This is a genomic window from Burkholderia gladioli, assembly GCF_000959725.1.
Classification (GTDB): domain Bacteria; phylum Pseudomonadota; class Gammaproteobacteria; order Burkholderiales; family Burkholderiaceae; genus Burkholderia; species Burkholderia gladioli.
This window is the reverse complement of sequence record NZ_CP009323.1, coordinates 1974390-2089732: the sequence shown is the minus strand read 5'-3', so window position 1 is coordinate 2089732 and position 115343 is coordinate 1974390. Positions and strand designations below refer to the sequence as shown.

General features: G+C 66.8%; 101 protein-coding genes, 3 tRNA genes, 3 rRNA genes and 1 pseudogene (2 of these 108 cut by a window edge). 46 read left to right on the top strand and 62 right to left on the bottom strand.

What is annotated here, in order from left to right; genetic code table 11:
- The 9 genes from BM43_RS26385 to BM43_RS26345 all read left to right on the top strand — a co-directional run.
- A protein-coding gene (locus tag BM43_RS26385) for a TlpA family protein disulfide reductase (protein WP_036048317.1) crosses the window boundary here: on the top strand, nt 1-473 show its 3' portion. The gene continues 79 nt to the left of window position 1, outside the view; the window shows 473 of its 552 coding nt (coding positions 80-552); its start codon lies off the left edge, out of view; it ends in the stop codon at nt 471-473.
- A 195-nt stretch (nt 474-668) separates the two neighbouring features.
- A complete protein-coding gene (aroQ, locus tag BM43_RS26380) occupies nt 669-1121 on the top strand; it encodes a type II 3-dehydroquinate dehydratase (RefSeq protein WP_013696594.1) in 453 nt (150 codons plus the stop codon).
- Between the two features lie 68 nt (nt 1122-1189).
- Nucleotides 1190-1660 carry an acetyl-CoA carboxylase biotin carboxyl carrier protein gene (accB, locus tag BM43_RS26375; RefSeq protein WP_013696593.1) on the top strand — a complete coding sequence of 157 codons (471 nt, stop codon included), beginning with the start codon at nt 1190-1192 and terminating at the stop codon, nt 1658-1660.
- Nucleotides 1661-1715: 55 nt separating this feature from the next.
- Nucleotides 1716-3083 (top strand): acetyl-CoA carboxylase biotin carboxylase subunit, encoded by a 1368-nt coding sequence (gene accC, locus BM43_RS26370; protein ID WP_013696592.1) that lies wholly within the window; start codon nt 1716-1718, stop codon nt 3081-3083.
- A gap of 2 nt (nt 3084-3085) precedes the next feature.
- Nucleotides 3086-3988, top strand: a complete 903-nt coding sequence (gene prmA, locus BM43_RS26365) for a 50S ribosomal protein L11 methyltransferase (RefSeq protein WP_036048320.1) — start codon at nt 3086-3088, stop codon at nt 3986-3988.
- A 43-nt stretch (nt 3989-4031) separates the two neighbouring features.
- On the top strand, nt 4032-5309 hold the full coding sequence (locus tag BM43_RS26360; RefSeq protein ID WP_036048323.1) for a zinc-ribbon and DUF3426 domain-containing protein: 1278 nt from the start codon (nt 4032-4034) through the stop codon (nt 5307-5309).
- Nucleotides 5310-5385: 76 nt separating this feature from the next.
- Complete coding sequence (gene tpx / locus BM43_RS26355) at nt 5386-5889, top strand: thiol peroxidase (protein WP_036048326.1); 504 nt, start codon at nt 5386-5388, stop codon at nt 5887-5889.
- A 96-nt stretch (nt 5890-5985) separates the two neighbouring features.
- Entirely contained in the window at nt 5986-6924 is a 939-nt protein-coding gene (locus BM43_RS26350) for a carbohydrate kinase family protein (RefSeq protein ID WP_013696588.1), read from the top strand.
- Nucleotides 6925-6946: 22 nt separating this feature from the next.
- On the top strand, nt 6947-7423 hold the full coding sequence (locus BM43_RS26345; protein ID WP_013696587.1) for an outer membrane lipoprotein: 477 nt from the start codon (nt 6947-6949) through the stop codon (nt 7421-7423).
- Between the two features lie 239 nt (nt 7424-7662).
- Here the strand turns inward: BM43_RS26345 and BM43_RS39440 are convergent, their stop codons facing one another.
- From BM43_RS39440 to BM43_RS26315, 8 genes and pseudogenes are all read right to left on the bottom strand, one after another.
- Nucleotides 7663-8268 (bottom strand): histone H1-like DNA-binding protein, encoded by a 606-nt coding sequence (locus BM43_RS39440; RefSeq protein WP_013696586.1) that lies wholly within the window; start codon nt 8266-8268, stop codon nt 7663-7665.
- 28 nt (nt 8269-8296) lie between these two features.
- Nucleotides 8297-8624: pseudogene (locus BM43_RS42355) on the bottom strand (hypothetical protein).
- Between the two features lie 76 nt (nt 8625-8700).
- Nucleotides 8701-9924, bottom strand: coding sequence for a ribonucleotide-diphosphate reductase subunit beta (locus tag BM43_RS26335; protein ID WP_036038894.1), 1224 nt, complete (start codon nt 9922-9924; stop codon nt 8701-8703).
- Between the two features lie 63 nt (nt 9925-9987).
- Entirely contained in the window at nt 9988-10242 is a 255-nt protein-coding gene (locus tag BM43_RS40815; RefSeq protein ID WP_144417696.1) for a hypothetical protein, read from the bottom strand.
- A 37-nt stretch (nt 10243-10279) separates the two neighbouring features.
- Nucleotides 10280-13261: a ribonucleoside-diphosphate reductase subunit alpha gene (locus BM43_RS26330; RefSeq protein WP_036048329.1), complete on the bottom strand. Its 2982-nt coding sequence runs from the start codon at nt 13259-13261 to the stop codon at nt 10280-10282.
- A gap of 461 nt (nt 13262-13722) precedes the next feature.
- Nucleotides 13723-14307 (bottom strand): 1,6-anhydro-N-acetylmuramyl-L-alanine amidase AmpD, encoded by a 585-nt coding sequence (gene ampD / locus BM43_RS26325; protein ID WP_013696582.1) that lies wholly within the window; start codon nt 14305-14307, stop codon nt 13723-13725.
- Nucleotides 14304-14624: a PP0621 family protein gene (locus tag BM43_RS26320; RefSeq protein WP_036048331.1), complete on the bottom strand. Its 321-nt coding sequence runs from the start codon at nt 14622-14624 to the stop codon at nt 14304-14306. Before BM43_RS26320 ends, ampD begins: the two co-directional genes overlap by 4 nt.
- Nucleotides 14625-14637: 13 nt before the next feature.
- Entirely contained in the window at nt 14638-15540 is a 903-nt protein-coding gene (locus BM43_RS26315) for a cytochrome C assembly family protein (RefSeq protein WP_013696580.1), read from the bottom strand.
- 87 nt (nt 15541-15627) lie between these two features.
- Here BM43_RS26315 and ffh point away from each other — a divergent pair, with 87 nt between their 5' ends.
- Entirely contained in the window at nt 15628-16995 is a 1368-nt protein-coding gene (gene ffh / locus BM43_RS26310; RefSeq protein WP_025096834.1) for a signal recognition particle protein, read from the top strand.
- A 142-nt stretch (nt 16996-17137) separates the two neighbouring features.
- Entirely contained in the window at nt 17138-17689 is a 552-nt protein-coding gene (locus BM43_RS26305) for a hypoxanthine-guanine phosphoribosyltransferase (protein WP_025096835.1), read from the top strand.
- 94 nt (nt 17690-17783) lie between these two features.
- On the opposite strand, the gene BM43_RS26300 is transcribed toward BM43_RS26305, so the two are convergent.
- Both BM43_RS26300 and BM43_RS26295 read right to left on the bottom strand, forming a co-directional pair.
- Nucleotides 17784-18383 carry a MarC family protein gene (locus BM43_RS26300; RefSeq protein ID WP_013696577.1) on the bottom strand — a complete coding sequence of 200 codons (600 nt, stop codon included), beginning with the start codon at nt 18381-18383 and terminating at the stop codon, nt 17784-17786.
- 39 nt (nt 18384-18422) lie between these two features.
- Nucleotides 18423-20159, bottom strand: a complete 1737-nt coding sequence (locus BM43_RS26295) for a proline--tRNA ligase (protein ID WP_036048334.1) — start codon at nt 20157-20159, stop codon at nt 18423-18425.
- Nucleotides 20160-20390: 231 nt separating this feature from the next.
- Here BM43_RS26295 and BM43_RS26290 point away from each other — a divergent pair, with 231 nt between their 5' ends.
- Both BM43_RS26290 and BM43_RS26285 read left to right on the top strand, forming a co-directional pair.
- Nucleotides 20391-21026, top strand: coding sequence for an RNA pyrophosphohydrolase (locus tag BM43_RS26290; protein WP_013696575.1), 636 nt, complete (start codon nt 20391-20393; stop codon nt 21024-21026).
- A gap of 79 nt (nt 21027-21105) precedes the next feature.
- Nucleotides 21106-21675 (top strand): CNP1-like family protein, encoded by a 570-nt coding sequence (locus tag BM43_RS26285; RefSeq protein WP_042283838.1) that lies wholly within the window; start codon nt 21106-21108, stop codon nt 21673-21675.
- 91 nt (nt 21676-21766) lie between these two features.
- Here BM43_RS26285 and proB read toward each other — a convergent pair whose 3' ends face one another.
- The 4 genes from proB to rplU all read right to left on the bottom strand — a co-directional run bounded on the left by proB (nt 21767) and on the right by rplU (nt 24886).
- Nucleotides 21767-22885 carry a glutamate 5-kinase gene (proB, locus tag BM43_RS26280; protein ID WP_025096838.1) on the bottom strand — a complete coding sequence of 373 codons (1119 nt, stop codon included), beginning with the start codon at nt 22883-22885 and terminating at the stop codon, nt 21767-21769.
- Between the two features lie 105 nt (nt 22886-22990).
- Nucleotides 22991-24100 (bottom strand): Obg family GTPase CgtA, encoded by a 1110-nt coding sequence (cgtA, locus tag BM43_RS26275; RefSeq protein WP_036048336.1) that lies wholly within the window; start codon nt 24098-24100, stop codon nt 22991-22993.
- Nucleotides 24101-24283: 183 nt separating this feature from the next.
- Nucleotides 24284-24547, bottom strand: a complete 264-nt coding sequence (gene rpmA, locus BM43_RS26270; protein WP_013696571.1) for a 50S ribosomal protein L27 — start codon at nt 24545-24547, stop codon at nt 24284-24286.
- A gap of 27 nt (nt 24548-24574) precedes the next feature.
- On the bottom strand, nt 24575-24886 hold the full coding sequence (gene rplU, locus BM43_RS26265) for a 50S ribosomal protein L21 (RefSeq protein ID WP_004194344.1): 312 nt from the start codon (nt 24884-24886) through the stop codon (nt 24575-24577).
- Nucleotides 24887-25263: 377 nt separating this feature from the next.
- Here rplU and BM43_RS26260 point away from each other — a divergent pair, with 377 nt between their 5' ends.
- The 9 genes from BM43_RS26260 to BM43_RS26220 all read left to right on the top strand — a co-directional run bounded on the left by BM43_RS26260 (nt 25264) and on the right by BM43_RS26220 (nt 33082).
- Nucleotides 25264-26256, top strand: coding sequence for a polyprenyl synthetase family protein (locus BM43_RS26260; RefSeq protein ID WP_036038944.1), 993 nt, complete (start codon nt 25264-25266; stop codon nt 26254-26256).
- Between the two features lie 30 nt (nt 26257-26286).
- Nucleotides 26287-26363 (top strand) — tRNA-Pro (locus BM43_RS26255).
- A gap of 140 nt (nt 26364-26503) precedes the next feature.
- The gene (locus BM43_RS26250; RefSeq protein ID WP_025096841.1) at nt 26504-27799 is read left to right on the top strand and encodes an HlyC/CorC family transporter; all 1296 of its coding nucleotides are present in this window, start codon (nt 26504-26506) and stop codon (nt 27797-27799) included.
- A gap of 153 nt (nt 27800-27952) precedes the next feature.
- Nucleotides 27953-29197, top strand: coding sequence for a GspE/PulE family protein (locus BM43_RS26245; RefSeq protein WP_080741966.1), 1245 nt, complete (start codon nt 27953-27955; stop codon nt 29195-29197).
- Entirely contained in the window at nt 29194-30402 is a 1209-nt protein-coding gene (locus BM43_RS26240) for a type II secretion system F family protein (protein WP_036048339.1), read from the top strand. The genes BM43_RS26245 and BM43_RS26240 overlap by 4 nt, the downstream gene beginning before the upstream one ends.
- 60 nt (nt 30403-30462) lie before the next feature.
- Entirely contained in the window at nt 30463-31353 is an 891-nt protein-coding gene (locus BM43_RS26235; protein ID WP_036048341.1) for a prepilin peptidase, read from the top strand.
- 4 nt (nt 31354-31357) lie between these two features.
- Complete coding sequence (gene coaE / locus BM43_RS26230; RefSeq protein WP_036048343.1) at nt 31358-31966, top strand: dephospho-CoA kinase; 609 nt, start codon at nt 31358-31360, stop codon at nt 31964-31966.
- A 155-nt stretch (nt 31967-32121) separates the two neighbouring features.
- Entirely contained in the window at nt 32122-32877 is a 756-nt protein-coding gene (gene zapD / locus BM43_RS26225) for a cell division protein ZapD (protein WP_013696564.1), read from the top strand.
- A 4-nt stretch (nt 32878-32881) separates the two neighbouring features.
- Nucleotides 32882-33082: a DNA gyrase inhibitor YacG gene (locus BM43_RS26220; RefSeq protein WP_013696563.1), complete on the top strand. Its 201-nt coding sequence runs from the start codon at nt 32882-32884 to the stop codon at nt 33080-33082.
- A gap of 116 nt (nt 33083-33198) precedes the next feature.
- On the opposite strand, the gene BM43_RS26215 is transcribed toward BM43_RS26220, so the two are convergent.
- From BM43_RS26215 to secA, 4 genes are all read right to left on the bottom strand, one after another.
- Nucleotides 33199-33639 (bottom strand): NUDIX domain-containing protein, encoded by a 441-nt coding sequence (locus tag BM43_RS26215; protein WP_036048346.1) that lies wholly within the window; start codon nt 33637-33639, stop codon nt 33199-33201.
- Nucleotides 33636-34505, bottom strand: coding sequence for an ATP-binding protein (locus BM43_RS26210; protein WP_017918573.1), 870 nt, complete (start codon nt 34503-34505; stop codon nt 33636-33638). The genes BM43_RS26215 and BM43_RS26210 overlap by 4 nt, the downstream gene beginning before the upstream one ends.
- 69 nt (nt 34506-34574) lie before the next feature.
- Nucleotides 34575-35816: a bifunctional glutamate N-acetyltransferase/amino-acid acetyltransferase ArgJ gene (gene argJ / locus BM43_RS26205; protein ID WP_036048349.1), complete on the bottom strand. Its 1242-nt coding sequence runs from the start codon at nt 35814-35816 to the stop codon at nt 34575-34577.
- Nucleotides 35817-35986: 170 nt separating this feature from the next.
- Nucleotides 35987-38788, bottom strand: coding sequence for a preprotein translocase subunit SecA (gene secA / locus BM43_RS26200; protein WP_017918571.1), 2802 nt, complete (start codon nt 38786-38788; stop codon nt 35987-35989).
- Between the two features lie 360 nt (nt 38789-39148).
- Here secA and BM43_RS26195 point away from each other — a divergent pair, with 360 nt between their 5' ends.
- Nucleotides 39149-39631 carry a DciA family protein gene (locus tag BM43_RS26195; RefSeq protein WP_013696558.1) on the top strand — a complete coding sequence of 161 codons (483 nt, stop codon included), beginning with the start codon at nt 39149-39151 and terminating at the stop codon, nt 39629-39631.
- A 78-nt stretch (nt 39632-39709) separates the two neighbouring features.
- Here BM43_RS26195 and lpxC read toward each other — a convergent pair whose 3' ends face one another.
- The 18 genes from lpxC to coq7 form a co-directional block, all read right to left on the bottom strand.
- On the bottom strand, nt 39710-40627 hold the full coding sequence (gene lpxC / locus BM43_RS26190; protein ID WP_025096851.1) for a UDP-3-O-acyl-N-acetylglucosamine deacetylase: 918 nt from the start codon (nt 40625-40627) through the stop codon (nt 39710-39712).
- A 251-nt stretch (nt 40628-40878) separates the two neighbouring features.
- The gene (locus tag BM43_RS26185) at nt 40879-41385 is read right to left on the bottom strand and encodes a peroxiredoxin (RefSeq protein WP_036048352.1); all 507 of its coding nucleotides are present in this window, start codon (nt 41383-41385) and stop codon (nt 40879-40881) included.
- 183 nt (nt 41386-41568) lie between these two features.
- On the bottom strand, nt 41569-42762 hold the full coding sequence (gene ftsZ / locus BM43_RS26180; RefSeq protein ID WP_013696555.1) for a cell division protein FtsZ: 1194 nt from the start codon (nt 42760-42762) through the stop codon (nt 41569-41571).
- A 103-nt stretch (nt 42763-42865) separates the two neighbouring features.
- Entirely contained in the window at nt 42866-44098 is a 1233-nt protein-coding gene (gene ftsA, locus BM43_RS26175) for a cell division protein FtsA (RefSeq protein ID WP_013696554.1), read from the bottom strand.
- A gap of 25 nt (nt 44099-44123) precedes the next feature.
- Entirely contained in the window at nt 44124-44876 is a 753-nt protein-coding gene (locus BM43_RS26170) for a cell division protein FtsQ/DivIB (RefSeq protein WP_017918570.1), read from the bottom strand.
- 19 nt (nt 44877-44895) lie between these two features.
- Nucleotides 44896-45837, bottom strand: a complete 942-nt coding sequence (locus BM43_RS26165) for a D-alanine--D-alanine ligase (RefSeq protein WP_036048354.1) — start codon at nt 45835-45837, stop codon at nt 44896-44898.
- 1 nt (nt 45838) lies between these two features.
- Complete coding sequence (murC, locus tag BM43_RS26160; protein WP_036048356.1) at nt 45839-47236, bottom strand: UDP-N-acetylmuramate--L-alanine ligase; 1398 nt, start codon at nt 47234-47236, stop codon at nt 45839-45841.
- The gene (murG, locus tag BM43_RS26155) at nt 47233-48336 is read right to left on the bottom strand and encodes an undecaprenyldiphospho-muramoylpentapeptide beta-N-acetylglucosaminyltransferase (RefSeq protein ID WP_013696550.1); all 1104 of its coding nucleotides are present in this window, start codon (nt 48334-48336) and stop codon (nt 47233-47235) included. The genes murC and murG overlap by 4 nt, the downstream gene beginning before the upstream one ends.
- A complete protein-coding gene (gene ftsW / locus BM43_RS26150) occupies nt 48333-49619 on the bottom strand; it encodes a putative lipid II flippase FtsW (protein ID WP_013696549.1) in 1287 nt (428 codons plus the stop codon). The genes murG and ftsW overlap by 4 nt, the downstream gene beginning before the upstream one ends.
- Complete coding sequence (gene murD / locus BM43_RS26145) at nt 49616-51127, bottom strand: UDP-N-acetylmuramoyl-L-alanine--D-glutamate ligase (RefSeq protein WP_036048358.1); 1512 nt, start codon at nt 51125-51127, stop codon at nt 49616-49618. The genes ftsW and murD overlap by 4 nt, the downstream gene beginning before the upstream one ends.
- A gap of 25 nt (nt 51128-51152) precedes the next feature.
- Nucleotides 51153-52322, bottom strand: a complete 1170-nt coding sequence (gene mraY, locus BM43_RS26140; RefSeq protein WP_013696547.1) for a phospho-N-acetylmuramoyl-pentapeptide-transferase — start codon at nt 52320-52322, stop codon at nt 51153-51155.
- Nucleotides 52323-52337: 15 nt separating this feature from the next.
- Entirely contained in the window at nt 52338-53744 is a 1407-nt protein-coding gene (locus BM43_RS26135) for a UDP-N-acetylmuramoyl-tripeptide--D-alanyl-D-alanine ligase (protein WP_036048360.1), read from the bottom strand.
- Nucleotides 53741-55285, bottom strand: coding sequence for a UDP-N-acetylmuramoyl-L-alanyl-D-glutamate--2,6-diaminopimelate ligase (locus BM43_RS26130; RefSeq protein ID WP_036048362.1), 1545 nt, complete (start codon nt 55283-55285; stop codon nt 53741-53743). The genes BM43_RS26135 and BM43_RS26130 overlap by 4 nt, the downstream gene beginning before the upstream one ends.
- Nucleotides 55282-57150: a peptidoglycan D,D-transpeptidase FtsI family protein gene (locus tag BM43_RS26125; protein WP_036048364.1), complete on the bottom strand. Its 1869-nt coding sequence runs from the start codon at nt 57148-57150 to the stop codon at nt 55282-55284. Before BM43_RS26125 ends, BM43_RS26130 begins: the two co-directional genes overlap by 4 nt.
- Nucleotides 57147-57482, bottom strand: a complete 336-nt coding sequence (gene ftsL / locus BM43_RS26120; protein WP_013696543.1) for a cell division protein FtsL — start codon at nt 57480-57482, stop codon at nt 57147-57149. Before ftsL ends, BM43_RS26125 begins: the two co-directional genes overlap by 4 nt.
- Nucleotides 57479-58420, bottom strand: a complete 942-nt coding sequence (rsmH, locus tag BM43_RS26115) for a 16S rRNA (cytosine(1402)-N(4))-methyltransferase RsmH (RefSeq protein WP_036048366.1) — start codon at nt 58418-58420, stop codon at nt 57479-57481. The genes ftsL and rsmH overlap by 4 nt, the downstream gene beginning before the upstream one ends.
- A 23-nt stretch (nt 58421-58443) precedes the next feature.
- Nucleotides 58444-58872: a division/cell wall cluster transcriptional repressor MraZ gene (mraZ, locus tag BM43_RS26110; RefSeq protein ID WP_013696541.1), complete on the bottom strand. Its 429-nt coding sequence runs from the start codon at nt 58870-58872 to the stop codon at nt 58444-58446.
- A gap of 376 nt (nt 58873-59248) precedes the next feature.
- On the bottom strand, nt 59249-59875 hold the full coding sequence (gene coq7, locus BM43_RS26105; protein WP_025096863.1) for a 2-polyprenyl-3-methyl-6-methoxy-1,4-benzoquinone monooxygenase: 627 nt from the start codon (nt 59873-59875) through the stop codon (nt 59249-59251).
- Between the two features lie 280 nt (nt 59876-60155).
- On the opposite strand from coq7, the gene BM43_RS26100 reads away from it, so the two are divergent.
- Nucleotides 60156-61334 (top strand): porin, encoded by a 1179-nt coding sequence (locus BM43_RS26100; protein ID WP_036048368.1) that lies wholly within the window; start codon nt 60156-60158, stop codon nt 61332-61334.
- Nucleotides 61335-61488: 154 nt separating this feature from the next.
- Here BM43_RS26100 and BM43_RS26095 read toward each other — a convergent pair whose 3' ends face one another.
- The 8 genes from BM43_RS26095 to BM43_RS26060 form a co-directional block, all read right to left on the bottom strand.
- Nucleotides 61489-63162 carry a long-chain fatty acid--CoA ligase gene (locus BM43_RS26095; RefSeq protein ID WP_036048370.1) on the bottom strand — a complete coding sequence of 558 codons (1674 nt, stop codon included), beginning with the start codon at nt 63160-63162 and terminating at the stop codon, nt 61489-61491.
- 194 nt (nt 63163-63356) lie between these two features.
- Entirely contained in the window at nt 63357-65435 is a 2079-nt protein-coding gene (locus BM43_RS26090) for a molybdopterin-containing oxidoreductase family protein (RefSeq protein WP_036048373.1), read from the bottom strand.
- Between the two features lie 113 nt (nt 65436-65548).
- Nucleotides 65549-65662, bottom strand: a 5S ribosomal RNA gene (gene rrf / locus BM43_RS26085).
- A 186-nt stretch (nt 65663-65848) separates the two neighbouring features.
- Nucleotides 65849-68728: ribosomal RNA gene (locus tag BM43_RS26080) — 23S ribosomal RNA — on the bottom strand.
- A gap of 295 nt (nt 68729-69023) precedes the next feature.
- Nucleotides 69024-69099: transfer RNA gene (locus tag BM43_RS26075), tRNA-Ala, on the bottom strand.
- Between the two features lie 36 nt (nt 69100-69135).
- A tRNA-Ile gene (locus BM43_RS26070) sits at nt 69136-69212 on the bottom strand.
- Nucleotides 69213-69276: 64 nt separating this feature from the next.
- A 16S ribosomal RNA gene (locus BM43_RS26065) occupies nt 69277-70809 on the bottom strand.
- Together the 16S, 23S and 5S rRNA genes with 2 tRNA genes alongside form the textbook arrangement of a ribosomal RNA operon.
- 568 nt (nt 70810-71377) lie before the next feature.
- Nucleotides 71378-72154 carry an enoyl-CoA hydratase gene (locus BM43_RS26060; RefSeq protein WP_025100540.1) on the bottom strand — a complete coding sequence of 259 codons (777 nt, stop codon included), beginning with the start codon at nt 72152-72154 and terminating at the stop codon, nt 71378-71380.
- A 137-nt stretch (nt 72155-72291) separates the two neighbouring features.
- On the opposite strand from BM43_RS26060, the gene paaN reads away from it, so the two are divergent.
- The 4 genes from paaN to paaK all read left to right on the top strand — a co-directional run bounded on the left by paaN (nt 72292) and on the right by paaK (nt 76698).
- On the top strand, nt 72292-73986 hold the full coding sequence (gene paaN, locus BM43_RS26055) for a phenylacetic acid degradation protein PaaN (protein ID WP_036048375.1): 1695 nt from the start codon (nt 72292-72294) through the stop codon (nt 73984-73986).
- Nucleotides 73987-74080: 94 nt separating this feature from the next.
- The gene (gene paaG, locus BM43_RS26050; RefSeq protein WP_036048378.1) at nt 74081-74872 is read left to right on the top strand and encodes a 2-(1,2-epoxy-1,2-dihydrophenyl)acetyl-CoA isomerase PaaG; all 792 of its coding nucleotides are present in this window, start codon (nt 74081-74083) and stop codon (nt 74870-74872) included.
- Nucleotide 74873: 1 nt separating this feature from the next.
- Nucleotides 74874-75350, top strand: a complete 477-nt coding sequence (gene paaI / locus BM43_RS26045) for a hydroxyphenylacetyl-CoA thioesterase PaaI (protein ID WP_036048381.1) — start codon at nt 74874-74876, stop codon at nt 75348-75350.
- 52 nt (nt 75351-75402) lie between these two features.
- The gene (gene paaK, locus BM43_RS26040; RefSeq protein WP_036048383.1) at nt 75403-76698 is read left to right on the top strand and encodes a phenylacetate--CoA ligase PaaK; all 1296 of its coding nucleotides are present in this window, start codon (nt 75403-75405) and stop codon (nt 76696-76698) included.
- Nucleotides 76699-76753: 55 nt separating this feature from the next.
- Here paaK and mltA read toward each other — a convergent pair whose 3' ends face one another.
- Nucleotides 76754-77983: a murein transglycosylase A gene (gene mltA, locus BM43_RS26035; protein ID WP_080742068.1), complete on the bottom strand. Its 1230-nt coding sequence runs from the start codon at nt 77981-77983 to the stop codon at nt 76754-76756.
- 88 nt (nt 77984-78071) lie between these two features.
- Nucleotides 78072-78446 carry a Co2+/Mg2+ efflux protein ApaG gene (gene apaG / locus BM43_RS26025; RefSeq protein ID WP_013696530.1) on the bottom strand — a complete coding sequence of 125 codons (375 nt, stop codon included), beginning with the start codon at nt 78444-78446 and terminating at the stop codon, nt 78072-78074.
- On the opposite strand from apaG, the gene BM43_RS42600 reads away from it, so the two are divergent.
- The 9 genes from BM43_RS42600 (at nt 78372) to BM43_RS25985 (ending at nt 85896) form a co-directional block, all read left to right on the top strand.
- Complete coding sequence (locus BM43_RS42600) at nt 78372-78632, top strand: hypothetical protein (RefSeq protein WP_080742069.1); 261 nt, start codon at nt 78372-78374, stop codon at nt 78630-78632. The two genes, apaG and BM43_RS42600, sit on opposite strands and share 75 nt — an antisense overlap.
- A complete protein-coding gene (rpe, locus tag BM43_RS26020; protein WP_036048388.1) occupies nt 78629-79315 on the top strand; it encodes a ribulose-phosphate 3-epimerase in 687 nt (228 codons plus the stop codon). Before BM43_RS42600 ends, rpe begins: the two co-directional genes overlap by 4 nt.
- Before the next feature lie 4 nt (nt 79316-79319).
- Nucleotides 79320-80036, top strand: a complete 717-nt coding sequence (locus BM43_RS26015; protein ID WP_036048391.1) for a phosphoglycolate phosphatase — start codon at nt 79320-79322, stop codon at nt 80034-80036.
- Between the two features lie 353 nt (nt 80037-80389).
- Complete coding sequence (trpE, locus tag BM43_RS26010; RefSeq protein ID WP_036048393.1) at nt 80390-81883, top strand: anthranilate synthase component I; 1494 nt, start codon at nt 80390-80392, stop codon at nt 81881-81883.
- 13 nt (nt 81884-81896) lie between these two features.
- The gene (locus BM43_RS26005) at nt 81897-82487 is read left to right on the top strand and encodes an anthranilate synthase component II (RefSeq protein WP_013696526.1); all 591 of its coding nucleotides are present in this window, start codon (nt 81897-81899) and stop codon (nt 82485-82487) included.
- A gap of 11 nt (nt 82488-82498) precedes the next feature.
- The gene (trpD, locus tag BM43_RS26000) at nt 82499-83530 is read left to right on the top strand and encodes an anthranilate phosphoribosyltransferase (protein ID WP_025100550.1); all 1032 of its coding nucleotides are present in this window, start codon (nt 82499-82501) and stop codon (nt 83528-83530) included.
- Nucleotides 83531-83608: 78 nt separating this feature from the next.
- Nucleotides 83609-84394, top strand: coding sequence for an indole-3-glycerol phosphate synthase TrpC (trpC, locus tag BM43_RS25995; protein ID WP_036048396.1), 786 nt, complete (start codon nt 83609-83611; stop codon nt 84392-84394).
- 11 nt (nt 84395-84405) lie between these two features.
- The gene (locus BM43_RS25990; protein ID WP_036048398.1) at nt 84406-85032 is read left to right on the top strand and encodes a CYTH domain-containing protein; all 627 of its coding nucleotides are present in this window, start codon (nt 84406-84408) and stop codon (nt 85030-85032) included.
- Between the two features lie 3 nt (nt 85033-85035).
- Nucleotides 85036-85896, top strand: a complete 861-nt coding sequence (locus tag BM43_RS25985; RefSeq protein ID WP_036048399.1) for a uracil-DNA glycosylase — start codon at nt 85036-85038, stop codon at nt 85894-85896.
- A 132-nt stretch (nt 85897-86028) separates the two neighbouring features.
- Here BM43_RS25985 and BM43_RS25980 read toward each other — a convergent pair whose 3' ends face one another.
- The 4 genes from BM43_RS25980 to BM43_RS25965 all read right to left on the bottom strand — a co-directional run bounded on the left by BM43_RS25980 (nt 86029) and on the right by BM43_RS25965 (nt 90787).
- The gene (locus tag BM43_RS25980) at nt 86029-86628 is read right to left on the bottom strand and encodes an FMN-dependent NADH-azoreductase (RefSeq protein ID WP_036030538.1); all 600 of its coding nucleotides are present in this window, start codon (nt 86626-86628) and stop codon (nt 86029-86031) included.
- A gap of 144 nt (nt 86629-86772) precedes the next feature.
- Nucleotides 86773-88563, bottom strand: a complete 1791-nt coding sequence (locus tag BM43_RS25975; RefSeq protein WP_036048401.1) for a M61 family metallopeptidase — start codon at nt 88561-88563, stop codon at nt 86773-86775.
- Between the two features lie 142 nt (nt 88564-88705).
- Nucleotides 88706-89431: a DsbC family protein gene (locus tag BM43_RS25970; protein ID WP_013696519.1), complete on the bottom strand. Its 726-nt coding sequence runs from the start codon at nt 89429-89431 to the stop codon at nt 88706-88708.
- Nucleotides 89432-89605: 174 nt separating this feature from the next.
- The gene (locus BM43_RS25965) at nt 89606-90787 is read right to left on the bottom strand and encodes a UbiH/UbiF family hydroxylase (RefSeq protein WP_036048403.1); all 1182 of its coding nucleotides are present in this window, start codon (nt 90785-90787) and stop codon (nt 89606-89608) included.
- Nucleotides 90788-91287: 500 nt separating this feature from the next.
- Between BM43_RS25965 and BM43_RS42515 the strand changes: the two genes are divergently transcribed.
- The 4 genes from BM43_RS42515 (at nt 91288) to BM43_RS25945 (ending at nt 93961) form a co-directional block, all read left to right on the top strand.
- Nucleotides 91288-91410, top strand: coding sequence for a hypothetical protein (locus BM43_RS42515; protein WP_036030550.1), 123 nt, complete (start codon nt 91288-91290; stop codon nt 91408-91410).
- Between the two features lie 130 nt (nt 91411-91540).
- Complete coding sequence (locus tag BM43_RS25955) at nt 91541-91906, top strand: hypothetical protein (RefSeq protein ID WP_036048405.1); 366 nt, start codon at nt 91541-91543, stop codon at nt 91904-91906.
- 395 nt (nt 91907-92301) lie between these two features.
- Nucleotides 92302-93396, top strand: a complete 1095-nt coding sequence (gene ychF, locus BM43_RS25950) for a redox-regulated ATPase YchF (RefSeq protein ID WP_013696515.1) — start codon at nt 92302-92304, stop codon at nt 93394-93396.
- A 166-nt stretch (nt 93397-93562) separates the two neighbouring features.
- A complete protein-coding gene (locus BM43_RS25945; RefSeq protein WP_036030556.1) occupies nt 93563-93961 on the top strand; it encodes a nucleotide pyrophosphohydrolase in 399 nt (132 codons plus the stop codon).
- A 31-nt stretch (nt 93962-93992) separates the two neighbouring features.
- Here BM43_RS25945 and ribD read toward each other — a convergent pair whose 3' ends face one another.
- The 6 genes from ribD to BM43_RS25915 all read right to left on the bottom strand — a co-directional run bounded on the left by ribD (nt 93993) and on the right by BM43_RS25915 (nt 100923).
- Entirely contained in the window at nt 93993-95147 is a 1155-nt protein-coding gene (gene ribD, locus BM43_RS25940; RefSeq protein WP_370448998.1) for a bifunctional diaminohydroxyphosphoribosylaminopyrimidine deaminase/5-amino-6-(5-phosphoribosylamino)uracil reductase RibD, read from the bottom strand.
- Nucleotides 95144-96127 (bottom strand): formylglycine-generating enzyme family protein, encoded by a 984-nt coding sequence (locus BM43_RS25935; RefSeq protein ID WP_036048407.1) that lies wholly within the window; start codon nt 96125-96127, stop codon nt 95144-95146. Before BM43_RS25935 ends, ribD begins: the two co-directional genes overlap by 4 nt.
- A gap of 119 nt (nt 96128-96246) precedes the next feature.
- Nucleotides 96247-97938 (bottom strand): WD40 repeat domain-containing protein, encoded by a 1692-nt coding sequence (locus BM43_RS25930; protein ID WP_036048408.1) that lies wholly within the window; start codon nt 97936-97938, stop codon nt 96247-96249.
- A complete protein-coding gene (locus tag BM43_RS25925; protein WP_013696509.1) occupies nt 97935-98573 on the bottom strand; it encodes a GTP cyclohydrolase II in 639 nt (212 codons plus the stop codon). The genes BM43_RS25930 and BM43_RS25925 overlap by 4 nt, the downstream gene beginning before the upstream one ends.
- A gap of 121 nt (nt 98574-98694) precedes the next feature.
- Complete coding sequence (locus tag BM43_RS25920) at nt 98695-99432, bottom strand: class I SAM-dependent methyltransferase (protein ID WP_036048410.1); 738 nt, start codon at nt 99430-99432, stop codon at nt 98695-98697.
- Nucleotides 99433-100017: 585 nt separating this feature from the next.
- A complete protein-coding gene (locus tag BM43_RS25915) occupies nt 100018-100923 on the bottom strand; it encodes a LysR family transcriptional regulator (RefSeq protein ID WP_025100566.1) in 906 nt (301 codons plus the stop codon).
- A gap of 95 nt (nt 100924-101018) precedes the next feature.
- On the opposite strand from BM43_RS25915, the gene BM43_RS25910 reads away from it, so the two are divergent.
- From BM43_RS25910 to BM43_RS25895, 4 genes are all read left to right on the top strand, one after another.
- Nucleotides 101019-101603 carry a DMT family transporter gene (locus tag BM43_RS25910; RefSeq protein WP_036048413.1) on the top strand — a complete coding sequence of 195 codons (585 nt, stop codon included), beginning with the start codon at nt 101019-101021 and terminating at the stop codon, nt 101601-101603.
- A gap of 39 nt (nt 101604-101642) precedes the next feature.
- Nucleotides 101643-102788 carry an efflux RND transporter periplasmic adaptor subunit gene (locus BM43_RS25905; protein ID WP_036048416.1) on the top strand — a complete coding sequence of 382 codons (1146 nt, stop codon included), beginning with the start codon at nt 101643-101645 and terminating at the stop codon, nt 102786-102788.
- Nucleotides 102785-105877 (top strand): efflux RND transporter permease subunit, encoded by a 3093-nt coding sequence (locus tag BM43_RS25900; protein WP_036048419.1) that lies wholly within the window; start codon nt 102785-102787, stop codon nt 105875-105877. The genes BM43_RS25905 and BM43_RS25900 overlap by 4 nt, the downstream gene beginning before the upstream one ends.
- 65 nt (nt 105878-105942) lie before the next feature.
- Complete coding sequence (locus tag BM43_RS25895) at nt 105943-107430, top strand: efflux transporter outer membrane subunit (protein ID WP_036052885.1); 1488 nt, start codon at nt 105943-105945, stop codon at nt 107428-107430.
- A gap of 76 nt (nt 107431-107506) precedes the next feature.
- On the opposite strand, the gene BM43_RS25890 is transcribed toward BM43_RS25895, so the two are convergent.
- The 5 genes from BM43_RS25890 to BM43_RS25870 all read right to left on the bottom strand — a co-directional run bounded on the left by BM43_RS25890 (nt 107507) and on the right by BM43_RS25870 (nt 112955).
- Nucleotides 107507-108859, bottom strand: coding sequence for an O-antigen ligase family protein (locus BM43_RS25890; RefSeq protein ID WP_036048421.1), 1353 nt, complete (start codon nt 108857-108859; stop codon nt 107507-107509).
- A complete protein-coding gene (locus BM43_RS25885) occupies nt 108856-109740 on the bottom strand; it encodes a glycosyltransferase family 17 protein (protein WP_036048424.1) in 885 nt (294 codons plus the stop codon). Before BM43_RS25885 ends, BM43_RS25890 begins: the two co-directional genes overlap by 4 nt.
- Nucleotides 109741-109836: 96 nt before the next feature.
- Complete coding sequence (locus BM43_RS25880; RefSeq protein WP_080562287.1) at nt 109837-110640, bottom strand: glycosyltransferase family 2 protein; 804 nt, start codon at nt 110638-110640, stop codon at nt 109837-109839.
- A gap of 254 nt (nt 110641-110894) precedes the next feature.
- Nucleotides 110895-112298 carry a GABA permease gene (gene gabP, locus BM43_RS25875; protein WP_036048426.1) on the bottom strand — a complete coding sequence of 468 codons (1404 nt, stop codon included), beginning with the start codon at nt 112296-112298 and terminating at the stop codon, nt 110895-110897.
- A gap of 312 nt (nt 112299-112610) precedes the next feature.
- A complete protein-coding gene (locus BM43_RS25870) occupies nt 112611-112955 on the bottom strand; it encodes an MmcQ/YjbR family DNA-binding protein (RefSeq protein WP_013696498.1) in 345 nt (114 codons plus the stop codon).
- A 406-nt stretch (nt 112956-113361) separates the two neighbouring features.
- On the opposite strand from BM43_RS25870, the gene ettA reads away from it, so the two are divergent.
- Nucleotides 113362-115029 carry an energy-dependent translational throttle protein EttA gene (gene ettA, locus BM43_RS25865; protein WP_013696497.1) on the top strand — a complete coding sequence of 556 codons (1668 nt, stop codon included), beginning with the start codon at nt 113362-113364 and terminating at the stop codon, nt 115027-115029.
- A gap of 97 nt (nt 115030-115126) precedes the next feature.
- Here the strand turns inward: ettA and BM43_RS25860 are convergent, their stop codons facing one another.
- On the bottom strand, nt 115127-115343 hold the 3' portion of the coding sequence (locus BM43_RS25860; protein WP_036048429.1) for an HAD family hydrolase. 407 nt of this gene lie beyond the right edge of the window; the window shows 217 of its 624 coding nt (coding positions 408-624); its start codon lies beyond the right edge, outside the window; its stop codon occupies nt 115127-115129.

The window sequence follows — 115343 nt, the reverse complement described above, 5'->3', positions numbered from 1 at the left end:
TACGCGGCGACGTGTTCGAGAGCAGCGCCCAGGCCGCCACCGCCAAGGCCGCCGACCCGGTCGCGGCGCTCTGGGCCGCCTCGGTCACCGACACCGAAGGCAAGCCGCAGTCGCTCGCCAGTTTCAAGGGCCAGAAGGTCGTGGTCAACTTCTGGGCTTCCTGGTGCGGCCCCTGCGTGCAGGAAATGCCGGAGCTGGTCCAGCTCTCGCACGAATACAAGAGCCGCGGAATTCGCTTCGTCGGCGTGGCCGTGGATTCGGACAAGAACGTCCAGGCCTTTCTGCAGAAGGTCAAGGTCGACTACCCGGTGGTGGTCAGCGGTTATGCCGGCGCGGATCTGGCACGCAATTTCGGCAATACCGCCGGCGCCCTGCCATTTACCGTCGTAATTGATGCGAACGGCCGGGTACGCGTGACAAAATTAGGTCAAATCCAGGTCGGCGAGCTGAAAAAGACCCTCGATACGCTCTGAGTGTCCAGGCTTTCCGTGACTCGCGTTGCCGGCGGTTGGCTTCCGGTTCGCGGCAGGTTGACGGCAAATATCGCGATCTTCGCGCAACGCCGAGCAAAACCTCCCGCGCGCCGCGCGTCGTGCACGCGGCAAAACTGGACAAATTTCTCGAATCGGCGATAAAGTGCGCCCAATTCCGCAGAAATTGAAGCGACCATGACACGTTTGCTGGTACTGCACGGCCCCAACCTCAATCTTCTCGGTACCCGAGAACCGGAGGTCTATGGGCGCGTGACGCTGGCCGAGATCGATCGGGCGCTGGCCGAGCGCGCGAGCCGGGCAGGTGCCGAGCTCGCCTCGTTCCAGAGCAACCACGAGGGCGCCCTGGTCGATCGCATCCAGGCCGCCCGCGACGAGCAGACCGATTTCATCGTGATCAACCCGGCCGCGTATACGCATACCAGCGTCGCGATCCGCGACGCGCTGGCCGGCGTCGGCATCCCGTTCGTCGAGGTGCACCTGTCGAACGTGCATCGTCGCGAACCGTTCCGGCATCACTCGTACTTCTCCGACCAGGCCGAGGGCGTGATCTGCGGCCTCGGCTGGAAGGGCTACCTGTATGCGCTCGAGCACGCGCTCGACAAGCTGCAGGGCGCGCCGCGCGGCTGATCTGTTTCAAGAATCCGAATTGCCGCCGGCCAGTCCGGCGCTTCACGACTAGACAAGGGGAACTCCCGATGGACCTTCGCAAGCTGAAAACCCTGATCGACCTCGTCTCCGAATCCGGCATCTCCGAGCTGGAAGTCACGGAAGGCGAAGGCAAGGTGCGTATCGTCAAGAACGCGCCGCCGGTCTACGTGCAGCCTGCCAGCGGCTACGCTCCGCAGGTGGGCGCCCCCGCGCCGGCAGCCGCGGCCCCGCTCGAAGGCGCCGCTCCGGCAGCCGCGGCGGCGCCCGCCCCGGCCGCGCCGCAGGGCCACGTGGTCACCTCGCCGATGGTCGGCACCTTCTACCGCGCGCCCTCGCCGGGCGCCGATCCGTTCGTGCAGGTCGGCGACACGGTCAAGGAAGGCCAGACCATCTGCATCATCGAAGCGATGAAGCTGCTCAACGAGATCGAGTCGGACAAGGCGGGCGTCGTCAAGGAAATCCTCGTCGAGAACGGCCAGGCGGTCGAATACGGCCAGCCGCTGTACGTGATCGGCTAAGGCCGAGTGCGCCGCCCCGCGCCAGAGCGCGTCACCGGAAAGACGAATACCCGCTATGTTTGAAAAAATCCTCATTGCCAATCGCGGCGAGATCGCCTTGCGCATCCAGCGCGCGTGCCGCGAACTCGGCGTCAAGACGGTCGTCGTGTACTCGGAAGCCGATAAGGAAGCCAAGTACGTGAAGCTGGCCGACGAGGCGGTCTGTATCGGCCCGGCCCCGTCGAACCTCAGCTACCTGAACATGCCGGCGCTGATCAGCGCGGCCGAGGTGACCGACGCGCAAGCGATCCACCCCGGCTACGGCTTCCTGTCGGAGAACGCCGACTTCGCCGAACGCGTCGAGCAGTCGGGCTTCACCTTCATCGGCCCGCGTCCGGACACGATCCGCATGATGGGCGACAAGGTGTCCGCCAAGCAGGCCATGATCCGCACCGGCGTGCCCTGCGTGCCGGGTTCGGAAGGCGCGCTGCCGGAAGATCCCAAGGAAATCGTCAAGATCGCGCGCGCGGTCGGCTATCCCGTCATCATCAAGGCGGCGGGCGGCGGCGGCGGGCGCGGCATGCGGGTGGTGCACACGGAAGCGGCGCTGGTCAACGCGGTCAACATGACCCGCGAGGAAGCCGGCCGGGCCTTCGGCAACCCGCAGGTCTACATGGAGAAGTACCTCGAGAACCCGCGCCACATCGAGATCCAGGTGCTGGCCGACGCGCACAAGAACGCGCTCTGGCTCGGCGAACGCGACTGCTCGATGCAGCGCCGCCACCAGAAGGTGATCGAGGAAGCGCCGGCGCCCGGCATCGCGCGCCGCCTGATCGACCGGATCGGCGACCGCTGCGCCGACGCCTGCAAGAAGATGGGCTACCTCGGCGCCGGCACCTTCGAGTTCCTCTACGAGAACAACGAGTTCTACTTCATCGAGATGAACACGCGCGTGCAGGTGGAACACCCGGTCACCGAGCTGATCACGGGCGTCGACATCGTGCAGGAACAGATCAAGATCGCCGCCGGCGAGAAGCTCACGCTGCGCCAGCGCGACATCCAGTTCCGCGGCCACGCGATCGAGTGCCGGATCAACGCCGAGGATCCGTTCAAGTTCACGCCCTCGCCGGGTCGCATCACCTCCTGGCACACGCCGGGCGGCCCCGGCATCCGCGTCGATTCGCATGCCTACAACGGCTATTTCGTGCCGCCCAACTACGACTCGATGATCGGCAAGCTGATCGCCTACGGCGCAACGCGCGAACAGGCGATCCAGCGCATGCGCATCGCGCTGTCGGAAATGGTGGTCGAGGGCATCCAGACCAACATCCCGCTGCACCGCGAGCTGATGCTGGACTCGAAGTTCGTGGAAGGCGGCACCAGCATCCACTATCTCGAAGGCCGGCTCGCCGCGAAGCAGCAGGTCGCGCCGGAAGAGGCCTGAGCATGAGTTACCGGGAACTCGTCGTCGAGCTCGCGCGCGAGCATGCCGAAGCGCTCTCCGATGCGCTGATCGAGCTCGGCGCGCTGTCGGTATCGGTGGAGGACGCCGATGCCGACACGCCCGACGAGCAGCCGCTGTTCGGCGAACCCGGCCTCACGCCCGAGCGCACCGCCTGGCAGCATTCGCGCGTGATCGCGCTGATCGCCGAGGCGCATGACCCGGCGGTGCTGCTGGCGGCCGCCGCCAACGAGATCGGGCTCGACGCCGCGCCCGCGCATGCGGTGCGCGAGGTGGAAGAACAGGATTGGGTGCGCGTCACCCAATCGCAATTCGACCCGATCCCGATCGGCGAGCGGATCTGGGTGGTGCCCTCCTGGCACGACGCGCCCGATCCCGATGCGCTGGTGCTCGAACTCGATCCGGGCCTGGCCTTCGGCACCGGCAGCCACCCGACCACGCGGCTCTGCATGGAATGGCTCGAGCAGACCGTCGAGGCCGGCCAGTCGGTGCTCGACTACGGCTGCGGCTCCGGGATCCTGGCGATCCTCGCCAAGAAGTGCGGCGCGGGCCAGGTGATCGGCATCGACATCGACCCGCAGGCGGTCGAGTCGGCGCGCCACAACAGCGAACGCAATCGCGCCGAGGTCAGCTATGGCCTGCCCGACGATTGTCCGGCCGGCGAATTCGACATCGTGGTCGCCAACATCCTGTCGAACCCGCTCAAGCTGATGGCTTCGATGCTCGCCTCCAAGGTCAGGCCGGGCGGCCGCATCGCCCTGTCGGGGGTGCTGGCGCGGCAGGCGGAGGAAGTCGCCGCCGTCTATGCGCGCTATGTCGACATCTCGGTCTGGCGCGAGCACGAAGGTTGGGTATGCCTCGCCGGAACCCGGCGGGAAAGCCATTAGAATAGGCGCTGTCCATCACTCCGGCCCCGCTGCCCGGCTGACCATGCCACTCGCGACGCGCTGCCCCCACTGTGAAACCGTCTTCCGGATTCAGCCGGAGCACCTGACGCTGCATGGCGGGCTCGCGCGTTGCGGACACTGCCAGCAGGTGTTCGACGCCGCGCACTCGCTGGTCGACCCCGATCCCGAGCTGGCCCCGGCCATCGTCGAAACCACGCCCGCCGCCGCGGGCACGCCGCCGCAACCGCCGCGCGTGTTCTCGGCCACCGCGCCGCAAGCCACGCCCGCGCAAGCCGCCGACGGCAATTTCACGCCGGGCGCCTGGGACATGTGGGCGCCCTGGCTCGACGGCGGCATCGATCCCAGGCTACGCCACAACAGCGGCAATACCGACGCCACGCCGCTGGTGCCGATCGCGGCCGTGCCCGCGGGCGAGGTGCCGGCCAGCGAGGCGGGCCTGATGCGCGGCGCGCCGGCGGCAGCCGGCCCCGCCGCGGCCTCGATCGACGATCCCGCCGGCCATGCCGATGCGAACGCCGCCGCGAGCGCGACGCTCGCTCCCGCGCACACGGCCAGCGCCGCCGATATCGCCGCGCTGGTCGCCGCCCTGCCGCGCGACGCGGCCGAGCCCTCGCTGGGCGCGGCGCCCTCGCCCGTCGATACCGACATGGCCGAACCGCAAGCCGATGATGTCCGGGTCCACCTCGCACCGCGCAGCGCCACGCCGCCCGAGGCCGAACCCTTCGCCGCCGAACCGGAAGCGGACGGCCGAGTCCATTTCGCGATGACGCGCGAATCGCCCGCCGCCGCGCGCGGCAGCTTCGGCCGGCAGGTGCTGGGCGGTTTCCTCGCCGGCCTGCTGCTGGTCCTGTTCCTGGGCCAGTTGGCCTGGTGGCTGCGCGAGCCCTTGCTGGCGCGCTGGCCGGCCGCGCAACCGCTGTTCGCGCAGGCCTGCGCCACGCTCGGCTGCACCCTCGAGCCGCCGCGCGCGATCGACGGGCTGCGCCTGGGCGCCTCCGACCTGCGCCAGCTCGACGGCCCGCGCGTGCTGGAACTGAAGGTGCCGCTGTCGAATCACGCGAGCATCGCGCTGGCCTGGCCGTCGATCGAACTGACCCTGCTCGATGCCTCGAACCAGGTCGCCGCGCGCCGCGTGCTGCCGCCCGCCGACTACGTGCGCCCCGGCACGCCGCTCGGCGCGGGCCTGGCTGCCGGCGCCACCGAGACGCTGTTCGTGCGCATCGACACGGCGCCGGGCGCGGCCGACGGCGCGCCCGGCATCGCCGCCTCGAATTTCCGCGTACAGATTTTCTACCCGTAAGCGCACGGCGCGCCGCGAGAGGCGCGCCGGCCTCAACCTCGGCGTCCTCGCGACGCCCCCTCTTCGGAGTACGAATATGAGCAAAGTCACCCTGGGCGGCAACCCGATCGAGCTGGCCGGCAGCTTTCCGGCCGTCGGCTCGCAAGCCCCCGACTTCAAGCTGGTCGGCCAGGATCTCGGCGAGCTGACGCTGGCGAGCTTCGCCGGCAAGCGCAAGGTGCTGAACATCGTGCCGAGCCTAGACACGCCGACCTGCGCGACCTCGACGCGCAAGTTCAACGAAGCCGCCAGCAAGCTCGCCGACACGGCGGTGGTGGTGGTTTCGGGCGACCTGCCGTTCGCGGCCAAGCGCTTCTGCACCACCGAGGGCCTGGCCAACGTGTCGACCGCCTCGACCTTCCGCAGCGGCCGCGACTTCGCCAATGCCTATGGCGTCGACGTCACCAGCGGCCCGCTGAACGGCCTGACCGCGCGCGCGGTGGTGGTCATCGACGCGAACGACAAGGTCGTCTACACGGAACTCGTCGAAGAGATCAAGAACGAGCCGAACTACGACGCCGCGCTTGCCGCGCTGAAGTAAGTTCTGCCACCGGATCCGGCCGTACGCGCGCCCTGCCTCGGCACGGCGCGCGTCACTCTCATCTGCAGCAGTCCCAACCACTGAACAGGAACGACCTTGGCTACGCTGATTTGCGGTTCGATCGCCTACGACAACATCATGACCTTCGAAGGGCGGTTCCGGGAGCACATCCTGCCCGATCAGGTTCACCTCATCAACCTGAGCTTCCTGGTGCCGACCATGCGCCGCGAGTTCGGCGGCTGCGCCGGCAACATCGGCTACGCCCTGCACGCGCTGGGCGGCGAGGCCCGCGTGATGGGCACGGTCGGCGCGATCGACGCACAGCTCTATCTCGACCGCTTCGACTCGCTCGGCCTGTCGCGCCAGTTCGTGCGCGTGGTGCCCGACACGCATTCGGCCCAGGCGATGATCACCACCGACCTGGACAACAACCAGATCGCCGCCTTCCACCCGGGCGCGATGATGCAGTCGCACCTGAACCACGCCGGCGAGGCGCAAGGCATCAAGCTCGCGATCGTCGGCCCGGACGGCTTCCAGGGCATGGTCCAGCACGTCGAGGAGCTCGCCAAGGCTGGCGTGCCCTTCGTGTTCGATCCGGGCCAGGGCTTGCCGCTGTTCGACCGCGACACGCTGCGGCGCAGCATTGAACTTGCGACCTATCTGGCTGTCAACGATTACGAAGCCAAACTGGTAAGCGACAAGACGGGCTGGTCCGAAGACGAGATCGCGAGCCGGGTCCAGGCCCTGATCATCACGCGCGGCGAACATGGCGCCACGATTCGTCACCGCGACGGCACCGAGCAGATCCCGGTCGTGCAGGCCGAGAAGATCGTCGATCCGACCGGTTGCGGCGATGCCTTCCGCGGCGGCCTGCTGTACGGGATCGAGAAGGGACTGGACTGGGCGACCACCGGCCGCCTCGCGAGCCTGATGGGATCGATCAAGATCGCTCACTCGGGCCCGCAGACGTACACGCTGGGCCGCGCGGAAATCCTGTCCCGCTTCAAGACCGCGTTCGGCTACAGTATCGAATGAGATTTGTTGGAGAAAACCACACATGCTGACCAGGAAAACCCTCACGCTCGCCGCGATGATCACCGCCTCGGTATCGCTCGCAGGCTGTTTCACGCCGCCGGGTTCCGCCGATGTCTATAGCGCCAGCCAGGCGCAGCGCGAACAGACGGTACGCCTCGGCACCATCGAGAGCGTGCGCGCGGTGCGTATCGAGAGCGATACTGGCGCCGGTTCGACGCTCGGCACGCTCGGTGGCGGCGCGCTCGGTGCCGTGGCCGGCAGTGCGATCGGCGGCGGTAAGGGCTCGATTCTCACCGCGATCGCCGGCGGCCTCGCCGGCGCGGTCGCGGGCAATGCGATCGGCCAGGGCATGAGTTCGGCCAACGGTGTGGAAATCACCGTGCGCCTCGATAACGGCGATCTGCGCTCGATCACGCAGGCCGCCACGCCGGAAGTGTTCCGTGCAGGCGATCGCGTCCGTCTGCTGTCGAGCGGCGGCGTGACTCGCGTCACGCACTGAGCGAGGAGACCTCAGCGCGCGGCGACAGCCGCGATATCCAGCGCATACGCGATTCGTTTCGCGTATGCGTTTTTTTTGCGCGCGCGAATCCCGCAGCGGGATGAGCCGCGAAGGCCGCACCGAGCGACACGCATAAAAAAATCCCGCCACCGGGAACCGGTAACGGGATTCGAGCGGGCCGAGGCATCGACCCGATACTGCATTGACTACGGCTTGTGTCGTATCGACGCGAAGGTCGATTACGGACGGCTGCCGGTCGGGAACGGCCAGGCCGCTGCCGGGTTCAGCGCGGTCTTCGCGCCCGAAGCCGGAGCCACCGATGCCGTTGCGGTCGTCGTCGCCGGAGCAGCGGCAGCCTTCTTCGCTGCAGCCTTCTTGGCAGGGGCAGCCTTCTTGGCGGGCGCGGCCTTCTTCGCCGGCGCAGCCTTCTTGGCAGCAGCCTTCTTCGCCGGCGCGGCCTTCTTCGCGGCAACCTTCTTCACCGCTGCCTTCTTCGCCGGTGCTGCCTTCTTGGCGGCAACCTTCTTGACCGCAACCTTCTTCGCTGCGGCCTTCTTGGCTGCCGGCGCCTTCTTGGCGGCGACCTTCTTCACCGCTGCCTTCTTGGCCGGTGCTGCCTTCTTCGCGGCAACCTTCTTCACCGCGACCTTCTTCGCTGCAACCTTCTTCGCAGCAGCCTTCTTGGCCGGTGCAGCCTTCTTCGCAGCAACCTTCTTCACTGCGACCTTCTTCGCCGCGACCTTCTTCACGGCTGCCTTCTTCGCCGGTGCAGCCTTCTTCGCGACCGGTGCGGCCTTCTTCGCTGCTGCCTTCTTGGCAGCCGGTTTCTTCTTGGCAGTTGCCATCATTTTCTCCTTCAGGTTCAGATGAGAGTCAGTTCAAACTACACCCTTCGTCAAAACCCGTTTCTCGCGGACGTGTGTTCAGAACGCGCGCTACGAAGCGGGCTATTCATCGGCGTACGCTTCGCAATCGCGCTTACGCTAATGAATACGGTAAGGCGCGCCGTGCCCTGCGGCACCGCGCGCCAGATCAAGTCGGCAGCCGGCGCGCCTCGCGCCGTCGCCCCGAATCGCTTGATAAAGGCGGGAGGCCCCTGGCCTGCCGCCTTTTCCGGAGGGAAGTTTGCCCATCCCACTGAAGGGTTCGCAAAGTGCCTGTCATGTCTGTGCGCCGCACCGGCGCAGGCCATCCTTTGCATCAGGCGTTCTTGCTCCTAAACCTTGGACCGGGCTCGCGCCCGGCGGATACATCCTTGCTCGCGATGTCGCGCCCGGTCATTCCCAGGACAGCGCGCCGCCCGTCTGATACTCGATCACGCGCGTCTCGAAGAAGTTCCGCTCCTTCTTCAAATCGATCATCTCGCTCATCCACGGGAACGGATTTTCCTCGTTCGGGAACAGCGCGTCGAGACCGATCTGCTGGCAGCGGCGATTCGCGATGAAGCGCAGGTAGCTCTTGAACATCGAGGCATTCAGGCCGAGCACGCCACGCGGCATGGTGTCTTCGGCGTAACGGTATTCGAGCTCGACCGCGTGCTTGAACAGTTCGCGGATCTCGGCACGGAACTCCGGCGTCCACAGATGCGGGTTCTCGAGCTTGATCTGGTTGATCAGGTCGATGCCGAAATTGCAGTGCATCGACTCGTCGCGCAGGATGTACTGATACTGTTCCGCCGCGCCCGTCATCTTGTTCTGGCGGCCGAGCGCGAGAATCTGCGTGAAGCCGACGTAGAAGAACAAGCCTTCCATGATGCAGGCGAACACGATCAGCGACTTCAGCAACTTCTGGTCCGCTTCCGGCGTACCCGTCACGAACGCCGGATCGGTCAGCGTGTGGATGAACGGGATCAGGAATTCGTCCTTGTCGCGGATCGAGGTGATCTCGTGGTACGCGTTGAACATCTCGCCTTCGTCCAGGCCGAGCGATTCGACGATGTACTGATAGGCGTGGGTGTGGATCGCTTCCTCGAAGGCCTGGCGCAGCAGGAACTGCCGGCACTCGGGCGCCGTGATGTGGCGGTAGGTGCCCAGCACGATGTTGTTGGCGGCCAGCGAGTCGGCGGTCACGAAGAAACCGAGGTTGCGCTTGACGATCCGGCGTTCGTCCTCGGTGAGGCCGTTCGGATCCTTCCACAGCGCGATGTCGCGGGACATGTTGATTTCCTGCGGCATCCAGTGGTTCGCGCAACCCGCCAGATACTTCTCCCACGCCCACTTGTATTTGAACGGCACCAACTGATTGACGTCGGTCTTGCCGTTGATGATGCGCTTGTCGGCGATATTGACTCGCTCCTGCGAGCCTGCCGCGCTCGCTTGCGCCGGTGCATACGGAGCGACCGCGAGGTCGCCCTGGAAAATGTCGCGCACCGAAGGAGCCTGATGAGCGGCAGACGCTGCGGCCTGCACACCGACGGCCATTCCGGCGGGGGAGCGCATCGTGTTTTGCTGCGCTCCGCTCGCGGGAGTTACGGCCGCCTTCTCGTCATCCCAGTTGAGCATAAATTCTCACCATCAATTTAGAACGGTTTGTACCATCTTTTCCTGAGCGATAAAAGGGTTCGCTCACGAAAAATCCTGTTTTCGATTCGCGTTGCGACCTCGATACAACACTTTGCGAGGCGAGCGATCGATCGCGATGTGTGTATCGCGAGTGATGCCGTGTGTCTGGAAGATCGCGCGATGCGCGTCGACGTTGCGATCGAGCCGGCTCGATCTTCCTGTTGGGGGCGTTCGCGAACCCGTCGCCGGGTTCGCAAGATACGGATTCCTTATCCGTTTGTAGTCGAGGTCGGCGCGCAGTTCAACCATCGATGTCATCGCGCGCCGCCTTCGCTTCACTGCGTGATGCCGCGCGTTACTGGCAGGCCTCGCATTCCTCGAAGCCCGGGTCGCCCGGACGCATGGTGCAGACCGGGCCGTCGGCCTCGATCGGTGCGGCGCTGAGCGCGCCCGTCGGCGCCGCGCCGCCCGCTGCGCCGAAGCTGCCGGCGCCTTGCGCGCCGCCCGCCGAGCCGCCGCCCATGCCGCCGGAGCTCGGCACCGCGTTCAGCGCGCCGTGCGCCACCGTCGACTTTTCGACGTGGGTGGCCGCCATCGTGCGCAGGTAGTAGGTGGTCTTCAGGCCGCGTACCCAGGCGAGCTTGTAGATCTCGTCGAGCTTCTTGCCCGAGGCGCCCGCCATGAAGATGTTGAGCGACTGCGCCTGGTCGATCCACTTCTGGCGACGCGAAGCCGCCTCGACCAGCCACTTCGGGTCGACCTCGAAGGCGGTCGCGTAGATCGCGCGCAGGTCGGCCGGGATCCGGTCGATGCGCGAGAGCATGCCGTCGAAGTACTTCAGGTCGGCGACCATCACCTCGTCCCACAGGCCGCGTTCCTTCAGGTCGCGCACCAGGTACTCGTTGACCACCGTGAACTCGCCCGACAGGTTCGACTTCACGAACAGGTTCTGGAAGGTCGGCTCGATGCAGGGCGAGACGCCGATGATGTTCGAGATGGTGGCCGTCGGCGCGATCGCGATGCAGTTCGAGTTGCGCATGCCGTGGACCGAAATCCGGCCGCGCAGCGAGGTCCAGTCGAGCGATTCGCTCATGTCGACCTCGACGTAGCCGCCGCGCGCCTCTTCCAGCAGCTTCAGGGTGTCCTGCGGGAGGATGCCGCGATCCCACAGCGAGCCGTTGTAGCTCGAGTAGCGGCCGCGCTCCTCGGCCAGCTCGGTCGACGCCCAGTAGGCGTAGTAGCAGACCGCTTCCATCGAGCGATCGGCGAACTCGACCGCCGCGTCCGACGAGAACGGCGTGCGCAGCAGGTGCAGGCAGTCCTGGAAGCCCATGATGCCCAGGCCGACCGGGCGGTGCTTGAGGTTCGAGTTACGTGCCTTGGCGACCGCGTAGTAGTTGATGTCGATGACGTTGTCGAGCATGCGCATCGCCACGCTCACGGTGCGCTTGAGCTTGTCGTGGTCGAGCGCGTAGCTGCCGTCCGCCTGCTTGGCGAGGTGGGCAACCAGGTTGACCGAACCCAGGTTGCAGACCGCGATTTCCGAGTCGCTGGTGTTGAGCGTGATTTCCGTGCAGAGGTTCGACGAGTGCACCACGCCGACATGCTGCTGCGGGGAACGGATATTGCAGGGATCCTTGAACGTGATCCACGGATGGCCCGTCTCGAACAGCATGCCGAGCATCTTGCGCCAGAGCTGCGCCGCCGGGATCTTCTTGAACAGCTTCAGCTCGCCGCGCGCCACCTTCTCCTCGTAGCCGAGGTAGGCCGCCTCGAACTCGGCGCCGAACTTGTCGTGCAGGTCCGGGCAGGTCGAGGGCGAGAACAGCGTCCAGTCGCCGCCTTCCATGACGCGCTTCATGAACAGGTCGGGAATCCAGTTCGCCGTGTTCATGTCGTGGGTGCGGCGGCGGTCGTCGCCGGTGTTCTTGCGCAGCTCGAGGAATTCCTCGATGTCGAGGTGCCAGGATTCCAGGTACGCGCAGACCGCGCCCTTGCGCTTGCCGCCCTGGTTCACGGCCACCGCCGTGTCGTTGACCACCTTCAGGAACGGCACCACGCCCTGCGACTTGCCGTTCGTGCCCTTGATGTGCGAGCCCAGCGCGCGCACGCGCGTCCAGTCGTTGCCCAGGCCGCCCGCGAACTTCGAGAGCAGCGCGTTTTCCTTCAGCGCTTCATAAATGCCGTCGAGATCGTCGGCGACCGTGGTCAGGTAGCACGACGAGAGCTGCGAGCGGCGCGTGCCCGAGTTGAACAGGGTCGGCGTCGAGCTCATGAAGTCGAAGCTCGACAGCACATTGTAAAACTCGATCGCGCGCGCTTCGCGGTCGATCTCGTTGAGCGCGAGGCCCATCGCCACGCGCATGTAGAACGCCTGGGGCATCTCGATGCGGGTGCCTTCGACGTGCAGGAAGTAGCGGTCGTACAACGTCTGCAGGCCGAGGTAGCCGAACTGCAGGTCGCGGCTCGCGTCGAGCGCCTCGCCCAGGCGCACCAGATCGAACTGCAGCAGCTTGTCGTCGAGCAGCTCGGCTTCGACGCCGCGCTTGAGGAACTGCGGGAAGTATTCCGCGTAGCGTGCCTGCATCTCGCCCTGCGCGACTTCCTCGCCGAGGATCTCGCGGCGGATCGTGTGCAGCAGGATGCGCGCCGTCACCTGGCTGTAGGCCGGGTCCTTCTCGATCATGGTGCGCGCGGCCAGGATGGCCGAATCGTAGACCTGGCTCAGCGGCACGCCGTCGTACAGGTTCTTCACCGTCTCGGCGACGATCGGATCGGGATTGACGGCGCTGCCCAGGCCCTCGCAGGCGGCGGCGACCAGGCCGTGCAGCGCCTTCATGTCGAGCGGGCGGCTCACGCCCTTGTCGGTCACGGTCAGGCCCGAGCTGCCGGCCGGCGTCTCGACCGGCGCGTCGCTATGGGCGCGCTCGAGGTGACGCTTCTCGCGGTACAGCACGTAGGCGCGCGCGACGTTGTGCTCGCCGCCGCGCATCAGGGCAAGCTCGACCTGATCCTGGATGTCCTCGATATGGAAGGTGCCGCCGTTCGGGCGGCTGCGCAGCAGCGCGCGCACGACGCTCTGCGTCAGTTGCTCGACGAGCTCGCGCACCCGAGCCGACGCGGCGCCCTGGCCGCCGTTGACCGCGAGGAAGGCCTTGGTGACGGCGATCGCGATCTTCGAGGGCTCGAACGCCACCACGCTGCCGTTGCGGCGGATCACCTTGTAGTCGGCGAACGTCGCCTGCGGCGCGAGCGCGGGCGCGCCCTGCGAAGCCGTGCCAAGAGGGCGGCTCTGGGCGCTCTCGAATTGGGACGTCCCGGTGTCGGTCGTTTGCATGTGCAAAGCTCCTGGTGCTGGATGGTGCGGAGGGATCCGCGGATTTGAACGATTAACGCGCAGTGCGGGGCGCGGGCAGCAGAACGCAAAAGCGGCATGGGCCGCGCGATACCGAGAAGTCGACGTCTGTTTTCGTCATGCGTATCGCGCCCCCTTGCCGCTTGTGTCTGCGCTGTCGCGGCGTGCCGTGCCTGGACGGACGCCGCGCTGAGAATTCCTCCGGCATTCGCTGCCGGCTGGAGCGGATCGCCCTGGTGGTGCCCGCTCTCTTAACACTATATCTAGTGAGAAACCCTTCAACTGGCACCAAGTATAGTGGACGATCGAACGATCTCAAAATGGAAAATTCGACAGAAATTGCGCCCTTCCCGCTTGACATCGAGCGAGTGCAGACGGGGATTGGGATCGGCCCCGATCGCGCTGCGGCGCGTCAGTGCGACGCGCGCGGGAAGACCCCGCGCTTAACGAAGGTAAGGAAACGATGCGCTCGAAAGTCCGGCATCGCTCGCGTAGCGTTGCCAATCGAAGCAAGGGCCGGGATCGGTCTTGCGGCCCGGCGCGATGTCGGCGTGGCCGGCAATCGCCTCGATCGGATAGCGCGCCGCCAGCGCGCGCGTGAGCGTGGCCAGCGTCGCGTACTGGGTCGCCTCGAAGGGGCGCTCGTCGGTGCCCTCGAGCTCGACGCCGATCGAGAAATCGTTGCAGCGCTCGCGGCCGAGGAAGTTCGACGGGCCGGCATGCCAGGCGCGCGCGTCGCAGGACACGAACTGCACCAGCTCGCCGTCGCGGCGGATCAGGAAGTGGGCTGATACATGCAGGCCGCGCAGGTTCGCGTCGAACCACGGATGCGCGTCGCAGTCGAGCCGGTTCTGGAACAGCGCCTCGATCGCGTCGCCGCCGAATTCGCCGGGCGGCAGGCTGATGTTGTGCACCACCAGCAGGGTGGGCGGCACGCCGTGCGCGGGCCGCGCCTCGTGGTTCGGCGAGGGTGCGTGGCGCGCGCCGCTCACCCAGCCGTCGGCGCCGACCCGCAGCGTGTCGCTCACGACGCGTCGCGGCCGGCCGAGCTGGTCTGGCGCGCCGCGTGCTCGGGACAGCAGAAGTACTCGCCGGCCGCCGCGATCGCCTCGCCCTTGGGCGTGTGGACGCCGCACACGGCGCAGCGCACCATCGGCTCGGGCAGCGAGGCGGGCCGCCTGGCCGCAGGCTGCGCGCCGCCACCGAAGCCTGGCCCGCCGGCACCGCGTGCCGAGGAGCCGGCGGCGGCGCCGTCGCGCCCGGTGCGCTCCTGCGCCTGGCGCAGCTTGCGCGCGAGCCAGGAGCCGGCGAAGAACAGGAGGATCAGCAGAAGAAGGTTACGCATCGGAATCAGGCCATCAGACCACGGAACGGTGCAGCAGCACCTCGAGCACGAAGCGGCTGCCGACATAGGCGAGCAACAGCGCGCCGAACGAGGCTAGCACCCAGCGCGCGGCACCGCGTCCGCGCCAGCCGGACAGCCGGCGCGCGACGAGGATACCGCCGAACATGAACCACGAGAGGATCGCGAACACCGTCTTGTGGTCGAAGCGCAGCGCACGCGCGTCGACCTGCTCGCTGAACAGGATGCCCGAGGCGAGCGTCAGCGTGAGCAGGACGAAGCCGGCGCCGATCAGGCGGAACAACAGCTTCTCGAGCGTGAGCAGCGGCGGCAGCGTCTCCAGCCAGCCGGCCAGGAAACCCGCCGACTCGATCCGGCTGCCCTGGCGCAGCGCGTGCAGGCGACGCTCCACCATCAGCATCAGCACCGCGTGCAGGGCCGCGATCGCGAACAATCCATAGGCGATGTTGGCGATCAGGAAGTGCATCTTGAACAATGGCGCGGCCGCATAGGGCAGCACGCGCACGCCGCCGAAGCCGAGCGGCAGCAGCGAGGCCACGCAGGCCAGCGGCAGCACCAGCAGGCGCAGGCTGTCGAGCGGGAAGAAGAAGCTCTCGATCCAGTAGATGCCGGCACCGAGCCAGAACATCGCCGAGAGCGCGAACGCGAAGCCGAACAGCATCGCGTCGTGCGGGAAGATGGTGGCGTGCAGCAGCACGCCGTGCGAGACCAGGGCCGCGAACAGCAGCGCGCGGCCGGTTCCGCTCACCCCGGACGCAGCGGACGGACGCGTCTCGCGCGGCACGGCCGGCACGCTCGCGACCAGCGGCTGCGCCAGGCCGGAACGGTGCGCCCGCCATCCCGCGACGGACAGGCCGCCGTACAGGAGCGCGGTGAGGGCATACAGTACAATATCCATGTTCGAAGTTTACACTAGGCCCCTCGCCTGCGACGGCTGTCAATATAGCCGACGCGCGCCTTCGGGCCCCACTGTCCATCGCTCCCCATGCTCGACAATCTCACCCAACGGATGGCGCACGTCGTCAAGACGCTGCGCGGCGAAGCCCGTCTCACCGAGGCGAACACGCAGGAAATGCTGCGCGAGGTCCGGCTCGCGCTGCTCGAGGCCGACGTCGCGCTGCCCGTGGTCCGCGAATTCATCGCCAAGGTCAAGGAGAAGGCGCTCGGCGAGGAGGTGCTCAGCAGCCTGTCGCCGGGCCAGGCGCTGGTCGCCGTGGTGCAGAAGGAACTGACCGCCGTGATCGGCGGCGACTACGAGGGCAAGGCCGCCGAGCTGAACCTGGCCGTCACGCCGCCGGCCGTCATCCTGATGGCGGGCCTGCAGGGCGCGGGCAAGACCACCACGGTCGGCAAGCTCGCCAAGCTGCTGCGCGACAAGCAGAAGAAGAAGGTGCTGACGGTGTCCTGCGACGTCTACCGTCCCGCCGCGATCGCCCAGCTCAAAACGGTGAGCGAACAGGTCGGCGCCGACTTCTTCGCCTCCACCCCGGACCAGAAGCCGGTCGAGATCGCGCGCGCCGCGCTCGACTGGGCCAAGCGCCACTACCACGACGTACTGATCGTCGACACGGCCGGCCGCCTCGGTATCGACGAGGCGATGATGAAGGAGATCGCCGAGCTGCACGCGGCGATCAACCCGGCCGAAACGCTGTTCGTGGTCGACGCGATGCTGGGTCAGGATGCCGTCAACACCGCCAAGGCCTTCAACGACGCCCTGCCGCTCACCGGCGTGGTGCTCACCAAGCTCGACGGCGATTCGCGCGGCGGCGCGGCGCTGTCGGTGCGCCACATCACCGGCAAGCCGATCAAGTTCGTCGGCGTGGCCGAGAAGCTCGACGGCCTCGAGGTGTTCCACCCGGACCGGATGGCGAACCGGATCCTCGGCATGGGCGACATCCTCGCCCTGGTCGAGGAGGCGCAGCGCGGCGTCGACATGAAGGCCGCGCAGAAGCTCGCCGACAAGGTCAAGAAGGGCGGCGACTTCGACCTCAACGATTTCCGCGCGCAGATCTCGCAGATGAAGAACATGGGCGGGCTGTCCTCGCTGATGGACAAGCTGCCGGCGCAGTTCCAGCAGGCCGCGGCCGGCGCCAACATGGGCCAGGCCGAGAAGCAGATCCGCCGCATGGAGGGCATCATCAACTCGATGACGCCGGCCGAGCGCGCCAAGCCCGAGCTGATCAAGGCCACCCGCAAGCGCCGCATCGCCGCCGGCGCCGGCGTGCCGGTGCAGGAGGTCAACCGGATGCTGAACCAGTACGACCAGATGCGCACCATGATGAAGAAGCTCAAGGGCGGCAACATGCAGAAGATGATGCGCGGCCTGAAGGGCATGATGCCGGGCCTGCGCTGATACTTTCCCGCCCCCACGCGGCGCGATGCGCGGTATATCCTATTAGCGCATCGCCCGCCGGCCCGAGCGCGGGCCGCCCCGGACGGCCCGCATGCGAGCCCGCCGGGCCGTTTCCGATTTTTCCGATCGCACCTCAGAACACATGAACCGCGAAGAAGCTCTCCAGATATTCCAACACTCCGAACAGATCGTCTCCGCCGACGAGGTCAACGCGTCGATCGCCCGGATGGCTTCGGCGATCCGCGCCGAGATCGGCGACGCGTTCCCGCTCGTGCTGTCGGTGATGGGCGGCGCGGCCGTGTTCACGGGCATGCTGCTGCCCCATCTCGACTTCCCGCTCGAGTTCGACTACATCCACCTGACGCGCTACCGCAACACCACCCAGGGCAGCCCCGAGATGCACTGGCGCGTGGCGCCGCGCGAATCGGTGAAGGACCGCATCGTGATCGTGCTCGACGACATCCTCGACGAGGGCGAGACCATGGCAGCGATCCGCGACCGGATCCTCGACATGGGCGCCAAGCGCTTCCTGTCGGCGGTGCTCTGCGAGAAGACGCTGGCCAAGGCCAAGCCGCTGCATCCCGATTTCTGCGGTTTCTCGGTGCCGGATCGCTACGTGTTCGGCTGCGGGATGGACGCCAAGGGCTACTGGCGCAACCTGCCGACGATCCGCGCGCTGACCGCCCAGTTCTGAGCGGCGCGCAGGCGCCTCGCGCCGCAAAACGAAACGGCTCGCGTTTTCACGCGAGCCGTTTTTCATTCCAGGCGCAACCCGCCTCGGGTGCAATCTACAGCTGGTGCACGAAGGCGCGGATGCCGGCCAGGATCATCTCCACCGAGATCGCCACCAGCACCAGCCCCATCAGCCGCTCGAAGGCCATCACGGTGCGCTCGCCGAGCCAGCGCTGGATGCGCTCGGCCAGCACCAGCACGATCGCGCAGACCAGCATCGTCACCGTCAGCGCGCCGACCCACTCCATGGTCTTGCCGGGCGCCTGCGAGGTCAGCAGCATCACGGTGGCCAGCGCCGAGGGGCCGGCCAGGGCGGGAATCGCGAGCGGCACGATGAAGGGCTCGGCGCCGCGCGGATCATTGCCGAAGGCGCCGTCCGGGTGCGGGAAGATCATCCGCAGCGCGATCAGGAACAGCACGATCCCGCCGCCGATACGCAGGGACAGGTCGGTCAGGCTCATCATCCGCAGGAAGCGGTCGCCGACCACCATGAACAGCAGCAGGATGGTGAAGGCGATCGCGATCTCGCGCAGGATCACGCGCACGCGGCGCGGCCCCGGCACATGGCGCAGCGCGGCGATGAACAGCGGGATATTGCCGAGCGGATCCGTGATCAGGATCAGCAGCACCGTCGCGGACACGAAGTTGTATTCCATGTTTGACTCCGGCTGCGCGCCGCGACGGCGCGGGCGCCTTCAGCGCGCGAGCGCCTCGCGGACCTTCTCGATGACGGTCAGGGCGGCGCCTTCGGCCGGCAACAGGCTGGCTTCGGTATCGCGGCGGCCCTGGTACTCGATCTTGCCATCCTTCAGGCCGCGCTCGCCGATCACCAGGCGATGCGGCACGCCGATCAGCTCCCAGTCGGCGAACATCACGCCCGGGCGCTCGCCGCGATCGTCGAGGATCACGTCGATGCCGGCAGCGAGCAGGTCCGCGTGGAGCTGGTCGGCGGCATTGCGCACCGCCTCGCTGCGGTCATAGCCCATCGGACAGAGCACCACCTCGAACGGCGCGATCGATTCGGGCCAGATGATGCCCTTGTCGTCGAAGTTCTGTTCGATCGCGGCGCCGAGGATCCGCGTGATGCCGATCCCGTAGCAGCCCATCTCCATCGGCTGGGGCTTGCCGCCCTCGTCGAGGAAGGTCGAGCCCATCGCCTTCGAATACTTGGTGCCGAGCTGGAACACGTGGCCGACCTCGATGCCGCGGCAGATGTCGAGCACGCCCTTGCCGTCCGGCGAGGGATCGCCCTTCTGCACGTTGCGCAGGTCGGCGACTTCCGGTTCCGGCAGGTCGCGGCCCCAGTTCACGCCGGCGATGTGGTAATCGACCTCGTTGGCACCGACCACGAAATCGCTCATGTTGGCGACCGTGCGATCGGCGATCACCTTGACCGGCTTCCGGGTACCGATCGGGCCCAGGTAGCCCGGCGGCGTGCCGAACCATTCGACGATCTCGGCTTCGGTCGCCATCCGGTAGCCAGCCAGTCCCGGCAGCCTGGAGGCCTTGATCTCGTTGAGATCGTGGTCGCCGCGCAGCATCAGCAGCCAGATGGTGGGCTCGGCGCCCTCGTTCTCGGTGGCGACGATGATCGACTTGATGGTGCGTGCCAGGGGGATGTCGAGCAGTTCGGCGACCGCCTCGCACTTGGCCTTGCCGGGCGTGGCGACCTTGGCCATCGCCTCGGCCGGCGCCGCGCGGCTGGCGATCAGCGGCAGCGCCTCGGCGGCCTCGACGTTGGCGGCGAACTCCGAGCTCGGGCAGTAGGCGATCGCGTCCTCGCCGGTGTCGGCGATCACGTGGAACTCATGCGAGCCGCTGCCGCCGATCGAGCCGTTGTCGGCCGCCACCGCGCGGAACTCCAGGCCGATGCGCGTGAACACGCGCACATAGGCGTCGTACATCTTGCGATACGACTCCTTGAGGCCGGCCTGGTCCTTGTCGAAGGAATAGGCGTCCTTCATGATGAATTCGCGCCCGCGCATCACGCCGAAGCGCGGACGGATCTCGTCGCGGAACTTGGTCTGGATCTGGTAGAAGTTCACCGGCATCTGCCGGTAGCTCTTGATCTGGTTGCGCGCGATGTCGGTGACCACTTCCTCGTGCGTCGGTCCGATCACGAAGTCGTTGTCCTTGCGGTCCTTGATGCGCAGCAGTTCGGGGCCGTATTGCTCCCAGCGCCCCGATTCCTGCCAGAGCTCGGCCGGCTGCACCGCCGGCATCAGCAGTTCGATCGCGCCTGCCCGGTTCATCTCCTCGCGCACGATCGCCTCGACCTTGCGGATCGAGCGCAGGCCGATCGGCAGATAGTTGTAGATGCCGCCGGCGACGCGGCGAATCATGCCGGCGCGCACCATCAGCTTGTGGCTGACGATCTCGGCGTCGGCGGGAGCTTCCTTCAGGGTGCCGATAAAGAAACGGGAGGCTTTCATGCGGACAGTTCCAGAAACGACGGCCCAATCCGGGCCGCCAGAAAAAGGCGAAATGGGGTGGATGATCATGCGCGACGAGCGACCAGCAGGCGCTTGCGGCACAGATGACTTAGCAGACTAATCAGGGACAGTGTAGCTGACGCAGCTCGCCGAGATTCGGTCCGTTGCGGTGCGCGGCGCCCGTTATCTGTTTATAATCAAAGCAATTTTAAAGGATTCGAAGGTGGTTGTATGCTGGATCGTGAAGGCTTTCGCCCGAACGTCGGCATCATCCTGCTGAACGCGCACAATGAGGTGTTTTGGGGCAAACGGCTTCGTGAGCATTCCTGGCAATTTCCGCAAGGGGGCATCAAGTATGGTGAGACCCCGATGCAGGCGATGTTCCGGGAACTGCATGAGGAAACCGGCCTGCTCCCCGAGCACGTCAAGATCATCGGTCGCACGCGCGACTGGTTGCGTTACGAGGTGCCTGACAAGTTCATCAAGCGCGAAGTCCGCGGGCATTATCGCGGACAGAAGCAGATCTGGTTTCTGCTGCGGATGGTCGGACGCGACTGCGACATTTGTCTGCGTGCCACCGACCACCCGGAGTTCGACGCCTGGCGCTGGAACGAGTACTGGGTGCCGCTCGACGCGGTGATCGAGTTCAAGCGGGATGTGTATCAGTTGGCGCTGACGGAACTGTCGCGCTTCCTGCGCCGGCCGGCGCAGCGGCCCGACAGCAACAAGGTGCGCGCCCTGCGGGCGACGCGCTATCCTCGCGTGATCGGCTCCCAGCCGTTCGACGCTTCGCAGGTCTGTTCCGAAGTCGAGCCGGGCGCCAGCGCGCTCGACGAGACGCCGGGCGGTTTCCTGCTGCGCGACTGATCCCGGCCGACCGGGGTAGGAATCGAGGCATGTCCGGGCGCGGCAGCGTTTGCCGCGCCCTTTTTTCGAGGTGTGCAATTTGAAATCGTTCGCTTTCGCCGCGGCGTCGCTCGCCGCGGTTGCCGTGCTGGCCGGCTGCGCCCATTCCAAGACATCGAGCGAGCCGTCCAACAAGGACGACAGCGCGTTCGTCTACCTGCTCGACCGCCAGCCCAGCTGGAAGGAAAACACGGTCGATACGCTCCCGCCCCTGCCGCAGCCGTCCAACCTGCTGCCCTTCGAGGTCTCCCAGAACACGCCGCTGAAGTTCTTCGTCGATGCCAGCTCGCTGAGCGTGGGCACCGACGGCATCGTCCGCTACACCTCGGTGATCACCAGCCCGGCCGGCGCGCGCAACGTGATCTACGAAGGAATCCGCTGCGACACCTACGAATGGCGCCAGTACGCGGCGCTCAACGCCGACCACAACGGCTGGGACCGCACCGTCGAGACCGACTGGCAGCGCATCGAGAACGGCAACCTGAATGCCTATCGCGCCGCGCTCTACCAGGATTACTTCTGCTCGAACAAGATGCCGGCCGCCAAGACCAGCACCATCATCGACAACCTGCGTGCCCATCGCACCATCCTGAACCAGCAGGTGCGCTGAGACACCGCCGATCGAGCGACTACCGCTTGCTCAATGAAAAAGCCCGCGCGGGATATCCCGCGCGGGCTTTTTTACTGGGGCGCGAGCTGCCTCAGACCAGCACTAGATTGTCGCGATGAATCAGCTCGGGCTCGAGCATGTAGCCGAGCACCGTTTCGATCTCACCGCTCGGCTTGCGCTGGATCAGCTTGGTTTCCGCGCTGCTGTAGTTTGTCAGGCCGCGCGCGATCTCGCGACCGGCATCGTTGACGCAGGCAATCACCTCGCCGCGCGCGAACACGCCCTGCACCGCGACGATACCGATCGGCAGCAGGCTCTTGCCGCCAGCCGTCAGCTTCTCGACCGCGCCGGCGTCGATCACCACGTGGCCACGCACCTGCAGGTGGTCGGCCATCCATTGCTTGCGCGCAGCCATGCGCGCGGTGCGTGCGATCAGCTGGGTGCCGATCGCCTCGCCCGCGGCCAGCCGCACCAGCACCTCGGTCTCGCGGCCGCTCGCGATCACCGTGTTGGCGCCGCTGTGCGCGGCACGCTTGGCGGCCAGGATCTTGGTCAGCATGCCGCCCCGGCCCAGGCTCGAGCCGGCACCACCGGCCATCGCTTCGAGCTCGGGCGCGCCCGCATCGGCTTCTTGCACCAGGGTGGCGGCCGGGTCCTTGCGCGGATCGGCGGTGAACAGGCCCGACTGGTCGGTCAGGATCACCAGCGCATCGCCCTCGATCAGGTTCGCGACCAGCGCGCCGAGCGTGTCGTTGTCGCCGAACTTGATTTCGTCGGTGACCACCGTGTCGTTCTCGTTGATGATCGGCACCACGCCCAGGCGCAGCAGCGTCAGCAGGGTCGAGCGCGCGTTGAGGTAGCGTTCGCGATCGGCCAGATCGGCGTGGGTCAGCAGGATCTGCGCGGTGCGGATGCCGTGCTCGGCGAAGCGGCTCTCGTAGACCTGCGCGAGCCCCATCTGGCCGACCGCGGCGGCGGCCTGCAACTCGTCGATCTCGCGTGGCCGCTTGCTCCAGCCGAGCCGCTGCATGCCCTCGGCGATCGCGCCCGAGCTGACCAGCACGACCTCCTTGCCGGCCTCGCGCAGGGCCGCGATCTGCGCCGCCCAACGGCCGATCGCCGCATGATCGAGCCCGCGCCCGTCGTTGGTGACGAGGCTGGAACCCACCTTCACAACCAATCGCTTCGAATCGGCGATGATCGAACGCATCGTGCGCTAACTCCTGTCAGTGAAGCGCAATCCAAATCGGGATGCGACGGGCGCGAGCCCGTCGCCCGAGCCGGGCACGGCGGCGGCATGCGCCGCCGCCGGCCTTCAGTCCGCGTCGGACTTCGACGGCGCGGCGCCGCCCGGCGTCTCGCGGAAACGCACGTCGGCGGCCAGGTCCTCGGCTTCGGAGGCGCGATGCGCATCCGAATGCTCGGTGAGGTAGTCGTAGACGGCGTAGACGAGGTTATCGCAGCCCTGCCCGGTCAGCGCCGAGATCTCGAACACCGGGCCATCCCAGCCGAAGCGGCGGATGAAATCGGCGACGCGCTCGGCGCGCTCGTCCTCGGGCACCATGTCGAGCTTGTTCAGCACCAGCCAGCGCGGCTTCTCGTAGAGCGATTCGTCGTACTTGCGCAGCTCGCCGACGATGGCCGTGGCCTCGGCGACCGGATCGACGTTCTCGTCGAAGGGCGCGAGGTCGACCAGGTGCAGCAGCACGCCGGTGCGCTGGAGGTGGCGCAGGAACTGGTGGCCGAGGCCCGCGCCCTCGGCGGCGCCCTCGATCAGACCCGGGATGTCGGCGATCACGAAGCTCTTGCTCGGGCCCACACGCACCACGCCGAGGTTCGGCGCGAGCGTGGTGAACGGGTAGTCGGCGATCTTCGGCTTGGCGTTGGACACCGAAGAAATGAAGGTCGACTTGCCCGCGTTGGGCATGCCGAGCAGACCGACGTCGGCCAGCACCTTCAGCTCGAGCTTCACCATGCGGCGCTCGCCGGGCTTGCCATCGGTCTTCTGCCGCGGCGCGCGATTGGTGCTCGACTTGAAGTGCAGGTTGCCGAGGCCGCCCGCGCCGCCTTCGGCCACCAGCACCTTCTGCTCGTGCTCGGTCAGGTCGGCGATCAGCTCGCCGGTATCCATGTCGGTGATCACGGTGCCGACCGGCATGCGCAGCGTGATGTCGTCGCCGCCCTTGCCGTAGCAATCCGAGCCGCGCCCGTTCTCGCCGTTGCGCGCCAGGTGTTTCTTCGCGAACCGGTAGTCGATCAGCGTGTTGATGTTGCGGTCGGCGACCGCGTAGACGCTGCCGCCGCGGCCGCCGTCGCCGCCGTCCGGCCCGCCGAACGGAACGAACTTCTCGCGGCGCATCGACGCGCTGCCATCACCTCCGTTCCCGGCGATGACTTCGATTCGCGCTTCGTCAATGAACTTCATCCGTTGCTCCGCCCAGAATTTGAACCAATATTGTGCCGCGTGCCGCCGCGCTTGACCAATCCGCCCCGGGGGCAGGTCGAGCCAGACCGGGCCGGCCAGGCCGCGCGCGCCATCGCGCAAATGAAAAAGGCCCCGCGTGTTCCGCGGGGCCTTTGAGGCTATGAAGCCCGAACCGGCGAAAACTTACGCAGCGGCCGGAACGACGATAACCGTGTGCTTGCGGGCTGCGCCCTTGGTCGCGAACTTCACGTGACCATCGACCAGCGCGAACAGCGTGTGGTCCTTGCCGATGCCGACGTTTTCGCCCGGGTGCATGCGCGTGCCGCGCTGACGGACGATGATGCCACCGGCATTGATTGCCTGGCCGCCGTAAACCTTCACGCCGAGGCGCTTCGATTCGGAGTCGCGGCCGTTGCGGGAAGACCCGCCTGCCTTTTTGTGTGCCATTTGATAGCTCCTTTACCGTCTTGGCGCTTACGCGTTGATCGCGTCGATGCGCAGTTCGGTGTAGTTCTGGCGGTGGCCGCCGTGCTTTTGGTAGTGCTTCCGGCGACGCATCTTGAAGATGGTGACCTTGGCATGACGACCGTGGGAGACAACGGTAGCCTTGACGGAAGCCCCACTGACCAGCGGCGTACCGAACTGAATCGATTCGCCTTCGCCTACCGCGAGAACCTGGTCGAGCGTGATTTCTGCGTCAATGTCTGCCGGTATCTGTTCTACTTTGAGTTTTTCGCCGACGGCAACCTTGTACTGCTTGCCACCGGTTTTTATGACCGCGTACATTGAGAACCTCACTCTGGATCTGTTTTTCCATGCACCGCGCACGGAAAACGCGTGATTATACAGAGAGTTAGCAGTCAGGTCAAAACCTATCGTCGATGCGACTCGCGGGACCGTTTCCGGCTGTGGATTCGCAGCCCGGGCGTGTCCTCGCTTCGATGCGGCCCTGTAGCCGGCAGCGGCCTCTCGCGGCCCGCCGAGCAAGGCGCCGGGGCTCGTGTCACCCGGTGCGGCGCGGTCTCGTCGGGTGTCGCCGACGCGCGCCCAGCGCGCCGCGATCGCACCACAGATCGGCGCGCAAAACCGGCCATCCGGCAGGCGCCGGCCCGGCGCGGCGCCGAATCGCCTTATAATCCGGCGCACTACCCAATTCCATGATCATGTCGTCCACTGCCTCCCCTTCCCTGAGCGCTGCCCAACTGCTGGCCCCGATCGTCGACGATATGGAGCAGGTCAACCGCGTGATTCGGCACAGCCTGTCGTCCGACGTGCTGCTGATCAACCAGATCGCGGAATACATCATCGGCGCGGGCGGCAAGCGGCTGCGGCCTGCCCTGCTGCTGCTCGTCGCGGGCGCGCTGGGCGACGGCTCGAGCCATCGCCACACGCTGGCCGCCGTCGTCGAGTTCATCCACACCGCGACGCTGCTGCACGACGACGTGGTCGACGAATCGGAACTGCGGCGCGGCCGCAAGACCGCCAACGCGCTGTTCGGCAACGCCGCCAGCGTGCTGGTGGGCGACTATCTCTACTCGCGCTCGTTCGAGATGATGGTCGGCGTCGGCAAGATGCGCGTGATGGAGATCCTTTCCGAGGCGACCACCATCATCTCCGAGGGCGAGGTGCTGCAACTGCTCAACATGCATGACGCCGACGTCGACGAATCGCGCTACATGCAGGTGATCCGCTACAAGACGGCCAAGCTGTTCGAGGCCTCGGCGCGGCTGGGCGCCGTGCTGGCCGGCGCGGACGCGAGCACCGAGGCCGCCGCCGCCGAATACGGCCGCCGCATCGGCACCGCCTTCCAGATCATGGACGACTGGCTCGACTACGCGGGCACCGCCGAATCGATGGGCAAGAACGCCGGCGACGACCTGCGCGAAGGCAAGCCGACGCTGCCGCTGATCCACCTGCTCGAACATGGCACGCCCGAGCAGCAGGCGCTGGCGCGCGAGGCCATCGAGCAGGGCGGCACCGACCGCTTCGAGACGATCTTCGAGGCGATCACGCGTTCGGGCGCGCTCGACCACACGCTGGAATGCGCGCGTCAGGAAGCCCAGGCCGCGGCCGATGCAATTTTTTCGTTTCCCTCTTCCATTTTCAAAAACTCGCTGCTAGAATTATGTTCTTACTCGACGACACGAAAGTCTTGAAAGAGACGAAAGTGGCAGAAGAGTCCAATTCGGGGTGTAGCTTAGCCTGGTAGAGCGCTACGTTCGGGACGTAGAGGCCGGAGGTTCGAATCCTCTCACCCCGACCAGAATTGCAAAAACCGCGCAGTCACTGCGCGGTTTTTTTTCGCCTGTCGCCGGCGAAGCACGGCAGCCGGCCCGTCACGAGCGGCACCCGCCCCTCTGCTATAGTCATTCCCATTCCTGACCCTGACCGACCCCGATCCGAGTGGACCACATTCCCTTATGGGCGCAAATCTGCGCCGTCTTTGTCCTGCTCCTCTGCTCCAGCTTCTTCTCGATCTCTGAAACGGCCATGATGGCGCTCAACCGCCATCGGCTGAAACTGCTCGCCGGCCAGAACGCGCTCGGCGCGAAGACCACCCAGCGCCTGCTGTCGCGCACCGACACGCTGCTCAGCGTGATCCTGATCGGCAACAACCTGTTCAACACCATCATCCCGGTGCTGACCACCTCGATCGCGCTGCGCACCTTCGGCCACGACAACCTGGTGCTGTCGATCGCGACCGGCATCGTCGCCTTCCTGATCATCGTGTTCGCGGAAATCACGCCGAAGATCGTCGGCGCGACCTATCCCGAGCGCATCGCGCTGCCGGCCAGCCTGGTGATCGCGCCGCTGATGCGCGTCATGAAACCGGTGATCTGGTTCGTCAACCAGCTCGCCAACGGCATCTTGCGCATGCTGCGCATCAATACCCAGGGCGATCGCGACCAGCGCTTCTCGCCCGAGGAGCTGCGCTCGATCGTGCTCGAATCCGGCAGCTTCATGCCGACCAAGCACCGCAGCATCCTGCTGAACCTGTTCGACCTCGAGAACATCACCGTCGACGACGTGATGATCCCGCGCCGCCAGATCGAGTCGCTGAACTTCGACGCCCCGCTCGACGACATCCTCCACCAGCTGGAGACCTGCTACCACAACCGGCTGATCGTCTACCAGGGCGATATCGACCAGGTGCTCGGCGTGCTGCACGTGCGCAAGACGCTGACCGCGCTGCACAACCAGGAGCTCGACCGCGACACGCTGCGCGGCCTGCTGGCCGAGCCTTATTACGTGCCCTCGGGCACGCCGGTGTTCCAGCAGCTCCAGTATTTCCAGGAGAGCCGACAGCGCACCGCGCTGGTGGTCAACGAATACGGCGAACTGGAAGGGCTGCTCACGCCCGAGGACATCATCGAGGAGCTGATCGGCGAGTTCACCACCTCCACGCCGAACGGCGGCAGCTCGCGCGGCGGCTGGAACGCCAGCGGCGAATGCATCGTCGCCGGCAGCATCCCGCTGCGCGAACTGAACCGCTGGCTGCACCTGAGCTTGCCGACCAAGGGGCCGAAGACGCTCAACGGGCTGATCCTCGAGATCCTCGAGGAGATTCCCGACGGCGACGTCTGCATGAAGATCGGCGACGTGATGCTCGAGGTGATGCGCAGCGACGACCAGGCCGTGCGCACCGTCAAGCTGTTCAAGCCGCGCACCACGCGCGGCGCGCGCGCCCTGCTGCGCTGAAGCCGGCCCGCGCCGCCGTGAGCAGCGGCGCCGGGCTCTCTCGCTGGCGGCCGCGCCACCGTGCACTGGCCATCCGGCCGACTGCCGCGTCCCGCCCGGCCGCGCGATGATCGTTTCATCGTGATTCGCAGGCGGCCTCGCGGCCGGTCCCCGATGTCCACTCCCTTGCCGCCCCTGGCACCGCTTCCCCCCCTCGCCGCCGACACGGCATCCTCGGCTGCAGCCGGCGACGCGCCGGTGGTCGCGCTGGTCAACGAGATCCTCAAGGCCGCCACCGCGCGCGACGCCTCCGACATCCATATCGAACCGGCCGAGCAAGGCTGGCGCGTGCGATTGCGCATCGACGGCGCGCTCCATCCGTTCGCCGCGCCGCCCGCGCACCTGCGCGACGGCGTGGTCACGCGCCTGAAGGTGCTGTCGCGCCTGGACATCGCCGAGCGGCGCGTGCCGCAGGATGGCCGCCTGCGCATCGCCCTCGCGCCGGGCCTGACGGGCGACTACCGCGTCAGCTCGCTGCCCACGCTGCACGGCGAGAAGCTGGTGCTGCGCCGCCTCGACACGCTGCCGGCCAACCTGTCGCTATCCTCGCTCGGCTTCGATGCGCGGCAGGCCGGCGCGCTCGAAGCGGCCGTCGCCGCGCCGCACGGGCTGGTGCTGGTGACAGGGCCGACCGGCAGCGGCAAGACCGTCACGCTCTATTGCTGTTTGCAGGGGCTCAATCTAGCCTCGCGCAATCTCTGCACCATCGAGGATCCGGCCGAGCTGCAACTCGATGGGCTGAACCAGGTCAATGTGCGCGACAAGGCCGGCCTGAGCTTCGCGGTCGCGCTGCGCGCCTTCCTGCGCCAGGATCCGGACGTGATCATGGTCGGCGAGATCCGTGACGCCGAAACCGCCGACGTGGCGCTGAAGGCCGCGCAGACCGGCCACCTGGTGTTGTCGACGCTGCATACCAACGATGCGCCGGGCGCGATCGCGCGCCTGCTCGACATCGGCGTGGCGCCCTATCACATCGCCGCGGCGCTGAGGATCGTCACCGCCCAGCGCCTGGTGCGCCGGCTCTGCGTCACATGCCGCCGGCCTTCGCGCGAGTCGATCCCGACCCTGCTCGCGGCCGGCCTCGATCCGACCCGGCTCGAAGACGGCTGGCGCCCCTTCGTCGCGGCCGGTTGCGAGGCCTGCCATGGCATCGGCTATCGCGGCCGGATCGGCGTGCATCAGGTGATGGCGGTTTCCGACACGCTGCGCGAGCGGATCGTCGCCCGCGCGGGCAGCCTCGCGCTCACGCGCCAGGCGCAGGCCGACGGCATGCGCTCGCTGCGCGAGGCCGCCCTGGCTCGCGTGCACGACGGCAGCACCAGCCTCGACGAGGCCTGCGCGGTCGCCGAGGCCGGATGAGCATGCCCGCCTCGGGGGAACGGCGCTTTCGCTGGGCCGGCGCGACACGCGACGGGACGCAGCGGCGCGGCAAGCTCATCGCCGTCGACGGCGCCGCGGCGCGCCGCCAGCTCAGGCGCGCCGGCATCAGCGTGCTCGAACTGGCCGATCAAGGCCCGGCCCGCGCGCCGGCGGCCGGCAGCCGCGAGATCACGCGCTTCGCGCAACAGCTGAGCGGCCTGCTACGCGCCGGGCTGCCGCTCGCGCCGGCCCTCGACCTGCTCGCCGAGGCGGGCGGCCGACGCGACCTCGGCCGCATCGCCGCCGGGCTGGCGCGCGCAATCGGCGCCGGGCGCCAGTTGTCGGAAGCGATGCGGCATTACCCGCGCCAGTTCGATCCGATGTTCCGGCAGTTGATCGCGGTCGGCGAGGCATCCGGCCAGCTCGCGCCCTTGCTGGCGCGCCTGGCCGAGGATCGCGAGCGCGGCGCCGCGCAACGCGCGCGGGTGCGTGGAGCCCTCGCCTACCCGCTCGCCGTGCTGGGCTTCGCCCTGCTCATCACGGTCGCGCTGCTGGCCTGGGTCGTGCCGACCTTCGCCCAGGTGTTCGAGGGTTTCGGCGCGACCCTGCCGGCCCCGACGCGCTTCGTGCTTGCCCTGTCCGATGGCCTGATGGTCTTCGGACCACCCGCCGCGCTGGGCTCGTTCGCCGCCGGCGCGGGCGTCGCGCTGCTGCTGCGCCGCTCGGCCGAGGCCCGCCACCGGGCCGGGCACCTCGCGCTGCGCCTGCCGCTCGCCGGCCCCTTGCTGCGCACGCTCGCTGCCGCGCGCTGGAGCCGCACGCTCGGCACCCTGCTGCGCGCCGGCACGCCGCTTGCCGACGCCTTCGACTCGCTCGCCCAAGCCACCGGCAATCCCGTGTTCGATCGCGCGACCGGTGACATCGCCACACGCCTGCTGCACGGTGAGCGGCTCGCCGCCGCGATGCGCGCGGTCGGCTGCTTCCCGGCTGAGGTGGTCCAGCCGATCGCGGTCGCCGAGGAATCGGGCACGCTCGACGCGATGCTCGCCGACATCGCCTCGCTCTGCGAGCGGCAGGTCGACGAGCGGATCGGCGCCTTGACGAGCCTCTGCGAGCCGCTGGTGGTGATCGTGCTCGGCGTGCTAGTGGGCGCCCTGGTGGTCGCGATGTACCTGCCGATCGTCCAGCTCGGCAACGTGGTGTAGCATCGCTCCCGGTTCCGACTCTCGCCGATTCCTCCCGAATTCCTTTTCCCAGCCTTCCCGATGATCTCGTCTTTCGCCCTTGCCGATCCGTCGCTCGCGTTCGCCGCGCTGCCGGCCGCCGTCCGCTACGTGTTCGCGACCGTGCTCGGGCTGGTGATCGGCAGCTTCCTGAACGTGGTCGCGCATCGCGTGCCGATCATGATGCAGCGCGCCTGGCAGGCCGAACTCGCCGAGGCCACCGGCGGCGACCCGGCGCCCGACGACGGGCTGCCGCCGCGCTACGATCTGTGGGCGCCGCACAGCGCCTGTCCTCACTGCGGCCACGTGCTGCGCGCCTGGGAAAACGTGCCGGTGCTGAGCTATCTGGCGCTGCGCGGGCGCTGCGCCCGGTGCCGCGCGCCGATCAGCCCGCGCTACCCGCTGGTCGAGCTGGTTTCCGGCCTGCTGGCGGTCGCCTCGCTGGCCGTGTTCGGTCCCGTTCCGGCCGCGCTGGCCGCCTTCGGCCTCTGCGCGATGCTGCTGGCGATGAGCCTGATCGACGTCAAGACCGGCTACCTGCCCGATTCGATGACCCTGCCGCTGTTGTGGGCCGGGCTGCTCGTCAATCTGTGGGGCAATTTCGTCGACCTGCGCGAAGCCGTGATCGGCGCGATCGCCGGCTACCTGTTCCTCTGGTGCGTGTTCTGGCTGTTCAAGCTGCTGCGCGGCATCGAGGGCATCGGTTATGGCGACCTCAAGCTGCTCGCCGCGCTCGGCGCCTGGCTCGGCTGGATCGCCCTGCCCCAGGTGCTGCTGATCGCGGCCCTCAGCGGCGCGGCGGTCGGCCTGCTGGCGATGTGGCGCGGCCGCATGCGCTACGAGGAGCCGCTGCCGTTCGGGCCGTTCCTCGCGCTCGGCGGCATCCTCACCTTGCTGCACGGCACGCCGTTCTACCTGACGATCGGAGGCTGACCCCATGTTCTCGGTGGGATTGACGGGCGGTATCGGCAGCGGCAAGACCACGGTCGCGAACCGTTTCGGCGCGCGCGGCGCGACCCTGGTCGATACCGACGCGATCGCGCACCGGGTCACCGCGCCCGGCGGCGCCGCGATGCCGGCGATCGCCGCCGCGTTCGGCCCGGCCTTCGTGGCCGCCGACGGGTCGCTCGACCGGGCCCGGATGCGCGCGCTGGTGTTCGGTGACGACGCCGCGCGCAAGCGGCTGGAGGCCATCACGCATCCGCTGATCCGCGCCGAGACCGAGCAGCAGGCCGCGCGAGCGAATGGCCCTTATGTGATCTTCGTGGTACCGCTGCTGGTCGAGTCGGGCAGTTGGCGCAACCGCGTCGATCGCGTGCTGGTGGTCGATTGCGAGGTCGAGACGCAGATCGCGCGCGTCATGCAGAGGAACGGCTTCGCGCGCGAGCAGGTCGAGGCGATCGTGGCACGCCAGGCCACGCGCGAGGCCCGCCTGGCGGCGGCCGACGACGTGATCGTCAACGAGGCCGCGCCAGATGCGGCGCTCGATACCCGCATCGACGCGCTGCACGCGCATTACCTCGCGCTGGCCGCATCGAAGTCCTGAACGTTCCCTGGCCCGCCGGGCCGGGCCCGCGCGGGATCGAGCAAGCGCCACGCCTGCGCGCATCCCTGCGCAAGGCGCGATTGCGACGCCTGAGCGTGGGCATTAGAATGTCCAGCAATTCCGGTCCTTTGTCCCAACGCCCGAGGCGAGCGCGCTTGATCCTTTACGAGTATCCGTTCAACGAACGCATCCGCACCTTGCTGCGCCTCGAAGACCTGTTCGAGCGCCTGGCGTTCTTCCTGTCGCAGGAAGATCCGAGGGAGCATCACGTGGCGCTGACGACGCTGTTCGAAATCGCGGAAGTCGCGGGCCGAGCGGATCTCAAGTCGGACCTGATGAAGGAACTGGAACGCCAGCGGCAGACGCTCGCGCCGTTTCGCGGCAACCCCGGCATCGAGCAGAACGCGCTCGAGGCGGTGCTCGGCGAAATCGAGCAGACCCTCGCCAATCTCGGCCAGATGCAGGGCAAGACCGGCCAGCACCTGCTCGACAACGAATGGCTGGGCAGCATTCGCAGCCGCGCCGTGATCCCGGGCGGCACCTGCAAGTTCGACCTGCCCTCGTATTACGCCTGGCAGCAATGGCCCGCCGAGCAGCGGCGCCAGGACATCACCAAGTGGGCGATGCCTCTGCTGCCGCTGCGCGACGCGGCCACCATCGTGCTGCGCCTGGCGCGCGAATCGGGCCAGGCCTCGAAGGTGATGGCGATGCAGGGCAGCTACCAGCAGATGCTGTCGGGACGCACCTACCAGTTGATGCAGGTGCGCGTGCCGCCGGAACTCCATGTGATCCCCGAAGCCAGCGCCAACAAGTACATGCTGTGGGTGCGCTTCACCGTCCAGGACGGCGATGTGCGGCCGCGCGCGGTCGACATCGACGTGCCGTTCCAGTTGACGCTCTGTAATCTCTGAAATCGTGACTCTTGCCGTCAAATGCCCGGCCTGCGGAAAACAGGTCCGCTGGGTTCCGGAAAATACCTTCCGCCCGTTCTGCTCGGCCCGCTGCAAGCAGATGGATCTCGGCGCCTGGGCTGCCGAACGCTATCGGATCGGTGGCACCGACGAGGAGCCGTCGTCGGACGCGGAGCCGGAAGGCGGCTCCGGCCGTCACGACTGAGCGGTCACTTTCCCCAGGCTGCCGCGAGCGCGGCGTCCTGAATTCGACGCGATATAACGGGGAAGTGGTGCCGCCCGGCCGAACGACCGGGCGGAAAAGATAGGGCCGAGGAGTGATCAGCCCGCCTCGGCCTCGCGTGCCAGCAGTTCGAGCACCGGCAGGGCCGCCGGCAACAGCGGATCGACCTCCACGGGCAATTGCTGCCAGACGAAGGCCTGCCCTTCACGGCTATGCGGCTCGCCGTCCCAGCCCGTCACCTTGCAGAAGAACAGCCGCACATAGGCGTGCGGATAATCATGCTCCAGCGTGTGCCAGCGATGGCAGGCCGTGACGTGAATCCCCAGTTCCTCGTGCAACTCGCGCGAAAGCGCCGCTTCCACGCTCTCGCCCGGCTCTAGCTTGCCGCCGGGGAACTCCCAGTAACCTTCATAGGGCTTGCCGGCCGGGCGCTGCGCGAGCAGGTAGCGGCCGTCGGGCTGCACCAGCACGCCGACCGCCACCTCGGTGACCTTGCGCGGCGCCGTGCCGCCGGCCGTGCTTTCGGCGTTCACCGTCATATGCTCTCCTGACGACCGGAGCGGTCGCGCGCGAACTGCCAGGCCACCCGGCCCGAACGCGAGCCGCGTTCGAGCGCCCAGACCAGCGCGTCGCCGCGCGCGGCCTCGACTTGCGCCTCGTCGCAGCCGAAATGGCGCAGCCAGTGCCCGACGATCGCGAGGTAGTCGTCCTGCTTGAACGGGTAGAAGCTGACCCACAGCCCGAAACGCTCGGACAGCGAGATCTTCTCCTCCACCACTTCGCCGGGATGGATCTCGCCGTCGGGCAGGTGCTTGTAGCTCTCGTTGTCGCTCATGTACTCCGGCAGCAGGTGCCGGCGGTTCGAGGTCGCGTAGATCAGCACGTTGTCGGACTGCGCCGAGATCGAGCCGTCCAGCGCCACCTTCAGCGCCTTGTAGCCGGATTCGCCGTCCTCGAAGGAGAGATCGTCGCAGAACACGATGAAGCGCTCCGGCCGCGCCGAGATCAGATCGACGATATCGCCGAGATCATGCAGGTCGTCCTTGTCGACCTCGATCAGCCGCAGACCGTCGGCCGCGAAGGCATTGAGGCAGGCCTTGATCAGCGAGGACTTGCCGGTGCCGCGCGCGCCCGTCAGCAGCACGTTGTTGGCGGGGCGCCGCGTCACGAACTGGCGCGTGTTCTGTTCGATCAGCCCCTTCTGGCGATCGATGTTGTGCAGGTCGTCGAGCGCGATCTGCGAGATGGCCGGCACGGCCTGCAGGTAACCGCGCCCTTGGCGCTTGCGCCAGCGAAATGCCGTCGCGGCATTCCAGTCGACGTCGGCGGGCGCCGGCGGCAGCAGGGCTTCGAAACGGCCCAGCAGGGCTTCGGCGCGGTCGAGAAACTGTTCGAGCTTGTCCATCCACTTTCCAGCAATCGGGTGATTCGAATTCGGCGGCGGCACGGCGCGCCGGGCGCGCCATGCGCCGGCTCAGGAGCGGTAGTCGGCGTTGATGCTGACGTAGTCGTGCGACAGGTCGCAGGTCCACACCGTCGCGCTGGCCTCGCCACGGCCCAGCAGCACGCGGATCGTGATCTCGCTCTGCTTCATGACGCGCTGGCCGTCGGCTTCCTGGTAGGCCGGGTTGCGGCCGCCGGCCTTGGCCACCAGCACGTCGTCGAGGTAGAGATCGATCTTGCCGACATCCAGGTCGCTCACCCCGGCGTAGCCAATCGCGGCCAGGATCCGGCCGAGGTTGGGGTCCGATGCGTAGAACGCCGTCTTCACCAGCGGCGAATGGCCGATCGCGTAGGCGATCTTCCGGCATTCCGCCACGTCGCGGCCGCCCTCGACCTGCACCGTCATGAACTTGGTGGCGCCCTCGCCGTCGCGCACGATCAGTTGCGACAGCGTCTGCGCCACCTCGGTGACGGCCTCGCGCAGCGCGGCGTAGGCGGGCGAGTCGACCGAATCGATCGCCGGCAGGCTCGACTTGCCCGAGGCGATCAGGATGAAGGAATCGTTGGTCGAGGTATCGCCGTCGATCGTGATGCAGTTGAAGGAGCGGTTCGCGACCTCCTTCACCAGTTGGTCGAGCACCGGCTGCGCGACCTTGGCGTCGAAGGCCAGGTAGCCGAGCATGGTGGCCATGTTCGGCTTGATCATGCCGGCGCCCTTGCTGATGCCGGTCAGCGTGACCGTGTGCCCGTCGATCGTGACCTGGCGCGAGGCGGCCTTGGGCAGCGTGTCGGTGGTCATGATCGCCTGCGCGGCGTCGAACCAGTTGGCGGCCGCCCGGTTCGCCAGCGCGGCCGGCAGGCCGGCCTTCAGGCGATCGACGGGCAGCGGCTCGAGAATCACGCCGGTGGAGAACGGCAACACCTGCGAGGGCTGCAGGCCGGCCAGGCGCGCGAGCTCGTCGCAGGTCGCGCGGGTCGCCGCCAGGCCCGGCTCGCCGGTGCCGGCGTTCGCGTTACCGGTATTGACCACCAGCGCGCGAATCGCCGGGCCGCCGGCACGCACCGCGGCCAGGTGTTCGCGGCAGACGATCACGGGCGCCGCGCAGAAGCGGTTCTCGGTGAACACGCCGGCCACCGTCGCGCCCTCCTCGACCGAGATGACGAGCACGTCCTTGCGGTTCGGCTTGCGGATGTTGGCCTCGGCCCAGCCTAGCGTGACGCCGGCGACGGGATGCAGTTGCGCGGGATCGATCGAAGGGAAATTGACAGCCATGGAGACACCTGCCGGAAGGAAAATGCCGGCTCCTGCCGGCATCGATGGATTCGAACGAAGCGGCGGCGCGCATTGCTGCGGGCCGCCGCGGATTCATCTTGCAGTACGCAAGTGACGAAACGGCGACCGTGCGCGGCATGGATCGCATGCCGCGTCGGCCGCCGCCGGGATCAACTCAGCTTGCCGTGGCACTGCTTGTACTTCTTGCCGCTGCCGCAGGGGCAGGGATCGTTACGGCCGACCCGCGGCACCTCGCCCACGGCATTGCCCGCCATCGCATCGCCGACCAGCTCGGCCGTGGCATCGGTGGCGGCCGCCGCGGCCACCGCGACGCCGGCCGCGGCCGCGCCCGCATCGGAGAAATCGGCGTGGCGGAACTCGACGTTGTCGAGATTGCCGCCCGCTTCCTCGATCTGCTCGGCGGCTTCCTCGAGCTGCTCGGGCGACTGGATCTGCACGTTCATGACGATACGCGTGACTTCCTGCTTGGTCGCCTCGAGCATCGCGGCGAACAGCTCGAAGGCTTCGCGCTTGTATTCCTGCTTCGGGTTCTTCTGCGCGTAACCGCGCAGGTGGATGCCCTGGCGCAGGTGGTCGAGCGCGGCCAGGTGCTCGCGCCAGAGGCGGTCGAGCGTCTGCAGCATGATCGAGCGCTCGAAGGAGCTGAAGGCCTCGCGGCCGACCATTGCGACCTTGGCCTCGTAATGCTCGTCGGCGGCCGTCACGACAGCCTCCAGGATCTCGTCGACGCTGATCGACTGCGACTCGTTGACCATCTCCTGGATCGCCAGGTCGAGCCCCCAGTCGTTGCGCAGCGCTTCCTCGAGCTCGGGCAGGTCCCATTGCTCCTCGATGCTGCCCTGCGGCACGAACTGGTGGACCACCTCGGTGATCACGCCGTGGCGCATCGCGCCGATCGTCTCGGCAATGTCGTGCGCCTCGAGCAGTTCATTGCGCTGCTGGTAGATGACCTTGCGCTGGTCGTTGGAGACGTCGTCGTATTCGAGCAGTTGCTTGCGGATGTCGAAGTTGCGCGCCTCGACCTTGCGTTGCGCCGATTCGATCGAGCGCGTCACGATGCCGGCCTCGATCGCCTCGCCCTCGGGCATCTTCAGGCGGTCCATGATGGCGCGCACGCGGTCGCCCGCGAAAATGCGCAGCAGCGGATCGTCGAGCGACAGGTAGAAGCGCGAGGAACCCGGGTCGCCCTGGCGGCCGGCACGACCGCGCAGCTGGTTGTCGATCCGGCGCGATTCGTGACGCTCGGTGCCGATGATGTGCAGGCCGCCAGCGGCCTTGACCTGCTCGTGCAGCGTCTCCCACTCGTCGTGCAGCTGCTTGATGCGCGCGGCCTTCTCCTCGGCCGGGATCGCCTCGTCGGCCTCGAGGAAGGCGGCCTGCTTCTCGGCGTTGCCGCCCAGCACGATGTCGGTACCGCGACCGGCCATGTTGGTGGCGATCGTGATCCGCTTTGGCCGGCCGGCCTCGGCGACGATCGCCGCCTCGCGCGCGTGCTGCTTGGCGTTGAGCACCTCGTGCGGCAGCCCGGCCTGCTTGAGCAGGTGCGAGAGCAGCTCGGAGTTCTCGATCGAGGTGGTGCCGACCAGCACCGGCTGGCCACGCTCGTAGCAGTCGCGGATGTCGCGGATCACCGCGTCGTAGCGCTCCTTCGCGCTCTTGTAGATCTGGTCCTGCTTGTCGATCCGCTTGGGCGGACGGTTGGTGGGGATCACCACCGTCTCGAGGCCGTAGATCTCGTTGAATTCGTACGCTTCGGTATCGGCCGTGCCGGTCATGCCGGCCAGCTTCGCGTACATGCGGAAGTAGTTCTGGAAGGTGATCGAGGCGAGCGTCTGGTTCTCGCTCTGGATCTTCGCGTGCTCCTTGGCCTCGACCGCCTGGTGCAGGCCGTCGGACCAGCGGCGACCCGCCATCAGGCGGCCGGTGAACTCGTCGACGATCACCACCTCGCCGTTCTGCACCACGTAGTGCTGGTCGAGATGGAACAGCGTGTGGGCGCGCAGCGCCGCGTACACGTGGTGCATCAGCGTGATGTTCTGCGGCGCGTACAGGCTCTCGCCCTCGCCGATCAGGCCCCACTCGGACAGCAGGCGCTCGGCCTTCTCGTGACCCAACTCGGTCAGGAACACCTGGCGCGCCTTCTCGTCGAGCGTGTAGTCGCCCGGCTTCTCGACGCCGGTGCCGTCGGCCTTTTCCTCGCCGATCTGGCGCTCGAGCAGCGGCGGCAGCGCGTTCATGCGCACGTAGAGCTCGGTGTGGTCCTCGGCCTGGCCCGAGATGATCAGCGGCGTGCGGGCCTCGTCGATCAGGATCGAGTCCACTTCGTCGACCACCGCGAAGTTCAGCGCCCGCTGCACGCGCGCCTCGGTCTCGTAGACCATGTTGTCGCGCAGGTAGTCGAAGCCGAATTCGTTGTTGGTGCCGTAGGTGATGTCGGACGCGTAGGCTTCCTGCTTCTGCTCGTGCTCCATGCCGGACAGGTTGATGCCGACCGACAGCCCGAGGAAGTTGTAGAGGCGCGCCATCCACTCGGCATCGCGCTGCGCCAGGTAGTCGTTGACGGTCACCACGTGCACGCCGCGGCCCGACAGCGCGTTCAGGTAGACCGGCAGCGTCGCCACCAGGGTCTTGCCCTCGCCGGTGCGCATTTCGGCGATCTTGCCGTAATGCAGCACCATGCCGCCGATCAGCTGCACGTCGAAGTGGCGCATCTTCAGCACTCGCCGGCTGGCTTCGCGGCACACCGCGAACGCCTCCGGCAGCAGCTTGTCGAGCGACTCGCCGGCCGCGACACGCTGCCGGAATTCACCCGTCTTGCCGCGCAACTGGTCATCCGTCAGCTGCTCGAATTGCGATTCGAGCGCATTGATCGCCGTGACGGTCTTTTGGTATTGCTTGACTAGCCGCTGGTTGCGGCTGCCAAAAATCTTCTGGAGAAAACCGGTTGTCATCGATCGGGTCTGCGTCGCAGCAACGGCCCCGGAGCGGATGACGCCGGCCCCGGCGCGCCGAGCCTTGGCGGCTTAGCGTATGAGTGAATTCAAACGAGGAATTTTAGCACGCGCATTTAGGCAAGCCGGTGTCGCGCCGGCACCGACTTCGCCGGCCGCGACGCCCGGGCCGAAGCTGCCCGCGCCGCTACCGATATGCGGGCGGATCGGCGCCACCGCAAGAGGCGCCGCGAGGACACGGCGAGGGGCGACTGCAGGACCGCCGCGGGACCTGCCGCAAAACGATCCGGCCCCGTGGAAACGGCCGCCGGCCGCCGTTGCGCGCGGTACAATCCGGCCATTGCTCCCGCCTGCCCGCCCATGAACCGCTCCTCCAGGTACGCCCATCCGTCAGGCTTCGCGCGGCCGCAGGTCGCCGCCGACGTGCTCAAGCGCACCGACGCGTTCGCCGCGCTGCGCGCCGGCGTCGAGCAGGTCGCCTCGCTGCAGCGCGACCTGCGCGCGCTGCTGCCCGAGTACCTGGCCAATCACGTCGATCCCGGCTCGATCAAGGACGGGGTGCTGACCCTGTTCGCGGGCCACAACGCGCTGGCCGCGCGGTTGCGGCAGGTCGCGCCGCGCCTGGTGGCCGACCTGCAGGCACGTGGCTGGCACGTGGCGACGCTGAAGGTCCGGGTGCGCCCGCAGGATGCTCCCGAGCCGGTGCGGATCAAGCAGGCGCGCATGACGCCGGCCGGTGCCGATGCGCTGCGCGAACTGGCCGACAGCCTGCCGTCCTCGCCGCTGCAAAGCGCGCTGGCGCGGATGGCCGCGCGCCACGCCAAGACGAAACCGACGCGCTGAAATCGCCGCCCTGCCGGCCCGAAACGCAAAAAAGGCAGCCGAAAGGCTGCCTTTCTCATTAGAACCCGCCGAAACCGCTCAGGCGAAGGCCGTCTGCGCCTCGAAACCAAAACCGCGCGGCGCGGCCTTCAGGTCATCGAACGTCACGATCTCGTAGGCGTCCTCGTGCGCGAGCAATTCACGCAGCAGCGCGTTGTTCAGCCCGTGACCCGACTTGTAGGCCGTATACGAGGCCAGCAGCGGATGGCCGATCACGTAGAGATCGCCGATCGCGTCGAGCATCTTGTGCTTCACGAACTCGTCGTCATAGCGCAGGCCGTCGTTGTTGAGGATGCGGTACTCGTCGAGCACGATCGCGTTGTCCATGCTGCCGCCGCGCGCGAGACCGAGCTCGCGCAGCATCTCGACCTCGTGCGCGAAGCCGAAGGTGCGGGCCCGGGCGATCTCGCGAACATACGAGGTGGTACCGAAATCGACCTCGAGCTCCTGGCCGGTCTTGTCGACGGCCGGATGGCGGAAGTCGATGGTGAACTTGAGCTTGAAGCCGAAGTAGGGATCGAGTCGCGCGAACTTGTCGCCGTCGCGGATCTCCACCCGGCGCTTGACCTGGATGAAGCGCTTCGGCGCGTTCTGCTCCTCGATGCCGGCCGACTGGATCAGGAACACGAAGGACGCGGCGCTGCCGTCCATGATCGGGATTTCCTCGGCGGTCACGTCGACGTAGAGATTGTCGATGCCGAGGCCGGCGCAGGCCGACATCAGGTGCTCGATGGTCGAGACGCGCGCGCCGTCCTTCTGCAGCACCGAGGCCAGGCGCGTGTCGCCAATCGCCAGCGGCTTGGCCGGGATCTCGACCGGCGTGGCCAAATCGACGCGCGTGAAAACAATCCCCGTGCCCGCTGCGGCCGGACGGAGCGTCAGTTCGACCTTGCGGCCCGAGTGGACGCCAATGCCGACGGTCTTCACGATCGATTTGATGGTTCGCTGCTTCAACATGGTGTTGTGCTTCTTGATTGAAGTTATCAATCAGGACTTTTATTCGATAGACGAGAGTATAGCGCAAAACGACAGGCCGGGTTGCGCCGAATGTCGTATCAACTGTTTCTGCACGTTACCCCTGCAAGGCACGCACAGGTCAAGAAAGACGGGCCGGCGCCCGGAACGGAGGCGTTCCCGGACGACGGCCCGTGTTGCGGCACCCTTTTATGCGACGCGTTGCCGCGACGCAACGTGCGGCGCGAAGCGCATCAGCGCTTCACGGCCGCCAGGATGCTTGCCGCGTCGCTGACTTCGAACTTGCCCGGTGCCTCGACGGCCAGCGTCTTGACCACGCCGTCGTCGACCACCATCGCGTAGCGCTGGGAACGGATTCCCATGCCGCGCGCGGACAGATCCTGCGTAAGCCCCAGTGCATGAGTGAAGGCTGCGCTGCTGTCCGCGATCATGCGCACCTTGCCCGCGGTGTGCTGATCCCGTCCCCAAGCGCCCATCACGAATGCGTCGTTGACGGACACGCACCAGATCTCGTCGATGCCGGCCGCGCGGAACGCGTCGAACTGCTCGACATAACCCGGTACATGCTTCGCCGAACAGGTCGGCGTGAACGCGCCCGGCAATCCGAAGATCACCACGCGCTTGCCCGCCGTCTGTTCACGCACGTCGAGCGCATTCGGCCCGAGCGTGCAGCCCTCGCGCGCTTCGTCGACGAATTCGAAGACTTGTGCGTCGGGCAGCGTGTCGCCTGCTTGAATCATGACTGGTCCTTCATTGCGATGCGGTTGCGGGTGACGTAACCGACAGGGACGACAAGGCCCATCCCGCCTCGCGGATGCGAAGAGGGCAGCTGGCCCGGCCCGGCGTCGACAGCGACGCGGCCTGTTGCGGTTGCGTTCAACCCGTCAGGTCGGCTGGCCGCGCGAGCGGCCGGCCTGCCCCTGTCAGTCGGCCTGCTTGCGCAGGAAGGCCGGGATGTCGTACGTGTCGACGCCCTTTTCCTGCAGCGCCTGCACGTGCGACGCCGCCGTCTCGCGCGAATTGCGCCAGACCGCCGGCGTGTCGAGCGCGCCGTAGTCCGACGTATTCACGTGCGCCGGCGCGTAGCTGTGGCCGACCGCGCCAACCGGCTGGTTGTCGGTGCCGGTGCGCAGCAGCGTCATCGGCGTGGTCTGCTGCTTCTTCGCGGCACGGCCCAGGCCGGTGGCGACCACCGTCACGCGCAGCGCATCGCCCATCGCGTCGTCGTAGACCGCGCCGAAGATCACGGTCGCGTCTTCCGCGGCGTAGCTCTTGATGGTGTTCATCACTTCGCGCGTTTCCGACAGACGCAGCGAACGGCTCGAGGTGATGTTGACCAGCACGCCACGCGCGCCCGACAGGTCCACGCCTTCCAGCAGCGGGCTCGCGACCGCCTGCTCGGCGGCCAGGCGCGCGCGATCGACGCCCGCGACCGTCGCGGTGCCCATCATCGCCTTGCCCTGCTCGCCCATCACCGTCTTCACGTCCTCGAAGTCGACGTTGACCAGGCCGTCGACATTGATGATCTCGGCGATACCGGCCACGGCGTTGTTGAGCACGTCGTCGGCGCACTGGAAGCACTTGTCCATCTCGGCGTCGTCGCCCATCACGTCGAACAGCTTGTCGTTGAGCACCACGATCAGCGAATCGACGTGATCCTCGAGCTGCTGCGCGCCGGCCTCGGCCACGCGCATGCGCTTGCCGCCCTCGAACTCGAACGGCTTGCTGACGACACCCACCGTCAGGATGCCCATTTCCTTGGCGATCTGCGCCACCACCGGCGCGGCGCCCGTGCCGGTGCCGCCGCCCATGCCGGCGGTGATGAACACCATGTGCGCGCCGCGCAGCGAATCGGCGATACGCTCACGCGCCTCTTCCGCCGCCGCACGACCCATGTCCGGCTTCGCGCCAGCGCCCAGGCCGGTGTTGCCGAGCTGGATCACGTTCGGTGCACGCGAGCGCGAGAGCGCCTGCGCGTCGGTGTTCATGACGACGAAATCGACGCCCTGGACACCACGGTTGATCATGTGCGCCACGGCGTTGCCGCCCGCGCCGCCGACCCCGATCACCTTGATGATGGTGCCGTTGGTCTCGGTTTCCAGCATTTCGAATTCCATTGTTGCCTCCGTCAAGAAAGATAAAGCTGCTCGGCCGTTATCCGGCAGGAGATCGGGCAACCTCCTGTCCGCGCGCCGGCCGCCGGCACCGGCGCTAAAACCCTTAGAAATTGCTCAGGAACCAGTCCTTCATGCGCGTGAAGATCTGCCCCGCGGAACCGGATTGCACGGCGACCTTGCGCCCGCGCATCCGCTGCGCGCTGCCTTCCACCAGCAGCCCCATCGCCGTCGAGTAGCGCGGATTGCGCACCACGTCGGCCAGGCCGCCCGCGTATTCCGGCGCGCCGATGCGCACCGGTTTGAGGAAGATGTCCTCGCCGAGTTCGACCATGCCCGGCATCATCGCAGCACCGCCGGTCAGCACGACACCGGAACTCAGTAACTCTTCGTAACCCGACTCGCGCACCACCTGCTGCACCAGCGAGAACAGCTCCTCGACGCGCGGCTCGATAACGGCCGCCAGCGCCTGGCGCGACAGCGTGCGCGGGCCGCGCTCGCCGAGCCCCGGCACCTCGACCATCTCGTCCGGGTCGGCCAGCGCCTGCTTGGCGATGCCGTGGCTGACCTTGATGTCCTCCGCGTCCGGCGTCGGCGTGCGCAGCGCCATCGCGATGTCGCTGGTGATCTGGTCGCCGGCGATCGGGATCACCGCGGTATGGCGGATCGCGCCTTCGGCGAAGATCGCGATGTCGGTGGTGCCGCCGCCGATGTCGACCAGCACCACGCCGAGATCCTTCTCGTCCTCGGTCAGCACCGCCAGCGACGAGGCCAGCGGCTGCAGGATCAGGTCGTTCACTTCCAGCCCGCAGCGGCGCACGCACTTGACGATGTTCTGCGCGGCACTGACCGCGCCCGTCACGATGTGCACCTTCACCTCGAGGCGGATCCCGCTCATGCCGATCGGCTCGCGCACGTCCTCCTGGCCGTCGATGATGAATTCCTGGGTCAGGATGTGCAGCACCTGCTGGTCGGTCGGGATGTTGATCGCCTTGGCGGTCTCGATCACGCGCGCCACGTCGGTCTGGGTGACCTCCTTCTCCTTGATCGCCACCATCCCGCTCGAGTTGAAGCTGCGGATGTGGCTGCCGGCGATCCCCGTGAACACGTTCGTGATCTTGCAGTCGGCCATCAGCTCGGCTTCCTCGAGCGCGCGCTGGATCGACTGCACGGTGGCCTCGATGTTCACCACCACGCCTTTCTTGAGACCTTTCGACTCGCTCTGGCCAAGCCCGATCACCTCGTAGTGGCCCTCGCCTTTCAGCTCCGCCACGACGGCCACGACCTTCGACGTGCCAATGTCGAGGGCAACCAGCAGATCCTTGTAGTCTTTGCTCATAAGTGCTCTTGCGTGTGATGTCTTGTTACTTTTTGGCCTTGTCGGCGTCGCTCAGGAAGCGCATGTTCGCCGCCCGGATCGCAAAACCGTTCGGATAACGCAGGTCCGCGTACTCGATGTCCTTGCCCCAGCGTTGCGTCACGGCCGGCCACGCGGCGACCAGCCGTTGCGCGCGATCCGGCAGCGTGTCGCCATTGCGCTCGCGCCCGAATTCGATCTCCATGCCGTTGGCCAGCTTCACCGTCCAGGCGTAGCGCGAGGACAGGCTCACCTCCTCGGGCGCCGAGTCGAGCGGCGCGAGCCACTTCGTGAAATCGCGATAGCGCTGCACCACCTCCCTCGCGCTGCCGTCCGGTCCGTCGAAGGCCGGCAGTTCCTCGTCGAGCTCGCCCTGGTTGGCCGTGAACAGCTCGCCGTCGGTGCTGACCAGCTGGTCGCTGCCCCAGGTACCCAGCGGCTTGTACTCCTCCAGCGTGACAGCCAGCGCGTTCGGCCAGACGCGCCGCACGCTGGCGTGGCGCACCCAGGGCATCTGCTCGAACGCGACGCGCGCGGTGTCGAGATCGACCGTGAAGAAATTGCCCTTCAGCCGGCCGACCACGCCGGCGCGCACAGTCGGCGCATTGATGTGCTCGGTGTCGCCGTCGATCAGGATCGTCCGCAGCGCGAACGCCGGGCGCTGGATCAGCCAGTAGCAGCCCGCCGCCGCGCAACCGAGCAGCAGCAGCGCGTAGAGCGCGCTGGCCGCGAGGTTGAGTTGGCGAACGTTGTTCCACATGGTTGCGTCCCGTGTTCCGTCAGTCTTCGAGCGTCATGGCCAACACCTTCACCACCAGCTCCGAGTAGCTGATGCCGACCGCGCGCGCAGCCTTGGGCGGCAGCGAGTGGTCGGTCATGCCCGGCGCGGTGTTGACTTCCAGGAAATACGGGTTGCCCGCGGCGTCGAGCATGAAGTCGGCGCGGCCCCAGTCGGTGCAGCCCAGCACGTCGAAGGCGCGGCGCGCCAGGCGCTTGACTTCGGCTTCGCGGCCGGCCTCGATGCCGCAAGGAATCAGGTACTGCGTGTCGTCGGCGATGTACTTCGCGTGGTAGTCGTAGAACTCGCCGGCCGGCACGATGCGGATCACCGGCAGGTCCAGGTCGCCGGCGATGCAGGCCGTGTACTCGCCGCCGCCCTCGATGCTCTTCTCGACCAGCACGATCTTGTCGTGCCGCGCGGCCTCGTCGAGCGCGGCAGGCAGCGCCGCCGCGTCCTTGACCTTGATCACCGCCACGCTCGAGCCCTCGCTGGCCGGCTTCACGAACAGCGGCAGACCCAGCTTCGCGACGATTTCCGGCGCGCGCGCGGCGTGGTCGTCGCCGCGCAGCACCACCTCGAACGGCGGCGTGGGGATGCCGGTCTGCTGCCAGACCAGCTTGGTGCGGAACTTGTCGAGGCCGAGCGCCGAGCCGAGCACGCCGGTGCCGGTGTAGCGGATGCCGTAGAAGTCGAGGGCGCCCTGGATCTGGCCGTTCTCGCCGTAGCCGCCGTGCAGCGCGTTGAAGGCGCGCACGTAGCCTTCGTCCTTGAGCGCGGCCAACGGCCGCTCGGACGGATCGAACGGATGCGCGTCGATGCCGGCCTCGCGCAGCCCCTGCACGACCAGCGTGCCCGATTTCAGCGATACCTCGCGCTCGGCGGACACGCCGCCCAACAGTACCGCCACCTTGCCGAAACGTTTCGGATCGATCCCGCTCATGTCATCCCTTCTGTTGCTGTTGCTGCGCGATCCGGCCCGGCACCGCGCCGATCGACCCCGCGCCCATCGTGATCACCACATCGCCCGCGCGCACCACCTGGGCGAGCGCGGCCGGGACCTCGTCGACGCCGACCACGAAGCTCGGATCGACCCGGCCGATCTCGCGCAGCGCGCGCGACAGGGCCTCGCCGCTGGCGGTCGGGATCGCCGCCTCGCCGGCCGCGTAGACCTCGGTCAGCACCAGCGCGTCGACGGTCGACAGCACGTTGACGAAATCCTCGAAGCAGTCGCGCGTGCGCGTATAGCGATGCGGCTGGAACGCCAGCACCAGCCGGCGGCCCGGGAACGCCCCGCGCGCCGCGGCGATGGTGGCCGCCATCTCGACCGGGTGATGGCCGTAGTCGTCGATCAGCGTGTAGCTGCCGCCGTCGGCCGCGGCGAGTTCGCCGTAGCGCTGGAAGCGCCGGCCCACGCCGTTGAAATCGGCCAGCGCCTGCTGGATCGCCGCGTCCGCCACGCCGAGATCGGTGGCGATCGCGATCGCCGCCAGCGCGTTCTGCACGTTGTGCAGCCCCGGCAGGTTCAGCACCACCGGCAGCGGCGCGTGGCCGTCGCGGATCACCGTGAAGTGCATGCGGCCGTCGCGCGCATCGACCTGCTCGGCCCGCACCTCGGCGTCGGGCGACAGGCCGTAGCGCACCACCGGCTTGGAAATGAAGGGAATGATCTGGCGCACGTTCGGATCGTCGACGCAGACCACCGCGCTGCCGTAGAACGGCAGCCGTTGGGTGAACTCGATGAAGGCCTGCTTCAGGCGCGCGAAATCGTGCCCGTAGGTATCCATATGGTCTTCATCGATGTTGGTGATCACCTCGATGACGGGATACAGGTTCAGGAACGAGGCATCCGACTCGTCCGCCTCGGCCACGATGAAGTCGCCCGAGCCGAGCCGGGCGTTGGCGCCGGCGCTGATCAGGCGGCCGCCGATCACGAAGGTCGGGTCCAGGCCGCCCGCGGCCAGCACGCTGGCCACCAGGCTGGTGGTGGTGGTCTTGCCGTGGGTGCCGGCGATCGCGATGCCCTGCTTCAGGCGCATCAGCTCGGCCAGCATCACCGCGCGCGGCACGATCGGCACGCGCAGCCGGCGCGCGGCCAGCACCTCGGGATTGTCCGAGCGCACCGCGGTGGACACCACCACGGCGTTCGCCCCCTCGATATTGGCCGCGTCGTGGCCGATCGCCACGCGCGCGCCGAGCGCCTCCAGCCGCTCGGTCACGGCATTGCGCGACAGGTCGGAGCCGCTGACCTGGTAGCCGAGATTGACCAACACCTCGGCGATACCGCTCATGCCGGCGCCGCCGATGCCGACGAAATGGATGTGTTTGACGATGTGTTTCATGACTTCGATTCCAGGTTCGCGCCCGCGGCCTGCGCGCACGCGCGCGCGACCACATCGGTGGCATCGGGCTTCGCGAGCGAGCGCGAACGTTCGGCCATCTGCGCGAGCGAGTCGCGCGTCTGGCCGCGCAGCCAGTCGGCGAGCAGCTCGGCCGACAGGTCGCGTTGTTGTACGAGGACCGCCGCGCCCTGGTCGGCCAGGAAGGCGGCGTTGGTGGTCTGGTGATCGTCGACCGCGTGCGGGAACGGCACGAACAGGGCGGCTACGCCCACCGCGGCGATCTCCGAGACCGTCATCGCGCCGGAGCGGCAGATCACCAGGTCGGCGTTCGCATAGGCCGCGGCCATGTCGTCGATGAAGGGCAGCAGCTCGACGTCCTGGCCGGCCGCGAGCCCCGCCGCGTCGTAGTTCGCGCGCAGCGCGTCAATATGCTTGGCGCCGGCCTGATGCACCACCCGCGGACGGCTTTCGGGCGAGAGCAGCGCCAGCGCGCGCGGTACCACTTCGTTGAGCGCGGCCGCGCCCAGGCTGCCGCCCACCACCAGCAGGCGCAGCGAACCGCTGCGCGCGGCGTAGCGCGCGGCCGGCGGCGCGCAATGCGCGAGCTCGTCGCGAATCGGGTTGCCTGTCCACTCGGCCTTCGGCAAGGCGCCGGGGAAGGCCACCAGCACGCGCCGGGCCAGCTTGGCCAGCACCTTGTTGGCCAGGCCGCCGACCGAATTCTGCTCGTGCAGCACCAGCGGGCGGCCGGTGAGCGCCGTCATCACGCCAGCCGGGAAGGTGATGTAGCCGCCCATGCCGAGCACCACGTCGGGCTGCACGCGGCGCAACGCGCCGAGGCTCTGCGCGCAGGCGCGCAGCAGGTTGAAGGGCAGCGTCAGCTTGGTCTTCAGGCCCTTGCCGCGCAGCCCGCCGAAGCGCACCGGCTCCATCGGGATGCCGTGCTTGGGCACCAGGCTCGCTTCCATGCCGGCTGGATTGCCGAGCCACACCACGCGCCAGCCCTGCGCTTCCATCCGATGGGCGACGGCCAGCCCCGGGAACACATGGCCCCCGGTGCCGCCCGCCATCACCATCAGCGTGCGCGGTTTGGCGCTCATATCTTGCCTCCGCGCATCAGCACCCGGTTCTCGTAGTCGACGCGCAGCAGCACCGCCAGCGAGATGCAGTTGAGCAGGATGCCCGAGCCGCCGTAGCTGACCAGCGGCAGCGTAAGGCCCTTGGTCGGCAGCAGGCCGAGGTTCACGCCCATGTTGATGAAGGCTTGCGCGCCGAACCAGATGCCGACGCCCTTGGCCATCAGCCCCGCGAAGGTACGGTCGAGCGCGAGCGCCTGGCGGCCGATCTCGAAGGCCCGGCGCACGATCCAGTAGAACAGCAGGATCACCACCAGCACGCCGACGAAGCCGAGCTCCTCGCCGATCACGGCGAGGATGAAGTCGGTATGCGCCTCGGGCAGGTAGTTGAGCTTCTCGACGCTACCGCCCAGGCCGACGCCGAACCACTCGCCGCGACCGAAGGCGATCAGCGAGTGGGTGAGCTGGTAGGCCTTGCCCTGCGCGTAGCGCTCGTCCCAGGGATCGAGATAGGCGAAGATCCGCTCGCGCCGCCAGGGCGAGAGCCAGACCAGCATCGTGAAGGTGCCGACCGCGGTGGCCACCAGGCCGCCGAACAGCTTGCCGTTCACGCCGCCGAGGAACAGCACGCCCATCGCGATCGCGGCCACCACCATGAAGGCGCCCATGTCGGGTTCTAGCAGCAGCAGCATGCCGACCAGGCCGACCGCGGCCGCCATCGGCATGAAGCCCTTGGCGAAGCTCTGCATGTACTCCTGCTTGCGCACCGTGTAGTTGGCCGCGTAGATCGTCACCGCGAGCTTCATGATCTCGGACGGCTGCATGTTGGTGATGCCCAGCGGAATCCAGCGGCGCGCGCCGTTCACGCCCTTGCCGACGTGCGGCACCAGCACGATCGCCAGGGCCACCAGCGCCAGCAGGAACAGGTGCGGCGCGTACTTGTCCCAGGTCGCGATCGGCACCCGGAACGCGAACACGGCCGCCACGAAGGCGACCGTCAGCGACACGATATGGCGCAGCAGGAAGGCGTAGTCGTGATAGGCGGCGTACTTCGGCGAATCGGGCATCGCGATCGACGCCGAATAGACCATCACCACGCCGAGCCCGAGCAGGGCGATCGCCACCCACATCAGCGAGTAGTCGAAATCGAGCATGCGCGAGCGCGTCGGGCGCACCCCACCGAGCCCGGCGGCCAGGCCGCTGGCGGCCGAGGCGGCGCGACCGGTGGCGGCGCGGGCGACGGAGGCGGCGCCGCCGGCCTCGCGCTGGCCGATGAAACGGGAGACGAAACGGTCGGACCAGCTCATAGCGTCGTACCTCGATCGAGTGCGATGTCTTCGAGTGCGCTGCGGAACACGGCGGCGCGATGCGCGTAGCCGGTGAACATGTCGAAGCTCGCGCAGGCCGGCGACAGCAGCACCACGTCGCCGGGCTCGGCCATCACGCTGGCGGCCTGCACGGCCGCCTCGAGCGTGGCGTGCTCGACCAGCGGCACGCCGGTCTCGGCGAGCGCCTCGCGAATCAGCGGCGCGTCGCGGCCGATCAGCATCACGGCGCGGCACCAGCGCGCCACGGGCGCCGCGAGCGGCGCGAACGCCTGGCCCTTGCCGTCGCCGCCGGCGATCAGCACGGTGCGTTGCGCCAAGCCGTCGAGCGCGGCGACCGTCGCGCCGACATTGGTGCCCTTGCTGTCGTCGACGTAGTCGACCCCGTCGAGCGAGGCGATCAGCTCGACGCGATGGGCTTCGCCGCGGTACTCGCGCAGGCCGTGCAGCAGCGCGGCGGGCGGCAGCTCGATCGCGCGCGCCAGCGCGAACGCGGCCAGCGCGTTCGCGGCGTTGTGCAGGCCGCGGATGCGCAGCGCGTCGGCCGGCATCAGCCGCTTGGAAACCAGGTTCGGCGCGGCGGCGGCTTCGGCCTTGCGGCGACGCGGCGAGACCGGTTCGTCGTTGCCGTCGCGATCAACCGCTTCCACCAGCCAGTTGATGCCGTTATCGCGCGCGAGGCCGTAATCGCCCTCGCGGCTCGGCTCGTCCAGCCCGAAGGTGACGACACGCGGCGCGTCGGCGGCGGCCGCCGGCGGCACGAACTTCATGACTTCAGCGTCGCCGCGATTGAGCACGCGTACCGTGCGCGGCCCGAAGATGCGGCCCTTGGCGGCCGCATAGGCTTCGAAGCCGCCATGCCAGTCGAGGTGATCCTGCGTGATGTTGAGCACGGCGGCCGCGTCGGGCGCGAAGCTTTCCGCGCTGTCCAGCTGGAAGCTCGACAGCTCGAGCACCCACACGTCCGGCAGCGCGGCCGCGTCGATCGCGGCCGACAGCTTGTCGAGCATGGCCGGGCTGATATTGCCCGCCACCGCCACCGAGCGCCCGGCGCGTTCGCAGAGCAGCCCGGTCAGGCTGGTGGTGGTGGTCTTGCCATTGGTGCCCGTGATCGCCAGCACCTTGGGCGCGTAACCGTTCGCGGCCAGCGCCGCCAGCGCGCGCGCGAAGAATTCGAGTTCGCCCCACACCGGGATGCCGCGTTCGCGCGCGGCCGCCAGCAGCGCGGCCAGCGCGGGCTCCTGCGGCGACAGGCCCGGGCTCAGGGCGACCAGTTCGATGCCACCGTCGAGCAGGGCGGGCGAGAACGAACCGCCGACGAATTCCGCCTCGGCGACGGCCTCGCGCAGCGCGGCAAGATTCGGCGGCGCCTCGCGCGTATCCGCAATCCGCAGCGGACAGGCGTGCCTCGCGCACCAACGCGCGATCGCGAGACCCGATTCACCGAGCCCCAGCACCAGCACCATCGGCCGTTGCCGATCTCCAAACATCTCGCCAGACATCCTTGCTATCCCTTTACCGCAGCTTGAGGGTGGACAAACCGAACAGACAGAGCATCAGGGTGATGATCCAGAAACGCACCACCACCTGCGTTTCCTTCCAGCCGGACAATTCGAAATGGTGATGCAGCGGCGCCATCTTGAAGATGCGGCGCCCTTCGCCGTAGCGGCGCTTGGTGTACTTGAACCAGGTGACCTGCAGCATCACGGAGAGCGTTTCGGCGACGAAGATCCCGCCCATGATGAACAGCACGATTTCCTGGCGCACGATCACCGCCACCGTGCCGAGCGCGCCGCCCAGCGCCAGCGCGCCGACGTCGCCCATGAACACCTGCGCGGGGTGCGTGTTGTACCAGAGGAAGGCGAGGCCCGCGCCGCCCATCGCCGAGCAGAAGATCAGCAACTCGCCGGCGCCGGGGATGTGCGGGAACAGCAGATATTTCGAATAGACCGAGCTGCCCATCACGTAGGCGAAGATGCCCAGCGAGGAACCCACCAGCACCACCGGCATGATCACCAGGCCGTCGAGGCCGTCGGTGAGGTTGACGGCATTGCTCGCGCCGACGATCACCAGGTAGGTCAGCGCGATGAAGCCCCACACGCCGAGCGGATAGCTGATCGACTTGAGGAAGGGCAGCATCAGGTCGGCGCGCGCCGGCAGGCCCATCGACAGGCCGCTGCGCACCCAGGCCATGAACAGGTCGAACACGCGCACGTTGCTGGCTTCCGAGACGCTGAAGGCGAGGTAGACCGCCGCGAACAGCCCGATCAGCGATTGCCAGAAATACTTCTCCTTCGACGACATGCCGCGCGGGTCCTTGTGGACCACCTTGCGGTAGTCGTCGACCCAGCCGACCACGCCGAAGCCGAAGGTGACCAGCATCACGATCCAGATGAAACGGTTGGTCAGGTCGCCCCACAGCAGGGTCGCGACCGCGATGCCGATCAGGATCAGCACGCCGCCCATGGTCGGCGTGCCCGATTTCACCAGGTGCGTCTGCGGGCCGTCCTTGCGCACGGCCTGGCCGACCTTCATTTCGGTAAGCTTGCGGATCACCCAGGGGCCACAGACCAGGCCGATGCCCAGCGCGGTGATGGTGGCCATCACCGCACGGAACGTCAGGTATGTGAACAAGCGCAAAAAGCTTGCGTCACCTTGCAGCCATTGCGCCAGCGCCAGCAACATTGCTTACTTTCCTTCTCAGTGTGCGCCGGGCGTCACGCCCGTCGCGGGTTGGTTCGTCAGCGCGTCGACCACGCGCTCCATGCGCGTATAGCGCGAGCCCTTCACCAGCACCGTCGCCGCCGCGCCGAAGCCGGCCGCGTCGAGGGCCGCGAGCAGCGCGCCGACATCGTCGAAATGCCGGGCCGTGTCGCCATAGGCCGCGCAGGCGTCGCGCGTGGCATCGCCCGTCGCATACAGCGCGTCGATGCCGCGTTCGCGCGCGTAGGCGCCGATCTCGCGATGGAAGGCCGGCCCTTCGTCGCCGACCTCGCCCATCTCGCCGATCACCAGCACGCGCGGCGAGGCCTGCTGGGCCAGCACGTCGATCGCGGCCCGCATCGAATCGGGGTTCGCGTTGTAGGTGTCGTCGATCAGCATCGCGCCCGCCAGCGAGCCGACGGCCGCGCGCTTGACCTGCAGGCGCCCCTTCACCGGCTCGAAGGCTTCCAGGCCGGCGCGGATCGCCTCGAGCGCGACGCCGGAGGCGAGCGCCGCGGCGGTGGCCGCCAACGCGTTGCGGGCGTTGTGCGCGCCGAGCGCCTGCAGGCGCACCTCGACGCGCCCAACCGGCGTCTCGATCGCCAGCACGCCGCCCGACATGGTTCCGGTCACGGCGGCAGCCGTGCTTCGGTCCGCGTCGTTCAGCGCGAAATCGAGGATCGCGTTGCCGGTCGCCGCGACGCGCCAGATGCCCGCGTACTTGTCGTCGGCCGGAAACACCGCGACGCCGTCCGGCGCCAGCGCGTGGATCACCGACGCGTGTTCCAGCGCGACCGCCTCGACGGTCGCCATGAATTCCTGGTGCTCGCGCTGCGCGTTGTTCACCAAGGCGACCGTCGGCGCGGCGATCTTCGCGAGCGTCTGCGTCTCGCCGGGATGGTTCATCCCCAGTTCGATCACGGCGAGCCGGTGCGCAGCGCTCAGGCGCAACAGCGTCAGCGGCAGGCCGATGTCGTTGTTGAAGTTGCCGGCCGTCGACAGGCGAGCGTCGATGCCGACCGCGGCCGCGAAGATCGAGGCGATCATCTCCTTGACCGTGGTCTTGCCGTTGCTGCCGGTCACCGCCACCAGCGGGATCGCGAAACGCTGGCGCCAGCCGTGCGCCAGCGCGCCCAGCCCCAGGCGCGTATCGGCCACCTGCAGTTGCGGCAGCGAGGCCTGCGCGCCTTCGCGCGACACCAGCGCCGCGTTCGCGCCGCGCGCGGCCACGTCGGCCAGGAAGTCGTGCGCGTCGAAACGCTCGCCCTTGAGCGCGACGAACAGGTCGCCCTCGCCCACGCTGCGGCTGTCGGTGGACACGCGCGAGAACGAGACGTTCCCGTCGCCCGTCACGATGGCGCCCGGAATCAGCGCGGCGGCCTGCTGGAGTGTCAGCATCGTCATTCGCCGCCTCCATGCGCCTGCGTCGCGCGTGCGGCCAATGCCAGCCGCGCGTGATCCTGATCCGAGAACTCCCGCTTCTTGCCCATGATTTCCTGTGTTGCCTCGTGTCCCTTGCCGGCCAGCAGCACCACGTCCTCGCGCGCGGCGCCTCGCACCGCCTGCAGGATCGCGCTGGCGCGGTCCTCGATGCGCAGCGCGGCGGCGGGCGTCTTCATGCCGGCCACGATCTGCTCGAGGATCGCCAGCGGCGGCTCGCTGCGCGGGTTGTCGCTGGTCACCACCACGCGATCGGCGAGCCGCTCGGCGATGCCGCCCATCAGCGGACGCTTGGTCGCGTCGCGATCGCCGCCGCAGCCGAACATGCAGACCAGCGCGCCGCCGCGTGCCTCGGCGATCGGCCGCAAGGCCTCGAGCGTCTTCTCCAGCGCATCCGGCGTGTGGGCGTAATCGACCACCACCAGCGGTTCGTCGTTGGCGACCCGGCCGCCGAGCCGCTGCATGCGGCCATTGACCGACTCGAGCCTGCGCAGTTCGGTCAGCGCAGCCTCGAACGGCACGTCGGCGACCAGCAGCGTGCCGAGCACGGCCAGCAGGTTACTGACATTGAACAGGCCGAGCGTGCCGACCTCGACCTCGGCCGAACCCCATGAGGATTCGAGCCGGAACGCCGTGCCCGTCGCGGTCGCGCGCACCTCGTGCGCGATCAGTTGGCGATCGGCCTCGGGCGCATCGGCGCGCTCGTCGATGCCGTAGGCGACGGTGCGCACGCGCCCCGCCAGCGTGGCGAGCAGGCGGGCGCCTGCCGCGTCGTCGCGATTGACCACGGCATGGCGCAGCCCGCGCCAGGCGAACAGCTTCGCCTTGGCGGCTTCGTAGGCCTCGAAGGTCCGGTGGTAGTCGAGATGATCCTGGGTCAGGTTGGTGAACACGGCGACGTCGAAGGCGGTGCCGTTGACGCGGCCCTGCTGCAGCGCGTGCGAGGACACCTCCATGGCCACCGCCTTGGCGCCCTCGTCGCGCAGTTGCGCGAGGCTGCGCTGCAATTGCGGCGCATCGGGCGTGGTGAAGCCGGTCGCGACCAGGCGTCCCGGCATGCCGCTGCCGAGCGTGCCGATCACCGCGCAGGGGGTGCGCAACGCGCTCAGCGCGGTGGCGATCCATTGCGTGCAGGAGGTCTTGCCGTTGGTGCCCGTCACACCGACCGCGAACATCGCGTCGCTCGGGTCGCCGTACCAGCCGCTGGCGATCTCGCCGGCCAACGCGCCGAGATCCGGCACCGCGTGCGTGACGGTGGGGTCGAGAGCGTCGATCGCGAAACCGTCGGGCTGCACCAGCACGGCCGCCGCGCCGCGCGCCAGCGCACCGGCGATATGCGAGCGGTTGTCGACACCGTCCACGGCATAGGCCAGGAACACGTCGCCCGCCTGCACGGCGCGCGAATCGGAATACAGGTTCGCGCCGGGCTGTGCATGCGCGCGCAGCCACGCGAGCGCGGCTGCGATGGTGGAGTGCGCCGGATGGGAACTGCGGACGGCGCTCATCGAACGACTCCTGGGCGATTGTGTGCCGAACTCGACACGCTGAGATGGCTCGCGGGCAGCGCGGCCAGCTTCTGCGCGCCGGCGGATTTCGGTGCGCCGGGCGCCGGCGCCGTGTCGTCGGACACCACCAGCTGCTTGACCGGCATGTTGGGCGGCACGTTCAGCGCGCGCAGCGTATCGCCGACGATCGCCGAGAACACGGGCCCCGAAACCTGGCCGCCGAAGTGGCTGCCCGCGGTCGGTTCGTCGACCGACACGGCGACCACGATGCGCGGATTCGGCATCGGCGCCATGCCCACGAAGGAGGCGCGGTACTTCTTGTGGTCGTAACCGCGGCCGACCTGCTTGTAGGCCGTGCCGCTCTTGCCGCCGACGCGATAGCCCGGCACCGCCGCGTCGGGCGAGGTGCCGTTCTTGGTGACCACGCTCTCCAGCATCTCGCGCACTTCGCGCGCGGTGGTCGGCGAAAACACCTGCGGGCCTTGCGGCGGCTGGGTCTCGCTGGCCTTGAAGATCGACAGCGGCATCAGTTCGCCGTCGTGCGCGATCGCCGTGTAGGCATGCGCGAGCTGGAACAGCGAGACCGACAGGCCATAACCGTAGGACATGGTGGCCTGCTCGATGCGGCGCCAGCTCTTCCAGGGCCGCAGGCGGCCCGCCGCCGCGCCGGGAAAACCGACCTTCGGCGCCTGGCCGAGACCGATGCTGGTATACATATTCCACATTTCCTCGGGCCGCATCGTCATGGCGATCTTGGTCGCGCCGATGTTGCTCGATTTCTGGATCACGCCGCCCACCGTCAGCACGCCGAAACCGGCATCGTCCGAGATCGGCGCGCCGTCCAGCACGAAATGGCCGTTGCCGGTGTCGACCAGCGTGGTCGGCGAGACGCGATGCAAGTCCAGCGCGAGCGACACCGTGAACGGCTTCATGATCGAGCCGGGCTCGAACACGTCGGTCAGCACGCGGTTGCGCAACTGCTCGCCGGTCAGGTGGGAACGGTCGTTAGGGTTGTAGGTCGGGTAGTTGACCAGCGACAGCACCTCGCCGGTGCGCACGTCGACCACGACCGCCGCGCCGGCCTTGGCGTGGAACTTGTCGACGGCGGCCTTCAGGTTCGCGTAGGTGATGTACTGGATCTTGCTGTCGATCGAGAGGTCGACGTCGGTACCGTTGTGCGGCGGCATCTGCTCGTCGACATCCTCGACGATATGCCCGACGCGGTCCTTGATCACGTGGCGGCTGCCCGGGATGCCGGCCAGCATCTTCTGGTCGGCCAGCTCGACGCCTTCCTGCCCCTCGTCCTCGACGTTGGTGAAGCCGATCAGGTGAGCCGTGATCTCCCCTTCCGGGTAGAAACGCTTGTATTCGTTGCGGGCGTAGATGCCGGGGATATCGAGCGCGGCGACCTTGTCGGCCACCTCGATCGGCACCTGCCGCTTCACGTAGACGAAGCTCTTGTCCTCGGACAGCTTGCGGCGCAGCTCGGTCGAGCTCATGTCGAGCAACTGGCCGAGCTGGGTAAGCTTGTCGGCGCCGAGATCGTCCGGCACCGATTCGGGAATCGCCCAGATGGCGCGCACCGGCAGGCTGGTGGCCAGCACCAGTCCGTTGCGGTCGAGGATCTTGCCGCGCGTGGCCGGCAATTCGAGCGTGCGCTGATAACGGCTCTCGCCCTGCTTCTGGTAGAAGGCGTTGCCGGGGCCCTGGATCCAGAAGGCGCGCGCGGCCAGGGCCACGAAGGCCATGAACAGCATGAAGACCACCAGCTTCGAGCGCCACATCGGCAGGTGCACCGACAGCACCGGGCTCGACGCGAACTTGACGCTCGATTTCGCGCTCGACTTCGACTGGCGCTGTTTCATCGTCCGCTCCCCGGGCCGCCGGCCGCGGCCGAACTCGGCAGCGGCGCGTCGACGGCCTTCGCGGCGCCGGTGGGCAGCGTCAGGTACTGGGTGCGGCCGGTCACGATCGGCTGCATCTTGAGCGAATCGTTGGCGAGCTGTTCGATACGCGACGTCTTGGACAACGCGCTCTGCTGATACTGCAACTGCGCGTAGTCCTGCTGGAGCTGGTGCTCCTGCGATTGCGCGCGCTGCAACTGGAAGAAGATCTGGCGCTGCTGGTTGGTCGAGTTGACGACCGACAAGGCGCAGCCCATCACGATGATCAGCAGGAAGATGTTGAGGCGGTTCATGGCGCGACGCGCTCCGCGATGCGCATCACGGCCGACCGAGCGCGCGGATTGGCGGCGACTTCGGCCTCGCCCGGGAACTTGCGCCCGAGCAGCTTCAGGGGCGGCGAAGGGAGGTCGACGGCACGGATCGGCAGGCGGCGGTCGACCGCCGGCGCACTCGCGTGCGCCTGCATGAAACGTTTGACGATCCGATCCTCGAGCGAATGAAAGCTGATCACGACCAGCCGCCCCCCTTGCTCCAACGACGACAACGCGGACTCTAGAACGACCTGCAGGTCCGCAAGCTCTTGATTGACGTGAATCCGTATAGCCTGAAAGGTGCGGGTTGCCGGATCCTTGCCTTTCTCACGTGTCTTGACGGCGTGACCCACGATTTGGGCAAGCTCGCCCGTGCTGTCGAGGGGCCCGAGACGATCGGATTCTGCCCGGCGAGCAACAAGCGCCTTTGCAATCTGAAAAGCAAACCGTTCTTCCCCATAATCTCGTATCACCTCCGTCAGTTCCTGCAGCGACGCGCGGGCCAGCCAGTCGGCCGCCGATTCGCCACGTGTCGTGTCCATCCGCATGTCGAGCGGGCCGTTCGCGCGGAAACTGAAACCGCGCTCGGGATCGTCGATCTGCGGCGAGGACACGCCCAGATCCAGCAACACGCCCGTCACGCGACCCACGCCACGTTCGGCCAGCGCGCCGCCGAGCGACGCAAAACTGTCATGCACGATCGAGAAGCGCGTATCGCCGATTCGGCTGGCCGTCTCGATCGCCAGCGGATCCTTGTCGAAAGCGATCAGCCGGCCGCCTTCCGCCAGCCGGTCGAGCACCAGGCGGCTATGGCCGCCGCGACCGAAGGTGCCATCGACATAGATGCCGTCGGGCCGCGTCACGAGCGCGTCCACCGCCTCGTCGAGCAGCACCGTGCGGTGCTGGAATTCGTTTCCCATCGCGGGCGTCTCCGTCACCGCAATCAGAACGTGAAGTTCTTCAGCGCATCGGGCATGCCCTGCGCCATCGCCGCCTGCTCCTTCGCGGTGTAGGTCTGCGAATCCCACAGCTCGAAGTGACTACCCATTCCCAACAACATGACTTCCTTTTCCAGCCCGGCTGCCATGCGCAGCTCGGGCGATACGAGAATCCGGCCCGCGCTGTCGAGATCGACATCCGACGCGTTGCCGAGAAAAATGCGGCGCCACCAGTGCGCGTCCATCGGCAGCGCGGCGATCTTGGCGCGGAATACCTCCCATTCGGGGCGCGGAAACAGCAACAGGCAGCCGTCCGGGTGCTTGGTCACAGTCACCCGTCCTTCTGCCTGTCCTTGCAGCGCTTCGCGATAGCGAGACGGCACCGACATCCGTCCTTTCGCATCGAGCGTCAGCGCCGACGCCCCTTGGAACACTTTCCGCTCTCCCGATCGGGGTGCCTCGGCACCCGCCCAATTGGCTCAGAATCTACCCGGAACCGCTCTCTGGATCACACAAAAATACACTTTCTCACACTGTCTCCCACTTTAGAGGAAGGGTCAGGGACGGTCAAGGGAGGCTGACGATTTTTTGACGAATTTTGTTAGTTAGAACAAGGACTTACGTGCAAGTCCTCAAGCCGACCCTCAAACCAAAACTCGTTATAAATTAATGAGCTAGTGCAACTTGTGAATGTGATACGTGAAAAGTCGCGCGCAAGGCGGTGTGAGGGCGGGGGTTCGGCGGGCGGGAAAGTCCGGATTCTCGGGGTGGGACGGTGGACGCGGCAGTCGCCGCGCCCCACCGCGGATGCTACAGATAGTAGGCAGTCCTCGTCATGACTTTCGAGGCGGCCTGCATCAACCAGCGAGCCGGCATCGGCAGCTCGGCGCCGCCCGCATCGGCGGCGGTGCGGCCGTGTTTGGCCTCGTCGTCACGCATCTGCTCGACGATCGCGCGCGAGGCGGCATCGCCGCTCGGCAGCTCGGACAGATGGCTGTCAAGGTGCCGCTCGACCTGGCGCTCCGTCTCGGCCATGAAGCCCAGGCTTGCCCTGTCGCCGAGCCGCCCGGCCACCAGGCCGATCGCGAGCGCCCCGCCGTACCAGAGCGGGTTTAGCAGGCTCGGCCGCGAGTCCAGCGAGCGCAGCCGCTGCATGGTCCAGGCGAGGTGATCCTCCTCCTCGCGCGCCGATTCCTCGAACAGCGCCTTCAGCGACGGCGACGAGGTCGACAGCTTCTGCGCCTGGTACAGCGCCTGCGCGCAGACCTCGCCGACATGGTTGACACGCATCAGCCCGGCCGCGTGCTTGCGCGCCTCGGCATCCAGTTCCGGCGACGTGTCGTCGGCCGGCACCGGCAAGGGACGCGTCATGCGACTCACGCCCGCGATCGCTCGCAGGCCCCGGTCGAATTCATTGATCAGTTCATCGAACAGCATTCGCTACCTCCGGTCAGCCGCCCCGCGGCAGGCGTTTCGTCAGTTGTTTGTTGCAATAACTGAACCGATTCTGCCGCGAACATTGCGGTAAACCCCCGATTTTAACCATTGTTGCCAAAAGGAAACATGAGCCGGCTCACGCCGGGGCTTTTGCTTTTTCGTGAAAAAGCCTTGCGCTACAGTACGACCGGCTACTCAGAAGTACGGCGGGGCACCCGATCAATGAAAACCATACGCCCCGCCAGATAAAAATCATTCTGTAATCCTTGGAGATCGTTGAATGAAAAAGTCGCTTCTCGCGCTCGTCGCGCTGAGTGCGTTTGCTGGCGCGGCCCACGCGCAGAGCAGCGTCACGCTGTACGGCATCATCGATGCCGGCATTCTCTTCAACAACAATGCGAATGGCGCCCGGCAGTGGCAACAGTCGAGCGGCGTGCTGCAAGGCAGCCGCTGGGGCCTGAAAGGCGCCGAGGATCTCGGCGGCGGGCTCAAGGCCATCTTCGTGCTCGAAAACGGCTTCAGCATCTCGAATGGCTCGCTTGGCCAGGGTGGCGCGATGTTCGGTCGCCAAGCCTACGTCGGCCTGTCGAGCGATTCGCTGGGCAAGGTCACGCTGGGTCGCCAATACGACTCGGTGGTCGACTACACCGGCGCGCTCGCCACCGGCAGCCAGTGGGCGGGTTATATCGGCGCGCATCCGGGCGACCTCGACAACATGAACAACGCCAACCGCGTCAACAACGCGGTCAAGTACACCAGTCCGGTGTATGGCGGCTTCCAGTTCGGCGGCCTGTACAGCCTGGGCGGCGTGGCCGGCCAGCCGGGCCGCAACCAGATCTTCTCGGTCGGTGCCGGCTACAACAACGGCCCGCTCGCCCTGGGCGTCGGTTACGTGAACGCGCGCAACCCGAACTACTCGTTCTTCGGCAACAACCCGAACGCGAACACGGCCACCTCGACCTCGGGCCTGAACATGACGAGCCCGGTCTACCGCGGCTACGCCTCGGCCAACACGCTCGAGATCGTCGCTGCGGCCGGCGCCTATTCGATCGGCGCGGCAACGCTCGGTGTCACCTACAGCTACACGCGCTTCGACGCGGTCGGCTCGACCGGCGGCACGGGCCTGAACCCGCTGAACCTGCGCGGCGACGCCGTGTTCAACAACGTCGAAGCGAACTTCAAGTACCAGTTGACTCCGGCGCTGCTGGCCGGTATCGCCTACGACTACACGCGCGGCTCGAAGGTCAACGGCCAGTCGGCGGCGCAGTATCACCAGGTGAACCTGGGCGTCGACTACTTCCTGTCCAAGCGCACCGATCTGTATGCGATCGGCGTCTATCAACACGCGCTCGGCTACGATTCGACCGGCAACCGTGCGGTCGCGTCGATCAACAACATCACGGCCTCGGCCACGCCGAACCAGGTGGCCGCCCAGGTCGGCATCCGTCACAAGTTCTGACGAACAAGCGTGGAATAACGATATGTAGCAGCCTCGAAGGCGCCCCGCGGGGCGCCTTTTTTCTTGGCCACTTTCGGCGCGCACGAGCGACTAGCATCCAAACGAAAACGGGCGCCGCTCATGCGACGCCCGTCGAGGTGGAAGCCCGCCCGGATCAGATCTTGCCGTCGCGCAGTTCGCGGCGCAGGATCTTGCCGACGTTGGTCTTCGGCAATTCAGTGCGGAATTCGATGAAGCGCGGCCGCTTGTAGCCCGTCAATCGTTCCTTGCAGTAGGCAATGATGTCCTGGTCGGTCAGTGCCGGATCCTTCTTCACCACGAACAGCTTCACGGCCTCGCCCGAATGCTCGTCGGGCACGCCCACCGCGGCGACCTCGAACACGCCCGGATGCGAGGCCACCACGTCCTCCACCTCGTTCGGATAGACGTTGAAGCCCGAGACCAGGATCATGTCCTTCTTGCGATCGACGATCTTCACGTAGCCGCGCTCGTCCATCACGCCGATATCGCCGGACTTGAAGAAGCCGTCGGCCATCATGACCTTGGCGGTTTCGTCGGGGCGATTCCAGTAACCCGCCATCACCTGCGGGCCGCGGATGCAGATCTCGCCGGGCTGGCCGAGCGGGACTTCCTTGCCGTCGTCGTCGCGAATCGAGATTTCGGTCGACGACACCGGCAGGCCGATGGTGCCGGTGTACTCGGTCGCGGTCACCGGATTGCAGCTGACCACGGGAGAGGTTTCGGACAGGCCGTAACCCTCGACAATCGGCGTGCCGGTCTTCTCGTACCAGCGCTTCGCGACGCTTTCCTGGATCGCCATGCCGCCGCCATTCGCGACCGCCAGCTTCGAGAAGTCGAGCTGGCCGAAATCGGGATGATTCAGCATCGCGTTGTAGAGCGTGTTGACGGCCGGGAAGGTCGACACCGAGTAGCGCTTGAGCTCCTTGAACATGCCGCCGATGTCGCGCGGATTGGGGATCAGCAGCGCGGTACCGCCGGTGCGCATGGTCAGGAAGCCGCAGACGGTCAGCGCGAACACGTGATAGAGCGGCAAGGCGGCGACCGTGATGTACTGCGACAGGCCCGGCACCTTGGTATAGGCCGGCGCATGCCACTCCTCCGACTGCAGCACGTTGGCGACGATGTTCCGCTGCAACAGCGTCGCGCCTTTCGCGACCCCGGTCGTGCCACCCGTGTACTGGAGGAAGGCGACGTCGTCCGGGCCGAGCTTCGGCGCCGCGAATGTCTGGCGCGCGCCCTCGGCCAACGCGGCATTGAAGCGCGTGAAGGACTTCAGTTGCCAGGCCGGCACCATCTTCTTCACCTTGCGCACGACGTAGTTGACGATCAAGCCCTTGAAGCCGAGCAGATCGCCCATCGCCGCCACGACAACATGCTTGACCGCCGTCTTGTCGATCACCGCCTGGAGGGTGGCCGCGAAGTTCTCGAGGATCACGATCGCTTCAGCGCCGCTGTCCGTCAGCTGATGCTCGAGCTCGCGAGGCGTGTAGAGCGGATTGACGTTGACCACCGTATAACCGGCGCGCAGCACGGCAGCAATCGCGACGGGATACTGGAGCACGTTCGGCATCATGATCGCGATGCGCGCGCCGCGCGCGAGGCCGCGCGACTGGAACCAAGCGCCGAGCTTGCGCGACATCGCATCGAGTTCGCCATAGCTCAACGACTTGCCCATGCAGATGAAAGCGGCCCGGTCGCGATACGAACGGAAACTCTCATCGAGCAGGTCGGGTACGGTCGGATAACGCGATGGATCGATTTCGGCCGGAACGCCGGGTGGGTACGATTTCAGCCAAATCTTGTCCATGCAACACGTCTCCTCACTGATTTTCGAATGGTCGTGCTAAAAACGCATCCTAGCCGCTCGGCTGCTTCGAAACAACCGGGTTAGACACTCCTTTCCAACTTCCACTACGGGCTTGGCTCGTGTTCGATCCCGTTCACCGCGCTTTCGCCACGATTCCGCCGCAGATCGAACGCGCGCCCTGCGCTTGCTTGCCATCAAGCGCGCGCGACCTCGACCAGGCAGTCGTAGAAAGTCGCGGCGTTGCCGAGGTCGGTCAACGCCTGGCTCGTCACCTGGTTGGCGTTGCAGCCGTCCGACGCGAATTTCTTCCACCAGATCGACAGGCCAACCACGAGGCCACGGCGCGCCCGCTCGGTAATCATCGCGCGAGCCTGCATGGAACCGCGGTCGTTGAACACGCGCACCATATCGCCGTCGTCGATGTCTCGCGCAGCGGCATCGTCGGGATGCAGTTCGAGACGGGGTTCGCGCTCCGTCGCGCGAAGGCTCTCGATGTTGACGAAGGTGCTGTTCAGGAAATGGCGCGCCGGCGGCGAGATCATCGCGAGCGGATAACGTGCTGCCAACTCCGGAGCACCATCGGGAGATTCGTGCGGCGGCAGATAGTCAGGCACCGGGTCGAGGCCAATTTGCGCAAGCCGCTCGCTATAGAACTCGCATTTCCCGGAAGGCGTGCGAAATCCACCGTTTGCAAACGGCGCATCAGCCAGCTTCAGCTTTTGCCACCCCTTCTCTTTCAGCGTATCCCAATCGCAATCGAGTGCCGGATCATCCCAGCGCAAGGACACGCGCGCAAGCGTTTCGTCGTCTTCATATAGAGCGGGCTCGGTCAGTCCCATCGCGCGGGCGAAACCGCGAAAGATCTCGGTATTCGGCCTCGATTCGCCGATCGGCGCGATCGCCGGCAGGTTGGCCATGACATAGGTGTGGCCGTAGGATTTATGGACGTCGAGGTGCTCGAGTTGCATCGTGGCCGGCAGCACGAGGTCGGCATAATCAGCCGTGTCGGTCTGGAAATGCTCCAGAACCACGGTGAAGAGATCTTCTCGGGCGAATCCGCTCGCCACCTTGACCGAATCCGGGGCCACCGCCACCGGATTCGAGTTGTAGACGATCAGCGCTTCGATTTTTGGACCGAAATCGGCATCGCCGGGATGCAGCAAGGCGTCGCCAATGGCGTTCATATTGATTGATCTCGGCAGCTTGTTCGGCCAACCCGGCAGCAAATCGGGACGGCCCAATGCCACCGAATTCACCGGCGCCCATTCCGAGGCCGACATCAGCAAACCGCCCGCGCGATCGCGCCAGGCACCGGTCAGGGCCGGCAAGCTCGCGATGGCGCGCGTGGCGTTACCGCCACCTCGGGTCCGCTGCATCCCGTAGTTGAGGCGAATCGCCGATTTTCGGGTTTGGCTGTAGATACGAGCAAGATCGACGATTTCCGCTTCGGATATGCCACAGATTTCGGCTACGCGCGTGGGTGAATAAGACAGCGCCCGAGCTTTCAGCTCATCGAAGCCATGCGTGCAGTCGTGTACGTAGGCGTGGTCGAGCCGGTCTTCGGTGATCAGCACATGCATCATGCCAAGCGCGAAGGCAGCATCGGTTCCAGGCCGAATCGCAATATGTTGATGACATTTGTCCGCGGTTAGCGAGCGATAGGGATCGATGGCGATCAGGCGAGCGCCGCGCCGTTTTGCTTCCTGCGCTCGCGTCCAGAAGTGCACGCTCGAGGCAATTGGATTCGCGCCCCAGATCAGGATCAGCTCGCTTTCCTCGAAGAAGTCGACATGCATTCCCACGCTTGCGCCATAGGTGTAACGCAAGCCGGCCGACCCAGCCGACGAACAGATCGTGCGCTCGAGACGCGAGGCGCCAAGCACATTCATGAAACGCTGGGCAATGCTTTCGCCCTGGATCAGGCCCATGGTGCCGGCGTAGCTGTAAGGGACGATCGCCTCCGGCGCGCGCCGAGCGATTTCACCGAGATGCCCGGCTATGATTCGATTCGCTTCATCCCAGCCGATCGGTTCGAAGTGCCCTTCGCCCTTGCGCCCGATTCGCTTCAGAGGGGTATCCAAGCGCTCGCGATGATAGATTCTCTCCGCGTAGCGGCTCACCTTGGTGCAGAGCACGCCTTGAGTAGGCGGATGATCGGGGTCGCCATTGACCTTGATGACACGGCCCTCGCCGTCGACCGAAACGCGAAGCGCGCATGTGTCAGGGCAATCGTGCGGGCAGACGGCACGGGCGAATTCAACGGAGGCATGCATGGAGCGCTCGACATTCGGACGAATGTGGCGATTTTACGCTGCGCTACTATCCAGCAGCTGGAAAAGACAAAACCCCCGCTGCCTTTGGGCAACGGGGGTTGTCATGAAGGGAAGCCTGACGATTACCTACTTTCACACGGGCAATCCGCACTATCATCGGCGTGGAGTCGTTTCACGGTCCTGTTCGGGATGGGAAGGGGTGGTACCGACTCGCTATGGTCATCAGGCTAAAGGGGTTGTCGCGTCGCTATGAGCGCCACGACCAATCTCGAAGAAGTAGTAACGGGGTTGTGTGTATCAGCACACGAGACTCCATCTGTATGACCTGTCGCGCTCCAAGATCCTGAGCTTGGGCTCAGGACGGGATAATCGCGGTGCCTTGGCACCTGCGAACATCGGCGCAGACTGGTTATAGGATCAAGCCTTACGGGCAATTAGTATCAGTTAGCTGAACGCATTACTGCGCTTACACACCTGACCTATCAACGTCCTGGTCTCGAACGACCCTTCAAGGAGGTCAAGCCTCCAGGGATATCTCATCTTAAGGCGAGTTTCCCGCTTAGATGCTTTCAGCGGTTATCTCTTCCGAACATAGCTACCCGGCGATGCCACTGGCGTGACAACCGGTACACCAGAGGTTCGTCCACTCCGGTCCTCTCGTACTAGGAGCAGCCCCCTTCAAATATCCAACGCCCACGGCAGATAGGGACCAAACTGTCTCACGACGTTTTAAACCCAGCTCACGTACCTCTTTAAATGGCGAACAGCCATACCCTTGGGACCGGCTACAGCCCCAGGATGAGATGAGCCGACATCGAGGTGCCAAACACCGCCGTCGATATGAACTCTTGGGCGGTATCAGCCTGTTATCCCCAGAGTACCTTTTATCCGTTGAGCGATGGCCCTTCCATACAGAACCACCGGATCACTATGACCTGCTTTCGCACCTGCTCGACTTGTCGGTCTCGCAGTTAAGCACGCTTATGCCATTGCACTATCAGCACGATTTCCGACCGTACCTAGCGTACCTTCGTACTCCTCCGTTACACTTTGGGAGGAGACCGCCCCAGTCAAACTGCCTACCATGCACTGTCCCCGACCCGGATCACGGGCCAAGGTTAGAACCTCAAACAAACCAGGGTGGTATTTCAAGGACGGCTCCACCGAAACTAGCGTTCCGGTTTCATAGCCTCCCACCTATCCTACACAGATCGGTTCAAAGTCCAATGCAAAGCTACAGTAAAGGTTCATGGGGTCTTTCCGTCTAGCCGCGGGGAGATTGCATCATCACAAACACTTCAACTTCGCTGAGTCTCGGGAGGAGACAGTGTGGCCATCGTTACGCCATTCGTGCAGGTCGGAACTTACCCGACAAGGAATTTCGCTACCTTAGGACCGTTATAGTTACGGCCGCCGTTTACCGGGACTTCAATCAAGAGCTTGCACCCCATCATTTAATCTTCCGGCACCGGGCAGGCGTCACACCCTATACGTCCACTTTCGTGTTTGCAGAGTGCTGTGTTTTTATTAAACAGTCGCAGCCACCAGTTTATTGCAACCCCTTCACCCTTCTGGCGCAGGCCAGTCAAGCTACAGGGGCGTACCTTATCCCGAAGTTACGGTACCAATTTGCCGAGTTCCTTCTCCCGAGTTCTCTCAAGCGCCTTAGAATACTCATCTCGCCCACCTGTGTCGGTTTGCGGTACGGTCACTGTTAAACTGAAGCTTAGAGGCTTTTCTTGGAACCACTTCCAATTGCTTCGCTTCCTAAGAAGCTCGCGCCACGCCCTTGAATTCTGCACCCGGATTTGCCTAAGTGCCTTCTCCAACGCAGCGACCGGGACTTCCAACACCCGGACAACCTTCCGCGATCCGTCCCCCCATCGCATTTAACAATGGTGCAGGAATATTGACCTGCTTCCCATCAGCTACGCATTTCTGCCTCGCCTTAGGGGCCGACTCACCCTACGCCGATGAACGTTGCGTAGGAAACCTTGGGCTTACGGCGAGGGGGCCTTTCACCCCCTTTATCGCTACTCATGTCAGCATTCGCACTTCCGATACCTCCAGCACACTTTACAATGCACCTTCGCAGGCTTACGGAACGCTCTCCTACCATGCATATAAATATGCATCCGCAGCTTCGGTATATAGCTTAGCCCCGTTACATCTTCCGCGCAGGACGACTCGATCAGTGAGCTATTACGCTTTCTTTAAAGGGTGGCTGCTTCTAAGCCAACCTCCTGACTGTTTTAGCCTTCCCACTTCGTTTCCCACTTAGCTATATTTGGGGACCTTAGCTGGCGGTCTGGGTTGTTTCCCTCTTGACACCGGACGTTAGCACCCGATGTCTGTCTCCCGTGATTGCACTCTTCGGTATTCGGAGTTTGCTATGGCGGGGTAATCCGCAATGGACCCCCCAACCATGACAGTGCTCTACCCCCGAAGGTGAGACACGAGGCACTACCTAAATAGTTTTCGGAGAGAACCAGCTATTTCCAAGTTTGTTTAGCCTTTCACCCCTATCCACAGCTCATCCCCTAACTTTTCAACGTTAGTGGGTTCGGACCTCCAGTACGTGTTACCGCACCTTCATCCTGGCCATGGATAGATCACTTGGTTTCGGGTCTACGCCCAGCAACTGAACGCCCTATTCGGACTCGCTTTCGCTACGCCTGCCCTATTCGGTTAAGCTTGCTACTGAACGTAAGTCGCTGACCCATTATACAAAAGGTACGCCGTCACCCCTTACGAGGCTCCGACTGTTTGTATGCATGCGGTTTCAGGATCTATTTCACTCCCCTCCCGGGGTTCTTTTCGCCTTTCCCTCACGGTACTGGTTCACTATCGGTCGATCACGAGTATTTAGCCTTGGAGGATGGTCCCCCCATCTTCAGACAGGATTTCACGTGTCCCGCCCTACTTGTCGTACACCTAGTTCTTTCATACTGTTTTCGTCTACAGGGCTATCACCTGCTATGGCCGCACTTTCCAGAGCGTTCGACTAACAATACAAATAAAGAGTACAGGCTCTTCCCATTTCGCTCGCCACTACTTTGGGAATCTCGGTTGATTTCTTTTCCTGCGGTTACTTAGATGTTTCAGTTCACCGCGTTCGCTTCACATAGCCTATGTATTCAGCTATGGATACTCCAAAAGGAGTGGGTTTCCCCATTCGGACATCTACGGATCAAAGCTCGTTTGCCAGCTCCCCGTAGCTTTTCGCAGGCTACCGCGTCCTTCATCGCCTGTGATCGCCAAGGCATCCACCACATGCACTTGTTCGCTTGACCCTATAACGAGTCTGTCTCGCTTTCGCTTGACAGGCCGCTACAGGTTGAGTTCTCGCATTTGTGCCGTATTCCAATTGAGCCGAACATGAAGTTCGAATCATCTTGAGATACATCGATACAATCACAACCCGGATAGTTTCCACGCCCATCTCAATAGACGCTTCCGCTATCCAAATTACTACTTCTTCTAGATTGTTAAAGAACGACAGCCGATATCTTTCAATATCCTCTGACTGGCTCAATCGCCAATGACAAAGACTCGAGTCAACTGACCCGAACGTTTGTCATTGAAGATTGGTGGAGGCAGACGGGATCGAACCGACGACCCCCTGCTTGCAAAGCAGGTGCTCTCCCAGCTGAGCTATGCCCCCATACAGAGACGTCTCAGGTTTCTACCGCCAGACAATTGGTGGGTCTGGTTGGATTCGAACCAACGACCCCCGCCTTATCAAGACGGTGCTCTAACCGACTGAGCTACAGACCCCTGAGTCTGTCTTGATTTACAGCCGATAAGCGTGAACGCTCAACTTTCGCGGTATTAGCTCGAGAAAGGAGGTGATCCAGCCGCACCTTCCGATACGGCTACCTTGTTACGACTTCACCCCAGTCATGAATCCTACCGTGGTGACCGTCCTCCTTGCGGTTAGACTAGCCACTTCTGGTAAAACCCACTCCCATGGTGTGACGGGCGGTGTGTACAAGACCCGGGAACGTATTCACCGCGGCATGCTGATCCGCGATTACTAGCGATTCCAGCTTCATGCACTCGAGTTGCAGAGTGCAATCCGGACTACGATCGGTTTTCTGGGATTAGCTCCCCCTCGCGGGTTGGCGACCCTCTGTTCCGACCATTGTATGACGTGTGAAGCCCTACCCATAAGGGCCATGAGGACTTGACGTCATCCCCACCTTCCTCCGGTTTGTCACCGGCAGTCTCCCTAGAGTGCTCTTGCGTAGCAACTAAGGACAAGGGTTGCGCTCGTTGCGGGACTTAACCCAACATCTCACGACACGAGCTGACGACAGCCATGCAGCACCTGTGTATCGGTTCTCTTTCGAGCACTCCCAGATCTCTCTAGGATTCCGACCATGTCAAGGGTAGGTAAGGTTTTTCGCGTTGCATCGAATTAATCCACATCATCCACCGCTTGTGCGGGTCCCCGTCAATTCCTTTGAGTTTTAATCTTGCGACCGTACTCCCCAGGCGGTCAACTTCACGCGTTAGCTACGTTACTAAGGAAATGAATCCCCAACAACTAGTTGACATCGTTTAGGGCGTGGACTACCAGGGTATCTAATCCTGTTTGCTCCCCACGCTTTCGTGCATGAGCGTCAGTATTGGCCCAGGGGGCTGCCTTCGCCATCGGTATTCCTCCACATCTCTACGCATTTCACTGCTACACGTGGAATTCTACCCCCCTCTGCCATACTCTAGCTTGCCAGTCACCAATGCAGTTCCCAGGTTGAGCCCGGGGATTTCACATCGGTCTTAACAAACCGCCTGCGCACGCTTTACGCCCAGTAATTCCGATTAACGCTCGCACCCTACGTATTACCGCGGCTGCTGGCACGTAGTTAGCCGGTGCTTATTCTTCCGGTACCGTCATCCCCGAAGGATATTAGCCCTCAGGATTTCTTTCCGGACAAAAGTGCTTTACAACCCGAAGGCCTTCTTCACACACGCGGCATTGCTGGATCAGGCTTTCGCCCATTGTCCAAAATTCCCCACTGCTGCCTCCCGTAGGAGTCTGGGCCGTGTCTCAGTCCCAGTGTGGCTGGTCGTCCTCTCAGACCAGCTACTGATCGTCGCCTTGGTGGGCCTTTACCCCACCAACTAGCTAATCAGCCATCGGCCAACCCTATAGCGCGAGGCCCGAAGGTCCCCCGCTTTCATCCGTAGATCGTATGCGGTATTAATCCGGCTTTCGCCGGGCTATCCCCCACTACAGGACATGTTCCGATGTATTACTCACCCGTTCGCCACTCGCCACCAGGTGCAAGCACCCGTGCTGCCGTTCGACTTGCATGTGTAAGGCATGCCGCCAGCGTTCAATCTGAGCCAGGATCAAACTCTTCAGTTCAATACCTGTTACTGTTTTCGGTTCATAATGAACCGGTCGCTCACTCAAAGCTGACAGGTTAATGAATTGCTTCACAAACCTGACTTACTTTTGTGTGAGACTCTTGATACTTTTGCTGACCTGATCCGGAGATCAGGACCGCTGCCATCAAGCGTCCACACTTATCGGCTGTAGATTTTTAAAGAGCGTATCTGCGAAGCAACTTGGTTTCTTCAGCAGCGCTGCGTTTTCAGCAGCAGAGAAGCGAGATTATGATCAACATTTCGCAGCGCGTCAACTACTTTTTTCAGCGCCGCGATCAACTCACTGCGTCGATCACTTCTCAGCTAAACGAGCCAGCTGCCGATCCAACCTAGCGCTCAACCCATCCAACCTTGCTTCCTCTTTCGCACCGCGTTTCCGTTAGCGCGAAAGAGGCGTGATTCTAAGCAGCCCATCGCCTTCCTGCAAGCGTTTTCGCAAAGTAAATGCATGAAGGGCGCCGCTCGCGCGGCGCCCTTCATGGCAAGCCTTTGATCGCAAAAGGAAACACGCAAAAACGAGACGATCCACTCGTCGCCCGAAGCGCTTAGCGATGCTTGAACACCGGCTTGCGCTTCTCCACGAACGCCGCCATTCCCTCCTTTTGGTCCTCGGTAGCGAACGTCGAATGGAACAGGCGCCGCTCGAAAGTCACGCCTTCCGCCAGCGTCGTCTCGTACGCACGATTCACCGACTCCTTCACCATCATCACGGCCGGCAGAGAGAACTCGGAAATCGTCGCGGCCGCGGCCAGTGCATCGTCGAGCAGCGACGCCGCCGGCACCACGCGCGACACCAGCCCGGCCCGCTCAGCCTCCTCCGCCTCCATGAAGCGCGCAGTCAGGCACATGTCCATCGCCTTGGCCTTCGACACCGCGCGCGGCAGGCGCTGCGTGCCGCCCGCGCCCGGCATCACGCCGAGCCGAATCTCGGGCTGCCCGAACTTCGCCGTATCGGCGGCGATGATGATGTCGCACATCATCGCAAGCTCACAGCCACCGCCCAGCGCGAACCCCGCCACCGCCGCGATGATCGGCTTGCGGATCTGCCGGATCGTCTCCCAGTTGCGCGTGATGTAGTCGCCCTTGTAGGCATCCATATAGGAGTAGTTCGCCATCATCCCGATGTCGGCGCCGGCCGCGAACGCCTTCTCGCTGCCGGTCAGCACGATCGCCCCGATCCCTTCGTCGGCGTCGAAGGCCTTCAGTGCCGCGCCGAGCTCGTCCATCAGCGCATCGTTGAGCGCGTTGAGCGCCTTCGGACGATGCAGCGTGATCAGGCCGACACGCCCCCGGGTCTCCACCAGGATGTTCTGGTAATCCATCGATTTCTCCTCGATCAAAGAAACGCCACTCACCGCGCACACACGCGGAGAACAATGCTAACATTTGCCGACCAACCGGTCGGTTAATTAATTGCGCCAGTACGACCGACTCCTCCACATCCCATCAGGCCGACGTCATGACCCACCCCTTGTTCTCGAAGCACGAAGCCACCTTGCAACAAGCGCTGTCAGCCATCGAAACCCGTGCCTACTGGAGCCCGTTCGCGGAAATGCCGAGTCCCAAAGTGTACGGGGAAAGCGCGGCAGCGGACGGCGAGGCGAGCTTCCGCGCCCAGCTCGACAAACCCTTCGAACTCGACCAACCGGCCTCGGGCGGCAAGCTCGGTGCCGAGACATCACCATTCGGCTTCCCGCTCGGGATCCGTTACCCGCAAGCCTCCCCCGACGAACTGATCGCGGCGGCCGCTGCCGCCCAGGCAGGATGGCGCGCCGCCGGACCGAGCGCCTGGATCGGCGTGAGCCTCGAGATCCTGGCCCGGCTCAACCGCGCCAGCTTCGAGATCGCCAATGCGGTGATGCATACCACCGGGCAAGCCTTCATGATGGCCTTCCAGGCCGGCGGCCCGCACGCCCAGGATCGCGCGCTGGAGGCCGTCGCCTACGCCTGGGACGCGCTGCGCCGGATTCCGGCCGAGGCGCACTGGGAAAAACCGCAAGGAAAGAATCCGCCGCTGGCGATGCACAAGCGCTACACGATCGTGCCGCGCGGCACCGGCCTGGTACTCGGTTGCTGCACCTTCCCGACCTGGAACGGCTACCCCGGCCTGTTCGCCGATCTCGCCACCGGCAACACGGTGATCGTCAAGCCTCACCCGGGCGCGATCCTGCCGCTCGCAATCACCGTGAGGATCGCCCGCGAAGTCCTGCGCGAGGCCGGCTTCGATCCGAACATCGTTACCCTGCTCGCCACCGATCCCGACGACGGTGCCCTGGTCCAGTCGCTGGCCGTGCGCCCCGAGATTCGCCTGATCGATTTCACCGGCAGCGCCAGGAACGGCGACTGGCTGGAGCGTCATGCCCACCAGGCCCAGGTGTATACGGAGAAGGCCGGCGTCAACCAGATCGTGATCGATTCGACCGACGACTTGAAGGCAGCGGCCCGCAATATTGCGTTCTCGCTCGCGCTCTATTCCGGCCAGATGTGCACCGCGCCGCAGAATATTTATGTGCCGCGCGACGGCATCCAGACGCCCGAGGGCCGCGTCGGCTTCGACGAAGTCGCGCAGGCGATCGCCGGCGCAGTGCAGAAGCTGTGTGCCGATCCGGCGCGTGCGGTCGAGCTGCTGGGGGCGATCCAGAACGACGGCGTGACCGCCCGCATCGACGAGGCACGCGGACTCGGCAAGATACTGGTCGACAGCCAGACACTCGAACATCCGGCATATCCGCAGGCTCGCGTACGTACGCCGTTGCTGATCCAGCTGGACGCCAGCGAGCGCGGCAGCTACACGCGCGAATGGTTCGGCCCGATCGCCTTCGTGATCGCCACCGATTCAACCGCGCAGTCGCTCGACCTGGCCGGCGGTATCGCGGCCGAGTGCGGCGCGCTCACGCTCTCGGTCTACAGCACGGACGAGAAGATCATCGACGGCGCCTACCAGGCGGCGATCCGCGGCGGCGTCGCCCTCTCGATCAACCTGACGGGCGGCGTGTTCGTGAACCAGTCCGCGGCGTTCTCGGATTTCCACGGCACCGGCGCGAACCCGGCCGCGAATGCGGCGCTGGCCGACACGGCCTTCGTCGCCAATCGCTTCCGGGTGGTGCAGAGCCGCGTGCACGTCGCACCGCGCGTAGAAAGCAGCGCCGCCTGAAACCGCATCCCTATAGATAGAAGAATTCCGCCGTCCAGCCGCATCCGGGCCGGTGCCAACCACCGGCCATCCGCCTTACCGGAGGAGACACCCGATGCCGTATGACACGATCCGCCTCGCGTTCGACGCGACCACCCAGGTCGCGACGATCACGCTCAATCGTCCCGACAAGCTCAACAGCTTCACGCGCGCGATGCACGCCGAGCTCGCCGCGGCCATCGACGAAACCGAGGCCAGCCACGCACGCGCGCTGATCCTCACCGGCGCCGGCCGCGGCTTCTGCGCAGGCCAGGATCTCGCCGACCTCGACTTCACGCCCGGCGCGCCAACCGACCTGGGCGCGCTGATCGACCAGCACTTCAATCCCCTCGTGCGTCGCCTGCAGGCGCTGCCGCTGCCCGTGATCGCCGCCGTCAACGGTATCGCGGCCGGCGCCGGCGCGAACCTCGCGCTCGCCTGCGACCTGGTGCTGGCCGCCAGATCGGCCAGCTTCATCCAGTCCTTCGTGAAGATCGGCCTGGTGCCCGACTCGGGCGGCACCTGGTTCCTGCCGCAGCGGGTCGGCTTCGCGCGGGCGCTCGGGCTCGCGCTGACGGGCGACAAGCTCGGCGCCGAGCAGGCCGCCGAATGGGGCATGATCTGGCGCGCCGTCGACGACGAGGCGCTGGCGGCCACCGCCACCACGCTGGCGACCGAACTCGCCCGCCAGCCGACCCGCGCGATCGCCGCCATCAAGCAGGCGATGCGCGCCGGCATGAGCCAGCCGCTCGACGCGCAGCTCGACCTCGAACGCGACCTGCAGCGCGAGCTCGGGCAGTCGCACGATTACGCGGAAGGCGTGGCCGCCTTCATCGCCAAGCGCGCACCGCGCTTCGAGGGGCGCTGAGATGGATGCCACCACGCCCGCCGCTGCCGATACCCCAGCCGAGGCCGGCACCCTCGCCCGCGCCGCGGCCGACGCGATGTACGCCGCCGATGCCTGCACGCGCGCGCTCGGCATCGAACTCGTCGAGGTCGGCCCCGGCCACGCGCGGATGCGCATGACGGTCCGGCCGGAATTCCTGAACGGCCATCGCACCTGCCACGGCGGCCTGATCTTCACGCTGGCCGATTCGGCCTTCGCGTTCGCCTGCAATTCGCGCAATCTGAACACGGTGGCGGCCGGCTGCTCGATCGAATTCCTGCGTCCCGTGTTCGAGAACGAGGTGCTGACGGCGGAGGCTGTCGAGCAGGCCCTGGCCGGCCGGCACGGCATCTACGATATCCGCGTGACGAACCGGGCCGGCGAGACGGTGGCGATGTTTCGCGGCAAGTCGGCCCGCATCGCCGGCAACGTGATCCCCGCCGACGGCCCCGGCACCTGAGCGGGCCGCGAGCCACCCGAGCGAACCACAATAAAGACGCATGGAGACATCGATGAACGCCCCCCTTCCGCTCGAGCCGATCGAGACCGCCAGTCGCGACGAACTCCAGGCGCTGCAGCTCGAACGCCTGAAATGGTCGCTCGGCCACGCCTACCAGCACTCGCCCGTCTATCGCCGCAAGTTCGACGAGGCCGGCGTGCATCCCGACCAGCTGACGACGCTCGCCGATCTCGCACGCTTCCCGTTCACGACCAAGAGCGACCTGCGCGACAACTACCCGTTCGGCATGTTCGCGGTGCCGCAGGAGCGGATCTCGCGGATCCATGCCTCATCGGGCACCACCGGCAAGCCGACCGTGGTCGGCTACACCACGCGCGACATCGACACCTGGGCCAACCTGGTGGCGCGCTCGATCCGCGCGGCGGGCGCGCGCCGAGGCGACAAGGTGCATGTCAGCTACGGCTACGGCCTGTTCACGGGCGGCCTGGGCGCGCATTACGGCGCCGAGCGCGCGGGGCTGACGGTGATTCCCTTCGGCGGCGGCCAGACCGAGAAGCAGGTGCAGCTGATCCAGGACTTCCGGCCCGATATCATCATGGTCACGCCCAGCTACATGCTGTCGATCGCCGACGAGATGGAACGGCAGGGGCTGGACCCGCGCGCCTCGTCGCTGCGGATCGGCATCTTCGGCGCGGAGCCCTGGACCAACGAGATGCGCGCGGCGATCGAGCAGCGCATGGGCATCGACGCGGTCGACATCTATGGCCTGTCGGAGGTGATCGGCCCAGGCGTCGCCTCGGAATGCGCCGCAACCAAGGACGGCCCAACCATCTGGGAAGATCACTTCTATCCCGAGATCATCGATCCGCTGACGGGCGAGGTCCTGCCCGACGGCGAGCTCGGCGAACTGGTATTCACCTCGCTGACCAAGGAGGCGCTGCCGATCGTGCGCTACCGCACGCGCGACCTGAGCCGCTTGTTGCCGGGCACGGCGCGCAGCATGCGGCGCATGGAGAAGATCACCGGTCGCTCGGACGACATGATGATCATCCGCGGCGTGAACGTGTTCCCGACGCAGATCGAGGAGCAGTTGCTCAAGCAGGCCGTGCTGGCGCCGCATTACCAGATCGTGCTGACCCGGGAAGGGCCGCTCGACGTGATGACGCTGAACGTCGAGCCCTGCCCGCACCGGAACGCCGCCACGGCCCTGCTCGACGCAGCCGGCCAGGCGCTGGCCTACGACATCAAGGCCCTGATCGGCGTCACGGCGATCGTCAAGGTACTGCCGGTCAACGGCATCGAGCGTTCGGTGGGGAAGGCGCGGCGCGTGGTGGACAAGCGCCGCTGAAGGAAGGGATATCGCCGGGGTTCACGCAGGACGGGGGCCGGCGCCCCCGCATTGCTCAGGAATTCGGCAGCAGCAGCCACATCCGCCCGACCTGCTTCATCCGGCCGGCTAGGTCGCCCGCATCGTCGCCGAGCCCCCAGAAGTAGTCGGCGCGCACGCCGCCCTTGATCGCCGAGCCCGTGTCCTGCGCGAACACCAGCCGGTTCATCGGCGTATTGGTGAGCGGCCGCGTGGTCTGCAGGAACACCGGCGTGCCCAGCGGAATGAAGGAAGGATCGACGGCGATCGAGCGCTCCGCCGTCAGCGGCACGCCGAGCGCGCCGATCGGGCCGTCCGCGCCGCCGTTCGGCGCGCCTTCGCTGGACGGCATCTCGCGGAAGAACACGAAGCGCGGATTGGTGTCGAGCAGGGCGTCCACGCGCGAGGGATTGGCGCGCGCCCAGGCCTTGATGCCCTGCATGGTGGCCTGCCCGGCGCTCAGCTCGCCGCGATCGAGCAGCCATTTGCCGATCGAGCGATAGGGCTGGTTGTTGGTGCCGCCGAAACCGACCCGCATCACGCTGCCGTCGTCCATCACCACGCGCCCCGAGCCCTGCACCTGCAGGAAGAAGGCTTCGATCGGATCGTCGACCCACACCAATTCGTTGCCGTTCAGCACGCCCGAGCGCTCGAGCTGGGCGCGTGCCGGCATGGCGCTGCCGGCACGATAGCCGGCCGGCCAGCGATACAGCGCGGTCTGGTAGGGCCCGTGCCGCACACGCGAACCGCGCAGCAGCGGCTCGTAATAGCCGGTCACCAGGCCATCGAGCGTGCCGTCGGTATTGGAGAACTGATAGGGCGTGAAATACGTCTCGAAGAAGCTGCGCGCGCCGGTGATGTCGAGATCGTCGATCCGCTCGGCGGCCTCGCAGGCGCGGCGCCAGTTGGCGGCGCGCGCGAGCCGCGTGCAGTTCTGGCGCAGCGCGATGGTCGCGCCGATCAGGGTATCGTCGTCCCAGCCCGGCACCTGCCGCCAGGCCACCGGCGTGAGCCGCTCGGCGGCCACCTGGCCCGGCACGATGGGCGCGCCGGTGGGCGGCTTCGCGGCATGCCGCACCGGGGCGCTGCCGCAGGCGGCCAGCAGCGCCGCCGTCGCGATCGCGGCGGCCCAGGCGGCCAGCCGCGGCCCGAACCGCCTACAATGTTCGTACTTGATGGAAACCGCCATGTCTGATCTGTTCGACGAATACCCGATGCTGATCTTCGCGCTGGAATCGCTGCTGGCGCTCGGCCTGCTGATCTTCATCGTGCTCTGGACCGCATCCGGCAAGAAGAAGGCCCGCTCGCGCCCCGACGATCCGCCGCGCCGCCCGTAAGCACGCGGCGCCGCGCCCTCAGTGCAGCGTGCGCGGCATGTGCAGCGCGAATTCGGCGACCGGCGCCTCGAAGCGCTCGCCGTCCTCGGCCACGCAGAAATACGCGCCGCGCATGGTGCCCACGGGCGTGGCGATCACCGCCCAGCTGGTGTACTCGAATTGCTCGCCCGGCTTGAGCAGCGGCTGGTGGCCGACCACGCCGAGTCCCTTCACTTCCTGAACCTTCTGTTCGCTGTCCGTGATGACCCAGTGCCGCGCGATCAACTGCGAGGCCACCTGACCGGTGTTGACAATCGTCAGCGTGTACGCGAATGCGTATTGACGGCGTTCCGGGTCGGATTGTTCCGGCAGATACGCCGTTTTCACCGACACGCTGAATTCATACTGGCTCATGGCAATCCCGCTTCGAAGGTCGACTGGCGCCCACGATCCGGCGCCGCGCGGGCAGCCGCCTGGGCGACCCGCACTGGTTCGGCATTCTGCTTGATGCGGCCCCCGCCCGCAACCGCGCGGCCTGCCGGGGCCGCCCGCGGCGGTAGAATGGCGCTTTTGCATAAGCACGTCCCCCTACCGCCATGACGCAATTCCGTATCGCTCCCAGCATCCTGTCGGCCGACTTCGCCCGTCTCGGCGAGGAAGTCCGCAACGTGGTCGCCGCCGGCGCCGACTGGATCCACTTCGACGTGATGGACAACCATTACGTCCCGAACCTGACGATCGGCCCGCTGGTCTGCGAGGCGATCCGCCCGCACGTGCAGGTGCCGATCGACGTGCACCTGATGGTGCGCCCGGTCGACCGGATCGTCCCCGATTTCGCCAAGGCCGGCGCCAACGTGATCAGCTTCCACCCGGAAGGCTCGGATCACATCGACCGCACCCTGTCGCTGATCAGGGACCACGGCTGCAAGGCCGGCCTGGTGTTCAACCCGGCCACGCCGCTGCACTACCTCGACCACGTGATGGATCGCCTCGACCTGATCCTGATCATGTCGGTGAACCCGGGTTTCGGCGGCCAGTCCTTCATTCCCGAGGCGCTGCGCAAGATCCGCGAGGCGCGCGCCAAGATCGACGCCTATCGCGAGCGCACCGGCCGCGAGATCCACCTGGAAGTGGACGGCGGCGTGAAGGTCGACAACATCGCCGAGATCGCGGCAGCCGGCGCGGACACCTTCGTGGCCGGCTCGGCGATCTTTGGCAAGCCCGACTACAAGGTGGTGATCGACGAGATGCGCACGGCCCTGGCCGGCCTGGCGAAGGGCTGAGGCGATGAGCGCGTCGATCCGTTTCGCCTCGCCGCGGCTGGCTGCCGCCCTGATCGATCTCGACGGCACCATGATCGATACCGTCGACGACTTCACGGCCGCCCTCAACGCGATGCTGGCGCGGATCGGCGCGCCCGGCACGCAGCGCGACGAGGTCATGCACTACGTCGGCAAGGGCTCGGAAAACTTGATCGTCCAGGTGCTCAAGCCGCGCCTGGACGAAGCCGAGGCGCAGGCGCGCTTCGACGAGGCGCTGGCGATCTACCAGGCCGAGTACGCCACCATCAACGGCCGCCACACGCGGCTCTACCCCGACGTCGAGGCCGGCCTGGCCGCGATGCGCGAGGCCGGCCTGGCGCTGGCCTGCGTCACCAACAAGCCGCATCGCTTCGCGCTCGAGCTGCTCGCGCAGTACCGGCTCGACGGCTATTTCGGCGTGGTGCTCGGCGGCGACAGCCTGCCCCGCAAGAAGCCCGATCCGCTGCCGATGCTGACCGCCTGCCAGCGGCTGGACGTCGAACCGGCGCTGGCGGTGGCGATCGGCGACTCCGAAAACGACGCGCTGGCAGGCCGCGCGGCGGGCCTGGCGACGCTGACGGTGCCCTATGGCTACAACCACGGCAAAGCTATACAAACGATAAATTCGGATGGTATAGTCGATTCGCTGCTCGAGGCGGCGCAGGTGATTACCGCGCACAACGCCGTCGAGCGAACCCTCTGATTTATTCTTCCATCCGCATGTTTCTGAACAAAAAACGGAGTCTGAGCAGCATCGACCGGGGAGCCTGGCCCTGGCGTCGCTGGTCGCGCTAACCTCGCTCCCGAGGTTCGCCGAAGCCTGTCTTCGGCATCCGTTTTTTGTTTTGCTGCGCGATGCGCGCCTCGTCACTCGATTGTCTATGCCCTGCCCTCGCCCCGAACGCCTCGCGTCCGGGCGCCGGGAACGCGCATCGGTCGCTCGCACGACGATGGTGCAAGCCGGTCAGGCCCTGACCGCAACCCGCCCCCGGCCCGCCGCGCAGCGACCGCGATTCTCCCGGCATGCCCTGCCGCTCGTCCCCACAGGACCGGAACATGACTGAACTCGAATTCCAATCGCTCGCGAATCAAGGCTACAACCGCATCCCGCTGATCGCGGAAGCGCTCGCCGACCTAGAAACCCCGCTCTCGCTGTACCTCAAGCTGGCTCAGTCCGAGCGCGGCGGCGCCAATTCCTTCCTGCTCGAATCGGTGGTCGGCGGCGAACGCTTCGGCCGCTACTCGTTCATCGGCCTGCCGGCCCGCACCCTGGTGCGCACCAGCAAGGGCGTCTCCGAGGTGGTCACCGACGGGAAGGTGGTGGAGACGCACGAAGGCGACCCGTTCGCCTTCATCGAGCAGTTCCAAGCACGTTTCAAGGTGGCCCAGCGCCCCGGCCTGCCGCGCTTCTGCGGCGGCCTGGCCGGCTACTTCGGCTACGACGCGGTGCGCTACATCGAGAAGAAGCTGGCCGACACGGCGCCGCCCGACGACCTGCACCTGCCCGACATCCAGCTGCTGCTGAGCGAGGAAGTCGCCGTGATCGACAACCTGGCCGGCAAGCTCTACCTGATCATCTACGCCGACCCGTCGCGCCCCGAGGCCTACCCGCGCGCCAAACAGCGCCTGCGCGAGCTCAAGCAGCGCCTGCACTCGACGGTGCAGCCGCCGGTGACCTCGCCGAGCGTGCGCACCGAGACCTTCCGCGAATTCAAGAAGGACGACTACCTGGCCGCCGTGCTCAAGGCCAAGGAATACATCGCCGAGGGCGAGCTGATGCAGATCCAGGTCGGCCAGCGCCTGACCAAGCCCTATCGCGACAATCCCCTCTCGCTGTACCGCGCGCTGCGTTCGCTGAACCCCTCGCCGTACATGTACTACTACAACTTCGGCGAATTCCACGTGGTGGGCGCCTCGCCCGAGATCCTGGTGCGCCAGGAAAAGCGCGGCGAGAACCAGATCGTCACGATCCGCCCGCTGGCCGGCACGCGCACGCGCGGCAACACGCCGGAGCGCGACGCCGCGCTCGCCACCGAGCTGCTCAACGACCCGAAGGAAATCGCCGAGCACGTGATGCTGATCGACCTGGCACGCAACGACGTCGGCCGCATCGCCACCACCGGCTCGGTCGCCGTGACCGACAAGATGGTGATCGAGAAGTACTCGCACGTGCAGCACATCGTCAGCTCGGTGGAAGGCAAGCTCAAGCCCGGCATGACCAACTACGACGTGCTGCGCGCCACCTTCCCGGCCGGCACGCTGTCGGGCGCGCCCAAGGTGCGTGCCATGGAGCTGATCGACGAGCTCGAGCCGGTCAAGCGCGGCCTGTACGGCGGCGCGGTCGGCTACCTGTCGTTCTCCGGCGAGATGGACCTGGCCATCGCGATCCGCACCGGCCTGATCCACAACGGCAATCTCTACGTGCAGGCCGCGGCCGGCGTGGTGGCCGACTCGGTGCCCGAGTCCGAATGGCAGGAAACCGAAAACAAGGCGCGCGCCGTGCTGCGTGCGGCGGAACAGGTGCAGGACGGCCTCGACAGCGACTTCTGAACGGAGACTGACCATGCTGCTGATGATCGACAACTACGATTCGTTTACCTACAACCTGGTCCAGTACTTCGGCGAACTCGGCGAAGACGTGCGGACCTATCGCAACGACGAGATCACGCTCGCGCAGATCGCCGAGCTCGATCCCGAGGCGATCTGCCTGTCGCCGGGCCCGAGCAACCCGCAGCACGCGGGCATCACGCTCGAGGTGCTGCGCGAGTTCGCGGGCAAGAAGCCGATCCTGGGCGTGTGCCTCGGCCACCAGGCGATCGGCGAGGCCTTCGGCGGCCGCGTGATCCGCGCCAAGACCATCATGCACGGCAAGGTGAGCCGCATCGAGACCGACGGCCGCGGCGTGTTCGCCGACCTGCCCCGGCACTTCGACGTGACGCGCTACCACTCGCTGGCGATCGAGCGCGAGACGCTGCCCGACTGCCTGGAGATCTCGGCCTGGACCGAGGACGGCGAGATCATGGGCGTGCGCCACAAGACGCTGCCGATCGAGGGCGTGCAGTTCCACCCCGAATCGATCCTCTCCGAGCACGGCCACGCGCAGTTGCAGAACTTCCTGAAGCAGGCGCGCGCGAGCGCGGCCCAGCCGGCATGAGCGGGGATGCGATGACGATTACCCCGCAGGAAGCGCTGCAGCGCACGATCGAGCACCGCGAGATCTTCCATGACGAGATGCTGCACCTGATGCGGATGATCATGCGGGGCGACATGTCGCCCGTGATGGCCGCCGCGATCATCACCGGCCTGCGCGTGAAGAAGGAGACGATCGGCGAGATCGCCGCGGCCGCCACCGTGATGCGCGAATTCGCGCGCCACGTCGAGGTGGCCGACAACTCGAACTTCGTCGATATCGTCGGCACCGGCGGCGACGGCTCGCACACCTTCAACATCTCGACCGCGACCATGTTCGTGTCGGCCGCGGCCGGCGCCAAGGTGGCCAAGCACGGCAACCGCAGCGTCTCGAGCAAGTCCGGCAGCGCCGACGTGCTCGACGCGCTCGGCGTCAACATCGACCTCGCTCCCGAGCAGGTGGCGGCCTCCATCGAGGCCACCGGGATGGGCTTCATGTACGCGCCGAACCATCATCCGGCGATGAAGAACATCGCGCCGGTGCGCCGCGAGCTCGGCGTGCGGACCCTGTTCAACATCCTCGGGCCGCTGACCAACCCGGCCGGCGCGCCCAACCAGCTGATGGGCGTGTTCCACCCCGACCTGGTCGGCATCCAGGTACGCGTGATGCAACGGCTCGGCGCCGAGCACGTGCTGGTGGTCTACGGCAAGGACGGCATGGACGAGGTCTCGCTCGGCGCGGCCACCCTGGTGGGCGAGCTGCGCGACGGCAAGGTCACCGAATACGAGATCCATCCCGAGGATTTCGGCCTGCAGATGGTGTCGAACCGCACGCTGAAGGTCGAGAATGCCGACGAGTCGCGCGTGATGCTGCTCGAGGCGCTCGACAACAAGCCCGGCGTGGCGCGCGAGATCGTCACGCTGAACGCGGGCACCGCGCTCTACGCGGCCAATATCGCGCCCTCGATCGCCGAGGGCATCGGCCTCGCGCGCGAGGCCATCGCCAGCGGCGCGGCGCGCGCCAAGGTCGACGAGCTGGTACGCTTCACCAGTCAGTTTCCGCGCTGAACCCCTGCGTGCCGACCAGCCAGCCGGTCGGCCAATCCACCCGGATCCCGGTCCGCACCCCATTCCATCGGATTTGCCATGAGTGACATCCTCAACCGAATCATTGGCGTCAAGCGCGAGGAAATCGCCGCCGCGCTGCAGAGCACACCGCTCGAAGCCCTCAGGCTGGAAGCCGAAACCCGCGATCTGCGCGACTTCGTCGGCGCGCTGCGCGCCAGGCACGCGGCCGGCCAGTCCGCCGTGATCGCCGAGGTGAAGAAGGCCAGCCCCTCCAAGGGCGTGCTGCGCGAGCATTTCGTGCCGGCCGAGATCGCCGCCTCGTATGCGCAGCACGGCGCGGCCTGCCTGTCGGTGCTGACCGACGAGCAGTTCTTCCAGGGCAGCGCGCGTTATCTCGAGGAAGCCCGCGCGGCCTGCGAACTGCCGGTGCTGCGCAAGGACTTCATCGTCGACGCCTACCAGGTGCTCGAAGCGCGTGCGATGGGCGCCGACGCGATCCTGCTGATCGCCGCCGCGCTCGACACGCCGCAGATGCAGGACCTGGAAGCCTATGCGCATTCGCTGGGCCTGGCGGTGCTGGTCGAGGTGCATGACCGCGACGAGATGAACGAGGCGCTCACGCTTAAGACGCCGCTGATCGGCATCAACAACCGCAACCTGCGCACCTTCGAGACCACCATCGAGACCACGCTGGGCATGCTCGACATGGTGCCGGCCGATCGCATCGTGGTGACCGAATCGGCCATCCTGTCGCGCGCCGACGTGGAACGCATGAAGGCGGCCGACGTGCACAGCTTCCTGGTCGGCGAGGCCTTCATGCGCGCCGACCAACCGGGCGAGGAACTCGCCCGGATGTTCTTCTGACGCGCATCGCGATGGCCATCGAAACCGAAATCAAGCTGGCGCTGCCGGCCGGCGCGCAGGGCGCGGCCCGCAGCGCGCTGGACGCCTGCGCCGGCGCGGCCGGCCGCGAGATCCATCTCGCCAACGTCTATTACGACACGCCCGATCTCGCCCTGGCACGCGCCAAGAGCGCCATTCGCGTGCGCCTCGCGCCGCAAGGCTGGCTGCAGACCTTCAAGACGGTCGGTTCGGCCGAGCAGGGCCTGCACACGCGCCACGAATGGGAGCTGCCGGTAGCCGGCGATGCGCTGGAGATCGACGCGCTGCTGGCCGTCTGCGACGTGCCGGCCGCGGCCGACGCGCTGCGCGCGGCCGCGCCGCAACTGGTTGCGCTGTTCCGCACCGATTTCGCGCGCACGCTCTGGCGCATCACGCGCGAGGGCAGCACCGTCGAGGCCGGGCTCGATCTCGGCGAGATCATCGCCGAGGTGGGCGGCGACACGCGTCGCGCGCCGATCCGCGAGATCGAACTCGAATTGATCGAGGGCGACGAGGCCGTGCTGCACACGCTCGCGAACGAACTCAAGGCCGCGCTGCCGGGCCTCGCGCCCGACGACCAGAGCAAGGCGCAGCGCGGCTACCGCCTGCGCGACGCCTGAACCATGGCGAGCCGTTCCCCCTCTCGCGCCAAGCCGGGCGCCGTCTCGCAAGCGTCACTGTTCGACGAACCGGCCACGTCCACGCCCCGCGACACCGAAACCGCCGCGATCGCGGCGGATGTCGGCGCCGGCGCGGCACCGGCAGCGCTGCCGCTCGAGGCGCAGTTCGAGGCCCTGCCCACCGCATGGCGCGAGCTGCTCGCGCCCTTCGTGTCGAGCGACGCCTATGCCCCGCTGTGCCGCTTCGTCGACGCCGAACGCGCGGCCGGCAAGACGATCTACCCGGCCGACGTGTTCCGCGCGCTGCGCCTGACCTCGCCCGACGAGGTCCGCGTGGTGATCCTCGGCCAGGACCCGTATCACGGCGACGATCGCGGCACGCCGCAGGCTCACGGCCTGGCCTTCTCGGTGCCGCCGGCGGTGCGCCCGCCGCCCTCGCTGCGCAATATCTTCAAGGAAATCGCCGCGAACTTCGGGCACGACACGCCGAGGCACGGCTGTCTCGACTCCTGGGCGCGCCAGGGCGTGCTGCTGCTCAACACCGTGCTGACGGTCGAGCAAGGCGCGGCCGCGAGCCACGCGAAACGCGGCTGGGAGCCCTGCACCGATACGCTGATCCGCGAACTGGCGCGCCGCCATCGCGCTCTGGTGTTCATGCTGTGGGGCGCGCACGCGCAGGCCAAGCGCGCGCTGTTCGATACCAGCGCGCATTGCGTGCTCGAGTCGCCGCATCCCTCGCCGCTGTCCGCGCACCGCGGCTTCCTCGGCAACCGGCATTTCGCGCTGGCCAACGACTACCTGGCCGAGCACGGCAAGGCGCCGATCGACTGGCGGCTGCCCGACGAGGCCGTCACGCTGGCTTGAAGCCGGGCTACGCCCGATCCGCCCGCCGCAAACGAAACAGCCCGACCGGCCTATGCCGATCGGGCTGTTTTCATTCGGGGCAGCAGCCGAAGCGCGCGCCGGGGGGCGCGGCGCACGCTCCGGAAAGTCGCCTCAGGCTGCCGCGGCGATCGCTTCGCGGGCTGCCGCCAGCGCGGCCGTTTCCGCTTCCGGGCCCATGTTAAGGCCTTCGGCGTGGATGAAGCTGACGTCGGTCATGCCGAGGAAGCCCAGGAAGGTCTTCAGGTACGGCGTCTGCGTGTCGTTCGGCGTGCCGAGGTACTTGCCGCCGCGGGCCGAGACCACGAACACCTTCTTGCCCGTGACCAGGCCTTCCGGGCCGTTCGCGGTGTAGCGGAAGGTCACGCCGGCGCGGGCGATCCAGTCGAAATAGGTCTTCAGTTGCGAGGAGATGCCGAAGTTGTAGAGCGGCGCGGCGATCACGACGATGTCGGCGGCCTGCAGTTCGGCGACCAGCTCGTCGCTCTTCGCGACGATCGCGTTCTGCTCGGCGCTGCGTTGTTCAGCCGGCGTGAAGAAGGCGCCGAGCACGGCGTCGTCGAGGTGCGGCTGCGCATTCGCGAGCAGATTGCGCACCACTACCTTGGCGCCCGGGTTGGACTGGGCCAGCTTGGCGGTCAGTTCGTCGGACAGTTGGGTCGAGCGGGCGCCTTGCGAGCGGGCGGCGGAATTGATTTGCAGGATGGTCGTCATGTCGGGCTCCGTTGGGTTTGCGCTGGAAGCAGCGCGAGTGGGGCCCATTGTGCGGATCCCCCCCGACATGAAAAAGCGGGCCGCCGGCGACGGATTGTTGCAACAGCGGGACAATCCACCGCGACCCATCGCCGGTTTACCGTGCTACAGCCCCAGCCAGGCGTTCTGCCAGGCACGCCGCGCGGCCGGCTTGTCGGCCGCCGCCAGCTTGTAGCGCACCACGTCGGGCGCGTCGAGCCGCAGCGTGGTGGTGCGCAGCTCGTCGCGGCGGAAGGCATGGGCTTCGACCCTGTCACCAGGGCGGTAGCGCGCCAGCAGCCCCTCCAGGTTGCTGCCCGTCACGCGCAAACCGTCCAGCGCGACCAGCACGTCGCCGGCCGACAGCCCGGCCCGATGCGCGGCACCGCCCTCGTGCACCACCGCCAGCGTGCAATCGCCGCCACCGCGTACGCGCGCACCGATCGAGGGTTTCGCGCCGGGGCCCGCCTCGGGCGAGAGCGTCACGCCGAACGGCTCGAACAGCTCGGCCAGCGGCAGGTCGCGCGTGCCCGAGACGGCATCGTCGAACAAGCGGCCCAGGTCGACGCCGGTCGCCTCGACGATCAGCGCGGCCACCTCGCCCTCGGCCACGCCTCGCGGCTGGCCTTGATAGAAATCGCGGCCGTAGCGCGTCCAGAGCAGGCGCATCAGGTCGTCCAGCGACTTGCGATTGCGCGTCGCGGCGCGGATCGCCAGGTCGAAGCTCAGCGCCACCAGCGAACCCTTGGTGTAGTAGCTGACGATCGCGTTCGAGGCGTTCTCGTCCTGGCGGTAGTACTTGACCCAGGCGTCGAACGAGCTTTCCGCCACGCTCTGCTTGGTGCGGCCCGCGCCGCGCAGCACGCCGCCGACGGTGCGGCCCAGCGCGGCCAGGTATTCCTCGCGGCTCATCAGGCCGCTGCGCACCAGCATCAGGTCGTCGTAGTAGGAGGTGAAGCCCTCGAACAGCCACAGCAGCGAGGTGTAGTTCTCCTGCTTCAGGTCGTAGGGCACGAAGGCCGCCGGCTTGATCCGCTTCACGTTCCAGGTGTGGAAATACTCGTGGCTGCACAGGCCCAGGTAGGTGCGGTAGCCCTCGCTGGTTTCCAGGCGGCCCTTCACCGGCAGGTCGGTGCGGTTGCAGATCAGCGCCGTCGAGGCGCGATGCTCGAGGCCGCCGTAACCGTCGCTGACGGCCTGCGTCATGAACACGTAGCGCGTCATCGGCGCCTTCTTCGTGCGCGGCTCGAACAGCGCGATCTGCGCCTCGCAGACGCGCTTCAGGTCCGCGCACAGGCGCTCCATGTCGAGCCGCGCGACGCGGCCGGCGATCACCACGTCGTGCGGCACGCCATGCGCGTCGAAGCTCGCCAGCGCGAATTCGCCGAGCGTGACGGGATGGTCGATCAGGTCGTCGTAGTTGTCGGCTTCGTAGTCGCCGAACGCGTAGCGCCGCGTGCCGCGCGCCTCGCGCAGCGCCGTCGCCACGCGCCAGCGGCGCGCCGTCTCGCCCTCGGGCTTGCCGATCGCCACCACGCAGGGCGCCGCCTCCTGCCCCTCGACGGCCAGGAACACGCTGGTGCCGTTGAAGAAGCCGCCGGTATCGTCGAGATGCGCGGCACGCACCGAGAGGTCCCAGGCATAGACCTCGTAGCGCAGCGTCAGCGGCCCCTCGACCGGCGCGGCCTGCCAGCTGTGCTTGTCGGCCTTGGCGATGCGGACCTTGCGGCCGGCTTCGTTGAAGGCGCGCAGCGTGACGATGTTGCGCGCGAATTCCCGCACCATGTAGCTGCCCGGGATCCACACCGGCAGCATGAAGCGCTGGCCGGCCGGGTCCGGCTCGGCGACGCTCAGCGTGACTTCGAACAGGTGGGCGGCGGGGTCCTTGGGGACGATGGAATAGCGGATCGGGGTCATCGGGGGCATCGGCAAAGGTTGGCGAAACGGGCCGGCAACAAAACGGTTCGTGAAGCAGGTTGTGAAGCGGGTTCGAGATGCGAAAAAGGCGCCAGACGAATGCCGGCGCCTCTTGCTGGTTCGGGCGCTCGGGCCCGGCGCGTCACTTGACGGCGGCCAGCGCGCTGTTGAGCTGGTCGGCGGACACCGCGCCCGGCAGGCGCGTGCCGTCCGCCAGAATGATGGTGGGCGTGCCCGTCACGTTCAGGCCGCGGCCCAGCGCCAGGTTCTTGTCGAGCGCCGAGGTGTCGCAGTTGCCGGCGCCGCTCGGCGGCTGATGGCCGACCATCCAGTTCTCCCAGCTCTTGGCGCGATCCGAGGCGCACCAGATCGCCTTCGACTTGACCGTCGAATCGGGCGTCAACACCGGGTAGAGGAAGGTATAGACGGTGATGTTGTCCATCGACTGCAGCGTCGATTCGAAGCGCTTGCAGTAGGGGCAGTTCGGATCCGAGAACACCGCGATCTTGCGCGCGCCGTTGCCCTTCACGTACTTGATCGCGTTGTTGAGCGGCAGGCTGGCGAAATCGACCTTGTTGATCTCGGCCATGCGCGCCTCGGTCAGGTTCTTGCGCGTCTTGGTGTCGACCAGGTCGCCGAGCAGGACGTAATCGCCCGCCGCGTCGCTGTAGACGATTTGCGACCCGAGATTCACTTCGTAGAGGCCCGGGATCGGCGACTTCTCGATGCTCTTGACGGTCGCGTCGCCCAGGCGCGCCTGCAGCGTGGTCTTCAGCTTGTCGGTGGTCTGGTCAGCCTGCGCGGTGCATCCCAGCGTGGCGGCGGCGGTCGCCAGCACGAGCGCGGCGATGCGGACTGTGGTTTTCATTCACTCTTCCTTGGGGGGGTCTGTCGGAGCACGTCCGTTAGTGTACGACGGTGGGCGAACCCTGTCCGGCCGGCCTGCGCCGGATCGGTTCGTCACGAAATCAGGATCGGAATCGGATCGCGGCGCCGGTGACGGCTGCGCACCGGCGCGGCGAGCCAGCCGCGGCGGCGGCGCTCAGCCGAGCGCCGAGGCGACCAGCCAGCGCTTGACGAAGGGCTGCGCGCCGACCAGCGCCATGCCGGTGTTGCGGGCCACGCGCGCCAGCGTGCCGGGCAGCGCGAACAGCCGCTGCAGGCCGTCGGTGGCCGCCATCAGCGCGCGGATGTCCTCGCGGCGCGAGCGCTCGTAGCGGCGCAGCAGCACGGTGTCGCCCAGATCGCGGAAGGCCTCGCGCGAGGCGATGGCATCGGCCAGCGCGGCCACGTCGCGCAGCCCGAGATTCATGCCCTGCCCGGCCAGCGGGTGGATCAGGTGGGCGGCATCGCCGACCAGGGCCACGCGCGGCGCGATCAGCCGGTCGACGGTCTGCAGCGCCAGCGGGAAACCCTGGGCCAGCGTCACGCAATCGAGCGCGCCGAGCTGGCGATGCGTGACGCGTTCGACCTCGGCCGCCAGTTGCGCCGGATCGAGCGCCAGCAGTTCGTCGGCATGCGCCGTGTGCGCCGACCAGACCAGCGAGACGTGGCCGTCGGGCAGCGGCAGCAGGGCGACGATCTCGCCGTCGCGGAACCACTGCCAGGCGGTTTCGCGGTGCGGCTCGGCAGCCTTGAAATTGGCGACCACGCCGGTCTGGCGATAGTCGCGCCGCTTGACCTTGGCGCCCATCTGGGAACGCACCCAGGAATGCGCGCCGTCGGCACCCACCACCAGGTCGGCCGAGATCACCTCGCCGTTGGCGAGCGACAGCGTGGCGCGCTCGGGCGTGACGTCGAGCCCCTGGGCGCGCGTGTCGATCCAGCTCAGGTTCGGCTGGAAGCGCAGCGCCGAATCCAGCGCCCGCTCGACCAGCGAGGATTCGCCGATCCAGGCCAGTTGCGGCACCGCGGCCTGGAAGGCCGAGAAATGCAGCTCCGCCTGGGCGTCGCCGTAGACGCGCATGTCGTAGACGGGCGCGAGCCGCGTGTGCTCGAGCGCCTGCCAGACGCGCAGGCGTTCGAGCAAGGCCTGGGAGCTGGCCGACAACGCGTAGACGCGCGCGTCGAACGCCGTGTCGGCCGCGCGCGGCGCGGCGGGCTGCGCTAGCAGCGCCGTCTTGAGGCCGGCCTGGGTCATGGCGAGCGCCGCGGTCTTGCCGACAAGGCCGCCGCCGACCACGGCGACGTCGAAGGTCTGAGGATGGGCAGTCATGGCGCGCATTATAGCTGCGGGGCCGTTTTTTCCATGTGGCACGGGCTTGCGGAAGATCAGCGCGAACGGGGGTTCGGCGGCGATCTCCAGCGACTCGCCGAGGCTGCGGGACGACCGCGCCGAGCGGCACGACGAAGCGCGGCATGGCAGCGGAGAAAACTGTCGCGCGCGACCGACACGGACAAACCCTGCCCGTGATCGCCACCCGGGTTCCGCGGCCCTTGCCGCCGCGCTCGATCGCCAGTCCGGCGCCCCCTTCCGGCACTGAACGAGACGTCGCTTGGGCGCTGCGAATCCACCGTGCCGAGCTTCCCGCCCCCGCCTTTTTCGCTCCCTCCGCAAGTCGCTGCGATCCGAACCCATTTCATCCGTAACCGCCCCCGCGATCGCCCCGTGAGGCACGGCCCGCAAGCATTACAGCCCACACGTTTCCTTACAAACGCATACCGCTTGTCATGCCCGGCGCCGCTACAGTCGGCTCCATTGATGAACCAAAGGGAAACGCCATCATGAAACTCAAACGCATCGCCCTCCTCGCCTCGCTCGCCGTGCTGCTCGGCTCCACTCTCGGCGGCTGCATCGTGGTGCCGGACGGCGGCTACCACCATCATCGCGACTACTATCGCTACTGATCCGCCGCGCGCGAGTCCGGGCGATTCCGGGCTTGCGTGAAATCGTCCATGGCATGCTATTGTTGATTCGTCGGCCCCGCGTATCACCGGTGACGGAAAGCGACTCTCAACCCCCATCTCGAGCATGGCCATGAGCGACGTACACCCCAACCTCACCCAACACGACCGCGTCGAGCTGCTGTGCTGGCTCACCGTCGGAAATCTCGGCGCGTTCTACCTGAACGAATCCTGGCCTGCGGCATCCTTCCAGGTGCAGGCCGCGCACAAGTGGCTCGACCGCCACCTGCGCGAGGCCGATTGGCTCTGCATCGCCAAGCTTGCCGCCGTCGCGCTCGACATCGCCAGGAAGCACGGCGACTTCGTCGAGAAGGCCTGGGCGCGCGACGCCGTCGAGGAAATCATCGATTCCGAGGAGCTCGACATGCAGTCGCGGCTCGTCGCGCTGGTGATGGAAGACTGCCGGGCGGCGCTGGCCGACCGACGCGTCGCCGACTGACGGGCGGCGCGCTCGCCAGGAACGGCGGATTCCCGGGGCGGCGACGCCCCGGCAGTCCCGCCGCTGGCGCGGCATGGCGGTGCTAGCGTGCCCGGCTCCCGCCCTCACCGGTTTCTTGCCTTCGCCTTACCCACCCGTGTCGGCAGGCACCCCGCCCGCCGGGCCGCCATTTCCGTCCCGCGCTCGCGCCGCCCTTCCCCCCGCTTGAAATCCCCCGATCCGAACGCGATACAATTGCGCCTTTCGCGGACTGCATCCGCGCGAAACCGCCGGCCCGAGCGCCCGGTCGCGCCGCCTGCCGCCCCGCCCCGGTTCCGTCTTGCGCGGCCGATCGGCCCGCACCTGCCGGGCGCGCCCCGCGCGAGCACACAACATCTGATCCAGAAAGGTTTCCCATGAGCCTCAAATGCGGCATCGTCGGCCTGCCGAACGTCGGCAAGTCCACCCTCTTCAACGCGCTGACCAAGGCCGGCATCGCCGCCGAGAACTATCCGTTCTGCACCATCGAGCCGAACGTCGGCATCGTCGAGGTGCCCGATGCGCGCCTGAAGGCGATCTCGGCGATCGTCAATCCCGAGCGGATCGTGCCGGCGGTGGTCGAGTTCGTCGACATCGCGGGTCTCGTGGCCGGCGCCAGCAAGGGCGAAGGCCTCGGCAACCAGTTCCTCGCCAACATCCGCGAAACCGACGCGATCACCCACGTGGTGCGTTGCTTCGAGGACGAGAACGTGATCCACGTGGCCGGCCGCGTGAGCCCGCTCGACGACATCGAGGTGATCAACACCGAACTGGCGCTGGCCGACCTGGGCACCGTCGAGAAGGCGCTCACGCGCTATTCGAAGGCCGCCAAGTCGGGCAACGACAAGGAAGCGGTCAAGCTGGCCGCCGCGCTCGAGAAGGTTCGTGCCCATCTCGACCAGGGCAAGGCCGTGCGCGGCCTTGACCTGTCCGAGGACGAACGCGCGATCCTCAAGCCGTTCTGTCTGATCACCGCCAAGCCGGCGATGTACGTGGCCAACGTCAAGGACGACGGCTTCGAGAACAATCCGCACCTGGACGCCGTGCGCAAGTACGCCGAGGCCGAGAAGGCGCCGGTGGTGGCGGTGTGCGCCGCGATCGAGGCCGAGATCGCCGATCTCGACGATGCCGACAAGGAAGCCTTCCTGGCCGACATGGGCATGGACGAGCCGGGCCTGGACCGCGTGATCCGCGCCGGCTTCAAGCTGCTCGGCCTGCAGACCTACTTCACCGCCGGCGTGAAGGAAGTGCGCGCCTGGACCATCCATATCGGCGACACCGCCCCGCAGGCGGCCGGCGTGATCCACACCGATTTCGAGCGCGGCTTCATCCGCGCGCAGACCATCGGCTACGAGGACTACATCGCCTACAAGGGCGAGCAGGGCGCGAAGGAAGCCGGCAAGATGCGCGCCGAAGGCAAGGAATACGTGGTGCACGACGGCGACGTGATGAACTTCCTGTTCAACGTCTGAGGTACGCGCCGGGCCGGACTGCAATCCGGCTCGAACATGGGAAGCCCGCCGATGGCGGGCTTTTTGTTATCCAGCGGGATTCAAGAACTCGTCGAAGTTTGTCGATAACCTCCATCGACGGCCGATTCACGATTTCTTGATCCAAGTTTTTTCAAGGAGCCCAACCGTGAACGACCAGAACGAGCGTGACAGCCTGCTGACGGCACGCGACATCCTTCGTGAATTCGTCGCCGAGCGCGGCTGGTCCAGGTTCCACACACCGAAGAACCTCGCCACGGCCTTGAGCGTCGAGGCGAGCGAATTGCTCGAGCCGTTCCAGTGGCTGAATTCAGGCGAGGCCACCGAACTAGGCGAAGCCGGCCTGCAGGCGGTGCGCCACGAGATGGCCGACGTGCTGGCCTACCTGGTCCAGCTCGCCGACCGGCTGGACGTCGACCTGCGCGCGGCCTTCCTGGAAAAGATGGCGATCAATCGCCGGAAATACCCGGCGGAGAAGGTATTCGGCGATTCGCGCAAGTATTCCGACTACGAAGACGATCACGGCAATTCAGCGCCGCCCGCCTGAAAACCTCGCCGCGCTTCATCGCGCCCTCACCTCAAGACACCCCCTCGAACCGCGCCAGGATCCGCAGATCCTCGCCGACTCGCTCGACGTCATGGAAGCGCAGCTTCACGCGCGACTCCAGCGAGACCGGCGCGCTGAGCTCGAACATCGCCGCCGCATCGGCGCCCAGCAGGCTCGGCGCGACATAGACCAGCAACTCGTCCACCAGCCCCGCGCGCAGCAGCGCCCCGCTCAGCGTGCGCCCCGCCTCCACGTGCAGTTCATTGTCGCCGCGCCCGCCCAGCTCGGCCAGCACGGCGGCCAGGTCGACCGAGCCGCGCGCGTTGGCCAGCGACACCACCTCGGCGCCACGCGCGCGCAGCGCGTCGGCACGCGCGCGCGCCGGCGCATCGAGTTCGCCGCAGAACACCAGCGGCGGCGTGCCGGCCATCAGCCGCGCCTCGTGCGGCAGGTCGAGCCGGCCGTCGATCAGCACGCGCCGCGGCTGGCGCGGCGTGTCGATGCCGCGCACGTTCAGTTGCGGATCGTCGCCGCGCACCGTGCCGATGCCGGTCAGGATCGAGCAGGCCCGCGCGCGCCAGGCATGGCCGTCGGCACGTGCGGCGGCACCGGTGATCCACTGGCTCGCGCCGCCGGGCAGCGCGCTGCGGCCATCGAGCGAGGCGGCCATCTTCATGCGCACCCAGGGCCGAGCGCGCGTCATGCGCGACACGAAGCCGATATTGAGCTCGCGCGCCTCATCCTCGAGCACGCCGCCGCGCACCTCGATGCCGGCCTCGCGCAGCATCGCGTAACCACGTCCCGATACCTGCGGGTTGGGGTCTTCCATCGCCGCCACCACGGTGGCGATGCCTGCCTCGACCAACCCCTTCGCGCAGGGCGGCGTGCGGCCGTAATGGCTGCACGGCTCGAGCGTCACGTAGGCGGTCGCGCCGCGCAGCTCATGGCCGCGAGCGCGCGCATCCTTCATCGCGCGCACCTCGGCATGGTCGTGGCCGGCCGGCTGGGTGTAGCCCTCGCCGATCAGGATCCCGTGCTTGACGATCACGCAGCCGACCCGCGGATTCGGCGTGGTCGTATACAGCCCCCGCGCCGCCAGCTCCAGCGCCCTGGCCATCCAGGCGCGATCGAGCGCCTCGCGCGAGGCATCGTCGTGGACCTCGATACTGCGCAGCGCGCCGTTCATCGCAGCGTCTCCGCGAGCCGGAAGCCCATCGCGTAGATGTCGCGCTGGTAGCGCCCGTGGCGGCGCGCGCAGCGCGCCAGGTCGCCGAAGCGCGTGAAGCTGCCGCCGCGCGCGACGCGGTAGGCACCCTGGGTCAGGGCGAGATCGTCGTCGATCGCATCGCCGCCGGGATAGGCGCGGTAGTCGTCTGCAACGTATTCCTCGACATTGCCGCCGAGGTCGTCGATGCCGAACACGCTGCGGCCGGCCGGAAAGATGCCGACCGGCGTGGTGCTCAACGGGCCCGCCTCGACCGTGTTCGCGGCGGCCGGATCGAACGCGTCGCCCCAGGGATATTCGCGCGCCGCGCCGCCGGCCGCCGCGTATTCCCATTCGGCCTCGCTCGGCAGCCGGAACTCGCGCCCGGTCTTGCGCGCGAGCCAGCGCGCATAGTGGTCGGCCGCCTCGGCCGACACCGACCATACCGGATGATTCGAGCGTTCGGCCGGATAGACGCCGAAGACCCAGGAACTCGGCAGCTCGGTCGAGCCGGTGTCCTCGAGGAACAGGCGGTATTCGAGGTTGCTGACCGGATAGCGCATCAGCGCATAGGCGGCCAGCTCGACGGTGTGGGCCGGGCACTCCTTCGCGATCCACGGCTCGATCACGCCAACCCGCTCCCACTCGGCCAGCACGCGCCCGAGCTCGGCGGGATCGAGGCCGATCCTCGCCCGCGCCGCCTCGATGCGCCGCATCACCGGCTCGAGCGGACGAATGCGCGGATCGCCGAGCAGGCCGAGCAAGGCGCCCGCCGCATGACGGCGCGCGAACGGTTGGGCGGGATCCTCGACGATCTCGACCAGGCAGGGCGCGCCGGCGCCGAGCAGGTCCTCGTGGCCGGCGAGCAGCGCGGCCGGCGTGCGCGCGACGAAGGTTTCGGGCAGGCCCATTGCCTCGCGATCGGTGAGGCGGTTCGGATTGTCAGCCAACGTGATGGTCATGGTCGGTAGCAGTCGATTGCAGGATCGGATGGGCAAATCGCGCGCGGCGCGGCAGCCGTCGCGCGCTCGGACGAAAGGCCGGCCGGCGGCCGCCGCAGCGGGCGCCGGCCGGGCCGGCTTCAGCGCGGGATCGCCGGCACGCGGTAGACCTGGCCGTCGTAGGAGCTGGCGAGGAAATGCCGCGACAGGGGATCGAAGCTCAGCGAGGACACGCCCGCCGTGCTCACGCGCGCATCGAAGCTCCAGCGGCGCTCGACGCGGTCGTAGATCGCCACGCGCCCGTAGTAGCTGCCGGTGGCGATGTAACGACCGTCGCCGCTCGCGCTCACGCACTTGATCGAATGCGTGTGCGGCGTGTCGATCAGCTCGACCTGCTGGTCGGGCGACCAGATCCGCAGCTTGAGATCGCGGCTGATCGAGGCGAAGTAGCCCTCGCCCAGGCCGGCGCAACCATTGGCGATCTTGTCGTGCGCATCGGGCAGCGTGGCGACGATCTCCAGCGTCGAGCAGCACACCCAGGTCGCCGAGGCATCGGCCGCCACCGAGAACAGCAGGTCGCCCGAGCGCGCCACGCCCTTCACCGCGTTCGGATGCAGCGGCAGGTCGCGCACGTGCCGCACCTTGTCGCCCTCGACGCGCAGCACGATGCCCTCGCCGGTATAGGCGCCGACGATCGCATGCGTCACCCCCTCGTGCTCGAAGCTGGCCGCGCAGTTGAGCGGCGAGCGGTGCTGGTAGAGCTCGCGCCCGCTGCGCGCGTCGAACAGCTTGCCGAGCTGGCCGCCGGTCAACACCACGTCGCCCGCCACCGTCAGGAAGTTGCAGAGGCTGTGCGTGTTCGCATGCTCCACGCCGTCGACGCGGACCACGCCCGCGTCGCCGATGGTCCAGACCTTGCCGTCGATCGCGATCGCCGCGTTGGCGCCGTGGGTCGGCGCGATCTCGCGGCTGTCCCAGCGCGAGAGCTTCCAGTTGTAGCGGCGATAGGTGGAATGGAAGGTCGAGAACACGATGTGGTCGTCGCCCTCGAACGAGCAGGAGCGCGGCCAGACCTCGGGCGGCAGTTGCGTGCCGCCGCTGGCCTCGGGCATGCCCGCGCCGACCTTCCACAGCCGCATGGTGCGGTCGTAGGACAGCGACACCAGCAGGCCGCGCCGGCCGTCGAGCACCAGGCGCTTCACGCCGGCGTCGTGCGCCTTGAGCGTGGCACGCCGATCGCCGTCGATCAGGATGATCTCGCCTTCGTCGTTGCCGGCGAAGATGCGGCTGTCCGGGGCGATCACGATGGTGTCGGTCTCGATGCCGTTCAGGTCGACGTCGCCGACCAGGCCGCCGGTGGCGAGCGACCAGCGCTTGATGGTGCCGTCGTCGCTCGACGAGACCAGCTCGTCGGCATCGCTCATCCACTCGACCGAGATCACGTCGGCGGCATGCCCCGCGAAGGTCTGCACCAACCGGCCGGAGAAGTCATAGACGCGCACGCGATGGTCGCGCGAAGCGGTCGCCACCAGCGGCTTGGACGGATGGAACACGCTCATCTCGACGTCGTCCTCCTGGTCGGCGAACACCGCGACCAGGCGCAGGTTCGGCACGGTCCACAGACGCGCGGTGTAGTCGGACGAGGAGGTCACCACGTAGTCGCCGTTCGGCGAGAACGCGCCCTGGTTGGCGAGATGGTCGTGCATCGCGCGCGCCAGCGGCTGCTGCGTCTTCGCGTCCCACAGGATCACCTGGTTGTCGTAGCCGGCCGTCAGCACGTATTGGTCGCGATGGGCGGCGATGCCGCTGATCGGGCTGCGATGGGCAATCATTGCATTTCTCCGTTGAGCTTGATGGCATGCCGGTGCTGGGTCGCCTTCGCATGCAGATAACCGAAGTTGACGCTGTTGGCGAACACGCCGGTCGACTTCACCTGGCGCACCTTGATGCCGTGATCGGTCAGTTGCGCGGTCTTGTCGGGGTTGTTGGTGACCAGCGAGACCTCGCCGACGCCGAGCGCCGTGAGCATCTGGGCCGCCACGCGGAAGTCGCGCAGGTCGTCGGGGAAGTTGAGCGCGCGATTGGCCGCGAAGGTGTCGAGCCCCTGCGAGATCTGCAGGCGATACGCGTCGAGCTTGTTGTAGAGCCCGATGCCGCGCCCTTCCTGGCGCAGGTAGAGCAGGATGCCGCCGCGCTCGCCGAACAGCGCGACCGACTCGTCGAGCTGTTCGCCGCAATCGCAGCGCGCGGAGCCGAACACGTCGCCCGTCAGGCATTCGGAATGCAGGCGTACCAGCGGCGCCTCGCCGATCTTGCCGAACACCAGCGCGATATGCTCGGCGCCGTCGCAAAGACCGTTGAAGGTCACCATCTCGGTTTCAAATGCCGTCGCGCTCGAACGCGGACGAATCGGCACCTTGATGCGTGTGCGGATGCTCACGCCGGAATGATCATCGGATTGATTCATGGCTCGGCCTCTCAGGTTCAGGAGATGCGCGCGCATCGGCAGAGACGCTAGCGGGCTGCCATGCCTTGCCGATTTGCGCAGAGTCTGGACGAATGGGGCGGATCGGTCCGCCTCTGGAATATCAGGGCTTGCAAACCAGGCCGGTCTGCAGGCAGTTGTTCTGGAACACGTCCCAGAAACCAGGCGGGTGGGTGGCGATGTCGTCGGCACCGAGCAGCGGCTTTTGCCATTCGAAGTGGCTAAAACCCGCCTCGGTGATCGCGCTTTCGTAATCGGCGCGGCTCCAGCGATAGAAGCTGAACGGGCTGGGCGGCTCGGTGACGAACTCGGCATCGTGGCGATGGCCGGGGCCCCAGGGGCGCTCGTTGAGCACGTTCACGCCGTATTTCGCGAAATTGCCCTTGGCCAGCGAGAAATCGGGATCGACGGTATAGGCCACCAGCTTGCCGTCCGGCTTCAGGCTCGCGCGCACCACCTTGAACATCTTGCGCAGGTTCTCGACCGAATCCGCGTAATTGAAGAGCCAGGCGGCATTGACCAGGTCGAATTGCCCGAGCGGCTCCATGTTCGCCACGTCGCGCACGTGGAATTCGAGCGGATCGCCGTATTTGCGCGATTCCTCGCGGGCCAGCTCGATCATCTTCTCGGAGATATCCACGCCGACCACGCCGGCCGCGCCGCGCCGGTAGATTTCGCGCCCGAAAAAACCGAATCCGCAAGCCAGATCCAGCACCGACTTGCCGGAAACATCACCAATCATGTGGAAAATCGTGCGGACCTCGATGGCCCGCTGCGCGGCGGATTGCGTGAAATCCTCAAACAATCCGCCAATCGAATCGTATCGAGCTGTCGTACTCATTCGTAACCTTTCCATATCAACGGAATCACTATCGATGGGTCAATCGGCTGACTATCCAGATTTATCGATATTCGCCTCCTCCTTATCGAGCAGATTCATGACTCGGCATGTACGCCATGAATATGCATGACAAAATGCCGCCGCATTCTCTTGAAATAGTTTGGAATTTGACTTAATTCATTCAATGAAAGCGGATTGTATCCAAGCGAATCGGTCCCATGAAATTCTTTGGATGCATCGTCATCATTCATTTCGAGAATTTTTTACAGCCTGTCACACTTCCACTATTCGTCAGACGGATTTGCTGAATCAGATTCACAGGTGCATGTGCGCATCGGCATGAGATACCGGATCGAGGCATCGCAAGCCGCCCATTCGCGATATCAATTCGCCTTATTTTTTACTTTCACGCGAAGCACATAACAAAAAGCATGCAACGCAAATATCCGATTCAGGATCCGAAATAATTCGGGAATGAAAAAATCCCGTGCAATACCTCGCACGGGATCGGCAATTCAATTCGGAACAGGAAAGCGGACGCGGCGGAAAATCCGGGAGAAATCGCCTGGAGCGGCGAGCCGGGAATCAGCGGTCGCGCACCACCCGCGCGATCACCTGGCGCAGCCAGCTGTGGGCGGGGTCGCCCTGCCGGCGCTGATGCCACATCTGCTGGAACTCGAAGGACTCCACCGGAAACGGCGGGTCGAACACGCACAGCCGCGTGTCGGCGCGCACCGCGTCGAGGTTGCGCCGCGCCACCGTCAGCACCAGGTCGGTATCGACGATCAGCTCGTTGGCCACGCCCCAGTGCGGCAGGATCACCGCGATGCGGCGCTCGGCGCGCAGTTGCGCGAGGGCGCGGTCGATCTCGTTGTCGGTGCCGGCGCGCATCGCCACCAGCGCATGCGGGCGCGCCAGCCAGGCCTCCAGGTCGAGCATGCGCGAGGCCGGCATGCTGGCCGCGTCGGCCAGGCAGGCGAAGGTCTCGACGAACAGCGTCTCGGTGTGCAGCTCGGTGGACGGCGGCGGGAACACGCCGAGCGCGAGGTCGACCTCGCCGTCCATCACCTGCATGCGCATCGCCTCGCGGGTAGCCTGGCTGACCACCAGCTCGATGCCCGGCGCGGTCGCGCGCAGCATGCGCACCAGCCTGGGCAGCACGATGCGCGCGCCGTAGTCGGACATCGACACGCGAAACACCCGCTGCGCCTGCGACGGATCGAACTCGGGCGGCTCGAGCAGGGCGCCGAGCTGGTCCAGCGCATCCGACAGTGGCTGCATCAGCTCGCTGGCACGCGAGGTCAGCTCCAGGCCGCCGCCGCGCCGCACCAGCAGCGGATCGTCGAAGATGTCGCGCAGATGCGCCAGCGCATGGCTGATCGCGGGCTGGCTCTTGTGCAGGCGCATGGCGGTGCGGGAGATGTGTTTCTCCGTCATCAAGGCCTGCAGGGTCACCAGCAGGTTGAGGTCGATCCGCTTTAGATTATTCATAATTTGAATTACCGGGATAATTACTACGAATTTTCATTCAGATTATTAATATAAGAGAATCGGCCCGAACACAACCACCGCGTGATGAACGAACGATGCCGACCTCTCTTTCGCTCTCGACCGCCACCCTCGCCTGCGCTGCCCTGGTGGCCGGCGCCCTGGTGCCGCTGCAGGCGGGCAGCAACGCCGCGCTGGGCCGCGCGCTCGGCCATCCGCTGTGGGCCACCGTCGCCTCCCTGCTGGTGAGCCTGCTATGCGTGCTGCCCGCGCTGTTCGTGATGCACGCGCATGCGCCGCTGCTCGGCCGCGCGACGCAACTGCCGGTGTGGATCTGGTTCGGCGGCATCGCCGGCGTGATCTACATCACCTCGGCCCTGGTGCTGACGCCGCGCCTGGGCGCGACCACCTTCATCGTCAGCGTGATCGCGGGCCAAATGCTGACCTCGCTGCTGATCGACAACTACGGGCTGATGGGACTGCCCGTGAAGCCCGCCAATCCCGGGCGGGTGGCCGGCGTGCTGCTGATCTTCGCCGGCATGCTGCTGGTGCAGTGGTTCACCCCCGCGCCAGCGCCGCGGCCGGCCGACGGCCAGGCAGGCGCAGGCGCCGGCACCAGCGCCGAGGCCAGCCCTCATGCCGCCGCCCGCGAGATCGAGCCGAGCGCGCATCCCCACACCTGATCCGGCCTGCGGGCCGATTTCCGCGTAGTCGAGACACCCATGAAATCGTCGCAACTGATTCTTGCCGGCACCGCCATGGCGGTGGTGTTCGGCGGCCTGTTCCTGTGGCGCAGCGGCCGCGAGGCGGTCGCCAACGAGGCGCCGCCCCCTTCCCCCCCGATGAGCGTGACGACCAGCGTGGTGCGCGCCGGCACCGCGCCCTCCACGCTCGACGCGATCGGCACCCTGCTGGCGGTGCGGCAGGTGATGCTCGCGCCCGAGGTGGCCGGCCGCGTCACCGCAATCCACTTCACGCCGGGCAGCCAGGTCCGCCAGGGCGAGCCGCTGGTCCAGCTCTACGACGACCCGGAACGCGCCCAGCTCGCCAGCCTGCAGGCCAGGGCGGTGTTCGCGAAGAGCCAGCTGGCGCGCTCGCGCACGCTCGCGCCGGTCGGCGCCGAGCCGCGCAGCGTGTTCGACCAGCACCAGTTCGACTACCAATCGGCCAGCGCCGACGCCCGCCAGGTCGAGGCGGTGATCCGCCAGAAGCTGGTGCGCGCGCCGTTCGCCGGCGAGATCGGGATCCGCCAGGTCAATCTCGGTCAGTACCTGAACGCGGGCGAGGCCATCGCCACGCTGACCGACCTCGACACGCTCTACGCCAACTTCACCCTGCCGCAGAAGTACCTGGGGCAACTGCGCGCCGGCCAGGCCGTGCACCTGGCCGCCGATGCCTATCCGGGCCGCGATTTCGTCGGCAAGGTCACGGCGATCGAGCCGCGCGTGGGCGACGCCACCCGCAACGTGACGGTGCAGGCCACCCTGGACAACCGCGGCCACCCGCTGCGGCCCGGCATGTACGCGCACGTCACGCTGGAGCTGCCTTCGCGGCCCGACGTGCTGACCGTGCCCGACACCGCAGTGCAGAGCTCGCAGGACGGCGACACCGTCGCGGTGGTCGAGAAGCCGAACACGCAGGGCGTCGGCACCGTCGCGTTCCGCAAGGTGCGCACCGGGATCGCCGGCGGCGGGCGCATCGAGGTGCTCGAGGGGCTGCGCGCCGGCGAGGTGGTGCTGAGCGCGGGCCAGGTGCGGGTCGCGCCCGGCGCGCGCGTGAAAATCTCCTACGACCGGCACGACGGCGACCAGGCCAGCCTGGCGGCCGGCCCCCGCGACACGGAAACGGCGACGGAGACGGCGCAATGAACACGCAGCGCTCGCAGCCGGCCTTCACCGACATCTTCATCCGCCGCCCGGTGCTGGCCCTGGTGGTCAGCTTGCTGATCCTGCTGGTCGGCCTGCGCGCGCTGATGTCGCTGCCGATCCGCCAGTACCCGACGCTGGAGAGCGCCACCATCAGCGTGGAGACCGACTACCCCGGCGCCTCGCAGGCGCTGATGCAGGGTTTCGTCACCACTCCGATCGCGCAGTCGATCGCGACCGCCGACGGCATCGACTACCTGAGCTCGAGCACCACCCAGGGCAAGAGCGTGATCAAGGCGCGCCTGCGCCTGAACGCCGATTCGAATCGTGCCATGACGGAAATCATGGCCAAGGTGCAGGAGGTCAAGTACAAGCTGCCCGCCGACGCCTACGACTCGATCATCACCAAGCTGACCGACGCGCCGACCGCGGTGATGTACCTCGGTTTCGCGAGCGACACGCTGTCGATCCCCGAGATCACCGACTACATCGTGCGCGTGGCGCAGCCGCTGGTGACCACGGTGCCGGGCGTGGCCTCGGCCGACATCCTCAGCGGCCAGAACCTCGCGATGCGCGTCTGGCTCGATGCCGACCGGCTCGCCGCGCACGGCCTCTCGGCCGGCGACGTGTCGGCCGCGCTGAAGGCCAACAACGTGCAGGCCGCGCCGGGCCAGATCAAGGGCGCGCTGACGCTGGCCGACATCAGCGCCAACACCGACCTGCAGGACGCGCGCGCGTTCGGCGACCTGGTGGTGCGCGCGGCCGACAACGGCTACAGCCTGGTGCGGCTGCGCGACGTGGCCACCGTCGAGATCGGCGGCCAGAACTACGATTCGAGCGCGCTGATGAACGGCCGGCGCGCGGTCTACATCGCCGTCAACGCGACGCCCTCGGGCAACCCGCTGGAGATCGTGCAGGGCATCGACGCGCTGCTGCCGGCGATGGAGCGCAACAAGCCGGCCGGCCTCACCATCGCCGACGGCTTCGACGTGGCCCGTTTCATCCACGCCTCGATCGACGAGGTGCGCACCACGCTGGCCGAGACGGTGGTGATCGTGGTGGTGGTGATCTTCCTGTTCCTCGGCAGCTTCCGCGCGGTGCTGATCCCGATCCTCACGATCCCGCTGTCGCTGATCGGCACCGCCTTGCTGATGCTGCTGTTCGGCTTCTCGCTGAACATCCTCACCCTGCTGGCGATGGTGCTGGCGATCGGCCTGGTGGTGGACGACGCGATCGTGGTGGTCGAGAACATCCACCGTCATATCGAGGCGGGCGAGCCGCCGGTGCGCGCCGCGCTGATCGGCACGCGCGAGATCGTGATGCCGGTGATCGTGATGACCGGCACCCTGGTGGCGGTCTACGCGCCGATCGGGCTGATGGGCGGGCTGACCGGCTCGCTGTTCAAGGAGTTCGCCTTCACGCTGGCGGGGTCGGTGTTCGTGTCGGGCGTGATCGCGCTGACGCTCTCGCCGATGCTGGGCTCGCTGCTGCTCACCGCGCAGCTCTCCGAAGGGCCCATCGTCAAGCGCATCGAGCAGGTGATGGCGCGCCTGACCGGCTGGTACCGGCGCGGCCTGCGCGCCAGCCTCGGCGCGCGGCCGCTGGTGCTGCTGGTGGGCGTGGTGGTGCTGGCCGGCATCGTGCTGCTGTTTTCGGGCGTCAAGCGCGAACTCGCGCCGCCCGAGGACCAGGGCTCGATCATGGCCGTCATGAAGGCGCCGAAGTACGCCAACCTCGACTACATGGAGCGCTACGCGCCCGAGCTCGAGCGCGCCTTCCGCGCCTTCCCCGAAGCCGATACTAGCTTCATCCTGAACGGCTACAATGGCAGCAACCTGGGCTTCGCCGGCGTCAACCTGGTGGACTGGTCCAAACGCGAGCGCGGCGCGGCGCAGTTGCAGGGCATCGTGCAGAACGGCGCGAGCGCGATCGAGGGCGAGCAGATCTTCACCTTCCTGCTGCCCTCGCTGCCGGCGTCCAGCGGCGGCCTGCCGGTGCAGATGGTGGTGCGCGCGCCGGCCGATTACCCGCAGCTCTACGAGACGGTCGAGAAGCTCAAGGCCGCCGCGGGCAAGAGCGGGCTGTTCTCGACCGTCGACAGCGACCTCACCTTCGACAGCCGCGCCGTCAGGCTGACGATCGACCATAGCCAGGCCAACGCGCTCGGCGTCACCATGCAGGACATCGCCGATACGCTGGCCGTGCTGGTCGGCGAGAACTACGTGAACCGCTTCAACTTCAAGGGCCGCTCCTACGACGTGATCCCGCAGGTCGCGCGCGGCGAGCGGCTCACGCCCGAGACGCTGGCACGCTACTACGTGAAGACGCGCAGCGGCGCGATGATCCCGCTCTCGACGGTGGTGCGCGTCACCACCGGCAACCAGGCCAGCATGCTGAACCAGTTCAACCAGATGAACGCGGTCACGCTGTCGGCCGTGCCGGCGGCCGGCGTGACGATGGGGCAAGCGGTCGACTTCCTGGCCGCGCAGTCGCTGCCGCACGGTTATTCGATCGACTGGCTCGGCGAATCGCGGCAATACGTGCAGGAAGGCAATCGCCTGACCGTCACCTTCGTGTTCGCGCTGATCGTGATCTTCCTGGTGCTGGCCGCGCAATTCGAGAGCCTGCGCGATCCGCTGGTGATCCTGGTCTCGGTGCCGCTGTCGGTCTGCGGCGCGCTGGTGCCGCTCTACCTCGGTTATGCCACGCTGAACATCTACACGCAGATCGGCCTGGTCACCCTGATCGGCCTGATCACCAAGCACGGCATCCTGATGGTCAGCTTCGCCAACGACCTGCAGCGCGACGAGGGGCTGGACCGGCTCGCCGCGATCGAGCGCGCCGCCGCGGTGCGCCTGCGCCCGATCCTGATGACCACCGCCGCGATGGTGGCCGGCCTGGTGCCGCTGGTGTTCGCCAGCGGCGCCGGCGCGGCGAGCCGCTTCGCGATCGGCATCACCGTCTCGACCGGGATGCTGGTCGGCACGCTGTTCACGCTGTTCGTGCTGCCCACCGTCTACACCTTCCTCGCGCGCAATCACGGCGCCGTGCGCGCCTCCGAGCGCGAACGCCTGCTCGCCACCCAGCATTGAGACGCATCGTGTCCGCCTTCGCTCGCTTCGCCGTCCGCTTCCCCTTCCCCGCCCTGAAACCGTCGATGACGGCTGGCGCGGCGGTCCTGCTGTTCGCCGCCACGGGCTGCACGATGGCGCCGCATTACCAGCGCCCCGCCGCACCCGTGTCGGGCAGCTTCCCGTCCGACGGCGTCTACGCGACGCAGCCGGGCGCGGACGGCTCGCACAGCGCCAATGGCCAGGCCGCCGCCGACATCGGCTGGCGCAACTTCTTCGCCGATCCGCGCCTGCAGGCGCTGATCGAGATCGCGCTGAAGAACAATCGCGATCTGCGCGTCTCGGTGCTCAACATCGAGGCGGCGCGCGCGCAGTATCAGATCACGCGCGCGGGGCTGTTCCCGACGCTGGACGGCACCGGCACCGGCAATACGCAGCGGCTGCCGGCCGGCGTGTCGAACACGGGCTCGCCGTTCATCTCGCGTGACTACAACGTCGGTCTCTCCGCCTCGTGGGAGCTGGACCTGTTCGGCCGGATCCAGAGCCTGAAGGACCAGGCTTTGGCGCAGTACCTGTCGACGGCCCAGGCTCGCAAGGCGGCGGAGATCTCGCTGATCTCGCAGGTGGCGGACCAGTACCTGACGCTGCAATCGACGGACGACCTGTTGAAGGTCACCGAGGACACGCTGAAGACGGCCCAGGATTCGTACAACCTGACCAAGCTGCAGTTCGACAACGGCACCGGCTCGGAACTGGACCTGCGCCAGGCGCAGACGGTGGTCGAGCAGGCGCTGGCGAACCAGCAGGCCGAAGCGCGCGACCGCGCGCAAGCCGTGAACGCGCTGGTGCTGCTGATCGGCGAGCCGCTGCCCGACGATCTGCCGGCGGGCCTGCCGCTGGATTCGCAGAGCCTGCTGACCGATATCCCGGCCGGCTTGCCTTCGGACTTGCTGACGCGTCGTCCCGACATCATGGAAGCCGAGCAGACGCTGCTGGCGGCCAACGCGAACATCGGGGCGGCCCGCGCGGCCTTCTTCCCGAAGATCTCGCTGACGGCCGCGTTCGGCACGGCGAGCCCGACGCTGGGCGGCCTGTTCAAGGCCGGCACGGCGGCCTGGTCGTTCGCGCCGAATATCGCCCTGCCGATCTTCGAGGGCGGCTCGAACATCGCGAACCTCGACTTGGCGCACGTGCAGAAGCGCATCGAGATCGCGAACTACGAGAAGGCGATCCAGACGGCATTCCGCGAAGTATCGGACGGGCTGGCGGCACGCGGCACGTATGACCAGCAGATCGCGGCGCTGGCGCGCAACGAAGAGGCGCAGCAACGTCGCTACGATCTGTCGGACCTGCGCTACCGCAACGGCGTGGACAGCTACCTGACGGTGCTGACCGCGCAGACAGACCTGTACACGGCACAGACCACGCTGATCTCGGCGCGCCTGGCGCGCTGGACCAACCTGGTGGACTTGTATCGCGCGCTGGGCGGCGGCTGGATCGAGCACAACGGCGACCAGCCGCGCGAGGCCGATGCACCGGTCGACTACGGCAAGCCGGCGGCCAAGGCGGGCTGAGCCAAGCCACCGGATAAAAGAGGAACGAGGAAAACAAAAACGGCGCCGGGCAACATCCCCGGCGCCGTTCGCGATCTCAGGCGTCGCGCGAGGCCGTTCCGGCCGTGGCCTCGTCGGGCTGGGCACGTTCGGCCAGCGCCTGGGCCAGCAGGCCCGCGATCATCAGCGCATTGAAGGTCGAGGCGTACTTCAGCGTGAACATCTCGAACGTGACGCAGGCCGCCATCAGGCACAGCATGAACACCAGGCCGGTATCGGCCGTCAGGCGGGCCCGCGGATTGGCACGACGCGCGCGCCAGAACAGCACCAGCGGCACCGCGAACTCCAGCACCACCGCAATCCCGCCGGCGATCCCCGAACGCAGCAGGTTGGCGAGCAGTTCGTTGTGCGGCCCGGCCGAGATCGTCTCGATGGCGCGCGGGCTGGCGAAGGAGGTGATCCACGCCGCATCGAGAAAGGCGCGGTAGCCGTTGTCCCCGTATCCCTGCAGCGGCCGATGCGCGAACAGCACCATGGCGATCCGCCACATCGTCAGCCGCAGCCCGCCCGACGTGTCGGGGTTCGAGCGATTGACCCACGACGAGGTCTCGGTATAGACGCTGAACAGCCGGTCAGCCACGCCATGGAACACGTAGAGCGCGGCCACGCCGGCCAGGATCACCGCCAGGATGCCGGCCAGCATCTTGACGTCGAACCTGGGGCGGCGCAGCACGAACCACAGCACCACGGCGATCGGCACCAGCAGCCACGCGGTGCGCGTCTGCGAACCGATCACCAGGTAGGCGCCCGCGATCACGCCGATGGCGATCAGGATCCGGGCGCGCAAGCCGCCCGTGTGCGCCACCGTCGCGGCGGCGAAGGTGGCCATCACGGCCAGCAGCACGGTGTAGACGCCGAAGGTGTCGGTGTCGACGAAATACGTCGCGTAGCGCCCGCTCCAGGCGGCAAGCGCGTGCGGATCCAGGTGCACCTGCGCCACCAGCCCGATCAGCGCCAGCGGCGCGGCGATGCTGACGATGCGCACCACGTCGATCCGCTTGTAATGGAACACCAGCAGCACGGGGATGCCGAGCAGCAGGCGCGAGGGCGCGTCGAACGCCCTGGCGATCCAGTCTCCGCGCAGCAGCTGGCCGATCGCCACCGCCACGATCGGCGCGGCCAGCGCCACCATGGCGGCCAGCAGCGCGCGCCGGTTGATGCCGCGGCCGGCTTCGCGCCAAGCGGCCGGCAGGTCGGCGAACGACAGCACGGCCAGCATGATCAGGCAGAAATTGGCCGCGCCGCGCAGCGACATGTACAGCACGACCGCGACGAAAGTCAGGCCGACCAGCGCGGCATCGAACCAGGGGGCGCCTGGGCGGCCGACGAAGCCCGCCGTCAACCCAGCCAGCCGGCCCCCGCGCGCGGCGCGACGATCGACCGGCATCATGCCTGCCCCCGCGTCGCGCCCGCACCCGCCGGCGCGTCGATCAGCCAGCGCGCATAACGCTCGCGCGCCTCGACGATCCCGCGCGGAAACTGGCGCGGCTCGAGCGCTTGCGGCACATAGCGCAGCGGCCGGTCGAGCACGTCCTGCCCGGAGCGGATCCGGCTCTCGATATAGGCGACGTCCTGGAACTCGTCGCGCATGAACTTCTGGTCGGCGACGCTCTTCATCTTGAGGATCATCGCCTCGGGGCTGGTGACCCACGAAAAATGCCAGCCCGCGTCGTGGATGTGCTGGACCTTGCGGCGCCGGAACCAGGCGCGCTTGAGCGAGCGCAAGAGCCCCGCCGACTTGTAGGAGCGCACCGCGTTGACGTTGCCGAAGAACTGCGTCAGGTGCCGGTAGCTGGTCACGCGCGTGCCGATCCAGTCGGCGAAACCCTCGCCGTCCATCAGGCGGTTGTTCAGGAAATAGGCGTAGCAGTACTGGTGCAGGTCGGCGCGCAGGTAGCGGCGCGGATCGTACTGGCGCAGGCATTCCGGGCGCGGGATCTCGTCGAGGTCGGACACCACGACCAGGTCGTCGGGCGCCGCGTCGTGCAGGCCGTGCATCAGGTAGCTGCGCTGGTAGTTCTCGTTCTTCCACATGTCGGGCTCGCCCGGCGGCAGGTGGTCGATCGCGAGATAGCGGATCTTGTCGCGAAAGCGCGCGAAGCGCTCGCTGTCGAAATTCAGCGGCTTTTCATCACCGACCTGCGTGTAGCGCGACTCGGCGATCACGAAATAGTCGACGTGGTCCCACAAGGTCTCGAGCCGCAGCTCGAGCAGCATGTCCTCGTTGAAATAGCAGAAACAGTCGTAGATCTTCGGACGGGACGGATTCATCGGTGGCAACGGCTGCCGGAGCAAAAGAAGGGAAGGAACACGTGCAAGGCGCTCGGGTGCCGCGTCGCGGAACCCTCGCGGGCCGGTGCAGGCGGCTCAGAGCCACTCGAACTCGGACTGCTTGCGCACGCCGTGCACGGTCATGCCGTGCCGGGCCAGTTCGCCGTCGCGCCAGTCGCGCAGGCGGCGCACACGCTGCATTTTATCGAGCTTGCGCGACAGCCAGCTCTGGTTGAGCAGCCGGTAGTTGCGGCGCATGCCCAGGCCCTGCTTGCCGGACAGGCCGCGCTCGCGCTTCATCGCCGATTGCGTGATCGAGCCGTAATGATGGAGCCAGGAGGCGCCGACGATCGCCGAGGCGATATTGGCGCGCGCCAGCTCGGCGAAGAACAGCGTGTCCTCGTAGCCGAGCAGGGCCGGCGCGGCGCGGAAGTAGCCGACCTCCATCCAGACGCTGCGATGCACCACCAGGCAGACCGCGTGGCAGATCCCGTCGCGCCGCACCTCGCGCATCGTTTCGCTCCATTGCGGCGCGAGCCCCTGGAAGTCGTAGTCCAGCGCGCCCTCGAGCAGGGCCGGCGAGGCCACCTTCAGGCCGTGCCGGATCGCCGTGCCGATCAGGTTCTCGATCCAGTTCGCCGAGACCAGCACGTCGTTGTTCATCACCACGGTCCACTCGGCCTGCTGGTGCAGCGCGCCCTGGTTCCATGCCGTGCCGCAGCCGAGATTGTCGCGGTTCAGGATCCGGCCGCCGAGCGGCAGCGTCTCCAGGTAGGCGCGGGTCTCGTCGGTCGAGGCGTTGTCGACCACCACCACGCGATCGAGCGGCGTGCCGTGGGCGATCATGCTGTCGATGCACTGACGCGTGTAGTCGACCTGGTTGTAGACGGCAAAGGTGATGGAATAGTCGTGGGCGTTCAGAGTGCTTCTCCCCGTGGGTGTAGCCTGCGCGGGCTGGCGTTTCCTCGACGCCCGGCGTGTCGGCGGCCGGACCGCCGACGGGCGTCAATTGTCGGCAAGCCGGCCGAAACTGGCAAGTCGATGATCCGGAAGTGCCGGAAAATACACGATTTTTCGCCGCCGCGCCGCCCGGCGCCATGAAAAAAGCCCGCTCGCGCGGGCTGATTTGGGCGGGTTTGGGCGGGGCGCGCCGCTCAGCGCGGGCCGGCCGCCATCCTGGCGCTGCCGGCCGGGCGCGCCGCGGCGCGCGCACGGCGGTTCAGCCAGGACGCGACCACCACCCCCAGCGCCAGCACGGCGGTCGCGCCCACCTCCAGCCGGTGCGCCGGCTGGGACAGCATCACCGCCAGCACCGCGACGATGAACAGGATCACCGCCCAGGTCAGCCAGGGGAAGATCCACATGCGCAGGGCCAGCGCGGTGCCCTCGGCGTCGAGCATGCGGCGCATGCGCAGCTGCGAGATCGCGATCACCAGGTAGACCAGCAGCGCGATCGCGCCCGAGGTGGCCAGCAGGAAGCCGAATACCTGCTCGGGCATCACGTAGTTGGCGATCACGGTCAGGAAGCCGAACGCGGTGGAGGCCAGCACCGCGGCGCGCGGCGTGCCGCTGCGGTCGGTGCGGCGCAGCGCGGCCGGCGCGTCGCCGCGCGTGGCCAGCGAGAACAGCATGCGCGAGGCGGTGTAGAGCGCCGAATTGAGGCAGCTCGCCACCGACACCAGCACGATCACGTCGACCACCGCCTTCGCGTGCGGAATCCCGATCAGCTCCATGGCGCGCTGGTAGGAGCCGTGCGAGGCCAGCAGGGGATCGTTCCAGGGCACCAGGGCCGCCACCACGAAGATCGAGCCGAGATAGAACAGCGAGATACGCCAGATCACCGAGTTGGTGGCGCGCACGATCTGCTGGCGCGGATTGTCGGCCTCGGCCGCGGCGATCGTGACGATCTCGGTGCCGAGGAAGGAGAACATGGTGGTCAGCATCGCCGCCAGCACCGCGCCCAGCCCGTTCGGCACGAAGCCGCCGAGATCGACCAGCCGCGAGACGCCGGAAACCTGCGAACCCGGCAGCAGGCCGAGGATCGCCGCGCCGCCGATGGCGAGGAACACCAGGATCGCGATCACCTTGATCAGCGCGAACCAGAATTCGAACTCGCCGTAGTTCTTGACCGAGAACAGGTTGGTCACGGTCAGCACCGAGGTGATGCCGAGCGCGAAGATCCAGGTCGCCACGCCGGGGAACCAGGCGTTGAGGATGGTGGCCGCGGCGGTCGCCTCGATCGGGATCACCAGCACCCAGAACCACCAGTACAGCCAGCCGATCGAGAAACCGGCCCAGTGGCCGATGGCGCGATCGGCATAGGTCGAGAACGAACCGCTGTCGGGTTGGGCGATCGCCATCTCGCCGAGCATGCGCATCACCAGCACCACCAGCGCGCCGGCGATCGCGTAGGCGATCAGCGCGCCCGGCCCGGCTTCGGCGATCGCGTGGCCCGAGCCGACGAACAGGCCCGCGCCGATCACGCCGGCAATCGACATCATCGTCACGTGCCGCTGCTTGAGGCCGGTGCCGAGGCCCGAACCATTTTCTGCTGCCATGTCTCCTCCTGGATTCGATGGGGTCGCGACGACCCGGAGCCGAACGCCGGCGCAAGGCGCGAGCCCGCCCGCCACGCCTTGGCCGCGCGGAGATGGCGCTCGGCCATGCTGGAAGGGAGGGCCTGCGATGCACGCCCGGCTGGAGAAGCGGGCCGCTGGCGGCCCGGTTGCCGGTGCGCGCCCTGCAAGGGCGGCGTTCGGAATGACGAAAGTGTAAGCAGGCGCAGGCGAATCGAATGAGAGCCAATTGTGGCCGATCGATGGGGCCAATTTGCCGCAGCCAAGCTGCGGCGACTGCCTCGGCCGCTCGACTCAGTCGTGGCTGGCGTCGAATGCGGCGACCTCGCGTTTCGGCGCGATCTCGCGCCAGCGCTGTCGCAGCAGCGCCGCCAGCTCCACCGGGTCGGCACGCGAGAGCCTCACCAGCACGGCTGGCCAGCCCAGGTAATGATCGGTCACGTAATAGATGTCGGGCTCGCTCTCGATCAGGTGGGCGCGCTGGTCGGGACCCACGCCGCTCACCACCAGCGTGTCGCCGTCCTCGCGCAGGCGCGCGAGCAGATGGCCGCGCACCTTCAGCGCGGGCGTGCCGTAGGAGCTGCCCGCCTCGACCGCGGCCCAGGCGAGCGCGATCCGGCTCAGTTCGTCGTAGGTCATGGCGCCTCCAGTCAGGGGATGCCGCGCGGCGGCATCGCGCGTGCCGCCCGCCGTCGATGATAGCGCCGCGCGCCGCCTGTCCGGCAAGCGGGGCACCGTCATTGCCCGGCGCCGGCCTCCTTCGCCCTGTTCGCCGGCTTTACCGCCTTCCTGCCGTCGCCGCCGTCCACCTTCACGGCCTTCGCGGCGCCCACCGCCGGAACCGCCCCACGACCTCCGCCGCCTTCGCCAGCGCTCGCGGCCCCCGCGCGCCGCGCAGTACAATACGCGGTCCCGCCGCGCATGCGCGCGGCAGCGCCGCGGCCTCGCGCGCGGCGCCCCTGTCCGCAGCGGACCCTCCGTCGCCCGTTCTGCCGCCCCGCGCGGCCGGCGGCGGCCCCAACCTTCACGAGTTTCAACGACGCAGATGGCCCAATACGTATTCACCATGAACCGGGTCGGCAAGATCGTGCCGCCCAAGCGCCAGATTCTCAAAGACATCTCGCTGTCGTTCTTCCCCGGCGCGAAGATCGGCCTGCTGGGCCTGAACGGCTCGGGCAAGTCGACCCTGATCCGCATCATGGCGGGCGTCGACAAGGACATCGAGGGCGAAGCCACGCCGATGCCGAACCTGAACATCGGCTACCTGCCGCAGGAACCGCAGCTCGACCCGAGCAAGACGGTGCGCGAGGCGGTCGAGGAAGGGCTCGGCGACGTGTTCAGCGCGCAGAAGAAGCTCGACGAGATCTACGCCGCCTACGCCGAGCCGGACGCCGACTTCGACGCGCTGGCCGCCGAGCAGGCCAAGTACGAGGCGATCCTGGCCGCCTCCGACGGCGGCAGCCCCGAGCAGCAGATCGAGATCGCGGCCGACGCGCTGCGCCTGCCGGCCTGGGACGCGAAGATCGAGCACCTGTCGGGCGGCGAGAAGCGCCGCGTGGCGCTGTGCAAGCTGCTGCTGGAAAAGCCCGACATGCTGCTGCTCGACGAGCCGACCAACCACCTCGACGCGGAATCGGTCGAGTGGCTCGAGCAGTTCCTGACGCGCTTCCCCGGCACGGTGGTGGCGGTCACCCACGATCGCTACTTCCTCGACAACGCGGCCGAGTGGATCCTCGAACTCGACCGCGGCCACGGCATCCCCTGGAAGGGCAACTACTCGAGCTGGCTGGACCAGAAGGAAGACCGCCTGAAGCAGGAAGAGGCCACCGAATCGGCGCGCCAGAAGGCGATCAAGAAGGAACTGGAGTGGGTGCGCCAGAACCCGAAGGGCCGCCAGGCCAAGTCGAAGGCGCGTATCGCCCGCTTCGAGGAGCTGAGCAGCCAGGAATACCAGAAGCGCAACGAGACGCAGGAAATCTTCATCCCGGCCGGCGAGCGCCTGGGCAACGAGGTGATCGAGTTCAAGAACGTCAGCAAGGCCTATGGCGATCGCCTGCTGATCGACGATCTCAGCTTCAAGATCCCGGCCGGCGCGATCGTCGGCATCATCGGCCCGAACGGCGCCGGCAAGTCGACCCTGTTCCGCATGCTGACCGGCAAGGAGCAGCCGGATTCGGGCGAGATCGTGCACGGCCCGACCGTCAAGCTGGCCTATGTCGACCAGAGCCGCGACGCGCTGGCCAGCGACAAGACGGTGTTCGAGGAGATCTCGGGCGGCGCCGACGTGCTGACGGTGGGCAAGTACGAAACGCCGTCGCGCGCCTATATCGGCCGCTTCAACTTCAAGGGCGGCGACCAGCAGAAGATCGTCGGCAACCTGTCGGGCGGCGAGCGCGGCCGGCTGCACCTGGCCAAGACGCTGATCGCGGGCGGCAACGTGCTGCTGCTGGACGAACCCTCGAACGACCTCGACGTGGAAACGCTGCGCGCGCTGGAAGACGCGCTGCTGGAGTTCGCCGGCTCGGTGATGGTGATCTCGCACGATCGCTGGTTCCTGGACCGGATCGCCACCCACATCCTCGCCTTCGAGGGCGATTCGCAGGTGGTGTTCTTCGACGGCAACTACCAGGAATACGAAGCCGACAAGCGCGCGCGCCTGGGCGAGGAAGCGGCCAAGCCGAAGCGGATCCGCTTCAAGCCGATCAGCCGCTGAGGGCCGCGGCCCCTGGCCGATGACGAACGAAACGGGCGAGCCCTCGCGGGTTCGCCCGTTTTTTCATGTGATGCCGGCAACAGGGAACGTGGGCCGCTCAGGCCGCCACGCCGAGCTCGCGCAGGCGCGCCAGCGTGCGCTCGAAATCGGTGTGATGGATGCCGTGCCAGCCGAGCGCGGCGGCGGCCGCCGCGTTGTGCGGGTTGTCGTCGATGAACACCAGCTCCGCCGGCGCGATGCCGGGCTGGCTGGCCTCGATGCGGGCGGCCATCTCGCGGTAGATCGCGGGATCGGGCTTGGCCAGCCGCACCCGG

Coding starts and splice junctions, on each gene's coding strand:
- aroQ (WP_013696594.1), top strand. CDS start 669: ATGACACGTTTGCTGGTACTGCACGGCCCCAACCTCAATCTTCTCGGT.
- accB (WP_013696593.1), top strand. CDS start 1,190: ATGGACCTTCGCAAGCTGAAAACCCTGATCGACCTCGTCTCCGAATCC.
- accC (WP_013696592.1), top strand. CDS start 1,716: ATGTTTGAAAAAATCCTCATTGCCAATCGCGGCGAGATCGCCTTGCGC.
- prmA (WP_036048320.1), top strand. CDS start 3,086: ATGAGTTACCGGGAACTCGTCGTCGAGCTCGCGCGCGAGCATGCCGAA.
- BM43_RS26360 (WP_036048323.1), top strand. CDS start 4,032: ATGCCACTCGCGACGCGCTGCCCCCACTGTGAAACCGTCTTCCGGATT.
- tpx (WP_036048326.1), top strand. CDS start 5,386: ATGAGCAAAGTCACCCTGGGCGGCAACCCGATCGAGCTGGCCGGCAGC.
- BM43_RS26345 (WP_013696587.1), top strand. CDS start 6,947: ATGCTGACCAGGAAAACCCTCACGCTCGCCGCGATGATCACCGCCTCG.
- BM43_RS39440 (WP_013696586.1), bottom strand. CDS start 8,268: ATGGCAACTGCCAAGAAGAAACCGGCTGCCAAGAAGGCAGCAGCGAAG.
- BM43_RS26335 (WP_036038894.1), bottom strand. CDS start 9,924: ATGCTCAACTGGGATGACGAGAAGGCGGCCGTAACTCCCGCGAGCGGA.
- BM43_RS40815 (WP_144417696.1), bottom strand. CDS start 10,242: ATGACATCGATGGTTGAACTGCGCGCCGACCTCGACTACAAACGGATA.
- BM43_RS26330 (WP_036048329.1), bottom strand. CDS start 13,261: ATGCAAACGACCGACACCGGGACGTCCCAATTCGAGAGCGCCCAGAGC.
- BM43_RS26320 (WP_036048331.1), bottom strand. CDS start 14,624: ATGCGTAACCTTCTTCTGCTGATCCTCCTGTTCTTCGCCGGCTCCTGG.
- BM43_RS26315 (WP_013696580.1), bottom strand. CDS start 15,540: ATGGATATTGTACTGTATGCCCTCACCGCGCTCCTGTACGGCGGCCTG.
- ffh (WP_025096834.1), top strand. CDS start 15,628: ATGCTCGACAATCTCACCCAACGGATGGCGCACGTCGTCAAGACGCTG.
- BM43_RS26305 (WP_025096835.1), top strand. CDS start 17,138: ATGAACCGCGAAGAAGCTCTCCAGATATTCCAACACTCCGAACAGATC.
- BM43_RS26300 (WP_013696577.1), bottom strand. CDS start 18,383: ATGGAATACAACTTCGTGTCCGCGACGGTGCTGCTGATCCTGATCACG.
- BM43_RS26295 (WP_036048334.1), bottom strand. CDS start 20,159: ATGAAAGCCTCCCGTTTCTTTATCGGCACCCTGAAGGAAGCTCCCGCC.
- BM43_RS26290 (WP_013696575.1), top strand. CDS start 20,391: ATGCTGGATCGTGAAGGCTTTCGCCCGAACGTCGGCATCATCCTGCTG.
- proB (WP_025096838.1), bottom strand. CDS start 22,885: ATGCGTTCGATCATCGCCGATTCGAAGCGATTGGTTGTGAAGGTGGGT.
- cgtA (WP_036048336.1), bottom strand. CDS start 24,100: ATGAAGTTCATTGACGAAGCGCGAATCGAAGTCATCGCCGGGAACGGA.
- rpmA (WP_013696571.1), bottom strand. CDS start 24,547: ATGGCACACAAAAAGGCAGGCGGGTCTTCCCGCAACGGCCGCGACTCC.
- rplU (WP_004194344.1), bottom strand. CDS start 24,886: ATGTACGCGGTCATAAAAACCGGTGGCAAGCAGTACAAGGTTGCCGTC.
- BM43_RS26260 (WP_036038944.1), top strand. CDS start 25,264: ATGTCGTCCACTGCCTCCCCTTCCCTGAGCGCTGCCCAACTGCTGGCC.
- BM43_RS26245 (WP_080741966.1), top strand. CDS start 27,953: ATGTCCACTCCCTTGCCGCCCCTGGCACCGCTTCCCCCCCTCGCCGCC.
- BM43_RS26240 (WP_036048339.1), top strand. CDS start 29,194: ATGAGCATGCCCGCCTCGGGGGAACGGCGCTTTCGCTGGGCCGGCGCG.
- BM43_RS26235 (WP_036048341.1), top strand. CDS start 30,463: ATGATCTCGTCTTTCGCCCTTGCCGATCCGTCGCTCGCGTTCGCCGCG.
- coaE (WP_036048343.1), top strand. CDS start 31,358: ATGTTCTCGGTGGGATTGACGGGCGGTATCGGCAGCGGCAAGACCACG.
- BM43_RS26215 (WP_036048346.1), bottom strand. CDS start 33,639: ATGACGGTGAACGCCGAAAGCACGGCCGGCGGCACGGCGCCGCGCAAG.
- BM43_RS26210 (WP_017918573.1), bottom strand. CDS start 34,505: ATGGACAAGCTCGAACAGTTTCTCGACCGCGCCGAAGCCCTGCTGGGC.
- argJ (WP_036048349.1), bottom strand. CDS start 35,816: ATGGCTGTCAATTTCCCTTCGATCGATCCCGCGCAACTGCATCCCGTC.
- secA (WP_017918571.1), bottom strand. CDS start 38,788: ATGACAACCGGTTTTCTCCAGAAGATTTTTGGCAGCCGCAACCAGCGG.
- BM43_RS26195 (WP_013696558.1), top strand. CDS start 39,149: ATGAACCGCTCCTCCAGGTACGCCCATCCGTCAGGCTTCGCGCGGCCG.
- lpxC (WP_025096851.1), bottom strand. CDS start 40,627: ATGTTGAAGCAGCGAACCATCAAATCGATCGTGAAGACCGTCGGCATT.
- BM43_RS26185 (WP_036048352.1), bottom strand. CDS start 41,385: ATGATTCAAGCAGGCGACACGCTGCCCGACGCACAAGTCTTCGAATTC.
- ftsZ (WP_013696555.1), bottom strand. CDS start 42,762: ATGGAATTCGAAATGCTGGAAACCGAGACCAACGGCACCATCATCAAG.
- ftsA (WP_013696554.1), bottom strand. CDS start 44,098: ATGAGCAAAGACTACAAGGATCTGCTGGTTGCCCTCGACATTGGCACG.
- BM43_RS26170 (WP_017918570.1), bottom strand. CDS start 44,876: ATGTGGAACAACGTTCGCCAACTCAACCTCGCGGCCAGCGCGCTCTAC.
- BM43_RS26165 (WP_036048354.1), bottom strand. CDS start 45,837: ATGAGCGGGATCGATCCGAAACGTTTCGGCAAGGTGGCGGTACTGTTG.
- murC (WP_036048356.1), bottom strand. CDS start 47,236: ATGAAACACATCGTCAAACACATCCATTTCGTCGGCATCGGCGGCGCC.
- murG (WP_013696550.1), bottom strand. CDS start 48,336: ATGAGCGCCAAACCGCGCACGCTGATGGTGATGGCGGGCGGCACCGGG.
- ftsW (WP_013696549.1), bottom strand. CDS start 49,619: ATGAGCTGGTCCGACCGTTTCGTCTCCCGTTTCATCGGCCAGCGCGAG.
- murD (WP_036048358.1), bottom strand. CDS start 51,127: ATGTTTGGAGATCGGCAACGGCCGATGGTGCTGGTGCTGGGGCTCGGT.
- mraY (WP_013696547.1), bottom strand. CDS start 52,322: ATGTTGCTGGCGCTGGCGCAATGGCTGCAAGGTGACGCAAGCTTTTTG.
- BM43_RS26135 (WP_036048360.1), bottom strand. CDS start 53,744: ATGACGATGCTGACACTCCAGCAGGCCGCCGCGCTGATTCCGGGCGCC.
- BM43_RS26130 (WP_036048362.1), bottom strand. CDS start 55,285: ATGAGCGCCGTCCGCAGTTCCCATCCGGCGCACTCCACCATCGCAGCC.
- BM43_RS26125 (WP_036048364.1), bottom strand. CDS start 57,150: ATGAAACAGCGCCAGTCGAAGTCGAGCGCGAAATCGAGCGTCAAGTTC.
- ftsL (WP_013696543.1), bottom strand. CDS start 57,482: ATGAACCGCCTCAACATCTTCCTGCTGATCATCGTGATGGGCTGCGCC.
- rsmH (WP_036048366.1), bottom strand. CDS start 58,420: ATGGGAAACGAATTCCAGCACCGCACGGTGCTGCTCGACGAGGCGGTG.
- coq7 (WP_025096863.1), bottom strand. CDS start 59,875: ATGCTGTTCGATGAACTGATCAATGAATTCGACCGGGGCCTGCGAGCG.
- BM43_RS26100 (WP_036048368.1), top strand. CDS start 60,156: ATGAAAAAGTCGCTTCTCGCGCTCGTCGCGCTGAGTGCGTTTGCTGGC.
- BM43_RS26095 (WP_036048370.1), bottom strand. CDS start 63,162: ATGGACAAGATTTGGCTGAAATCGTACCCACCCGGCGTTCCGGCCGAA.
- BM43_RS26090 (WP_036048373.1), bottom strand. CDS start 65,435: ATGCATGCCTCCGTTGAATTCGCCCGTGCCGTCTGCCCGCACGATTGC.
- BM43_RS26060 (WP_025100540.1), bottom strand. CDS start 72,154: ATGGATTACCAGAACATCCTGGTGGAGACCCGGGGGCGTGTCGGCCTG.
- paaN (WP_036048375.1), top strand. CDS start 72,292: ATGACCCACCCCTTGTTCTCGAAGCACGAAGCCACCTTGCAACAAGCG.
- paaG (WP_036048378.1), top strand. CDS start 74,081: ATGCCGTATGACACGATCCGCCTCGCGTTCGACGCGACCACCCAGGTC.
- paaI (WP_036048381.1), top strand. CDS start 74,874: ATGGATGCCACCACGCCCGCCGCTGCCGATACCCCAGCCGAGGCCGGC.
- paaK (WP_036048383.1), top strand. CDS start 75,403: ATGAACGCCCCCCTTCCGCTCGAGCCGATCGAGACCGCCAGTCGCGAC.
- mltA (WP_080742068.1), bottom strand. CDS start 77,983: ATGAAGATCAGCAGGCCGAGCGCCAGCAGCGATTCCAGCGCGAAGATC.
- apaG (WP_013696530.1), bottom strand. CDS start 78,446: ATGAGCCAGTATGAATTCAGCGTGTCGGTGAAAACGGCGTATCTGCCG.
- rpe (WP_036048388.1), top strand. CDS start 78,629: ATGACGCAATTCCGTATCGCTCCCAGCATCCTGTCGGCCGACTTCGCC.
- BM43_RS26015 (WP_036048391.1), top strand. CDS start 79,320: ATGAGCGCGTCGATCCGTTTCGCCTCGCCGCGGCTGGCTGCCGCCCTG.
- trpE (WP_036048393.1), top strand. CDS start 80,390: ATGACTGAACTCGAATTCCAATCGCTCGCGAATCAAGGCTACAACCGC.
- BM43_RS26005 (WP_013696526.1), top strand. CDS start 81,897: ATGCTGCTGATGATCGACAACTACGATTCGTTTACCTACAACCTGGTC.
- trpD (WP_025100550.1), top strand. CDS start 82,499: ATGACGATTACCCCGCAGGAAGCGCTGCAGCGCACGATCGAGCACCGC.
- trpC (WP_036048396.1), top strand. CDS start 83,609: ATGAGTGACATCCTCAACCGAATCATTGGCGTCAAGCGCGAGGAAATC.
- BM43_RS25990 (WP_036048398.1), top strand. CDS start 84,406: ATGGCCATCGAAACCGAAATCAAGCTGGCGCTGCCGGCCGGCGCGCAG.
- BM43_RS25985 (WP_036048399.1), top strand. CDS start 85,036: ATGGCGAGCCGTTCCCCCTCTCGCGCCAAGCCGGGCGCCGTCTCGCAA.
- BM43_RS25980 (WP_036030538.1), bottom strand. CDS start 86,628: ATGACGACCATCCTGCAAATCAATTCCGCCGCCCGCTCGCAAGGCGCC.
- BM43_RS25975 (WP_036048401.1), bottom strand. CDS start 88,563: ATGACCCCGATCCGCTATTCCATCGTCCCCAAGGACCCCGCCGCCCAC.
- BM43_RS25970 (WP_013696519.1), bottom strand. CDS start 89,431: ATGAAAACCACAGTCCGCATCGCCGCGCTCGTGCTGGCGACCGCCGCC.
- BM43_RS25965 (WP_036048403.1), bottom strand. CDS start 90,787: ATGCGCGCCATGACTGCCCATCCTCAGACCTTCGACGTCGCCGTGGTC.
- BM43_RS42515 (WP_036030550.1), top strand. CDS start 91,288: ATGAAACTCAAACGCATCGCCCTCCTCGCCTCGCTCGCCGTGCTGCTC.
- BM43_RS25955 (WP_036048405.1), top strand. CDS start 91,541: ATGAGCGACGTACACCCCAACCTCACCCAACACGACCGCGTCGAGCTG.
- ychF (WP_013696515.1), top strand. CDS start 92,302: ATGAGCCTCAAATGCGGCATCGTCGGCCTGCCGAACGTCGGCAAGTCC.
- ribD (WP_370448998.1), bottom strand. CDS start 95,147: ATGAACGGCGCGCTGCGCAGTATCGAGGTCCACGACGATGCCTCGCGC.
- BM43_RS25935 (WP_036048407.1), bottom strand. CDS start 96,127: ATGACCATCACGTTGGCTGACAATCCGAACCGCCTCACCGATCGCGAG.
- BM43_RS25930 (WP_036048408.1), bottom strand. CDS start 97,938: ATGATTGCCCATCGCAGCCCGATCAGCGGCATCGCCGCCCATCGCGAC.
- BM43_RS25925 (WP_013696509.1), bottom strand. CDS start 98,573: ATGAATCAATCCGATGATCATTCCGGCGTGAGCATCCGCACACGCATC.
- BM43_RS25920 (WP_036048410.1), bottom strand. CDS start 99,432: ATGAGTACGACAGCTCGATACGATTCGATTGGCGGATTGTTTGAGGAT.
- BM43_RS25915 (WP_025100566.1), bottom strand. CDS start 100,923: ATGAATAATCTAAAGCGGATCGACCTCAACCTGCTGGTGACCCTGCAG.
- BM43_RS25910 (WP_036048413.1), top strand. CDS start 101,019: ATGCCGACCTCTCTTTCGCTCTCGACCGCCACCCTCGCCTGCGCTGCC.
- BM43_RS25905 (WP_036048416.1), top strand. CDS start 101,643: ATGAAATCGTCGCAACTGATTCTTGCCGGCACCGCCATGGCGGTGGTG.
- BM43_RS25900 (WP_036048419.1), top strand. CDS start 102,785: ATGAACACGCAGCGCTCGCAGCCGGCCTTCACCGACATCTTCATCCGC.
- BM43_RS25895 (WP_036052885.1), top strand. CDS start 105,943: ATGACGGCTGGCGCGGCGGTCCTGCTGTTCGCCGCCACGGGCTGCACG.
- BM43_RS25890 (WP_036048421.1), bottom strand. CDS start 108,859: ATGATGCCGGTCGATCGTCGCGCCGCGCGCGGGGGCCGGCTGGCTGGG.
- BM43_RS25885 (WP_036048424.1), bottom strand. CDS start 109,740: ATGAATCCGTCCCGTCCGAAGATCTACGACTGTTTCTGCTATTTCAAC.
- gabP (WP_036048426.1), bottom strand. CDS start 112,298: ATGGCAGCAGAAAATGGTTCGGGCCTCGGCACCGGCCTCAAGCAGCGG.
- BM43_RS25870 (WP_013696498.1), bottom strand. CDS start 112,955: ATGACCTACGACGAACTGAGCCGGATCGCGCTCGCCTGGGCCGCGGTC.
- ettA (WP_013696497.1), top strand. CDS start 113,362: ATGGCCCAATACGTATTCACCATGAACCGGGTCGGCAAGATCGTGCCG.